At 38.9% G+C, this 115343-nt stretch carries 88 protein-coding genes, 2 pseudogenes and 2 riboswitches (2 of these 92 cut by a window edge); of the genes and pseudogenes, 14 read left to right on the top strand and 76 right to left on the bottom strand.

The genetic code is table 11. The annotated features are described in order from the left end of the window. The 15 genes and pseudogenes from ISU02_RS18460 to guaB all read right to left on the bottom strand — a co-directional run. Positions 1–135 carry the 5' portion of a hypothetical protein gene (locus ISU02_RS18460; RefSeq protein ID WP_194703321.1) on the bottom strand. Its footprint begins 174 nt before the window's first position, so 135 of the gene's 309 nt are visible here — the first part of the coding sequence; the start codon lies at positions 133–135; the stop codon falls past the left edge of the window. 53 nt (positions 136–188) lie between these two features. Next, positions 189–515 (bottom strand): hypothetical protein, encoded by a 327-nt coding sequence (locus tag ISU02_RS18455; RefSeq protein ID WP_194703320.1) that lies wholly within the window; start codon positions 513–515, stop codon positions 189–191. A 45-nt stretch (positions 516–560) separates the two neighbouring features. Next, on the bottom strand, positions 561–884 hold the full coding sequence (locus tag ISU02_RS18450) for a hypothetical protein (RefSeq protein ID WP_194703319.1): 324 nt from the start codon (positions 882–884) through the stop codon (positions 561–563). Positions 885–1357: 473 nt separating this feature from the next. Further along, the gene (locus tag ISU02_RS18445; protein ID WP_194703318.1) at positions 1358–2737 is read right to left on the bottom strand and encodes a DnaB-like helicase C-terminal domain-containing protein; all 1380 of its coding nucleotides are present in this window, start codon (positions 2735–2737) and stop codon (positions 1358–1360) included. Next, positions 2730–4118, bottom strand: coding sequence for a toprim domain-containing protein (locus ISU02_RS18440; protein WP_228727882.1), 1389 nt, complete (start codon positions 4116–4118; stop codon positions 2730–2732). Before ISU02_RS18440 ends, ISU02_RS18445 begins: the two co-directional genes overlap by 8 nt. Continuing rightward, the gene (locus tag ISU02_RS18435) at positions 4111–4920 is read right to left on the bottom strand and encodes a hypothetical protein (protein WP_207736412.1); all 810 of its coding nucleotides are present in this window, start codon (positions 4918–4920) and stop codon (positions 4111–4113) included. Before ISU02_RS18435 ends, ISU02_RS18440 begins: the two co-directional genes overlap by 8 nt. Before the next feature lie 21 nt (positions 4921–4941). Next, complete coding sequence (locus ISU02_RS18430; protein WP_194703315.1) at positions 4942–5136, bottom strand: hypothetical protein; 195 nt, start codon at positions 5134–5136, stop codon at positions 4942–4944. A 1241-nt stretch (positions 5137–6377) separates the two neighbouring features. Beyond that, on the bottom strand, positions 6378–6596 hold the full coding sequence (locus ISU02_RS18425; RefSeq protein WP_194703314.1) for a hypothetical protein: 219 nt from the start codon (positions 6594–6596) through the stop codon (positions 6378–6380). Positions 6597–7668: 1072 nt separating this feature from the next. Beyond that, a pseudogene (locus ISU02_RS24395) lies at positions 7669–7737 on the bottom strand (SEC-C metal-binding domain-containing protein); the annotation flags it as partial. A 107-nt stretch (positions 7738–7844) separates the two neighbouring features. After that, positions 7845–8717: a hypothetical protein gene (locus tag ISU02_RS18415; RefSeq protein ID WP_194703313.1), complete on the bottom strand. Its 873-nt coding sequence runs from the start codon at positions 8715–8717 to the stop codon at positions 7845–7847. Positions 8718–8836: 119 nt separating this feature from the next. After that, positions 8837–9703 carry a hypothetical protein gene (locus ISU02_RS18410; protein ID WP_228727876.1) on the bottom strand — a complete coding sequence of 289 codons (867 nt, stop codon included), beginning with the start codon at positions 9701–9703 and terminating at the stop codon, positions 8837–8839. A gap of 87 nt (positions 9704–9790) precedes the next feature. After that, a pseudogene (locus ISU02_RS24495) lies at positions 9791–10033 on the bottom strand (S-layer homology domain-containing protein); the annotation flags it as partial. Between the two features lie 616 nt (positions 10034–10649). Further along, on the bottom strand, positions 10650–11621 hold the full coding sequence (locus tag ISU02_RS18405; RefSeq protein WP_194703311.1) for a tyrosine-type recombinase/integrase: 972 nt from the start codon (positions 11619–11621) through the stop codon (positions 10650–10652). 126 nt (positions 11622–11747) lie between these two features. Then, positions 11748–13280, bottom strand: coding sequence for a glutamine-hydrolyzing GMP synthase (gene guaA / locus ISU02_RS18400; protein WP_194703310.1), 1533 nt, complete (start codon positions 13278–13280; stop codon positions 11748–11750). A gap of 164 nt (positions 13281–13444) precedes the next feature. After that, entirely contained in the window at positions 13445–14914 is a 1470-nt protein-coding gene (gene guaB / locus ISU02_RS18395) for an IMP dehydrogenase (protein WP_194703309.1), read from the bottom strand. Positions 14915–15282: 368 nt separating this feature from the next. Then, positions 15283–15384, bottom strand: a riboswitch (purine riboswitch). A 212-nt stretch (positions 15385–15596) separates the two neighbouring features. Between guaB and ISU02_RS18390 the strand changes: the two genes are divergently transcribed. Then, positions 15597–17348, top strand: a complete 1752-nt coding sequence (locus tag ISU02_RS18390; protein WP_194703308.1) for an ABC transporter ATP-binding protein — start codon at positions 15597–15599, stop codon at positions 17346–17348. Positions 17349–17354: 6 nt separating this feature from the next. Beyond that, positions 17355–19370: an ABC transporter ATP-binding protein gene (locus tag ISU02_RS18385; RefSeq protein WP_194703307.1), complete on the top strand. Its 2016-nt coding sequence runs from the start codon at positions 17355–17357 to the stop codon at positions 19368–19370. Between the two features lie 183 nt (positions 19371–19553). On the opposite strand, the gene mmsB (ISU02_RS18380) is transcribed toward ISU02_RS18385, so the two are convergent. From mmsB (ISU02_RS18380) to ISU02_RS18350, 7 genes are all read right to left on the bottom strand, one after another. Beyond that, complete coding sequence (mmsB, locus tag ISU02_RS18380; protein ID WP_194703306.1) at positions 19554–20729, bottom strand: multiple monosaccharide ABC transporter permease; 1176 nt, start codon at positions 20727–20729, stop codon at positions 19554–19556. 14 nt (positions 20730–20743) lie between these two features. After that, positions 20744–22276, bottom strand: a complete 1533-nt coding sequence (mmsA, locus tag ISU02_RS18375) for a multiple monosaccharide ABC transporter ATP-binding protein (RefSeq protein ID WP_194703345.1) — start codon at positions 22274–22276, stop codon at positions 20744–20746. A gap of 90 nt (positions 22277–22366) precedes the next feature. Then, positions 22367–23434 carry a multiple monosaccharide ABC transporter substrate-binding protein gene (gene chvE, locus ISU02_RS18370; RefSeq protein ID WP_194703305.1) on the bottom strand — a complete coding sequence of 356 codons (1068 nt, stop codon included), beginning with the start codon at positions 23432–23434 and terminating at the stop codon, positions 22367–22369. A 204-nt stretch (positions 23435–23638) separates the two neighbouring features. Further along, the gene (locus tag ISU02_RS18365) at positions 23639–24694 is read right to left on the bottom strand and encodes a substrate-binding domain-containing protein (protein WP_194703304.1); all 1056 of its coding nucleotides are present in this window, start codon (positions 24692–24694) and stop codon (positions 23639–23641) included. A 34-nt stretch (positions 24695–24728) separates the two neighbouring features. Beyond that, positions 24729–26288 carry a response regulator gene (locus ISU02_RS18360; protein WP_194703303.1) on the bottom strand — a complete coding sequence of 520 codons (1560 nt, stop codon included), beginning with the start codon at positions 26286–26288 and terminating at the stop codon, positions 24729–24731. Continuing rightward, complete coding sequence (locus ISU02_RS18355; protein WP_194703302.1) at positions 26281–27807, bottom strand: sensor histidine kinase; 1527 nt, start codon at positions 27805–27807, stop codon at positions 26281–26283. Before ISU02_RS18355 ends, ISU02_RS18360 begins: the two co-directional genes overlap by 8 nt. Continuing rightward, positions 27804–28823, bottom strand: coding sequence for a sugar ABC transporter substrate-binding protein (locus ISU02_RS18350; RefSeq protein WP_194703301.1), 1020 nt, complete (start codon positions 28821–28823; stop codon positions 27804–27806). The genes ISU02_RS18355 and ISU02_RS18350 overlap by 4 nt, the downstream gene beginning before the upstream one ends. Before the next feature lie 270 nt (positions 28824–29093). On the opposite strand from ISU02_RS18350, the gene ISU02_RS18345 reads away from it, so the two are divergent. The 3 genes from ISU02_RS18345 (at position 29094) to xylB (ending at position 32921) form a co-directional block, all read left to right on the top strand. Then, positions 29094–30005, top strand: a complete 912-nt coding sequence (locus ISU02_RS18345; RefSeq protein ID WP_194703300.1) for a helix-turn-helix transcriptional regulator — start codon at positions 29094–29096, stop codon at positions 30003–30005. A gap of 79 nt (positions 30006–30084) precedes the next feature. Continuing rightward, positions 30085–31398, top strand: coding sequence for a xylose isomerase (gene xylA, locus ISU02_RS18340; RefSeq protein WP_194703299.1), 1314 nt, complete (start codon positions 30085–30087; stop codon positions 31396–31398). A 44-nt stretch (positions 31399–31442) separates the two neighbouring features. Further along, complete coding sequence (gene xylB / locus ISU02_RS18335) at positions 31443–32921, top strand: xylulokinase (RefSeq protein WP_194703298.1); 1479 nt, start codon at positions 31443–31445, stop codon at positions 32919–32921. A gap of 169 nt (positions 32922–33090) precedes the next feature. Here xylB and ISU02_RS18330 read toward each other — a convergent pair whose 3' ends face one another. The 8 genes from ISU02_RS18330 to ISU02_RS18295 all read right to left on the bottom strand — a co-directional run bounded on the left by ISU02_RS18330 (position 33091) and on the right by ISU02_RS18295 (position 41798). Then, complete coding sequence (locus tag ISU02_RS18330; RefSeq protein ID WP_194703297.1) at positions 33091–34044, bottom strand: hydroxyacid dehydrogenase; 954 nt, start codon at positions 34042–34044, stop codon at positions 33091–33093. Positions 34045–34067: 23 nt separating this feature from the next. Beyond that, positions 34068–35261: an aminotransferase-like domain-containing protein gene (locus ISU02_RS18325; protein WP_194703296.1), complete on the bottom strand. Its 1194-nt coding sequence runs from the start codon at positions 35259–35261 to the stop codon at positions 34068–34070. 22 nt (positions 35262–35283) lie between these two features. After that, positions 35284–36675 carry a Na+/H+ antiporter NhaC gene (gene nhaC, locus ISU02_RS18320; RefSeq protein ID WP_194703295.1) on the bottom strand — a complete coding sequence of 464 codons (1392 nt, stop codon included), beginning with the start codon at positions 36673–36675 and terminating at the stop codon, positions 35284–35286. Between the two features lie 19 nt (positions 36676–36694). Continuing rightward, a complete protein-coding gene (locus ISU02_RS18315; RefSeq protein WP_194703294.1) occupies positions 36695–37834 on the bottom strand; it encodes a 2-hydroxyacyl-CoA dehydratase subunit D in 1140 nt (379 codons plus the stop codon). Then, on the bottom strand, positions 37834–39102 hold the full coding sequence (locus tag ISU02_RS18310; RefSeq protein ID WP_194703293.1) for a 2-hydroxyacyl-CoA dehydratase subunit D: 1269 nt from the start codon (positions 39100–39102) through the stop codon (positions 37834–37836). The genes ISU02_RS18315 and ISU02_RS18310 overlap by 1 nt, the downstream gene beginning before the upstream one ends. A 129-nt stretch (positions 39103–39231) precedes the next feature. After that, positions 39232–40011 carry an acyl-CoA dehydratase activase gene (locus tag ISU02_RS18305; protein WP_194703292.1) on the bottom strand — a complete coding sequence of 260 codons (780 nt, stop codon included), beginning with the start codon at positions 40009–40011 and terminating at the stop codon, positions 39232–39234. A 42-nt stretch (positions 40012–40053) separates the two neighbouring features. Next, on the bottom strand, positions 40054–41241 hold the full coding sequence (locus tag ISU02_RS18300) for a CaiB/BaiF CoA transferase family protein (protein WP_194703291.1): 1188 nt from the start codon (positions 41239–41241) through the stop codon (positions 40054–40056). Positions 41242–41318: 77 nt separating this feature from the next. Continuing rightward, a complete protein-coding gene (locus tag ISU02_RS18295) occupies positions 41319–41798 on the bottom strand; it encodes a MaoC/PaaZ C-terminal domain-containing protein (protein WP_194703290.1) in 480 nt (159 codons plus the stop codon). Positions 41799–42157: 359 nt separating this feature from the next. Between ISU02_RS18295 and ISU02_RS18290 the strand changes: the two genes are divergently transcribed. Further along, positions 42158–43549 carry a hypothetical protein gene (locus ISU02_RS18290; protein ID WP_207736411.1) on the top strand — a complete coding sequence of 464 codons (1392 nt, stop codon included), beginning with the start codon at positions 42158–42160 and terminating at the stop codon, positions 43547–43549. 289 nt (positions 43550–43838) lie between these two features. Here the strand turns inward: ISU02_RS18290 and ISU02_RS18285 are convergent, their stop codons facing one another. Beyond that, positions 43839–44744 carry a LysR family transcriptional regulator gene (locus ISU02_RS18285; RefSeq protein ID WP_194703288.1) on the bottom strand — a complete coding sequence of 302 codons (906 nt, stop codon included), beginning with the start codon at positions 44742–44744 and terminating at the stop codon, positions 43839–43841. 236 nt (positions 44745–44980) lie between these two features. Here ISU02_RS18285 and ISU02_RS18280 point away from each other — a divergent pair, with 236 nt between their 5' ends. Both ISU02_RS18280 and ISU02_RS18275 read left to right on the top strand, forming a co-directional pair. Then, on the top strand, positions 44981–45715 hold the full coding sequence (locus ISU02_RS18280; protein ID WP_194703287.1) for an SDR family NAD(P)-dependent oxidoreductase: 735 nt from the start codon (positions 44981–44983) through the stop codon (positions 45713–45715). Positions 45716–45768: 53 nt separating this feature from the next. Then, complete coding sequence (locus ISU02_RS18275; RefSeq protein ID WP_194703286.1) at positions 45769–46962, top strand: thiolase family protein; 1194 nt, start codon at positions 45769–45771, stop codon at positions 46960–46962. A 173-nt stretch (positions 46963–47135) separates the two neighbouring features. On the opposite strand, the gene thiT is transcribed toward ISU02_RS18275, so the two are convergent. The 19 genes from thiT to ISU02_RS18180 all read right to left on the bottom strand — a co-directional run bounded on the left by thiT (position 47136) and on the right by ISU02_RS18180 (position 70731). Further along, a complete protein-coding gene (gene thiT, locus ISU02_RS18270) occupies positions 47136–47666 on the bottom strand; it encodes an energy-coupled thiamine transporter ThiT (protein WP_194703285.1) in 531 nt (176 codons plus the stop codon). Positions 47667–47749: 83 nt separating this feature from the next. Next, positions 47750–47852, bottom strand: a riboswitch (TPP riboswitch). A gap of 213 nt (positions 47853–48065) precedes the next feature. Next, entirely contained in the window at positions 48066–48761 is a 696-nt protein-coding gene (locus tag ISU02_RS18265; RefSeq protein ID WP_194703284.1) for an L-ribulose-5-phosphate 4-epimerase, read from the bottom strand. 4 nt (positions 48762–48765) lie between these two features. Continuing rightward, complete coding sequence (gene araA / locus ISU02_RS18260; protein WP_194703283.1) at positions 48766–50244, bottom strand: L-arabinose isomerase; 1479 nt, start codon at positions 50242–50244, stop codon at positions 48766–48768. 157 nt (positions 50245–50401) lie between these two features. Then, entirely contained in the window at positions 50402–51478 is a 1077-nt protein-coding gene (locus tag ISU02_RS18255; protein ID WP_194703282.1) for a GntR family transcriptional regulator, read from the bottom strand. Positions 51479–51555: 77 nt separating this feature from the next. Further along, positions 51556–53163, bottom strand: a complete 1608-nt coding sequence (locus ISU02_RS18250) for a xylulokinase (RefSeq protein ID WP_194703281.1) — start codon at positions 53161–53163, stop codon at positions 51556–51558. Between the two features lie 64 nt (positions 53164–53227). Further along, a complete protein-coding gene (gene mmsB, locus ISU02_RS18245) occupies positions 53228–54400 on the bottom strand; it encodes a multiple monosaccharide ABC transporter permease (protein ID WP_194703280.1) in 1173 nt (390 codons plus the stop codon). Between the two features lie 10 nt (positions 54401–54410). Continuing rightward, complete coding sequence (gene mmsA / locus ISU02_RS18240; protein ID WP_194703279.1) at positions 54411–55940, bottom strand: multiple monosaccharide ABC transporter ATP-binding protein; 1530 nt, start codon at positions 55938–55940, stop codon at positions 54411–54413. 158 nt (positions 55941–56098) lie between these two features. After that, on the bottom strand, positions 56099–57241 hold the full coding sequence (gene chvE / locus ISU02_RS18235) for a multiple monosaccharide ABC transporter substrate-binding protein (protein WP_207736410.1): 1143 nt from the start codon (positions 57239–57241) through the stop codon (positions 56099–56101). 313 nt (positions 57242–57554) lie between these two features. Beyond that, a complete protein-coding gene (locus tag ISU02_RS18230; RefSeq protein WP_194703277.1) occupies positions 57555–58946 on the bottom strand; it encodes a sigma-54 interaction domain-containing protein in 1392 nt (463 codons plus the stop codon). Positions 58947–59213: 267 nt separating this feature from the next. Beyond that, the gene (locus ISU02_RS18225; protein WP_207736409.1) at positions 59214–60098 is read right to left on the bottom strand and encodes an acetamidase/formamidase family protein; all 885 of its coding nucleotides are present in this window, start codon (positions 60096–60098) and stop codon (positions 59214–59216) included. A gap of 75 nt (positions 60099–60173) precedes the next feature. Beyond that, positions 60174–60911, bottom strand: coding sequence for a creatininase family protein (locus ISU02_RS18220; RefSeq protein ID WP_194703276.1), 738 nt, complete (start codon positions 60909–60911; stop codon positions 60174–60176). 163 nt (positions 60912–61074) lie between these two features. Continuing rightward, on the bottom strand, positions 61075–62379 hold the full coding sequence (locus tag ISU02_RS18215; RefSeq protein WP_194703275.1) for a 2-hydroxycarboxylate transporter family protein: 1305 nt from the start codon (positions 62377–62379) through the stop codon (positions 61075–61077). A 50-nt stretch (positions 62380–62429) separates the two neighbouring features. Further along, positions 62430–63794, bottom strand: coding sequence for a M20/M25/M40 family metallo-hydrolase (locus ISU02_RS18210; RefSeq protein ID WP_194703274.1), 1365 nt, complete (start codon positions 63792–63794; stop codon positions 62430–62432). Positions 63795–63992: 198 nt separating this feature from the next. Next, positions 63993–64802: a carbon-nitrogen hydrolase family protein gene (locus ISU02_RS18205; protein WP_194703273.1), complete on the bottom strand. Its 810-nt coding sequence runs from the start codon at positions 64800–64802 to the stop codon at positions 63993–63995. A gap of 76 nt (positions 64803–64878) precedes the next feature. Beyond that, positions 64879–65538: an RraA family protein gene (locus tag ISU02_RS18200; protein WP_194703272.1), complete on the bottom strand. Its 660-nt coding sequence runs from the start codon at positions 65536–65538 to the stop codon at positions 64879–64881. Positions 65539–66010: 472 nt separating this feature from the next. Beyond that, positions 66011–66880, bottom strand: coding sequence for a succinate--CoA ligase subunit alpha (gene sucD / locus ISU02_RS18195; protein WP_194703271.1), 870 nt, complete (start codon positions 66878–66880; stop codon positions 66011–66013). Continuing rightward, positions 66880–68025, bottom strand: coding sequence for an ADP-forming succinate--CoA ligase subunit beta (sucC, locus tag ISU02_RS18190; RefSeq protein WP_194703270.1), 1146 nt, complete (start codon positions 68023–68025; stop codon positions 66880–66882). Before sucC ends, sucD begins: the two co-directional genes overlap by 1 nt. Positions 68026–68032: 7 nt before the next feature. After that, positions 68033–69397 (bottom strand): aldehyde dehydrogenase family protein, encoded by a 1365-nt coding sequence (locus tag ISU02_RS18185; protein WP_194703269.1) that lies wholly within the window; start codon positions 69395–69397, stop codon positions 68033–68035. 137 nt (positions 69398–69534) lie between these two features. After that, on the bottom strand, positions 69535–70731 hold the full coding sequence (locus ISU02_RS18180) for a trans-sulfuration enzyme family protein (RefSeq protein WP_194703268.1): 1197 nt from the start codon (positions 70729–70731) through the stop codon (positions 69535–69537). 488 nt (positions 70732–71219) lie between these two features. Between ISU02_RS18180 and ISU02_RS18175 the strand changes: the two genes are divergently transcribed. Next, complete coding sequence (locus ISU02_RS18175; protein ID WP_228727875.1) at positions 71220–72404, top strand: aminotransferase class I/II-fold pyridoxal phosphate-dependent enzyme; 1185 nt, start codon at positions 71220–71222, stop codon at positions 72402–72404. Positions 72405–72582: 178 nt separating this feature from the next. Next, the gene (locus ISU02_RS18170; RefSeq protein ID WP_194703267.1) at positions 72583–73401 is read left to right on the top strand and encodes a MerR family transcriptional regulator; all 819 of its coding nucleotides are present in this window, start codon (positions 72583–72585) and stop codon (positions 73399–73401) included. A gap of 246 nt (positions 73402–73647) precedes the next feature. Here the strand turns inward: ISU02_RS18170 and ISU02_RS18165 are convergent, their stop codons facing one another. The 3 genes from ISU02_RS18165 to ISU02_RS18155 form a co-directional block, all read right to left on the bottom strand. Further along, positions 73648–74997: an aspartate aminotransferase family protein gene (locus ISU02_RS18165; RefSeq protein ID WP_194703266.1), complete on the bottom strand. Its 1350-nt coding sequence runs from the start codon at positions 74995–74997 to the stop codon at positions 73648–73650. 147 nt (positions 74998–75144) lie between these two features. After that, complete coding sequence (locus ISU02_RS18160; RefSeq protein ID WP_194703265.1) at positions 75145–75810, bottom strand: B3/B4 domain-containing protein; 666 nt, start codon at positions 75808–75810, stop codon at positions 75145–75147. A gap of 334 nt (positions 75811–76144) precedes the next feature. Next, positions 76145–76846, bottom strand: a complete 702-nt coding sequence (locus ISU02_RS18155) for a haloacid dehalogenase type II (RefSeq protein WP_194703264.1) — start codon at positions 76844–76846, stop codon at positions 76145–76147. A 555-nt stretch (positions 76847–77401) separates the two neighbouring features. On the opposite strand from ISU02_RS18155, the gene ISU02_RS18150 reads away from it, so the two are divergent. From ISU02_RS18150 to ISU02_RS18140, 3 genes are all read left to right on the top strand, one after another. Continuing rightward, positions 77402–78307 (top strand): LysR family transcriptional regulator, encoded by a 906-nt coding sequence (locus ISU02_RS18150; protein WP_194703263.1) that lies wholly within the window; start codon positions 77402–77404, stop codon positions 78305–78307. 165 nt (positions 78308–78472) lie between these two features. Further along, positions 78473–79465, top strand: coding sequence for a threonine ammonia-lyase (locus tag ISU02_RS18145; RefSeq protein ID WP_194703262.1), 993 nt, complete (start codon positions 78473–78475; stop codon positions 79463–79465). A 284-nt stretch (positions 79466–79749) separates the two neighbouring features. Next, on the top strand, positions 79750–80742 hold the full coding sequence (locus ISU02_RS18140) for an ornithine cyclodeaminase family protein (protein WP_194703261.1): 993 nt from the start codon (positions 79750–79752) through the stop codon (positions 80740–80742). A 177-nt stretch (positions 80743–80919) separates the two neighbouring features. Here ISU02_RS18140 and larAH6 read toward each other — a convergent pair whose 3' ends face one another. The 22 genes from larAH6 to ISU02_RS18025 form a co-directional block, all read right to left on the bottom strand. Then, positions 80920–82173, bottom strand: coding sequence for a nickel-dependent malate racemase, LarAH6 family (larAH6, locus tag ISU02_RS18135; protein WP_228727874.1), 1254 nt, complete (start codon positions 82171–82173; stop codon positions 80920–80922). Between the two features lie 130 nt (positions 82174–82303). After that, positions 82304–83485 carry an NAD(P)-dependent malic enzyme gene (locus tag ISU02_RS18130; RefSeq protein ID WP_194703260.1) on the bottom strand — a complete coding sequence of 394 codons (1182 nt, stop codon included), beginning with the start codon at positions 83483–83485 and terminating at the stop codon, positions 82304–82306. 110 nt (positions 83486–83595) lie between these two features. Beyond that, positions 83596–84783, bottom strand: coding sequence for an MFS transporter (locus ISU02_RS18125; RefSeq protein WP_194703259.1), 1188 nt, complete (start codon positions 84781–84783; stop codon positions 83596–83598). A gap of 273 nt (positions 84784–85056) precedes the next feature. Beyond that, complete coding sequence (locus tag ISU02_RS18120; RefSeq protein WP_194703258.1) at positions 85057–85824, bottom strand: ABC transporter ATP-binding protein; 768 nt, start codon at positions 85822–85824, stop codon at positions 85057–85059. Further along, positions 85811–86782 carry an ABC transporter ATP-binding protein gene (locus tag ISU02_RS24390; RefSeq protein ID WP_194703257.1) on the bottom strand — a complete coding sequence of 324 codons (972 nt, stop codon included), beginning with the start codon at positions 86780–86782 and terminating at the stop codon, positions 85811–85813. Before ISU02_RS24390 ends, ISU02_RS18120 begins: the two co-directional genes overlap by 14 nt. Positions 86783–86784: 2 nt before the next feature. Beyond that, complete coding sequence (locus tag ISU02_RS18110; RefSeq protein WP_194703256.1) at positions 86785–87636, bottom strand: ABC transporter permease; 852 nt, start codon at positions 87634–87636, stop codon at positions 86785–86787. Between the two features lie 10 nt (positions 87637–87646). Continuing rightward, entirely contained in the window at positions 87647–88561 is a 915-nt protein-coding gene (locus ISU02_RS18105) for an ABC transporter permease (protein WP_228727873.1), read from the bottom strand. A gap of 162 nt (positions 88562–88723) precedes the next feature. Next, a complete protein-coding gene (locus tag ISU02_RS18100) occupies positions 88724–90334 on the bottom strand; it encodes an ABC transporter substrate-binding protein (RefSeq protein WP_194703254.1) in 1611 nt (536 codons plus the stop codon). Positions 90335–91532: 1198 nt separating this feature from the next. After that, positions 91533–93167: a chaperonin GroEL gene (gene groL, locus ISU02_RS18090; RefSeq protein ID WP_194703252.1), complete on the bottom strand. Its 1635-nt coding sequence runs from the start codon at positions 93165–93167 to the stop codon at positions 91533–91535. A gap of 28 nt (positions 93168–93195) precedes the next feature. Then, positions 93196–93456, bottom strand: coding sequence for a co-chaperone GroES (locus ISU02_RS18085; RefSeq protein ID WP_194703341.1), 261 nt, complete (start codon positions 93454–93456; stop codon positions 93196–93198). 232 nt (positions 93457–93688) lie between these two features. Next, positions 93689–94915, bottom strand: a complete 1227-nt coding sequence (locus ISU02_RS18080) for an EAL and HDOD domain-containing protein (RefSeq protein WP_194703251.1) — start codon at positions 94913–94915, stop codon at positions 93689–93691. Then, positions 94912–95769 carry a DNA-3-methyladenine glycosylase family protein gene (locus ISU02_RS18075; RefSeq protein ID WP_194703250.1) on the bottom strand — a complete coding sequence of 286 codons (858 nt, stop codon included), beginning with the start codon at positions 95767–95769 and terminating at the stop codon, positions 94912–94914. The genes ISU02_RS18080 and ISU02_RS18075 overlap by 4 nt, the downstream gene beginning before the upstream one ends. A gap of 117 nt (positions 95770–95886) precedes the next feature. Next, positions 95887–97254 carry a 5'-deoxyadenosine deaminase gene (locus ISU02_RS18070; RefSeq protein ID WP_194703249.1) on the bottom strand — a complete coding sequence of 456 codons (1368 nt, stop codon included), beginning with the start codon at positions 97252–97254 and terminating at the stop codon, positions 95887–95889. A gap of 99 nt (positions 97255–97353) precedes the next feature. Then, entirely contained in the window at positions 97354–98301 is a 948-nt protein-coding gene (locus tag ISU02_RS18065; protein ID WP_194703248.1) for a putative ABC transporter permease, read from the bottom strand. Positions 98302–98588: 287 nt separating this feature from the next. Continuing rightward, positions 98589–99866, bottom strand: coding sequence for an NCS2 family permease (locus ISU02_RS18060; protein ID WP_194703340.1), 1278 nt, complete (start codon positions 99864–99866; stop codon positions 98589–98591). A gap of 296 nt (positions 99867–100162) precedes the next feature. Further along, complete coding sequence (locus ISU02_RS18055; protein WP_194703247.1) at positions 100163–100852, bottom strand: DUF554 domain-containing protein; 690 nt, start codon at positions 100850–100852, stop codon at positions 100163–100165. Between the two features lie 300 nt (positions 100853–101152). Beyond that, positions 101153–102823, bottom strand: a complete 1671-nt coding sequence (locus ISU02_RS18050) for a formate--tetrahydrofolate ligase (protein ID WP_194703246.1) — start codon at positions 102821–102823, stop codon at positions 101153–101155. An 88-nt stretch (positions 102824–102911) separates the two neighbouring features. Beyond that, positions 102912–103664 carry a formate/nitrite transporter family protein gene (locus ISU02_RS18045; protein WP_194703245.1) on the bottom strand — a complete coding sequence of 251 codons (753 nt, stop codon included), beginning with the start codon at positions 103662–103664 and terminating at the stop codon, positions 102912–102914. A gap of 92 nt (positions 103665–103756) precedes the next feature. Beyond that, complete coding sequence (locus tag ISU02_RS18040) at positions 103757–106573, bottom strand: AAA family ATPase (protein WP_194703244.1); 2817 nt, start codon at positions 106571–106573, stop codon at positions 103757–103759. A 96-nt stretch (positions 106574–106669) separates the two neighbouring features. Further along, positions 106670–108712 carry a urocanate hydratase gene (locus ISU02_RS18035; RefSeq protein ID WP_194703243.1) on the bottom strand — a complete coding sequence of 681 codons (2043 nt, stop codon included), beginning with the start codon at positions 108710–108712 and terminating at the stop codon, positions 106670–106672. A 296-nt stretch (positions 108713–109008) separates the two neighbouring features. Further along, complete coding sequence (locus tag ISU02_RS18030; RefSeq protein WP_194703242.1) at positions 109009–110619, bottom strand: carbon starvation CstA family protein; 1611 nt, start codon at positions 110617–110619, stop codon at positions 109009–109011. Positions 110620–110643: 24 nt separating this feature from the next. Continuing rightward, positions 110644–111189 carry a hypothetical protein gene (locus ISU02_RS18025; RefSeq protein ID WP_194703241.1) on the bottom strand — a complete coding sequence of 182 codons (546 nt, stop codon included), beginning with the start codon at positions 111187–111189 and terminating at the stop codon, positions 110644–110646. Positions 111190–111470: 281 nt separating this feature from the next. Between ISU02_RS18025 and ISU02_RS18020 the strand changes: the two genes are divergently transcribed. Continuing rightward, on the top strand, positions 111471–112889 hold the full coding sequence (locus ISU02_RS18020) for a sensor domain-containing diguanylate cyclase (protein ID WP_194703240.1): 1419 nt from the start codon (positions 111471–111473) through the stop codon (positions 112887–112889). Positions 112890–113229: 340 nt separating this feature from the next. Here the strand turns inward: ISU02_RS18020 and ISU02_RS18015 are convergent, their stop codons facing one another. After that, positions 113230–115343 carry the 3' portion of an AAA family ATPase gene (locus ISU02_RS18015; protein ID WP_194703239.1) on the bottom strand. Its footprint extends 1021 nt past the window's final position, so the window shows 2114 of its 3135 coding nt (coding positions 1022–3135); its start codon lies off the right edge, out of view — the gene reads right to left on this strand; it ends in the stop codon at positions 113230–113232.

The raw sequence follows: 115343 nt of genomic DNA, 5'->3' as shown, positions 1-115343 counted from the left end.
CAACATCCTATGCAGCCACTTCTTTCCCTCACCATCTAGTCTTAGGTCAATTCTGCAATCTATATCACGTCTGATGTTTTTAGATGGTGGTTGTATCTCTGATTGCGGATTGTATATTATTCTTTTTTGCATCATATCTAATCACCTCTTTTTTTTAAGAGGGGCGCATATGCGCCCCAACGTTATTTTCACCAATACCATTCATTCAAGGACAATTCAAAATCACAATCATCTAAATCATCCCAGTCACTATCTGCATTTAACTCTGATGTAGTAGCTATTTTTTCTACACTAGGCACTCCATCTGCTGAAATAACAGCGTTTTTGTAGTCATCAAATGACTTCGAATAGTCAGGTGAAATAATGGTTGATAGAGTTAAAACTCCACCATCTTTAGTTTCACTCAGACTTACCTCGATTAGACTTCCTTTTGTTGATATTGCTTGCTTTAGTGCCTCTGTCACATCCCTATCTACAAATAACCCTAGTCTCTGATATGCTCCTGATAGTTGCATACTTGACACCTACTTTCTTATAGAGGGGCTTGCGCCCCTCTGGGTCTAGAACGGTATTGGTTCACCATCGTAGTATTGATTGCTTTTTTTCTCAAAACTCTCTTTGCTTAGTAGTCCAAGTCTTTCTGCTAGCTCTTGATAACTCATTTCTGAGTTCTTTTCGTCCATAACCTCGACAGGACTCCAATTTGGAGGATTATCCTCATTGTCATCAAGCCATGCTGAGATGGTTAACTTGTTACCTAACTTATCCCTATCTAGGTCAATCTGCAGAGTGCCCAAGCCCTTGTTTAGCATTACCGCCAAAAGAGTTGCATCTGCGCAATTAATTCCGAGAACCAATGATGCTTTTGATATTAAATTACACATTCTTTTCACCACCTTTTCATAATTAATATAGGTGTCATGTGCCTCAAAAATTGATATATATGTTGCTAGTTTGCTATTTATGACTATAATTTTTGGTTATGTGTCCATTTGTTTTTTTTGGGGGTTTAGTTATGTGGCTTTGAGTTTTTGAAGATGCGGAGTGTGGGACAGGGGGGTATCGTAGGGTTGGGGTTAATGGGCTCTGGATACTATTTTTCAAGATTATCTTTTATCGAGTAAGGGGCGTAGCCCCTTACTCATTAGTAATACATATACTAAAGTATATGTATTAACTTGTATTAAGAACGACTTGAAAACAGCAGTCACACCAATACCACTAACAGCTAATTCACCCCGTCAGGTTTCTACACAAAATCATCAGGTTTCTACACAAAAATTGTCCTAAATCGTCAGGTTTCTACACAAAAACTAAAAGAAACCCATATAACATCACTGTTACACAGGTTTCTAAATCACGATAATAAACCCATATTTTCGGGTAAATCATCTCTTTTTGTTTCCTTTTTCACACCATCCTTAGGTTGCCGCCCCCGACTACTACCTTTTTTCCCATTTGGCTTTGACCTAACCTCACCCGTCTTCTGTTCATACTCATCCTCACTTATAAATGTACAGCCAGCTCCATAAAGCATCATCACTTTTTCTCGATATTCGGAGTGCCTTGATTTTACACATTTAATCAAAGTGGCCCTATACTTCTCAGATTTAAAGTCATCCATAGTGATATCTTCACCCTCTTTAATGTAAGCAGGTTGCATAATCAAAATCGCATCAGCATCATATTCAACAGCTCCACTTTCCTTGAGGTCAGTTATTCCAATGTCTTTGTCCTTTGTATAGCCACTACGCGCTAATGTTGATACAAGGCAAATTGGCACATTATACATCCCTGACAACACTTTAATTTGCGCCAATAGACGGTCAACCCCCTCCTTACCAGTACAATGCTCTGAAATAGCAAGCTGTTGCAGACTGTCAATCATAATCACTACATCATCAAATGATTGGCAGTATACCTCAATAATTTTTTGTAGCTGTGTCAGACCACCTAAACTGCTATAACCATTTAAATAGTCCTTAAAATCATCATCAACAACAAGGTCACGGATATGTAGTTTACCCTGTTCTGAAACAAGTGTCTTACGTAGTTCTCGAACCTTGTCATCGTCAGACTTTGCAAGTACGTTATCCTTTAATATATCTCTGATTGTATAGCAGTCCTCGTCAAAAATTTTATATGACTGATGACTAATTACTTTAGCTTGCAAAGCCGCACTACGCATATCATATGATACATAGACTACCGTTGTACCCTGTCGAGCCATCTCAGCTGCTGATTGTAGGAGCAGAGTAGTTTTCCCAATGCCCGGAGATGCTGCAACTACTGTAATACCACAAGGCAGACCCCCTCCAAGCACGTGGTCAAGGTCAGGTATTTGTGTAGATATTGTCAAAGGGGTGTCTGCAATGTACTTGGTTAAGTTTTCAAGGTTATTTAGTGTCCCTAAAGCAAAACTACTTAGTTGTTTGACGTTGTAATAGTCCTCTGATTGACCCTGTTGTACCTTTGTATTTTCGGTTGTATCAGGTTTATTATCTTCTCCCTGTATAATATTCAAATCAGATGGTACTGTGTTCTCAACCTGATTATTGGGTCCTGTTTGTATAGGTTGTTCAACCCCTGTAGCTACTGATATAGCTTGTCCTTTAGGTTCTTCCGTTGGGCTTTGTTGTAGTGTTTCTGTGGTTGGTTCCACCGTGTTTTCAAGTTCCCTTAGGTACTCGGGGATGGAACCATCCCCGAATTGCCCTACAAATTGTATTTTACTCATCTATCTTATCCTCCAAATGTGTATAGTATTCTAGCGCTTCTTGTTCCAAGGCTTGTAACTCATCCAAAGTTTTATCTCTATCAGCCACCAATGCCTCATTAATGTCCTTGTGCTTTGACAACCATCTATCACCATCATAATCAAGCTCTAAATAATCAGGTACAAACAGGTTGCGATTGACAAATAGTTTTGCAATCTTACGACCCGGCTCGTCATTATCTAACAGACAAATCAGCTTAATATCAGCATCTGTATCCACATTTTCTTTGAGAAATCTATGCACGTTTTTCACACTGTTAGTGCCAACTGCGTGAAATCCAAGCTCCTCAACAGATAAAGCATCAATTGCACTCTCTGTGACAAAACAGACTTCATCCCACTGCCTACAGTGATTTAAAATCCTTTGGTTAAACACTCCTTGACTTTGTTTAGCTGGATTTTTCCATTTATCTGCATCAGGATGCATATTAAGCCTTGCCCGTGTACTTTTATCAACAGCAGCTAACCTGCGTGTATAACTACCATCGTCATTTAAAAATATCCAATACACGGCTCCCAAAAACTTGCCCTCTTTTGTGTTATGCATCCACAACATCACACTATGCTTATTAGCTGTAGCCATTGATATACCACGTTCTTCAAGCTTCTCAGCACAGATTTCTAGACCCTCAGTCGATAAAGGATGATGAAAGCTATAATGCCTTACCCTATTCATCCTCGGTGTATAAGCTATAAAATGTGAATGCTCTTTCTGCTTTGTACTCTCCTCGTAAGGATTTTCAATGTTTTCACCATCCTCGACAAATAGGTGTACCGCCATCTCGTAAGCATTTTTAAACTTGTTATAGCCCTTAAATCCGTGTCTCCACTGTAGATAATTATATAAATCAAATATAATGTTGCCTTTCTCGACATCCTCCCTCTGCATACACGCAAAACAGTGCCATCCGTGCTTTTCATTAGCCCACGTCATAGATGGGTTATTGTCGTTGTGCAAAAAACATCTAATCAATGCAGTTCCAAATCCCATATCATTATTAACAGCTCTAGCAATCATTGATGAAGCCTTTTTGACTTCTTCGTTTAATTTACGACTTTTTTCATCCACTACAGGTATGTAGTTATCTACTACCTGATAACACTTAATCATCAATGTTTCAAAGTGTTTTTTGAGTGCCACTATACGCTCTTTATAACCCATGCCTAAAAACAACTCCTGTGGTATCTTGGGCACACTATATTCCTGTGTTCTCTCCATCATCGCCTTGATTTCAGCGTCATCAATCACACCCTCAAAGCTTTTGTTGCCCACCATTGCAAGACTTATAGCCAATTCCATTAGTCTTACGGGCCCCTCATTGTTTAAATCTACCTTAATCATTTTCAAATCTCCCCCTGTGTCTTATCTCTATAACTGCATTCATATCCATGTCTTGCCGTTGAGGTAATACAACCTCAACATCCTTAAACTCTTGATTCAGTGTTGTATGTTTTTCAATCATCTCTAACGATTCTGATATATCGTCACGTATCATATTGTTACGCCTACTGTTTGAGTGTGCATTTTTGTACCTACTTAACAGCGTTGGACAACGCTCTAATAGCGTTTTAACCTTAATATGGGATGTATGCACTTTATCTTCAGATTTTCCCCTGCGTTCTACTAATTTGCATAACTCTATTACTATCTCAGCTCTGCTATGACTTCTTTCTTTCAAGATTGAGGTCTTAATCAAACTGGTATAGCTGGGTTTATGGGTCCCATCTTTTTTCAAGGATAGGGTCTGCATAGACCCTATTAAGTCCTTGATATAACGTGACTTGACAGTCACGTATCTACCCTTGATATCCACGTCAGCAAGCTGACGTACAACCCCTTGAAAAACACAATCAACACCCTCAAGAGCTTTCAGCTCACTACCTAAGTCTATTGCATATTTTCCGTGTGTATGACCCCTAAACCGTTTAAAATCAGCCATTTTGAACTGATATAGACCCTTTTCGGTCCACTCACAATGATGATAGATGTAGCTAAATAGACTAATCACCATCATTGTATTCACACCCTTGTCATCTGCTAGCAGATGACAAACACTATCATCGTAGATTTTTATCGTGTTATAGTAGTCTAGCAACCCCTTAACAGTTGGAATTACTAGACTACACTTAGTACCCTTTACCACCCCTTACAACTCCCTCTATACCTATATTGTTGGGCCGTGTGTCATTGATACACTCAGAGTTACCTCACCTGTACCTAAGTCTACGTGTGCTTCATCTAGCCATTCAAGTCCATACATCCTAAGCTCATCCAAGATGCCTTTCGGCATCTGTACTATGGCTTCAAACGTAGTCACAGTCTGAGTTTCTGTCATTTCTGTCGTTTTTTTCCCTTTCATCTCTACACCCCCTCTACTTTATATTTCTATTTTTGTATCTATATATGTTCAGTTTCCTTTTTGCCTGTTAATCATTGGTCAAAAGTGTCCATTTCACTTTTGACTATTTAACTGTAACCGTTGCAGTTACTTTCTTACAGCAATCTAAGTTGCTTTAGTTGATGCTCGATAAGAAAGTCGGACCTTATCTCTTGATATCTCCTTTTAAAATCCAACTCATCCCAGCTATCGCAGTCACCAACCATAATGCGTGACCAGACCTCTGTGTTATCAATCTCGCACGTGTGTGCTAACCATCGGACTGCATCATTGATACATATGGATGCATCAACCTTAACATCCAAACAACTGTGCTCTGTGTAACTCAAATTTTTCATCCCCTTAACTCTAAAAATTACCTCTTGTCAAACACCCTCATCATATGTTAAAATATAAATGAGTTTTGACTATTTATCTCTCGGTTGTGTAATGAGCTTACACTATCAGAGGTTTGTTTGTCAAACATTTTTTTTGCGTTAAACGATTGATTTCACTACGTTTCAGGGTATAAAAACAATCCATTAAGAACCACAAAGTCATATGTGATACGGGTTAGCTCTACTCCTTATTGACAAATTAGAGTACAAAAAAACATAAAATTACTTATTGTAAAAGTGCCTTATTGGGCACTTATTTTGATTTTTGTGTAGTAACCTAACAATTGATTGATATTATTGTGTAGTAACCTAATGCAATTGTGTAGTAACCTGATAAGGTTGGGCGGCAAATGCAGTGATAGTTTGTATCTGCTGTTTTCAAGGTCTTGCTAATACAAGTTAGTACATATCTTAGATATGTACTATAAAAAAATAAGGTAGGGCATAGCCCTACCTTATAGAAAATCTTGAAAACAGATTGCAACACCTATTTGCATGCCTGGCCCCATTACTTCCATTCACCTCCTTCAAAACTCCATCTCCCAAACACACTTTTTGATAAAACTTGACCCAAACACCCGACACACCTATATCTCCACTATCTTTTTTTTCAGACAACACCTAAAACACTAAAACCTTTGTAAACACTAGAACACACGAATATACACATATCATTTTTTTCACTTTGTTTCACATTAGTAGCGATTATCTGTATGCTTAGTTACAAACTTTTCTTAAGCAGTAATTAGATATAATTTTCATTTTAGAGACATAGAGAGCCAGATCCGCGAAGCGGATCTGGCTCAACATAATCAATATTAGAATTTATTTCTCTACAAGTTCCCAACCTCTTACACCCTTAGATAAGTCAAACTTGTATTTTTCATTACACTTATCACATCTGAAGAATACACTATGGTCTCTGAATCCCGGTATATTATCATGCTCCTCAATGATTTTACCCTCTCCACAAGGACACTCATACTCATAACGCTCAGTATCGCCACTGCCTGCTCTACTTAAACTGATTTGTGAAATACTCATTTAACTTCGGATACTGCTTTTTCTTCTTTCGAAGTTGTTTTATTACCCACGTTTTTAGTTCAACAGCGTGGAAAACTGCGTTGTCAGCTTCCTCAAAAGTTGGTAAATAACCCGTATGCGCTACTCTATTACGAACAAGATATGTGTGTTCGTACCATTTCGAAACCTCACCAGTTGAATCAACATTCCAATTACCCCCTATACGCTGAGATAATTCTTTCTTTATCATACTCATAAAACTTGTATCTTCTAACTTTAATTGTATTTCAGCATCAGTTAATCCCTCAGTTAGCAACAACTCTTTGAACAATGTTCTAAGAAAAGATTCAACACTCATTTGTGCATAAATAACGGCTTCTTGGTAAAAACCTTTGGTTAGATACCGTCTAGCTGCTAATATATGCTTTTCTAAATATATAAACGGATTTTCTCCATTAATACTTAGCGTTAGTAATCTTAGATAGTCCTCAGTATCACTTAATTCCAGTTTAAATTTATGATACTCTCTGAATGGTCTTACTTGCTGATAACTAATATATACATCCCAAGTATCTACTGAAATTATTCGAGAAGGTATTAAAAAGTCTATCATTTCCTTTGTTAAGTAATGTACACTATAATCTTTTGTCTTCACTTGATATGCATTTATAACATTATTCAATATATCCAACATGCTATCATAAGCTACACCGATATATTCTCTATTATTACTTACGACAGTAGCATAATCATGAATTGTGGCATATGTTATCTCAATAACTGTGATGTAAGCTTGTGAAACATCAACAACAGTATTATCTATATTAAAAGGAACTCCACCGAGGTCAGTACCATCGAATGCCACCCCTAAATTATTCTTTACCGGTTTGTTTATAAAAAGTACGCTAACCGCTTCACCCTCCTTACTACCAAAGGTAGTATACACATGACAATCCCTAGCTATAAAAAAAGGTAGTTCAAACTTTAATTGTATCAGAGTTTGAGGTTTCAACCCCCTATTATCATACTGTGGTTTTAAATCTGTTTTATAAATTTCCTTGGTTAGATTAAATAAAGCACTACACTTACCACCTTTATTTAAACAACATTCCTTATATTTTTTCCCACTACCACAAGGGCAAGGGTCATTTCGTCCTATTTTATTACTCATACTATACGCTCCTCTCTTAATTTAACCCTCTTACCTGACCACTACACTGGTTTAATTCAATGGTCAGGTAGCTACATCTTATCTAGTTATGACAAGGGTTATACGTTTTTTATAACCCCGGTACTTATTATAAGTAGATACATATACACAAAGTAACGTATCACCGTCAGACCTATTAATTTATCTAGGTTGTACCTATGTACAGCAGTGTCGATAGTACCCTTAGTTAATCTCCTTGTTATCATATCAAGAATTACAAGGACGATTATACTCCCTAGAACAACTGATTTATACACTACTGTGAAACCAGTTAAGAATTGTGCTACTAAGACAATAGATAACAATACAAAGGCTAAGAATACAGCTACAACACTTGAAACAGTGGTGAACTGACCTAGGTGGTACTCCTTAGATATGAGCTTCCTCTTGTACCTATCTACATGTTCAGATTTCTCGTGAAAGATACTCTGCTTTAACATTGATAGATTAATAATGGTTTTATCAACTATACCCTCTGCCTTTAATACATACAGCACATTTTCATCACCCTCTTTTAAAGTGACTGTGCTTCCATCGGCATTACCACTTACATACTCTAAGTTAGTATTGTCAATGTTATCTAATGTCATCTCACCAGCATCTTGTAGTAATACCTGTAAATGAAAATCAAGTAACCTCAACATACCATAACTATCACAAGAAGTAACATAGATAGGTTGAAAACCTTTGTAACCCGCATTAACGAGTAACTCTGCTATCTCTTTCATACTACGTTTACCTATGGTTTTATTATCTTTATTGCCGTGACCACAAAGATAAAGTACATCATCTGTATCCTCTATGGTTAAAGTATCTATACTTACCTGTTCATCGGCTAGTATTTTTGCCGATGATAGTAATATCTTACTCATCATATCACCCACTATTATCGCCTTACTACCCTTTGGTAGGTTGTGTCTTGTTATTAACATATGCTTACTTCTCCTTATACTGTACTTGTTTCCAGTATAAAGAAAAGTAAAGATATGTACAATGTAGATAATAAAGGGGTCACCGTGTGACCCCTTATTCTGTTTGCTTATATCGTTTGTTACTGCAATCCACCAAAGATACTAGAAGTGTTGAAGTTAGTCCATTCTGCACTATTCGTATCCGCGTAGTTTTGATAGATTTTACCACCCATACTTGAGTCAAGAGACATTAGAATGGAACCATGTGGGTTGTCTTTTGTACGGTTTTCTAGGGTGAATCTTACACTCGCACCAGCATCCATTTGAGCCTGTGTGATACCCGTTAACTCATATACTTGTGTACCAGTATCACCCATCATTTCTTTTGCATCAGCGTAATATAGATAAGTACCACTTGTATCATACACATATAAACCCGGTTTCCAACGGTAGTCTGAACTTGGTAACTCTGCATAGGTTACAGATACATAGTATTTGCCGCCTTGCTCGTACATCTTGACAGATTTCATAGTGGATTCAATGAAAAATCTCGCTTGGTCTACTACCATCTGACCTTGGCTATTTACCTTTATCTCACTCGCACTTGGGGCTACTACACTGCTACCACCGCTTGGATTAGTTACCTCGGACTCGATTTTTACTTCGCTCCTCTTAGACTGTTCCACCATCTTCACTACCATTACACAAGCCTCAGCACGTGTACCACCTGATGAACCATCATAGATACCACCTGTTTTACCGGTTAACATACCCTTCATAAACGCTTGTTCTACATAGTACTTATACGTCTGGGGTACACTATCATAGTCAGCTATCTTTTGGTCTACACCTGTGATAGATGTCTTTGATTCACCTTGAATGTTCTCGTTAATCCTAATCATGATACGTGCCATCTCATAACGGTTGATTGGTTGGTTTAATGACTCAGCAGTTGGGGCAATCTCATACTTCTTAACAATACCCTTCTCTACTGCATAGTCATACATACCACTCGCCCAGTGTCCGTCATAGTGAGTACCCTCATAGAAACTACCACCTTCAGCAGTGGAGATAGCAATTTTGATGAACTCTGCTCTCGTAATTGACTTGTTTGGACCAAAAGTTCCATCTGGGAAACCAGAGATTGCTCCACGGTTTGCTAGGTTTGTTACCCACTCAGTAAACCACTGTCCGTCTTGTACATCCGGGAATGATTTTACTGTGGCTTGGGCTTGGATATTACTAACATTAGTGTCCTCTGCATATACTGGTACTGCTGATAATGTTAGTGCTGTTGCTAATACTGTATTGATTATTATTTTTGATATCTTATTCATTTTATCCCCCTAAGTTTGTTATATTTAATTATAACCTGTAGATACTGATAGATACAGGTTTTTACAGGAGTATTATGTAGAAAGATGATAATAAATGGATTTTTTGTGTAGTAAGGTGATGGAAAACGGTAGAAAGGTAACACCCTAAATTAGTAAATCCAGCTATATCAAATAAATACAATGCTTGAAACTTACTAATACAAGTTAATACACTGCTAATGCAGTGTATTAAAAAAAACCTAATTCATAGGGTCTACGACCCTATGAATTAAAACCACTTGAAAACAGTAGTAGGACCCAACACACCCATCACTAAAACACTAGGAGTAAAATTGTAACTCAGAATATATTTTCTTGAAAAACCTTCTAATCCTAGATTATAGCTACATTTACATACCACTAATTTTTCAACAAAAATCAAAATAGCTCAAATCATTGATAATACTAGACAAACGTGCCTTTCTAACAGATGATTTTTCAATTTAAATCAAACCTTAGAACTTTAATCTCTATTCTTAGTTACCTATTAGTCTTAACCAATAGTAAAACAAAAAAATCAAACTGTCTGTACTTAAGCATTAACTTAACTTGTAACAATTTATCCCTTTTAAATATATTAACGCATCTGTATACTTTTCTTTTTAGGTCTAAAATCCTCCAATGGATTGTACTCATCCACAGAGTTAACCAAGTCCGTTACATTGTGGTGATAGTAGTTATCCAATATCTTGTAATTGCTATGTCCTGTAATCCTCCTCAATAAAATCGGAGACATCCCCTTACGAACGCTAAGTGTAATAAATGTATGCCTAAACAAGTGTAAACTATGCTTTCTTACACCACACTTTTTACAATGTTTTATGACACAATATTGTAGTGTAGTTCTTTCCAAAGGCTCTCCAAATACATTGCAAAATAGCGTTTCAGTATCTGCACCATCTCTGATACTAATATACTCTATCAATATCGAATGTAAGGTCGATGGGATAGGTACCATTCTAGCTTTACGATTTTTGGTATGACATAGCGAAATATAACCTTGTTCTAGGTTTACATCTTTTATGAGAAGTTCCCTAAGTTCCTTGGCCCTGACACCAGTTGCAAGTAGAAAATTGCATATAACCCAATTGCGATACTCCGCAAAGGTAGGGTTTTCTGGTCTTTTCAATATCCTTTTAAGTTCCTCTTGACTGTATATTTCCTTGATATGCTCTTGTTCCCTTAAATGCGTAAACTCAATAGTATCCTTTATATATCCCTTTTTAGTCCCATATCTTATAACTGGGCTAATCTTAAACTGATATGAGTTAACTGTTTCAGGCTTTAATCTGTCTTTTAAACTCAATACATACCCATTGATAAGGTCTTGTGTAATATCACTACAAAGCAAATCCTCACCAGCAAACTTCTTGAAATAAGTATAGGCAAACTCATACCCCTTGATTGTAATCTCACTAATCCCTCTCAAACGACAATCGGTCATATACATCTTATGCAAATCATCATAAGGTATATCCGCTACCTTACAATCTAATAGCCTTTTCCTTCTCTTTGTCACCATCGGTTTTCCCACTGGGTTTTCTAACATCGTAGCCTCCTCAAAAAATAAAAAGTAGTCGGTTCTGATTACCGCAAAACTGCGAAAATCTACCGACTACCTCAGTGTTTTTTATGATTTTTTAATAGCTACAACCGTTGCAAACACAGCAATTCCTTATTCCCACTCAATCGTACTCGGTGGTTTACTCGTCACATCATAAAGAATTCGATTCACCCCTTGAACCTCATTCACAATCCGAGAGGAAATCTTATCGAGCACTTCATATGGGATTCTCGCCCAGTCAGAAGTCATCCCGTCTATAGACGTAACGGCTCTGATGCCAATGGCATGTGAGTAAGTTCTCTCGTCGCCCATAACGCCCACTGAACGGATGTTAGGCAGGACGGTGAAGTATTGCCAGATGTCTCTTTCAAGACCGGCTTTTTTTACTTCGTCTCTTAAAATCGCATCTGACTCTCTTACGAGGTGTAGTGCTTCATCTGTAATTTCGCCTAATACTCTGATGGCAAGACCTGGTCCTGGGAAAGGTTGACGCCAAACGATATGGCTCGGTACTTCGATCTCTTCACCCACGCGTCTTACTTCATCTTTAAATAGATCTCTCAAAGGTTCTATCAGTTCAAACTGCATGTCTTCTGGAAGACCGCCTACGTTGTGATGGCTCTTGATGACTTCGGCAGTATCCGTACCACTTTCGATGACATCGGGATAAACAGTGCCTTGTACTAAGAAGTCAATACCTTCAAGTTTATTCGCTTCTTCTTCAAAGACTCTGATGAACTCTTCCCCGATAATTTTGCGTTTCTTTTCAGGATCAGAGACGCCTCTGAGTTTGCCAAGGAATCGATCTGCACAGTCCACTCTGATGAAATTCATGTGAAACTGCTCTGCAAATACTTTTTCGACTTCATCGCCTTCGTTTTTACGAAGTAAGCCGTGATCGACGAAGATACAAGTAAGTTGATTGCCAACCGCTTTGTGTACCATAGTTGCCGCAACAGATGAATCCACACCACCTGAAAGCGCGCAGAGTACTTTCTTATCGCCTACTTTTTGCTTGATGCTCTCGATCATGTTCGCAGCATAGTCGCCCATGTTCCAGTCGCCAGCACAGTCGCAAACTTCATATAAGAAGTTCTTGATCATTTGTCTGCCAAAAGGTGTATGTTCCACTTCTGCATGGAACTGAACCGCATAGAGATTCTTTTCCACATTTGCCATGGCTGCCACAGGACAGTTGTCTGTTGTCGCTATGATTTCAAATCCTGCTGGCGCTTCTTTAACATAGTCGAAATGGCTCATCCAGCATTGTGACTGATCTTCAATAGATTTGAAAAGACCCGTGCTAGTAGGTACATTTAATTTGATTTTGCCGTATTCTTGTTGTGTCGCACGTTCTACTTTGCCGCCTAAAACTTGTGACATCAACTGCATGCCGTAGCAGATGCCAAGGACAGGAATGCCTAGTTCGAAAATTTCTTTATCCAGTGTTGGTGCATTTTCTAAATAAACTGAGTTTGGTCCACCTGTGAAGATGATCCCTTTTGGTTGTTTTTCTTTAATTTTTTCAAGTGCATTTCTCCAAGAAACAACTTCGCTGTACACACTTGCTTCCCTTACTCTTCTGGCGATGAGCTGATTATACTGCCCCCCAAAATCTACGATCATGATCAATTCATTATTCATGAATGAAGCCTCCTAAAAGATATATTATTCTAATTCATAAACGCGATATGCCCTCACAACGTGCCTTTATGATTTATATGCATAAACGATGCCCTATTATTATATCATGTAAGACTACGGGATAACATCTCTTACGCAATTATAATAGGGCAATTCATTAAGTCTTAATTATCGCTACTTGAAACACTGTAGTTAGGTGGCTCTTTAGTGATCGAAATATCATGTGGATGCGACTCTCTAAGGCCTGCATTGGTAATGCGTATGAACTTGCCATTCTCTCTTAGATCTTCAAGCGTGGCAGTACCGCAATAACCCATACCGGACTTCAATCCGCCTACCAACTGATAAATGATATCTTTTAAATAGCCTCTGTATGGTACACGACCTTCAACGCCCTCTGGTACGAATTTTTTCGTATCATTTTGGAAGTAACGATCTTTTGATCCGGCTTCCATGGCAGCTGTTGATCCCATACCTCTGTACATTTTAAAACTTCTGCCTTGATACATCACGATCTCACCTGGACTCTCTTCTGTGCCTGCAAAAAGTGAGCCCAACATGACCACATGAGCACCAGCCGCAATTGCTTTCGGTAGATCGCCTGAGAATTTAATGCCACCATCTGCGATCACAGGGATGCCATAAGGTTTTGCCGCTTTAGCACAGTCATACACAGCAGTCACCTGAGGTACGCCTATCCCTGCAACCACACGAGTGGTACAGATTGAACCCGGGCCGATACCCACTTTGATGCAATCAGCACCTGCTTCGATTAAGTCCACAGTTGCTTCTGCTGTTGCCACGTTGCCTGCGATAATTTCAAGATCTGGGAATTTCGATTTGATGGTTTTTACAGCATTGATAACGTTAATGCTATGACCATGAGCGGAGTCCAAAGCGATGATGTCAACGCCTGCTTTATAAAGCGCTTCTGTACGCTCAAGCATATCTGCACCGATACCCACAGCTGCCCCTGCAAGTAAACGACCCTTTGAATCCGTCGCACGGTTAGGATATTTAATGGTCTTTTCGATATCTTTTATTGTGATAAGACCTTTTAAAGTCCCATCTTCATCCACTAAAGGTAATTTTTCGATTTTGTGTTTACGCAGTATTTTTTCTGCATCTTCAAGTGAAATATCGGCTGGTGCCGTAACAAGAATATCCTTAGTCATGACATCGCCAATGCGTGCTTGCATATCCGGTTCAAAACGAATATCTCTATTGGTGATAATACCCACAAGTTTATGATCGGCATCTACTACTGGCACACCTGAAATCCTATACCTAGACATTAGGTTTTCTGCGTCTTGAACGATATGATCTGGTGTTAAACTGAAAGGATCTACAATGACACCATGTTCGCAACGCTTTACTTTGTCCACTTCAAGTGCTTGATGCGCTATACTCATGTTCTTGTGAATGATACCAAGACCGCCTTCTCTTGCAATGGCAATCGCAAGCTTGGACTCGGTCACGGTATCCATGCTTGCACTGATGATCGGTATATTCAACGTAATTTTCTTAGACAACTGAGTCTTTGTACTGACTTCATTAGGTAAAACATACGACTTCTGGGGTATCAATAAAACGTCATCATACGTTAACCCTTCTTTAATCAACTTTCCTTCCATTAATAAGCCTCCTTAAAATAAAGTAAAAAACTCAACTTTCAAACTCCTATTTGAAATGACACACTTTGATAATGACACACTTTAATATGAGACCATTGGATTTATCCTTTGTTATCTCAACCCAAGTACCTATTGATGTCTCGAATAAAACCTTACAGCTCAAATCATAAATCATTATAATCCTTGCTAGTCTCTGTCTTGCTTGATCACCCCCACCTCGTCTAACCGACGGGCGTCATCTAAGCACTATATCTCTGACCTGAGCCAAGACAAATGATTTATAACAAAAAAACAACCTTCTATAGTATATAGAGGTTGTCTCCTAAAAAGATTTACACCATCATCCCCAAGGGATAATGATTTTGTAAAAATTAAAAGCTACAACCCATAGTGCAGTAATTATCGGCAACTGCGTAGAGACATCCAAGCCATCATTTCGGAAATATATGAGTATTTGCGAATATTTTTGTATATAAATAAAACTATAATTCGCTTTGCTGTATTTTTTTATTAATACTCAAATTATCACGTTTACAGGGGTTTGTCAACAGTGCGCGCACAAATAAAAATGATGAATTTGTTAATTTTATGTAACCACATTTTCACTTATTTTGGTTGTCAATTTTGCACGGATTACTAAAAACTATGCTATGATATTAATATGAATTTTAGGAGGATCTCTATGAACGATTTAAAATATATTATGCCCCACCTTAAGCGCTATATTCCAGCGTATATTTTCGGTATTTTATTACTTATGGTCATTGACACATTGCAGTTGGTTACACCTCTAATCATCGGTAATTTCACAGATACTTTAATGTCTGGCAATCTCACAGCAGATAAAATCCCATTTTACATGTTTGCCGTTGTAGGGATTGCCGTGCTCGTTGCAGTAGGCCGATTCGGATGGCGTATGACCATCATTACCACTTCCAAGAAGCTGGAGTACAGTCTGCGAAATCAAATCTTTGAACATTTGGAAAAACTACCGCTCAACTATTACAATCACCATAAGACAGGTGATCTCATGGCGCATTGTACCAATGATGTCAACTCTGTCAGAATGGCTTTTGGTCCAGGTGTCGTCATGTTTATAGATGCCATGTTCATGGGCGTAATGACCATTTTCCTCATGATCACAAGGGTTAATCTCAATTTAACGCTACTGGCGATCTTGCCGTTACCACTCATTGCCTTCTTCATCATCGCGCTTGGCAAACACATTCAGAACCTTTTCAAGGGCGTTCAAGAAGCTTTTTCAGATTTAACAGACAATGTTCAAGAAGCTTTTTCTGGCATTCGAATCATCAAGTCATTTGTCATGGAAAAAAAGACCTTGGATCATTTCAATGAAAAGAGTCGAGAAAACTTTGACGCCAATATGAACCTTGTAAAGCTATTTGGCTTTGTTCAACCCTTAGTCGGATTTATTGCTACCACAAGTACATTGATTTCACTTGTCTATGGCGGCACATTAGTTATAGATCAGGTCATCACCATTGGCGAGTTCGTCACCTTTATCACGTATGTGGGAATGCTCACGTGGCCTGTGATGGCGCTTGGGTTCGTCTACAACATGATTCAAAGAGGTCAAGTCTCCTTAAGGCGTATCAACGTCATCCTCGAAACCGAGCCTGAAATTGCCGATGCAAATCACCTTTTAGATCTATATCCATTCGTCCCAACTATTGATGTCAAAAATTTGACTTTCACTTATCCCGGGGCAGAAGAACCTGTTCTCAAAAACATCCATTTTTCTGTTCAAAGAGGAGAAACCGTTGCCATTATTGGCAAGACCGGCAGTGGGAAAACCACGCTTATGAATCTGTTGCTTAAACTTTACAACGTGGATGACGGAACGATTTTCTATAACAATAAGGATCTCAACGATCTGCCCATTAAAGCTCTAAGGGACCAAATCGGCTATGTGCCGCAAGACAATTTTCTGTTTTCAAAATCCATTGCCTATAATATTGGATTTGCAAACGAAACTTTAGAGGATGATCAAATCAGATCAGCAGCAGAAGTTTCACAAATCCATGAGGAAATCATGACCTTTAGCGAAGCTTACAACACAGAACTTGGAGAACGTGGTGTCAACATGTCTGGTGGTCAAAAACAGCGTGTTTCCATTGCTAGAGCGCTTTACAAAAAGCCACCCATCGTCATGCTAGACGATTCACTCTCTGCCGTGGATACTAAAACTGAAGAAAGTATCCTAGGCCATTTAAAAGAAGAACTTGCAGGCACCACCACATTAATCGTTGCACATCGTATTTCCACCATAAAAGATGCCGACCAAATCATCGTTTTAGATCAAGGTGAAATCGTCGAAAGAGGCACTCATGAAACCCTGATGACTCTAGATGGCATCTACAAAGATATGTACACAAAACAATTATTAGAAGAAAAAATAGCAAAGGAGTCGTGAGGTATCATGGAAAAAACCATTCATAACGAACAAAATATAGAAACCTCTTTTGATGGCAAGATCATGCTCCGATTGCTGAGCTATGCCAAGTCACAGGGCATCATTTTATTTTTCAGCATCATCATGATGCTCGCAGTCACAGGGGTGGACCTTGCAGTGCCATACGTGATTAAAGTGGCCATAGATGAATTTATAACACCGAGTTCACAGGTGTTCTATCAAGTGCCTTCAGAGGGAAGAGATCAATTTCAAAACAACACTACAGTTACAGTGGGTGCAACAACCTACGCTCTGCCAAGTTTAAAGGACACTTTTATCAAGAATAACGACGCACAAATTGTGCCCGTGCTCACAGAAACAAATGGTTCTTATAAATTGCCTGATGGTAGTATTCTGGATGATGAAACCATCCAATTGCTCAAGACACATCATAAATCCCTACTCAAAAATCTGACTTTGGTTTTGGCCAGTTTACTGATACTGAGCTTTTTGATGACTTATACCCATGCACTTTTACTCAATTATGCCAGTCAGAAAATCGTCTATACACTGAGAGAAGCTCTCTTTGATCATTTACAGATCATGAGCTTGAGTTTCTTTGATAAAAATCCTGTGGGACGCCTAGTCACAAGAGTTTCCAATGACATGAACAATATTAATGAAATGTTCACCAATGTCCTGATTACATCGGTTAAAGACTTTTTTCTTTTGGGCGGTACCGTGGTGGTCATGGTCATGATCAATATGAAACTTGCCGTTATTTGTCTGAGCACCATCCCACTCATTCTCATTGCCGCTTCAATCTTTAGAGTGAAAGCAAGGGCAATTCAAAGAGAGGTTAAAGTGAAGCTCGCAAGAATCAATGCCACACTTGCTGAGAACATCAACGGTATGAAGATCATTCAAATCTTTAACAAAGAAACTTCTATTTATAATGCATTTGACGATATCAACAAAGACTACCTTAAGAGTTCTGTGGCAGAGACAAGGGTTTATGCCATTTTTAGACCTGCAATGAACCTTGTTTACTCCATCTCTTTGGCATTACTGCTCTGGTTTGGCGGGAATGATGCCATCAGAGGCGCAGTTGATCTTGGCGTTCTAGTGGCTTTTATTTCCTATACGCAACAGTTTTTTAGACCCATTATGGACCTCAGTGAAAAATTCAACATCTTTCAGTCCTCTATGGCTTCTGCAGAACGTGTTTTCATGCTTCTTGACGAAGAAAATCCCATTGAAAATCCTGAGAATCCCGTGATTTTGCCAGAGGAAACTTTTGAGGGCGTCATTGAATTCAAAGATGTTTGGTTCAGTTATCAAGATGATCCCCAAAAAGATGAAGACTATGTTCTCAAGGGCGTCAGTTTTAAGGTTCAAAAAGGTGAGACAATTGCCCTAGTGGGTTCAACCGGTTCCGGCAAGACAACTATTATCAGCTTGCTCAATCGATTTTATGATATTCATAAAGGGGCTATTCTGGTGGATGGCATAGACATTAGGCAAATGGATCTTGCAAGTTTAAGACGTAAAATTGGCATTGTACTCCAAGACGTCTTTCTCTTCTCAGGTGATATTAAGAGCAATATCCGCCTTAAAGAAGAAGCGATTACTTTAAAGGCAATCCAAACGGCGTCCACCTATGTAAATGCAGATACCTTTATCTCTAAATTGCCACATGGCTATGATGAACCTGTGGTGGAAAGGGGCGCAACACTATCCTCTGGTCAGAGACAGCTGCTCTCTTTTGCCAGAGCGCTGGTATTCGAACCTAAAATCTTAATTCTCGATGAAGCCACTTCCAACATCGACACCGAAACAGAACTTTTGATTCAAGATGCTATTCAAAAGATGATTCACAAACAAACAACCATTATTGTGGCGCATAGGCTCTCAACCATACAGCATGCCAACAAAATCCTCGTCATGAGCAGAGGCGAAATCAAAGAGACCGGCACACATCAAGAACTGCTCAGTAAAGAAGGTATCTATTATGATCTGTATATGCTACAAATGAAAGCTTAATAGGCCACATGGGACATATAGCCAACGCCTGAGAACCAAAAATAATTTCAAACTGATCAGATGACCATTAAAATAAGCTCAACTAAAAAAGATGAACCCTCTACTCAGAGCGTTCATCTTTTTTAGTTGAATTGTGAGGGGGAGAACTCTTGAGGAGAGTTCATGTTTAAAACATGCTCTTTGCTAATGTGCTGTCTTTGTTTTATATTTGGAATAAACATCAAAAGCGATTGCAGCTAAGAGCACAAGACCTTTGACAATTTGTTGCCAGAATACACTGATCCCCATAATGGACATACCATTGTTGAGAATACCCATGATGAAACCACCAATGATGGCACCCATAATCGTACCTACACCACCAGTAGCAGATGCGCCACCGATAAAGCATGCTGCGATTGCATCGAGTTCAAAGCCATCACCAGCCGTCGGTGAAGCCGAGTTGAGACGACCTGCAAAAACGATACCTGCAACTGCCGCTAAAAGACCCATATTGGCATAAACCCAAAAGAGAATGCGTTTCGTCTTAATACCAGAGAGCGCAGCGGCCTTTTGATTACCACCCATGGCATAAATATGTCTACCTACTACAGTTTTATTAGTTAAAAATGAATAAATCAAAATGAGCACGCCTAATAAAATCAATATGAATGGCAAGCCATTTGCAAGCGCTAACCAATATGCGAATAAAACAATTATTAATGAAACCGCCACAAGTTTAGCAATAAAGAAACTACTTGTAGCCACTTCAAAATCGTATTTCATTTTATCTTTTCGTATTATAAAGCTGATTACACAATACATAATTGCAAATGCAACACCAATCACTAATGTTGTCACGTGTATATTAGACGAGCCACCTAAAAAGTCTGGTATTACGCCAGAGGAAATTACCGTGTAAGCCTCTGGTAATAAAACCGTTTGACCACCCAATATGATATTGTTAATCCCTCTAAAGAGCAACATACCTGCAAGTGTAACAATAAAAGGTGGAATGCGCACATATGCAATCCAAAAGCCTTGCCACATGCCTGCAACAAGTCCTGCTAATAACCCCAGTGGAATGGAAACCCAAACCGGCAATCCAAATGTCACACTGAAAAGTGCTGACAACGCACTGACAAATGCTACAATTGAACCTACAGAGAGGTCAATGTTACCCCCTGTCAAGATACATAAGAGCATCCCAATTGCCAAGATCAAAATGTAACTGTTTTGAAAGATCAAGCGAGATACGTTAATGGGTTTTAACAAGATCCCACCTGTTAAAATCTGAAACATCGCCATGATGACTATAAGTGCAATCAACATTGAATATTGCTTCATATTTTGTTTAAATATATTTTTTATACGGTCCATGTTTGTCCTCCATTTTATGAAGAGCTTTGTAAAATACAAGCCATTATACTTTCTTGAGTTGCCTCTGAGCGACCCATTTCACCTACGATCTTACCTTCATTCATAACATATACACGGTCACAAACCCCTAGAATTTCAGGTAATTCTGAAGAGATGACGATTACAGACTTGCCTTCATTTGCAAGATTTTGAATGATTGTATAAATTTCATATTTAGCGCCAACATCTATCCCTCTCGTGGGTTCATCCAATATGAGAATCTCCGGTTCAGAAAAAATCCACTTGCTCAAAACCACTTTTTGCTGATTGCCACCGGATAGATTCCCTGTTTTCTGGTGGATACTTGAGGATTTAATATTGAGCTTGCCTCTATACTCCTCTGCAACTACAAGTTCTTTATTCTGATTGACCACATGCCAGTTACTGATTTTTTGAAGATTGGATAAGGTGACATTTTTCTTAATATCCTCTATTAAGACCAACCCGGCAGTTTTTCGATCTTCTGTCACATAAGCAAGTCCCTTCTGTATGGCTTGTCTAACGTCCTTTACAATCAGCTGCTCACCATCTTTATAGAGTTCACCCGTGATGTGCTTCCCATATGCTTTCCCAAAGATACTCATTGCAAGTTCCGTTCTACCTGAACCCATGAGTCCTGCAATCCCAACAATTTCGCCCCTTTTAACATTAAAATTGACATTGTCAATACGTTTTCGAGTTTCATCCATTGGATCGTAAACCGTCCAATTTTTTACTTCAAATCTAACTTCTCCAATGTTAGGGGTACGCTTTGGAAATCGATCCGTCAGATCACGTCCAACCATACCTCTGATAATACGTGCTTCAGAAATTTCATCTACATGCTTGACTAAAGTTTCGATTGTACGACCATCTCTGATCACCGTAATTTGATCCGCTATTTTAGTTACTTCATTGAGTTTATGTGAAATGATAATACAAGATATCCCTTTTTCTTTATTGATCTTCATTAAAAGATTGAGCAAATGCTCTGAATCATCATCATTTAATGCGGCGGTGGGTTCATCTAAGATTAAAAGTTTAACATCTTTTGACAAAGCCTTGGCAATTTCAACAAGTTGCTGCTTGCCAACGCCGATATCTCTCACCAAAGTGTTATGGTTTTCTTTAAGCCCCACAAGATCTATAAACTTCTTGGCCTCAGAATGTGTCTTATTCCAATCAATAATCCCCTTATTGGATTGCTCATTCCCAAGAAAAATATTCTCAGCAATACTCATATAGGGACTTAGCGCAAGTTCTTGATGGATGATGACAATCCCCTTTTTTTCACTTTCTTTTATATCTTTAAAATTGCAAATTGAACCTTCAAATAGAATATCACCCGTGTAACTCCCATATGGGTAAATGCCGCTAAGAACACTCATCAAAGTTGATTTTCCCGCACCATTTTCACCCACCAGTGCATGAATCTCGCCTTTCTTAACTTTTAGATTTACCGAGTCAAGTGCTTTCACACCTGGAAACGTCTTGGTGATATCAATCATCTCAAGTATGTTTTCCGACATATTTGGAAGCTTATTTTCTGCCATGTTATACTCCTTACAAAATATATGCTGTGGCAATTTGAGATTACCACAGCATGTATCAACAATTCTTTATTTAAGTTGATCTTCTGTATAATAACCTGAATCAATTAAAAGCGCTTTGTAGTTATTAACATCCGCAAATACAGGTTCACATAAATATGAAGGCACGATTTTAACGCCATTATCGTATGTTTTTGTATCATTAATTGGTGGTTCTGTTCCTTTCATGATTGCTTCAACCATGTCCACTACTTTAGCAGCAAGTGTTCTTGTATCTTTGAAGACTGACATAGATTGTTCACCAGCGATAAGCATTTTAACATTAGTTGTATCACAGTCTTGTCCAGTTAAGATAGGGAAAGGATTGCTTGAAGTGCCATAACCAGCAGCTCTTAAAGAAGCAACAATACCTTGAGCCAAACTGTCATTTGGAGATAAGACAACGTCTACAGATTCATCAGCATAAAATGCTGTTAAAAGGTTGTCCATTCTCGCTTGAGCGCCTTCAGATTTCCAGCCTTGAATTGCAATTTGTTCCATTTCTGTTTGACCTGATTTGATGTTCAAAACGCCACTTTCGATGTAAGGTGCAAGCGTATCCATTGCGCCACCATTAAAGAAGTATGCATTGTTGTCATCTGGAGAACCCCCGAAGACTTCCATTGTAAATGGTCCTTTTTCGCCTTTATCAAGTCCTAATTTTTCGATGATGTAGTTACCTTGGATGACACCCACTAGATAGTTGTCAAAAGTTGCATAGTAATCTACGTATTTACTGCCTTTGATCAAACGGTCATAAGCGATTACTTTAATGCCCGCTTTACCAGCTTCATCTAAAACACCTTTGAGTGCTTCGCCATCGATAGATGCAATTACTAGCACTTTACAGCCTTTTGTAATCATATTTTCTAAATCTTTAATCTGTTGATCTACTGAATCTTCAGCGTACAACAATTCAACTGAATAGCCTTTTTTCTCAAGCTCTGTCTTCATGTTGGCACCATCTTGATTCCATCTTTGCAATGATTTAGTTGGCATTGAAACACCAATTAAATTTTCATCCGCTTTCTGTGCACACCCCACAAATAACGATGCAATCATCATGATAATCAATAACAATATGCCTGTTTTTTTCATGCTCTTAATCCTCCCTTAAATAAATAGTTCAATTAGGTACACACTAACTTTACATAAAGTTAACATTTTTAAAAATAGAGCAAATTATAATCTTCTAGACAGAATTAAGATAATCTTGTATACAAAAGAAAAGGACTAGACAATTTTAAACTCAAAATTATCCAGTCCTGGTTTTTAGTTGACAAAACAAAGGGTTTCTTTATTCTATTCATCAGGCCACTCCGATTTTGGAATATTCCTATACACGTCTTCCAGCACATGAAACCCATCTTTGATAACCGTGTTGGTCATATTGTCCTCAGTTACAAGTTCCGGCATGAGCTTTACATAGGGCACATTTCTTTCACCATCATAAATGGTATCTTCTGAGTAGACTTTATCCGTCTTTGCAGTTGCCATCTCCACTGCAATCTCCGCAGCTTTTTGTGCTAAAGTTTTGATCGGTTTGTACACGGTGATATACTGAGTCCCTTCCACAATCCTTTGACATGCTGACAAATTGGCATCGTGACCCGTGACATATACCGATTCCGCCAATTGACGCTCTAAAAGCGCTCGAATTGCCCCTTCGGCAAGATCGTCGTTCGCTCCGATAATACCATCAATTTTGATACCTGAGTCCACTAAATCATTTATAGTGTCATAAGCGTATATTTCGCGCCAATCCTCTGCCCAAACTTCCTTGACCACATGAATGCGACCTGAATCAATAGCAGGTTTTAAAACGGACATATAGCCCTCATTGAACATATAGGAATTGTGATCCTTAGGTGAACCATTAATAATGACGTAATTGCCCGTTGGCACTTTTTCAAGGAGCTCACGTCCCATAATCTCTCCCACGAGCACATTATCAAAGGAAATATAGAGATCCACACCACCATTTTCCACAAGCCTATCGTATGAAATTATTTTGATATCATTGCGTTTGGCTTGCTTGAGGAATGGCCCAATCAGCGCTCTGTCATAGGGAATGATAACGATGACATCCACCCCTTGTGCCACAAGCTCCTTAACCTGTTGGTTTTGAACTTCTGCATCTTCATATGCGTTCTTTAAAATCACCTCAGCGCCTAAGCTTTTCGCTTTGGAAATGAAAATATCTCGATCTTTTTGCCACCTTTCGATCACTAGTGAATCCACTAAAAAACCTATTTTTACTTTATCGTCATCTTGTATAACCGGTTTTTGTGTAAAACACAAAATACTACCAATAAAAATACAAACTACTAGAACCAAAATCCCCTTTTTAATGGTCATGTATGCCCCTCCCCCACATTAATTATTCTAGGAACTATCTTTTGACCTGATGCATAAATTCAGTTGGCATGAGTCCAGTTTGTTTCTTAAACAATCTGCTGAAATAGTTTGGGTCCGAATAGCCCACTTCAAAACTGATTTCTTTTACAGATTTATAGGATGTTTTCATTAAAGATTGTGCTATGACCACTCGAATGTGCGTCAAATACTCTATAAAATTTTGACCAGTCTCTTCCTTAAAGAGTTTACTGAGATATTGAGGGCTTATGTTCAAAGTCCTTGCAACACCTTCGAGAGATAACTCGGTATGGTATTCCTGTTCCAGTACTTTTTTAGCACGTTCCACAATGAAAGAACACTTCTCACTTTTGCTTCTACTGATCTGTTCGGTGATGTACTTAATGCGATTGCTCAACCACCTTTGACTGTCACAAACTGAATTTAAGGCGATGATTTCCTTTAAGTAATGATCGTACCTTATAATGGCATCTTCCGCAACGCCTTCATCATAGGCAACTCTATAGATAAGAACCACCAACTCTAACAATCTCTCCTGCTGATTGCAAATTTTAGGGAACAAGAGATCAAAACACTTAAGTGCCTTGTTGAGTTGTCCCTTTTCCATGTATTCAATCAATTGACTTTGTGTTTTAATCAATTGAACCTTATCCCCTTGTTCTCCATATAGGTCCTCAAAATGAGTCACACTTAACAGGTCCCCACCGTTAAGTGCCTTTTGGGCCTCCCCATAGGCATAAAACAACTCTCCGATACCTTTGACTGCACTGATGCCAATCCTACATCTTAACCCCAAAGTCTCTTGGAGTTCTTGCTGAATACTCTCTCCCAAATTTGCACTTTCAAGTCGTAAATCATAGGCGTTCTTCGAATTCTTTTTGGCGACAAATACGACAATTTTATTGAGCATAATCGGCCCCACGATTGCGTGACACTTGTATTTGATCGCATCTCTAATGCTCGAGGCATGCGTATGGAGTTCTAAATCTTCAATAAAAGAATTCTGATCGTTTTGAATAACTTGAATGACCATCATAAAACCGGATTCACAGTTCATTTCAAGCAGATTGAGATAGCGTTTCATCTCCTCCATACGGTCGTTGTTTGAAATGATAGAATAGATAAAACTGGTTTCGATATAGGGAATCATCTTTTGAAGCTTTTCCATGGTTTCCAGATCGCGTTCACTCTGTTCTTGATCTTGATTGAGTTCGATGACGATTTGATCCAATATGTTGTTGAGTTTGCCCCGGTTTATGGGCTTGAGCAAGTAATCCTTAACACCGAGTTGCACGGCCTGCTTTGCAAATTCAAACTGCTCATAAGCCGATATAATGACAAATCGCGTTTCAATGAGATGATGCTTTATTTCTTTAATGGCCTCAATGCCATTGATGCCCGGCATTCTGATATCCATCAGAACAATCTCTGGCTTTAGCGCTTTTGCCTTTACGATGGCCTCTCTACCATTTGAAGCCACACCACAGACTTCTAAACCATCTCCACGCTTTTCCACGATATATCGAATTGCATTTTGAACAATCTGCTCATCATCAACCACTAAGATTTTATACATCCAAACCCTCCTCTCTATCTAAAATAGGGATTCTAATAGTAAAGATTGTACCTTTTCCAATTTCACTTTTAATTTCAACTTCAGCTTGATCGCCATAGTATAGTTTAAGTCTCTGCAAGACATTTCCCGCGCCAATACCAGAGGAATGGCTCTTTTTAGGATGTTTCAACGCCGTTTGCCCACTGGAATCCTTCAAGAGAATCCTGTTGATTTTTTCTTGTGACATGCCATCGCCAGTATCTTTAATACTAAATACAATGAAGTCCTGATCCACTCTCTCCTCTAAATAGATATCAATATGAACAGAGCCGCCCCCTTCTTTTTTCCCAATTCCGTGAATAAAAGCGTTCTCCACCACTGGTTGTATGATTAATGGCATGATGAAAACATCCTGAATAGACTCATCCACTGTCAGACGATATTCGAGAGATTGTCCAAATCTGACCTTCATCATATTGCAATATGCTCTGATGGTATCCACTTCTTCTCTCACTTTAACCAGCTCGTCAAGAGGTCTGATGTTGTATCTGAAAATAGCCGCCATATCCTCTAAAAATTCAAGTGTTCTATCGGCATTTTCCATCATGGCAAGTTGAACCCCTGCATTGAGTGAATTAAAGAGAAAGTGAGGATTGATTTGAGATTGAAGCGACCTGAGCTCAGCATCATTTAAAAGCGTCTGCATCTTCACCGTTTGAAGTTCTTTTTCAAAGAGTTTACTCTCAATTTTGTTGGTATGTTTTAAATCCTCAATAGATTTTTTAATGCTTTGTCGCATTTCCTCAAAGGCAATGGCCATAATCTGAACTTCATCTTCGCTTTTCACGATGACGGTTTCGCCATCAAAGTGCCCTTTTGAAATTTCGTTTGCCGCATTGGAAAGCTTGATAATCGGTGTTGTCATCTTATAAGTCACTTGATACACAAGGGCCATGGTGAGCAAAATCATATCTATAATCATAATGAGATTAAAGTTTTGAATTTTTTGACTGTTTACCGCCAGACTTTCATAGATGGCAATGTTCTGGTCCAGCTGTATCAATTTGAGTTCATCAATGATTTTTTGGATATTCGCATAGGTTTCACTTGCGAGATCATAGGACTTTCGACAAGCTTCAATATCTCGCCCGCGCTTCGCCACAACAGTGTCTGCCGAATACTGATTGTATTTTCCAACCATGTTGTTGACGTTTTCCAGGGATAAGGCTCCACGCTTTTCAGTGTATTTCTGGAGCAAAGCAGTTGACAAATTTGCCAGATCTTCACTGCTTTCTATATAAGTATTTAACGAATCCGATGATTTCGTCTCCACGTAAGTTGTCAAAGATTCCTGAGAGGCATTGAGCTTATTTTCTACATCATCAAAGAGCATAGAAAATTTGAACATATCGTCAATTTCATTAAAGAGTGTCCTTGAATTATAGGAAATATAAATACTGATCATGCCGCTCATGAGCATTACCAGTGTGAAATAGACCATCATTTTTTTTCGAATGCTATCTAACTTTATGCCTTTCATTTTACAGCCTCTATTTTCATATAGGTTTCCAAGTTTTCCTTGGTGATGACTTCAATGGGCAGATCAATATAATCTGCTTGTTCACCTTTTTTAAATGTCTGATTCAAAATATCTGCCAGAGATCTCAGTGCCATATGCCCCATTTTTTCTGGATTTCTGTACAGAGTGCCATAGATGATCCCCTTATCTATATAATCTGCAATTTGCGGCGTTAAACCTGTCCCAATCACATTTACACGTCCAACTTTATTGAGATCAATCACCACTTGAGTGACGCCCACAGTGTCCACCTCATTGGTGCAGACAATCCCGGCAATATCGCTTTCTCCTAAAAATATTTCTGCGACAATGCCCTCAGCGCTTAGTAAAGTTGGCTCTGATTTTTTGACGATGACTTGACTTAACCGATGTAGGTTTTCAAAGACATCCATAAAACCCAGCATTTGAAGTTTACTTGTGGTATCTTCGCTTGATCCCACAGGAGTTTGGGTTATAAAGACGACCTTGCCGATTTCAGGTTCAGATTTTTGGTAAAGTGTCGCGGCCTCTATCCCCATGTCAAATGGATTGATCCCAATAAAAAGATCTCTCTCCACAGTCTGCTCATCTGAATAGACGAGTACAAGCGGTATGCTGGCATGCTTAGCGGTTCTTAGAGCCTCCATAAATGCCGCCTCGTTTATGCCTTGTGTGATGATGCCATCCACGCCTGCAGTGATGAGCATTTTAATGGTTTCAGTACCCTCTTCAACCGTTTTTACATTAAAAAATTCTATATCCATATGACTTATATCGGCCTCATTTTGAATGCCCTTTTGGATTTTTTCAAGAAATTGAGTCTCATTGCCGATCAAAACCGTTGCAAAGTGAATATTGTTTCCCGATGAAAAGTCTATTTTGTTCTTGCTTTGATTGATGGTATTTGAATAAAAAAATGACAAAAGAAAAGTAATCACAAAGATGATACTGGTCAAAAAGATGATACTCTTTAACAAAATGTGCTCTTTAAATCGCATAATATCCCCCTTTGTGATGGCATTGCCTCTCATTTTATTATATACGACTGTTATTCGCACCAAAATAGCATTTTATTAAGATTAATAATCTCTAGCTCTGGCTTATGGCTTCTACCTTCTACCTTCCATCTCTCATCTCTCCTTTGGTGTCCTTTTCCAAGATGATTCGATGAATTGATCACGACGCCATATGAAAAACATGTTAAAATAGAGGTGAGTCAAACCATTTGACGCTCTCTCTATTTTAGCATGTTTTCTTGAGGTGATTTTATGGAATTTGAAAATATCGAACATCGAAAGGGCCTGCCTTACCGACTTTTTTTAGTAAGTATTGGACATCGCTCACATCATTTTCATTCAGATTTGGAAATAATATATGTTCTCAAAGGTGTTATAAGACTACAGCTCAGCCTGTCTTCACACGATATCAAGCAAGGTGAACTGTGTCTGATTAATCCTTACGAAATACACAGCATTACGGATTTGTCAGAAGATCAAAATATCCTTTTGATCATTCAAGTGACCCCTTCAGCCATTACATTGAAGCAAAACTTGCTGTCGAAACTCCAATTTGATCATGTTCTAATTAATCGCTTTACAACTGAAGTGCGCGACCTCATGTTCAAGATGTACTTAGAGAGCTTTAACGAACAAATTCATTCAGATTATCTTTTAAATGCCTATATTCTCGAATTTATTGCAACGCTATTAAAGGCCGTGCCCTACGAAATCTTAGAATCCACCCGCCTTTCTTCACGCACGGATGCTTATAAACGTTTAAAATACGTGATTGACTATGTGGAGTCCCATTTTAATGAAAGGATAAATTTGGATCAACTGGCTTCAAAACTTCACATCAGCAAGTATCATTTATCGCATTTTATCAAGCAACACTTGGGCATTAGTTTTCAGGATTATCTCAATTCCGTGCGATTGACACATGCCATTCACTTACTGCTCAGTACTGATATGAGCATACTGGATGTCACCATGTCTTCTGGCTTTTCAGATCCAAAATACTTAAATGCCCTCATCAAAAAACGTTATGGCTATACTGCTAAAACACTGCGTTTAGAGTCTCATAAACTCATCTTTTCCATCCCAAGTGCTCCTGTGGGATCTATTCACCTGCCATTCGATCAAGAAAAAGCTTTTAATGAAATATCCGCAACATTGTCATGAAAAAGCCACAAGATTGTTACCGATAAAATATGCTCTGCCTCGTATAATTAAAGTATCAAATGATTATAGGAGGTTATTTATGTCATATTTTAGTACGATCGATAAAATTCCTTTTGAAGGACGTCACTCTAAGAATCCACTTGCATTTAAATACTATGACGCTGATAAAATGGTTGCAGGCAAACCGATGAAGGAACATCTCAGATTTGCCTTAAGCTACTGGCATACACTCACTGGCGCAGGTGTGGACATGTTTGGTCAAGGGACATTTGAACGCCCTTGGGATCAATTGGAAGGTCTTGAACTATCAAAGGCAAGAGCAAGTGCAGCTTTTGAACTCATGAGCAAACTCGGCATCAACTATTTCTGTTTCCATGACCTAGATATTGCACCGGAAGGCGATTCACTCGAAGAAAAATTTGCAAATTTAGATATCATCGTAGATCACATTGAAGGCCTTATGAAAGAAACTGGCATCAAGCTCTTATGGGGTACCACAAACGCATTCTCTAACCCAAGATTTGTTCATGGTGCTGCAACTTCATGTAACGCTGATGTTTTTGCATTTGCAGCAGCGCAAGTAAAAAAAGCTATGGATATCACGCATAGACTTGGTGGCGAAAACTATGTATTCTGGGGCGGTCGTGAAGGCTATGAATCTCTCTTGAATACAGACATGGCACTTGAAAACGACAACTATGCACGTTTCCTCCAAATGGCTGTTGACTATAAAAAGAAAATTGGTTTCACAGGACAACTTCTCATTGAACCTAAACCTAAAGAACCAACAAAACATCAATACGATTTCGATACTGCTACTGTTCTCGGCTTCCTTAGAAAATACAATTTACAAGATGACTTCAAACTCAACATCGAAGCAAATCATGCAACACTAGCAGGTCACACTTTTGAACACGAACTTCATCTCTGTCGTATAAATGGTGTTCTAGGCAGTATTGATGCCAATCAAGGCGATGACCACTTAGGCTGGGATACAGATCAATTCCCTACTAATATATACAGTGCTACCTATGGTATGATTGAAGTTCTCAAAAACGGAGGCATCGCACCTGGTGGTTTGAATTTTGACTCTAAACTCAGAAGAGGTTCTTTTGAACTCGAAGATTTATTCATCGGCTATATTGTAGGGATGGATACGTTTGCTAAGGGACTCCTTGTGGCAGATAAAATCATCACTGAAGGCACACTAGATGCATTTGTTGCAAAACGCTATGCAAGCTACAACTCTGGTATTGGTCAAAAAATCATTGAAGGCACAGTTGGTTTTGACGACCTCACTGATTACGCACTCAATAATAAAAATCTTAAAAATGAATCCGCTAAGCAAGAATGGCTTGAATCCGTTGTAAACGATGCTATTTTCAATGCATAAAGCCTAATATACAATCCACATAAAATGTATAAAAAGGAGGTCCTATGATCTTTTTAGGTATCGATCTTGGCACATCATCGGTTAAAGTGATTGCCGTCAATGAAAACGGTCACCTTTTAGGAGAAGGCGCCGCGGAGTATCCCATCGCCTATCCGAAACCGGGCTGGGCTGAACAAAATCCTGCAGATTGGTGGCAAGGCACCCTTGAGGCCGTTCGAAAATTACTTCAAAATCCGTCGATTCAATCCGATGATATTGCAAGTATTGGCTTTAGTGGTCAAATGCACGGTCTTGTAGCACTGAATGAAGCAAACGAAGTCTTAACGCCGGCACTTTTGTGGTGTGATCAGAGAACACAAGCTGAATGTGACGAAATCACTGCACATTTTGGCTTATCTGGTCTTGCAGAAACCGTTTCAAATCAAGCGCTTACTGGATTTACAGCACCCAAACTGCTTTGGCTTAAAAAACATCAACCTGAAGTTTTCAGTCAGATTAAGCACATTTTATTGCCTAAGGATTACATTCGTTTTAAACTGACTGGCACGTATGCCACAGACTATTCAGATGCTTCCGGCATGCTCCTTTTAGATGTTCAAAATAAAACATGGTCAAAACCGCTCTGTGATTTTATCGGCATTACCTCTGATATGTTGCCTGAGCTCTATGAATCCTATGAAGTCACTGGGCTTGTCACTGACGAAGCTTTGGAACTATTGGGTCTATCCGGTATTTCTCATGAGATCCGCGTTGTTGGTGGTGCTGGAGATCAAGCAGCAGGTGCTGTTGGGACAGGTACAGTTAAAGAGGGCATCGTCTCTGTGACGCTTGGCACTTCTGGTGTGGTCTTTGCAGCTCATAATCAATTCGCCATGGATGATCAATTGAGGCTTCACGCGTTTTGTCATGCCAATGGGCACTATCATTCTATGGGGGTTATGCTTTCAGCTGCAAACTGTCTTAAATGGTGGACGGATACAGTTCATGCAGATATTCCATTTGAAACTCTGCTTGCTGAGGCAGAAGCCGTTCCGACAACAGATCAACACGTTCTTTTCCTGCCTTATCTGACTGGCGAGAGAACGCCCTATGCCAATCCAGATGCAAGAGGCACTTTTATCGGTATGACACCAACCACGACACGCGGTCATTTCACACGTGCCATCCTTGAAGGGGTTGCCTTTGGACTTAAAGATTCTCTTGAAATTTTAAGGGAAATTCAGGTGCCAATGGATGAGATCAGAGTTATTGGCGGCGGTTCCAAGAGCGACTTTTGGCTCAAAATCATCGCCACCATCTTTAACTTGTCTGTGCGCCGAATCAACACAGACCAAGGCGGGGCACTTGGAGCTGCTATACTGGCTGCTGTTGGTGTAGGTAGCTTTGAAAGTGTTGAAGACGCTTGCGAAAAAATTGTGAAGCCACTGGATGCAATAACACCAGAACAAACCGAAGTGGCATTCTATAGCGATCTATACAAGCGCTACCAAGGTCTTTACAAGGCACTTGAACCTTGGTTTTAAGTTAAATGTACGATTTTGGGTTAAATGTATGATTTCAAGTCAAACATAAACCCTTTATCTTCATGAATTTCTAAAACTATAAGGGTGTATCTACCCTAAAAGCTCAATCCGCAGGCAACGCCGAGGACTCTTGAGCTTTTAGGGTAGATACACCCTTTCTATGTGTTATTTATATCTTATTCACTGGCCAATCGGGTTTTTGACCGCTCAATACGGAATGAATGCCCATTGCAGCATGTAAGCCCACCAAGTCCATTGTCTCTAGAGTCAGTGTTGCACTGTGTGGTGTTATGATCACATTATCCAATTTTAATAAGGGATTATCTGGTTTTGGAGGCTCATCAATTAAAACGTCCATTGCAGCACCTGAAATAATTTTACCTTTAATGGCGTTGACTAAGTCCTGCTCTACGATTAAGCCACCTCTACCTGTATTGATTAAAAATGCTGTAGGCTTCATTTTGCGAAGCATGTCCTGATTGATAATACCCTTTGTATCTTCTGTACAAGGAATATGCAATGAGACGAAATCCGAATTTTCAAAGACTTCATCCATATTATCACACATCTTTATACCTTCAGGGACATCATTTTTAGGGCGCATAGAATCATAGGCAATCACGTTCATATTGAGCCCCAGTCTAGCCATTTTAGCCACATGAGCGCCAATTCTGCCAAGACCTACTAAGCCCAGTGTCTTTCCACCGATATTATAGGTAGGCACTTTGTTTCTGAGATGCCAATTGCCCTCTTGTACTGCTTTATCCAATGCTTTCATTTGATGTGCACACATAATTAGTAGCCCCAGAGTGTGCTCAGCTACAGAAAGTGCATTTGCTGTGGGCGTAAAAGTCACATAAATGCCCTTTTGTGTACAATAATCCACATCGATGTTATCTGTTCCAACACCAAATCTCCCGATCACTTTGAGCTTAGGTGCGGCATCGATAACGGCCTTTGGATATGGTCCTGTTCGAACCAGCAGTGCATCGGCATCCTTTACAATTTCTTTATAGACTTCCACATCTTCAACACCAGGTCCCACGATGACTTCATAACCCTTATCTCTTAGAAATTGTTTCCCTTTTTCTGTTATGTCCTGTGGAATTATGACTTTATACATATTCTAATCCTCCCAAAATGCTTCTACTTACAATATTTATACGTCAATTTACCAAATCGCTTGATGCCTTCGCTGATCTTTTCCAGAGTTGGTGCCGAATAATTGATTCTAAAGGATTTTCCGGGATTGTTACAATCGGTTGTAAAACCTCTTGAAGGTACAATGCCAAGGTTCATCTTCAATCCGTCTTCAAACATGGCCTCACAGTCCACATGATCTGGCATCGTAATCCAAACAAACATGCCGCCATTTGGATTTGTACGCTTACAATCCGGATGCATATATTTATCTAAACATGCCAGCATATGTTCATTTTTGGCCTTATAAATCTTCTGAACTTTTGCAATATGGCTTTCATAGTCATTGTCTTTTAAGAAGTTATAAACGATCAGCTGATTCAAAATAGCTGTCTGAGAATCCAAGAACCCCTTCGCAGCAGTTGCTTTTCCAATAAATGCACTTGGACCGAAGAGAAAACCTACTCTTAATCCAGCCGCCAAGGTCTTTGAGAAAGAACCTGCATAGACGACGATATTTTCTGTGTCAATACTCTTAAACGTGGGCTGCGGGTCTCCTCTGAAAATCAATTCTCCATACGGATCATCCTCATAAATAGGCATGTTGTACTTAACCGCTACTTCATAGAGTTTTTTTCTTCTTTCAAAGGGAATTGTAATTCCCATAGGATTGTGGAAATTAGGGATTAGATAGATAAACTTGGCATTTGGATTGGCCTTGATTTTTTCTTCAAGATCTGCTGGACTCATGCCATCACCATCCATTTTTACACCAACTAAGTTAGCACCACAGCCCTTAAAAGCATTGAGCGCACTGGTAAAGGAAAATTCGTCACAAATAACAGCGTCACCATCGTTGCACAGGACAAGCGGCATAATACTGAGTCCAGATTGCGATCCCGTTGTGACTATGACATCATTGCCTTCAAGGGTCATGTATTTCTTCTCCTTGAGCATTTGCAATATTTTTTCACGCAATGCAGGTACTCCAATTGTAGCACCATATTGGAGTGTTTCTATAGGGTTTTCTTTAAAAGCTTTTTGACTGGCTTGATTAAGCCCTTCCACTGGAAATCCATCGCTTGCAGGATTGCCGATTGCAAAGGATATAAAATCTGGATTGCCCACAGCCTTTTGAGATATTACGCGAATCAAAGATATTGCTGAATTATTTGCTCTTCTTGAAAATTCAAAATTCATATCTAATTCTCCTTTATATCTATTATAGTACAGGTTGGTTTTCAAGTATTTCTGTTTTTTTGATGGAAATGCCTGTATAAGCTAGAAAGATGGCTACAAAAGGGGTTATATAGTTAAAGGGCACATACAGAAAATATTCGCTGAAAGTGACTCCAAGTGTCGATGCAAAGAAGATCGAAGTCGTATGCCACGGCATTAGAGTGCCCCCCAGCACACCTGCATCTCCCAACGTTCGAGAAAGAATCTCAGGTGCAATGCCCCTTTCCTTAAAAATGGGTTCCATCAATTTACCCGTTAAAACCTGTCCAGTTGCCATCGTACAGGTTAAAGCTGTTGTAACATAGCCAACGATTAACGTAACGAATACCAAGCTTCCCGTCGAATTAATTCTTTTGGTAATGAGTTTCAAAATATTATTTAAAATGTCCAGATGTTCAAGCATTCCCCCAAGTCCGATTGCGAATAGAATCGTTACGGCAAGTCCCATCATGCTGGATATTCCCCCACGATTGAGTAACTTATCAATGAATATGACCCCCGAGTCAATTGAAAATCCCTTATACAAAATATTTAAGACATCCTTGAGCACATAGCCTTGATAGAAAATAGCAACCATTGCGCCTGCTACGCCTCCTATGGATATGCTTGGAAAGGCCGGCATCTTTTTGAGTAAAAGAACAACCACCAAAATGATCGGCAATAATGGCACAAAGCCAATTCTAAAGTTTTGAGCCAAGGCGTTGCCATAGTCAATAATTGTGGATTGATCAAAGGCCCCTTCAGAATACCTTAGACCTAAGATAGAAAATAGGATAAAGCTCAAAATATAAGGTGGAATAGCCGTCCATAACGACCCTCGGATATGTTTAAATAGATCTGCATTTGCCATTGCCGCCGCTAAATTAGGAGAGTCAGACAAAGGTGATAGCCGATCTCCGAATAAGGCGCCGCAGATAACCGCACCTGCAACCATTCCAGGTGGGAACCCCATAGCAGTGCCAATCCCCATCATTGCTATACCTCCAGATCCCGCAGACCCATATGAAGTGCCTGTTGCAAATGCCATAATGGTACAAATAAGCATTGTCGCAGGTAAGAATAGTTTGGGACTGAGCATTTTTAAGCCATAGTAAATGATGGTTGGAACAGTTCCCGAAGCAATCCATGCTCCAATCAGTAGCCCCACCGACAGAATGATCAATATGACGACAAATGCACCCCTAATGGCATCCAGAGCCCGCCTCTCCGCTTCAGCATAGTCCAACTTCTTCATCTTGCAGAAAGTGAATATAATGATCCAACTCAGGAGCAATGGCACCTGAAGGCCTGATCCCAATCTCACACTGACAACAATCAAAAGTACAATTAACCCAAACAGAATAAATGATTCTAATAAACTCGTCTTTAACTTCATATAAAATCCCCCCTATAACTTAGACTAATGATGCTGCCATTTCAGCATAACTTTGAATTTTTGTTCTGGATTGCCCATTGTCTTGAGTACTTTGATCGATTTCTAAGCATAAGCTGTACAACCCCGCATTTTCTGTAGCCTTAGAAATATAGGGATAATCATATTCCTCAACATCACAGAACCGCATAAGGCAAACGGCAATACAATCTGCATCCTGTTTTTTTGCCATATCCACAAGCATTTTCCCCCTAGATTGAGAATCTTCCTCATATGCCATGGAACACCCTTTTATGTTTAACCATTGTGAGGCAAGTCGTTCGAACGCCATCTCTCCAGCCGGATACGCTGTCCGATATTGTCTGGATTCCTGAGCAAGATCATCTCCAACAACTGCAATCTTGTTTTCTTCAAATAAGCTCAAAAGCGCTTCGGGCTCCGCTGTAATACCCGTGAGTATCAGTTTATGACCAGTCCACTTGTGTATCGGTTGAGCTTTTAATAAGGCTATGAGCTCTCCTACCAATTGAATGGTTTCTGAAACTTCTAAAAATGTGGCACTCTTCATAACATGATGCCGCACTGTTGGCGTGATAATATCAAGATGGTCATTAGCAACTTCATTGAAGGTTTGCATGACTGCATTTTTTCTATTATATAAATCTATCGCCGCATTCAATGAGGCATTGGTTACTTGAACACCTGATAGTGCCTCCAGCCGTTTTAGTACGCTCTTGTATTCTTCAATCATAAAATCAAGTGCGCCAGAGTCCAACCTATTTTGAGGATGAATAAAGGCAATTAAAGGTATTTCCTTGACACCAGCTCTCCAACTTGAGCTCATACCTCTAAAAGTATCACATAGCATTGGCATCATAACAGCACTCATGCCTTTGTAGACACCAGTCATCCCATACTCCAAACACGATCTCATGATAGAACAAGTAAATATAGGATTATATTTGCCAGCCACAGTTGGTGTGATCTGTCCACCCCAAATCCCCATGGGAATCATGCCAGAAGCAGTGATCAACGGTTGAGGGGTATATACCGGAAAACAGCCCACTATCTTCTTACCCTCTTCTAAATACACCTTCATTACAGCACTTGGCTTGTTTGCAACAAATGCGAATCGATCTAATAGGGTCTCTATCTTCTTCATTAGAGTTCAGCCTCCTTATTCGCCTTCATGATTTCCACAAGTCCTTGTAATCTCGTTTCAAATTGGGCTTCACTAAATACTCTCGTATCGGATTGATCCCCATCGAAATTAGTGGATGGGATTTTAGCCTTTTCTTCAATCATATCTCTACCAACAAAGATGTGAAATGTCATGAGTTTGCAACTTCTATTCACATGGCAAAGCATGCCTTCACAGCCGAATGCCTCAATGGACTTAGTTCTCATATCCATAATGCTGGATGTACTAAAACTGTTGGTAGATGAGCACTGATAGGCTTTAGCCATACCCTCTAAATCTCCGGGTTCGTAAGCGACATCCCATGCAGTTACATAACCATTCATAACACAGTTGACACCATATTTTCTAAGGGTTTTCAAATTGAAACCCAGATTGGGCCAGCATGCAATGCCCTCCCAATGCACGCGATAAGCTTCTGGAGTTGACCCATAGGTGGATGTGCCATTTTGAATATGTGCTTCAATTTCTCTTTTGAGCTGTTCAAAAATTCTGGTGGTTGATGCCTTCCCTCTACAGAGTACCAGACAAGACATGTAGTTAAACAAGTCAAATCCATTCATTGGGGAAGGCTTTCTAGCGTTTAATGCAACGATTTCATTAAAGAGCTTTCTGTTGATTTGAGATCTCTTCTGTACTTCTAAAAATTTATCCCAATCAAATTTCTTATTAAAAAGCACTTCCATTTTCTTAATATTATTTTCTAGCTGTTTTTTTAAATACTTGATTTTATGGGGTGCAGGCTCTTCTTCATCATAATTGTATAAGCAGTCCATAAAAAAAATCGGTATATTTAAATTTCTCGATAAATTCTCATACCATTTCATCAATTGAGTACAGCTGTTATTGGCAAGACATAAAAATGTAGGTACCGGCATTGCAGGTTCTACCTTTTCCCATCCTGGCTCAATGATTTTGTCAGCCATGCCTAGATTAAGCCTTGCATAAGAACAAATATTTATCGGGTACCTCATATGTCCTTCGGCATGCTCTATAAACGGTTCCCCTAGCTTCTTAGCAGAAATGGAAGCGGCGTTGTTCTCAGGATATACCAATGGCACACCAAAGGTTTCACAGAGTTCCTGAGGGAATATAGCCGTTGACCATCCTATGGGCTCGCCTTTTTCTGAAGCTGCCCATGCCTCTGCATAAACTTGTGCAGTTTGTTCATTAACCATAATCCGAGACAGTGGCAATTCTCGTTTTGGTTTAACCTCTTTTACTTCACTCACCTATCCAACTCCTCTCTAACTCACTTCAAATTGTTGCTCTCGTCAGTGACCTTATTCAATAGCTTTATTTAATGAGTCTATTCATTGACTTCATTCAGCGACTTTATTCAGCCATTCCATTCAATGGTCTTATTTCTGTCCAATCTCTTCCAAGGCAAACAAGGCCGCACCCAATGCCCCAGAAAATTGGCAATCTTCATGGACAATGATTTCAAGCTTAAGTGCTTCGCTTAGGGCTTTAACCACACCTTTATTAAGTGCCACGCCACCACTTAAAGCAACCTCTTTTACAATGCCATTTCTGTAGACCAATGACGAAACCCTTTTGGCAACAGACTGGTGAATCCCTGCAATTAGATTTTCAACGCTCACATTCTTTGAGAGCTGAGATATCACTTCAGATTCTGCAAACACTGTGCAAGTATTGCTAATGTTTACAACTTCAGTGGCGTGCTCTGAAAGGGCCCCAAGCTCATGCGTTTTAACATTTAAGACCTTAGCCATATTATCTAGGAATCGACCCGTACCCGCGGCACATTTATCATTCATAACAAAATTAGTAATCATACCCTTATCATTTAAAAGAATCGCTTTGACGTCTTGTCCTCCAATGTCAATAATTGTTCGAACATCAGGTGACAAATAAAGTACCCCTTTGGCATGACAGCTGATCTCACTCTTTTGACTATCGGCATCATCAAATACAAATCTGCCATATCCCGTGACAAGAATTCTCTTAAGTTCACTTTTTTCAAGTTTACTTTCTGACAGAATTTTTTCATAGACCTGCTTTGGGCCAATTGCACCAGTACCGTGTGACACAACGGCCTTGGCATATATCTTTTTATCCATTGTCATCGCAACGGCTTTACTTGCGGTAGAGCCAATATCAATTCCCAAAACATACATTAGGCAATCCTCCAATACTCTTTGCGCTGTATAAGCAACTTTTTATATAACGCCCTCTTGCTGAAGTACTTCGACCTCAGAATCTGAGAGACCCAATCTTTCTTTTAAGATTTCATCGGTAAATTTTCCTATAGGTGCTCCAGCCCACTTGATTTCTCCTGGCGTAGCAGACATTTTAGGCGTTGCATTTTGCATTTTGAGCGTTCCAAAGTTTTCCGTGGCCACATCGACAATGGCATCTCTTGCCTTAAAATGTGGGTCCTTTAATATATCTTCAACATTGTATACTTTTGCACAAGGAATTTCTGAACCAAATTTTTCAAGACACTCATCTGCTGTATGTTGTTTGATCCACGCCTCTGCAATCTGATTAATTTCTTCACGATTGCACTGTCTGCCCTCTGGCGTATTGTATTTGTCATCTTCAATCATATCCGTTCTGCCCACTATCTCTGCCCATTTGTGAAAAAGCTTATCCCCAGAGACGGATAAAACGATCCATTTGTCATCCGCTGTTAAAAAATGGCCTGAAGGAATGGTGACAAAGGTCCCATTACCAATTCTGGTTCGAATACTGCCATCATAACTGTATTCGGCAATAATGGATTCTTGAAGTCTTAAAACGGACTCCGTTAAACAGCAATCTACTCTCTGTCCTCTGCCACTGCCTACAACATCTCTATTATAGATTGCAAACATAGCGCCAACACAAGCAAACAAAGCCGTATAAAAATCTGCTGCTGAAATACCCGGTTTAATAGGTGCTCCATCTGCTTCTCCTGTGACCTCAAGGAAGCCCCCAAGCGCAAGACCGATTCTATCAAATCCAGGTTTTTTCGCATTTGGCCCTGTCTGTCCATAACCTGATGAACAAACGTATACCAATCTTGGATTGATCTCCTGAAGCCTCTCCCAAGTAAAGCCCATGCGTTCAAATACGCCTGGTCTAAAATTCTCGATGAGAATATCGGCGTCCTTCAAAAGCTCGATGAGAAGCGTCTTGCCTCTTTCACTTTTCAAATTTAAGGTGATATTCTTTTTATTTCTACCTTCAACACAATACCAGAGGTCTTTAATTCTTCCCATATTTCGAATTAAATCCCCTTGTACAGGCGGTTCAACTTTAATGACCTCTGCACCAAAGTCCGCCATCATTGTGCCACACCAAGGTCCAGCCAAGATATTCCCGACCTCCACTACTTTAAGTCCTTCCAAAGCTTGTTTAGCCATTTTATTAATCCTTTCATCAAATTAAATTTCACGATAACATGCGACGCTATAGCTTCCAATTTAATCTATGTTCAGATTTAGAGCATGCTTCTCTTTTTATAGAGCATAACCCATTCACCCCTTTGGACGACCTCATCCTTTTGGTTTAATACCGTTCTTCTAAAAACCACTTTGCCGTTTTTACTCTCTGGCTTACTGTCCAGCTTTTCCACGAGTTCCACCAGCACTCTTATGGTGTCTCCAATGAGAACAGGCTTTAGGAACTTCCAAGAACGAATTTCAACAAATGCCGTCAATGCATCCATAACGGATAAATTATAGGCGGTTCTTGTGAAGAGACCAGAAGCAATGACATAGGGCAACATACCATGTGCAATGCGTTCTCCTGCAATTGACTGCCTTGCAAATTCTGCATCTGTATGCAGCGTATTGTAATCTCCTGAAAGACCTGCAAAATTCACAATATCTGCCTCTGTAATCGTGCGTCCAACAGAAATTACCTGATCCCCTATTTGCATATCTTCAAAGTATTTTTTTTCCAAGAACTTATCTGACATACGGATCACCTCCCTTTCTATACGATTTATTTACATTAGACTTTTACGTTTGATCATACAAGCATGCTGTTGATTACTTACACATTATCTGAATATTCAGTCAAAGTATATTACATAAAAAATTCTCTATTGTTAATTAAAATATTAATAAATCCCATAGACCTAAATGCTCTACTGTTATTGTTCATTTAGAAATTAACGGTTATGGCGTCAAATGATAACGATGACAAAATGAGATTGCCTTTAGAATCGGCTGTGAATATGCTATATTAAAAAAAGCGGCCTCCGCTAAGCATCCAGAGACAAACATGGAGGCTCTACCTTAAGAAAATCTATAACCTTGAAAGGACTCTAAAATTATGGGGAACCACACTTTGACAACTTGGGATCATGCCTATCGCGTCATCTCTATTGCTTTTGCAATTCTCTATTTAATAAACTGTTTCGTTAACAATCCGATCTTGTCTTACATAACCTGTATTCTTTTAATACTCATTCTGTGCAAATCCATTCCCACGCTCCCTAAGACAAGCCTCTTATCCGTTGGAGGCCTTTTAGGCATTGGCATGGCACTCTTGTGGGGCGCCAATGCACCGCTCCAGATCTGGATAAAAGCCATTACACAAAGTGCCAATCTCGTCACGCTGTTTATCTGTACGCCTATGATCTCAATACCATTCTATTATGACCGCTACCAAGATGAACTGGTTTCCATCGTCAAGAGTAGGATCTCCAATCCCATCACGTTCTGTGCCTTGGTCTTTTTTTGCACACATATCCTTGGGGTTATCTTAAGCATAGGTGCCATAACCATCATATACGATTTAATGATTCCACTTGCACGTCTATACAAAGCCGAAGATGCTTTTTTGGGAACAGTGCTCTGTGCTTATTGCGCCTCTGGATTTTGGTCCCCTGCTTGGGCATCCATGCTAACCGTTACTACTGCAACTCATATACCGTGGATTCAACTCATTCCTATTGGCATCGTCTTCTCTTTGATCTATGCCGCCATTGCACTCGCATTATTGGCCCTCAAATCAAGGTCCAAATCACATGTGTTTCATCCGCTTGTGCTCGACAAAACGCTTATCGTTGATTGGAAAAAGATTAGAATTATGTTGACATTGACCGTTTCACTCATTCTATCAATCATCCTAATGAATCTGTTTACGGATTGGAATCTCTTGATGATCATCTCAATCATTGCCGTGCTCTTTCCAATCGCTTGTGCTCTAATTCAAAGATATGCAAAAGCATACAAACAAGGCATGAAAACATACTACAAGGTCTCTCTCAACAGAATTCATGGACAGGTTTCTATGTTCACTGCTGCTGGTTTTCTGGGCATAGCACTACAAAATTACGGCATTAATGATCTGGTTAAAACACTTACACCTCACTGGTTAACGGCATATCCCATCTGGATGTGCATGGCCATCATACTGGCCATTATATTACCCTCGCTCATTGGGATTCACGCGGTTGTAACCGGGACTGCTATTGCCACGATCATTGTTCCTTCCGCAATTGGGCTTTCCGTCTTTACCTTCGCCCTCACCGTTATCACAGGCTGGTTGTTGGCAATTATGCTTTCACCCTTTTCAGCAACCTCTTTATTGGGTGCTAATTATTCTGGAAAAACCTCTTTTGAAGTCTCTCTTGGCTTAAACGGTATATTTGGCTTTATAATCGTCTTGGTTTTCAGTGTGCTCATAGGCACTTTAAATACATGCTTCTCAATATTTTAGCGTGTCAAACGTTCTGCCAATCTGGTGAACATAGTCTCACAACAAAAAAAAGAACTGTAATAGATCAAATGTAATCTGTTACAGTTCTTTTTTTTAAGCATTTGATTTCTTCCAGCTTAAAGGCAGAAGTTTTCAATTTGCTCTAATTCGTTGGATAAAAACGTGTTCATCAAAACAAGATTTTGACGGACAATGATCAAAACAACACGATTTGAGCCAAAAGATTTTCTCTTAGACATCCACTGGGAAAATCGTCAGCGAAAATCGTTTTGAGACATCGAGGGATAGCTCAAATGTTGTTGGGGTATAATATATTATGCTCTTTATGGTAATCGATCATATAATCTCGAAAAATTAATGCTGCATTTGATAATTTTCTTCCTTTTTTCCAAAATATGGTTTGCGTTCTCACATTTGCAGGTGAGTCTATCTCAATAAAAGAAAAACCTTTCAGAATTGCAGCCTGAATGCCCGTTATGGTGGAAATGGTAATCCCATACCCCTTTTCAATCATCTGTGATCGCAGAGGATAATCGCTTTCTGATACAATCTTCGGTTTAAACCCTGCCAGTTCAAACATTTCATCAAAATAGCGTCTGGAAGAATAGCCTTTGGTCAGGGCTACAAACGGTTCATCTTTTGCTTCAATTAGTGAAATATGCTTCTTTTGGGCAAAGGGATGCTCAGGATTCACCACCAACACGGGTCTATCATCTGGAATGATTACGATATGCTCCCATTCGTTCCTCGGTAAATCTCGAAGATCGGTAATGATAAAATCAAATTGATTGTTATAGTTAGCGTCCTGAAGCTTATCCAGTTTTAAAGCGGCATGACTGATATTGATCTCTGGATGAATATAAAAAAATGACGCCATAGAATCTGTCCAAAGTGTCAATGCAGACACTGCAACATTCACGCTATTCTTGTCTTCAGAATTGTTCTTCTTCAGTTCCAAACACGTATTTTCAAGAGTTGAAAGAACCGAGTCAACACATTTGTAAAATATTTTTCCATTCTCATTAAGCTTAATATTTCTCCCCACTCGATCAAAAAGAGGGACGCCAATTTCTTCCTCTAGTCGTGCAACTACGGCACTTAAAGCAGGCGGCGAAATATAAAGTGCTTTAGCTGTATTCGTCAGATGTTCGTTCTCTGCCAAAGCTTTAAAATAGCAAAGTTGAAGCATTTTCATAATATCATCCCCCAATTCAAATAATGCCAAAATCTAATTCATTATTTTGTTAAATAATTATCTTAATCATAGTTAAAACTCTATTCAATGTCAATATCATTAGCTTTTTAGTTAATAATACCGCTTTTATTATGTAATTTTTATTCTGAACAATCCCGAATATAATAAAGCCATGAAAACATGCGACGGCTTCTAAAATTATCATGAAAAAACGATGAGATTGTGAGGCGAAAATTATGAAACTTAAAAACAAAATTGCCATAGTGACCGGTGCTGCATCCGGTATCGGCTATGCAACTGCAAAAGTATTTTTAGAAGAAGGTGCCATTGTCAACATCTGTGATATTCATTCTGAGAAAGTTAAAACAACAACTGAAATGTTATCTCAATTCGGGACATGCCGAGGTTATTCAGTGGATATCTCCAACAAAAACCAAATTTTAACGATGGTTGAACAAGTTAAAAATGAGTTTGGAAGAATTGACATTTTAATCAACAATGCTGGCATCACTTCAGATGCACAATTTTATAAAATGTCCGACGATCAATTTGAAAAAGTGCTCGACGTTAACCTCAAAGGCACCTATTTCTTCTCAAAAGCAGTTTTGCCTTCTATGATGACACAACAATATGGGAAAATAGTGCACACTTCTTCCGTCTCTGCTTACAATGGGAACTTTGGTCAAGCCAACTATGCTGCCACAAAGGCCGCTATAATGGGCATGACCCGTGTTATGGCTAAAGAGTTGGGTAAATATGGCATCACAGTCAATGCCATTGCACCGGGATCTATCATGACAGATATGTACAAAGCAGTTCCCGAAGAAATCAAGCAAAAAAAATTGGCTTCAATCCCACTCAGAAGATATGGCACCCCTGAAGAAGCTGGTAAGCTTCTGGTATTTTTAGCCTCTGACGAATCCAGCTATATCACGGCACAAACCATCACCATTGATGGTGGCTTTAACTAAATCTAAACTAAATCTAATATGAACACAATATACTTTGATAAGGATGTGACTATATGAAAGATATCGTCGTAGTATCCGCGGTAAGAACCCCTATTGGCAGTATCGGTGGTACTTTTAAAGAGATATTGCCTGAAGCACTTTTAGAGTACGCAATGCTTGGTGCTATAAATCGGATTGGATTAGATGTGAACTTAATTGATGAAGTTATAGCAGGGCAGGCAAAGCAAACAACAGACGCCCCAAACATAGCAAGAGTATCAGCCTTAGCGGCTAGAATTCCAGAAATAACACCGGCTTATACGGTCCATCGTCAATGTGCATCGGGTATGCAAGCTATCCTCAACGGCTACCAGCAAATACTTTGTGGCGACTCAGAGATCATACTCTGCGGTGGCGTGGAAAGCATGAGCACAGCACCCTTTTATGTCAGAAATGCCCGATTCGGCGTTGGCAATGGCACAACCACATTTGTAGATCCAAATACTGAAAGCCAACCCAAAAGTCAGCCTAAAGACATCTATGGTGAATTTAATATGATTCAAACTGCAGATAATGTGGCAAGGCAATACGGGATCAGCCGTGAGGCACAAGATGAATTTGCCTTTTCAAGTCAATTGAAAGCAATTTCAGCTATAGATAGTGGCCGATTTGAAGATGAAATTATTCCTGTGGAGATACCTCAAAGAAAAGGAGAACCTCTTCTCTTTAATACAGATGAGTATCCAAGGAGAAACACCAGTATAGAAAAATTAGCGCGTCTAAAGCCTATCTTTAAAGAAGGGTTTGTCACTGCTGGAAATGCCTCTGGTCGAAATGATGGTGCTTCCGCCCTCATTCTTATGACTGCTGATAAGGCAAAAGCATTAGGTCTTAAACCCCTTGCTAAAATTATAGGAGGCACTGCAGCAGGGGTAGATCCGCGGATCATGGGGATGGGCCCTGTAGCGGCAACGCATAAGCTTCTAAAAAAACTTGCTCTATCCTTGGATGATTTTGATCTTTTTGAAATCAACGAAGCATTTGCCTCACAATCTGTGGCATGCATAAAAGCACTTGAAATAAATCCAGATATTGTAAACGTTAACGGTGGCGCTATTGCCCTAGGACATCCACTGGGATGCTCGGGAGCGAGAATAACGTCAACCTTGCTTCATGAAATGCAAAAAAGAGATCTCCGTTATGGTATGGCTTCCATTTGCATTGCAGGAGGGCTCGGAATGGCTATGGCCTTTGAAAAAGCTGACTGATGCGTTTCCCATTTGAGTGAGTCTCAACAATTCAATCGTCCTAAAACAACAAGGGTGTATCTACCCTAAAAGCTCAATCCACAGGCAACGCCGGGGACTCTTGAGCTTTTAGGGTAGATACACCCTTCATGAGTTAAAAAATACTATACTTTTTTCAAGTAGAACCTACTGGCCTATATCTTGTTAAGTTGCTTATAGAGCAGTGTAAATACGACCATTGAAATAACCATTTCCGGTACAAGATAGGATGCATTGTATTCCACCGAGTAAAGTGCTGGCGACATCCCGTCTGGGGCAAACGTCGCAAAGAAAATCACACCGGATAGGAAATGGGCTATGAATCTACCCAAAATGGCAACGATCACACCCAAGAATATCCTTTTAATATCTTTGCTCTTGTGGGCCACAAAGCCCATGATGCCAAGTACGCCAAACGCAATTGGATAGTCTAATAAAACTGAGATCGGGTGTGCTGCGAAAGGTTCTATCATAAATTGAATAATACCATAGACAGCACCTGCTAAAATACCTTGCGCGCCACCCCACCTATAAGCATAGATTAGAATCGGCACCATACTACCCGCCGTTACGGAGCCGCCATAAGGCATTTCCCAAACTTTTATGAAGCTCAAAACAGTGGCAATGGCAATCATCATTGCCCCTTCCACGAGCATTTTTACTTTGACACTTGAATTTCTTTCCATAATACAGCCTCCATTTCCGACTCAAAATGGTGGAACAAAACAAATAATAAAAAAGACCCTACGCAGATAAGCGTATGGTCTAAAACTCGTTTTTCCACACTTTCCTCCGCTAGTTTTATCTAGTTCAGGTTCAAAGGGTTACGTATCAAACGACGCTCTCAGCCAAAGGCACCCCTAGGTGAATCTTTATATTTTATTTTTACTCTCACAGTTTATCATAGAATCGTGAAAGATTCAAATTCTATTTCACAAATGATATTGTATTAAAATAGCAACAGCCCATGAAATGAGCTTCTTTTTCGAACGCTTTTCATAGGCTGTTTTTTTTATTTATTTCCTGTTAACTGAACACTTTTTTCATTGATCTGTCCTATGTGTTTGCTCTTTGTTTACCCTGTGCTATTTCTGTCCGTAATAGGCATTCTTGCCGTGTTTTCTTAAGAAATGCTTGTCCAGCAACTCCTTTTGTAGAGTACTGTTCATCTCGCTCGCCAAAAGCATTTGCGTTCTGTAGGCCATTTTAGCAACCTCTTCCATAACCACGGCATTGTGAACAGCATCTTCAGGAGATTTCCCCCATGCGAAAGGACCATGTTCATTGACTAAGACACCGGGAATTTCATTGGGATCAATGGCCTCAAAAGTTTCTACAATGACTTTTCCCGTGTTTTTTTCATATTCGTCTGCAATTTCTGCAGCTGTCATAGGTCTCGTGCAGGGAATATCACCATAGAAGTAGTCTGCATGTGTTGTTCCAAGCGCTTTAATGGGTTTTCTAGCCTGAGCGAAACTGGTGGCCCAAGGTGAGTGCGTATGCACAACACCTCTAACCGATTTAAAGTGCTTGTATATTTCAACATGTGTAGGTGTGTCAGAGGAAGGTTTATAGTGCCCTTCCACAACTTCTCCCTCTAGATTGACCAAAACGATGTCTTCTGGTTTTAGCTGGTCATAGGCTACACCACTTGGCTTAATCCCCACCAAACCCGTTTCCACGTCATACTCAGAGACATTACCCCATGTGAAAATGATTAAATTATATTTAACCAATGCCATGTTGGCATCGTACACGCGTTTTTTTAAAGCTTCTAACATTTTATTACCTCTTTAAATGCCATATGACATCATTCATCATCAGCATCTGTTTAAAATCAGTTATGTTTGTATTTTCATCGATGACTACAAATTCAAGGTCCATAAATTCAGCAAAATCCATAAGATCTTCTTTTGTCACAGTATATGAAAAGACCGTATGATGTGCGCCACCTGCTAAAATCCAGCCTTTAACACCATCTTCGAAATTAGGATATGGTTTCCAAAGCGCTTTTGCCACAGGTAACTCGGGCATTTCATGGATTGCGTCCACTGCTTCAACCGTGTTGACGATTAATCGCATTCTCCCGCCCATATCAATCAGCGAAGCATTTAAAGCAGGACCCGATCTCGCTGTGAAAATCATGCGCGCAGGATCTTCTTTGCCGCCAATGCTGAGCTGTTTTACTATAATTGAAGGCTTATCTTTTGCAATGGTTGGACAAACTTCAAGCATATGCGCCCCTAAGACCATCTTATTTTCAGGATCTAGGTGGTACGTATAGTCTTCCATGAAAGAGGTGCCGCTGTTGTCCATGATCTTCATTAATCTCAGAAGCGCCGCCGTTTTCCAGTCACCTTCTGCTCCGAACCCATAACCTTTAGCCATGAGCCTTTGTACCGCTAATCCCGGCAACTGACTTAAACCGTATAGATCTTCAAAAGTTGTTGTAAAGGCACTAAAGCCACCATCCACTAAAAACTTTTCAATTCCAAGTTCGATTCGAGCTTGAACTCTGATGGAAGCCATCGATTCAGGTGATTGATCTGGAATTTCATACATCGTTTGATATTCTGCCATCAACTGGTCAACCGCTTCTTCTGGAATTGAATTCACCACTTTTACCAAATCACCCATGGCAAATCCATTTACAGACCATCCCATTTTGATTTCAGCTTCAACTTTATCGCCCTCTGTTACAGCCACATCTCTCATATTATCACCAAATCGTGCCACTTTTAAACAGCGGCTTTCATTGATTGCAACTGCCACATTGAGGAAGCGACCTAATTCCTGCAAAGTTGAGTCCGCCTGATAATGACCCACAATAATCTTCCTTGGCATTCTCAATCGGGTATTGATAAAACCAAACTCTCTGCCACCATGTGCCGTCTGATTGAGATTCATAAAGTCCATATCAATGGTATCCCATGGAATTTCCTTGTGATATTGCGTATGCAGTTGTACGAAAGGCTTATTGAGTTTAGAAAGGCCTTTAATCCACATTTTTGCAGGTGAAAACGTGTGCATCCATCCGATTAAACCCGCACAGTTTTTATCTGTATTGGCTGCATCAATTAAATCCGTAATTTCATCCGCTGTTTTTAAAACCGCTTTAAATTCAATTGGATACGCAAAGCCCCCATTTTGCTTTAAGTAGTCTGCAATTGCTCTTGAATCTTCTTCAACATGCCTTAAAGCCTCTTCGCCATATAAATATTGACTTCCTGTTATAAACCAAAATTCATAATGTTTTTTTATCATTTTTTGCCTCCTATATGTGCAGATGTTTATATATATTTTATACGTACAAATTAAAGTGTTTTTTTGGACATCTAAGATGTCCTGTAAAACCATTTTGTTTCTAAGTTGCATTTTCGAGTTATATTTACACATTATATTTATAGGTTACATTTGTGGATCATATTTTACGTGTTGAATCTCCTATGACAAGCTCTGGTTTCATGACTTCTTCGAAGATCTGATTCGGATTTTTCATCAGTTCAATTAAAAGATGTGCTGCTTTCTCACCGAGCTCTGCCTTTGGATGTGCAACACTTGTCAATTTTGTGACCATTGTATTCGCCCGTTTTGAATTATCAAAACTGACAATGGAATAATCCTGAGGCACAGAATAACCCAATGCCATAAGTGAATTCAATACATTTACCGCCAACTTGTCGTTATAACATACAAAAGCTGTTACCTTTTCATTTTCATCTAGCCAAGCTTTTATATTTTCTTCTGAAGCCACTTTACGGCTCCCTTCAGTTGTAAACCACTGGACGAGATCATCACCTGTATTTATCCCGGCTTCTTCAAGCGCATTTTGATAGCCTTGATAGCGACCATGTCCCTGCATATCATCTTGTTTAAAAATACCTAAAATATATTTATGGCCTAAGTCAATTAAATGTTTAGTTACAATGTATCCAGCATATTCATCATCTTGAATCACATAAGAAGTTTCAAGTGCTCGATAGGTAGCATGAATGAACAATACCGGTATACCACGATTTATGAACTTTCTATACAGCTGAATATTTTGATTGGGGTAAACACTTTTAGAGGGTTCCACAATAAGGCCTGCAAGTTGGTTATTTAACATATTATTCAGTACAACCCGTTCTCTGGTGCTGTTGTTCTTTGTTGTTCCAAGAAGTAGGCTATAGCCCTCTTCAGAAAAAACATCATCCATGCCAGAAATAATGTCTGGGAAAATATAATCTCTAAAATAGGTTGTGATAATGCCCACCATCTTGCCACTGATGTTCATATCCGCATTGGGATCTGAGACATAAGTGCCACTCCCCTGCATGGTGTACAGCCATCCTTCATTAACCAAATCACTCAGAGCACGCCGAACCGTGTGCCGACTGACGTCAAACCTTTTCATCAGTTCGCTTTCTGTGGGAATTGGATCACCGTATTTAAGATGCTCTGCTTGCATAAAGTCAATAATATATTTTTTTACCTGTTGATACTTTAACGTTGCCAAAGTGTACTCCTTACTATCAGCTATTCATCTATATTCCAACACTAGATCATTGTAACATAAAATCATTTTGATGACTATCATCGATTGCTTGCATACAATTGTGTCACAGCCTCTTTTTCAACCACAAGTCCAGCTTTATATTGTTTCATATATACTGCAAATCCTTCAACTTCACTTTTATCTGGAGCAATTGATTGCTTTGCAGAGTTTTTAAAAACGTGTTGTGCTAAAAATACCTCTAACGTTTCTGACTTCTCTTTGCGATCTAAAAACGCCGAGAGAATCGCCATGCCCCACGGGCCACCCTCACCAGCTGTCTCCATAACCGAAACTGACGTATCAATTGCCGCTGCAAGATAGCGTTGTGCAACGCCTTCCGTTTTAAAGATACCTCCGTGTCCAAGGACTTCATCTATCACAATCTGTTCTTTTTCAAGCAAAATATCAAACCCGATTTTAATGGCTCCCAGTGCAGAAAATAATTGGGCTCTCATAAAATTAGGCACATTAAATCGACTGTCCGGATGTCTCAAGAAAAGTGGCATACCCACTTCAAAACCAGTGATGTGCTCTCCGGATAAATAACCATAAGTGAGCAACCCGCCGCAATCACTCTCACCTTTAAGCGAGGCCTTGAATAGTATTTCAAAGAGCTCTGACGCATCCATCACGTGACCGGATAAATCCATAACTTCTTTGAAAAGCCCCACCCAAGCATTCAAATCTGAAGAACAATTATTCGCATGAACCATTGCAACCAAATCACCTGCTGGTGTGGTCACTTGATCGATCTCCTTGTGCACAGAAGCTAAATCCCGCTCTAAAACAACCATGCCAAATACCGATGTTCCTGCCGATAACACACTCTTGCGTTTAGAAATACAATTCGTGGCAACCATACCTGTGCCAGCATCACCTTCTGGCGGTGCAAGTGCAATGCCAGCTACAAGATCACCTGATGGATCAATCAATGCGGCCCCTGCCTTTGTCAACACACCAGCATTTTCACCTGCCATTAACGTTTTAGGCAAAATAGACTCTATTGTATACGCAATTCCCTTATCGTTCAACAACGTATTGTATTGATCCAGCATTTTTAAATTATATGCCTTTGTATCAATATCTATCGGAAACATCCCTGATGCCTCTCCGATACCGACAACCTTTTCTCCTGTGAGCTGCCAATGAATATAACCTGCAATGGTGGTCAGAAATGTAATCTGATGCACATGAGCTTCTCCATTGAGTAGCGCCTGATAATGATGTGCGATGCTCCATCTTTCAGGAATTGGATAGTTAAACAATGCCGTCAGTGATTTAGATGCCTCTGACTGTAAATTGTTTCGCCAAGTTCTGAAAGGCACAAGCAATTGATCGTCATGATCAAATGTCAAATAACCATGCATCATGCCACTGATTCCCAAGCCGCCAATTTTCATCAAAACGACGCCATACTTTTCGAGCACTGCTGTTTTTATTTCCTGATAAGCCTGCTGGATGCCTTGCCAAACCTCTTCCAAAGCATACGTCCAGTAACCATCTTGAAGTTTATTTTCCCAAGAATAACTGCCACTAGCTATAATCTCAAATTCTCGGTCTATGAGAACGGCCTTTATTCGTGTTGAACCGATCTCTATCCCCAAATAAGCAGATTCAAGCATTTTATTTGCCTCATCTCTTTTCATACATTACCTCGTTATTCTTTCTTTACCTTATTACTTTACCTTTATTTGCCTCGCTGTTGCCTCTTTACGATTTTACTTTGCTCTTGGAATAGACATCAAATGCAACTGCACTCAACAAGACGAAGCCTTTGATGGCCTGTTGCCAGTCAATGGAAACCCCTAAAATAGACATCCCATTATTGAGAACACCCATAAGTAGACCACCTACAATAGCACCTACCACAGTACCCACGCCGCCTGTTGTGGAAGCGCCACCGATAAAGCAGGCCGCAATAGCATCCAGTTCAAAGTTCACACCGGCTTTAGGTGTTGCCGAACCCAGTCTGCCTGTGAAAATAATACCAGCAAATGCAGCAAGTACACTCATGTTGACATAAACCCAGAAAAGTGTCTTTTTAACATTGACACCTGATAATTTGGAAGCCTTTTCATTGCCGCCAAATGCATAAATATGCCTTCCAGGAATGGTCTTCATTGTGAAAAATGAATAGACAATCACCAATACCACCACGATTACCAATACCATTGGGATGCCTCTATATGATGCTAAAGCAAATGTAAACGCATTTATGATTGCTATAATGCCGATATTCTTTATATTAAATAACCATGCTGGTGTTACTTCAAAATCATATTTGCTCTTAGCTGCACGACTTTTAATTTGAAAAAACAAATAGATCAATGAAGCTACGATCCCCATAGCAACTGCTAATATGTTGATATTCGTGCCACCAAAGATATCCGGAATAAACCCTGAAGCGAGGAAAGAATAGCTTTTTGGAAGTGGTGCAATAGACTTTCCTTGTAAAATAACCAGCGTTAATCCTCTAAAGACAAGCATGCCCGCCAAAGTGGCGATAAAAGCTGGAACACCTCTGTAGGCAATCCAAAAGCCTTGCCATATACCGATAAGCAATCCAACCAAAAGGGAGATCATAATCGCCCAAAACACAGGCATGCCCATGCTTACTACCAATACCGCTGAAATAGCGCCTACAAAACCTGCAACAGAGCCTACTGAAAGGTCAATGTTACCCCCTGTTAAAATTGCCAACAACATACCAATTGACAAGATTAAGATGTATGCATTTTGCATAATCAAATTCGATATATTAAGCGGTTTTAAAAGTACACCACCTGTTAAAAATTCGAAGAGTATAGTGACGACAGCCAAAGCTATGATCATAACAGACGAGCGTATATTTTTTTTAAACATTGCACTCAATTTATTGCTCATTGTGATCCTCCTAATTACTTTGCATAATACAAGTCATAATATTTTCTTGTGATGCATCTTCTGAAGTGAGTTCCCCTACAATCTGACCTTCATTTAGTACATAAATTCTGTCACACATGCCTAATAATTCAGGCATTTCAGATGAAATCATCAAAATAGTCTTTCCATGTTCAGCCAATTCATTGATAACCGAATAAATTTCATACTTTGCACCGACATCTATACCACGTGTAGGTTCATCTAAAATCAAGACATCAGGATCTGAAAATATCCATTTACTGAACACTATTTTCTGTTGATTCCCGCCTGAAAGATCACCCGCTCTTTGAAATATGCCAGAAGATTTGATGCGCAATTTTTTACGATATTCTTCAGCAACCTTAATTTCTTCGTTTTCATCAATGACAAGATTTTTACTCAACTTGTCAAGGGATGCCAATGTAATGTTGTGTCTTATATCATCTGAAAGGATTAATCCTGCTGATTTTCTATCTTCGGTTGTATAAGCAATACCATTTTTGATAGCATCTTTAACACTGTGCAGTTTTATCTCTACACCATTTTTCATGACGGTTCCAGTAATTTTACTGCCATATGATCTGCCAAATAAGCTCATTGCCAGTTCCGTTCTACCTGCACCCATCAATCCCGCTAAGCCGACAACTTCACCTTTTCGAGTGTTGAAGGAGACATCTTTAATTTTTAATTTAGAATCATCTTTGGGATCGTGAACATTCCAATTTTTAACTTCAAAAATCACTTCTCCAATTTTTAGAGAACGCCTTGGAAAACGATCTACCATAGGTCTGCCAACCATGCCTTTGATGATTCTATCTTCTGTGATTTCATCGACGCCTTTTACCAAGGTTTCAATTGTGTGGCCATCTCTGATAACCGTGATTTCATCCGCAACTTTTGTGATTTCATTCAACTTATGAGAGATGATAATACTTGTAATCCCTTGGCCTTTTAACTCCAACAACAAATTTAAAAGATGGTCTGAATCCTCATCATTTAAGGCTGCAGTCGGTTCGTCCAGAATCAATAATTTGACATCTTTAGATAGTGCCTTTACAATTTCCACAAGTTGTTGCTTACCCATGCCGAGCTCACCCACATGCATGTCGATGTGCTCAGTTAAGCCCACTTTTTTCATCATTTCCTTGGTTTTATTTCGAGTCATATCCCAATCGATAACAATACCCGTTTTGACCTGTTCGTTCCCTAAAAATACGTTTTCTGCAATAGACAAAGTGGACACCAACGCCAATTCCTGATGAATTATAGCAATGCCCTTTGCCTCACTCTCTTTAATGCCTTTAAACTCACAGAGTTCGCCATTTACAAATATTTCGCCATCATAGGTTCCGTGACCATAAACGCCGCTTAGAACATTCATCAGTGTGGACTTGCCAGCGCCATTTTCTCCTACGAGAGCGTGTATTTGGTGTTCCTTGACTTTTAAATTTACATTATCCAGTGCTTTGACACCTGGAAATTCCTTTGTGATATTTCTCATTTCAAGAACATACCGTTCCATACGTGCCCTTCTCTCTATTCATTATTAATTTCTTGATACCAATCCAACGATTACTTATGCTCTATAAAATTAATGACCAACTTTTACAAGCTGATCACTAATTTTACAAGAGGATTCAATAAAATGTAAAAGATCTATGCAATCTTTAATCATTCAATTTATTTGATATCATCTGGTGTTAAATAACCTGAATCCATAACCAATTCTTGGTAGTTGTCAATAGTCACTGTATATGGAATCAATAGATAAGATGGAACTACTTTTACGTTGTTGTTATAAGTTGTTGTGTCGTTGATTTCAGGTTCTGTACCATTGAGCACTGCATCTACCATATCTGCAGCAACTTTAGCCAAATCACGTGTATCTTTTAGAATTGTTGAGTACTGATCTCCAGAAATGATCATTTTAATAGAAGCCGCTTCTGCATCCTGTCCAGTGATAATAGGCAATGTATCTTTTTCATAACCGAAAGATACTAATGCTGAGTGAATACCTCTTGAAAGACCATCATATGGTGATAAAACGCCATCTAATTTAAGACCGCTTGTATAGTTCGCTGCTAAAATAGCATCCATACGTGCTTGAGCAACCGCACCGTCCCAACGCAATGTGCCGACTTCATCTTGTGTCACTTGTCCAGAAGGCACTACAATTTCACCAGAATCCATTAGAGGTTTAAGAACATCCATTGCCCCTTCAAAGAAATAGAAAGAGTTGGTATCATCAGGTGAGCCTGCAAATAACTCTATGTTATATGGGCCATCACCTTTTTTAGCTTTTAAACCATCCACTAGAGACTGTGCTTGTAATCTACCCACGCCTCTGTTGTCAAATGTTGCATAATAAGAAACTGCATCTGTATCTACTAATAATCTGTCATAAGAAATAACTTTTATACCGTCTTTTTTCGCTTCGTTTAAGGTATCCGAAAGTGTTGAACCATCGATTGCTGCAATTACAAGAACTTGAGCGCCTTTTGTAATCATGTTCTCAATTTGAGATACTTGAGTTGGAATATCGTCTTCTGCATACTGTAAATCGACCGTATAACCTCTTCCTTCAAGAATCTCCTTCATTGCTTTACCATCTTTAATCCATCTCTCAGATGATTTTGTTGGCATTGAAATCCCAATATAGCTTTCATTAGCTGTACTGTTATTCGTAGCCGCAGGTTCACTCGTATTACTTTCAGCAGCAGGCGCATTAGCCTCAGGACTGCTTGGAGCAGCTTTAGCGCTACATCCTGAAACTGACAATACAAGTAACATTGATAAAACCAATAACAAAAACTTTTTCATCATAGACCCCCTAAATATTTGTTAGTTAGATCACGTACATATTTGTACGTATAACTTATGGATATATGATAGCATATCATGTTTTGAATGTCAAACATAATTGTATAGTTGTACGTACAATTGTATTCATTACAAGCTTTAACCATTGACTTGAATCTCAAAAAGGTGTAACTGCGCTCAATACTCAATCCTAAAGTAAATTTAAGGATTCAGAAGCATCAAGCGCAGATACACCCTTTATCTATTTAACGTTTCTCATGACATATAATTTAATCAAATGCTTTGATCACTATAAAATAGAACTTTTTATAATTCATCATTGATTAATACCGTATTTCTGCATTTTTCTCACTACTGTTGTCTGACTGATTCCTAATATTTTAGCCACTTTTCTTGTGGACTGAAACTCCTCATAAGTTTTTTTTAATATAGTCTTCTCTACATTTTCAACGATACTATTAAATGTATTTCCCTGCTCATAGTTTAAACCCATTTGAGAAAAATATTTATCTCCCAGAAAATTCGATAAAACACTACTGTCTACAAGATCACTCTCACTTACGATGACAAGTCTTTCTATTAAGTTTTCAAGTTCTCTTATATTCCCCGGCCAACTATAGCCTTCAAGTATTTTAAAAGTCTTAAAATCAAAATGGATGTTCTTCTTATATTTATCATTAAATTTTTCAAGAAAAAATTTAATCAACAATATGATGTCGTCTTTTCTTTCCCTCAAAGCTGGCACTTTAATCGGTAAAACATTGAGTCTATAGAATAAATCTTGTCTAAACCCACCTTCATCAATCAGTTCTTCAATATTTCTATTTGTTGATGCAACTATTCTAATATCAATTTTGATGGAGCTCACACCACCTAGTCGCGTTATCTCCTTATCTTGAAGTACTCTCAACAATTTTGACTGCAAGCTGATGGGCATTTCACCGATTTCATCTAGTAGGATTGTCCCCTCATCCGCTAATTCAAATTTCCCGAGCTTACTTTTGTACGCACCAGTGAAAGCACCTTTTTCATAACCAAAGAGTTCAGATTCAAGTAAATTTTCAGGTATGGCAGCACAATTCACTTTGATAAACGGTTTGTTTTTTCTAAGGCTTGTTCTATGAATTTCACGTGCAATGATTTCTTTTCCCGTTCCCGTTTCACCTGTTATTAAAATGGTCGAATCATATTTGGATGCCTTATATACCAGCTCCAAAATTTTTTTAAAAGAACTGCTTTCTCCAATGATGCGATCCGCATTATTTTTTTCCTGCCTGAGATAATTTATTTCTTCTCTATATTTTTTATTCAGCTTTTCTGTCTCTTCAATCTTATCTTGAAGTTTAGTTAAGTCAGTAATATCTCGTGTACTCGTGACAATTTTAAATATTTCTCCATCATTATTAAATATCGGTTTTGCAGTGCTTAAGCACTTTTTCCCATTGTAAAAAAAGAGAACGGTTACAGTTTTTCGAGTATCTAGAGCTTCTAAGACCGCTGATTTTATGAAATAGCCTTTTTCTCTAAGTTCCTCCATATGATATCCAACTAAATCTTCTCTGCGCAACCCCGTAATTTTCAAATACGCCTCGTTTACATCTTCCGTGTAACCTTCAGCATCAACAATATATAACCCATCATAGGCATTGTTAAATATCGATTTTTGTACCATCAACTTTTCTTTCAAATCATCTATTTCAGATTTCATGATAAAGCCTCCATCTCACTTTCATCAACAACAGTAAATGATATCCCCTTTTTCTGTTCTCTAATTTGATCTTAAGTGAATTATAACTGATTTTTCACTTTAAATAAAATCGCATACACAATCCTTCGAACAAATAATAGAAAAGCATCGCTATAAGGTTACATCATTTCCTCGTCATTTTTATCTCAATGATCTTTATCCATCAAATCTATTGAGGTTAATACCCAATATGGTTTTAAACGATTTAAAGTTCTTCTTATATTCAAACTAGATAAGCCTTCTCTTCTCATCAATTTTTGGAACGCTCATTCTCAATACAATGTCTACAGAACAGGGCTTACACCCCTGACAAATTTCAACATCACCTTGCAAAGACAGATATAGATAGACCTCTTCCCGCTCCCATTTATAAGCATCCACAAGTAAATTTTGCATCGCTTCAGCAGCGTATTTAAGAGCCGTTTCATAATCACTGGCACATGCGATAACGTACCATTTGTCATTGGTTTCAACGATTGGCCACTCCAAATTAAAGCGCTTTATCACATCCACTTTCACCCTTACTTCACCTGAAACTTCAAGGCCTGTACCACATATTTCACCGTCGCCCATAACCGCATGTAAATCTCCAATTTGCAATAACCCGCCGGAGGTTTGGACTGGTAAATAGACGATACTTCCCCTTGTGATGATTTTACAATCTAGGTTACCCCCGTGACTTCCTGGAAAGCCCGTTGGCACACGCCCCGCCTTGGGCGCCAATCCAATGACGCCAATCATGGGGTTGATCGGTAATTGCAACTCATTGAAACAGGCTGTATTTTCTTGGATCTTTATTATTTTCGTCTTTAGGTTGCTCCTATCGCTTAATGGACCAACCCCTGACAAACTCGAAACAACCCCCTGATCTGAAACCTTAATATCGATGATGTTTACAACGATCACATCTCCAGCTTCTGCATCTTTAATAGACACAGGTCCAGTTGCCGGGTTCAATTTGTTATAATCAACATCAGAAATCAAGTGTTCTTCTGAATGAATTTGATCAGAAAAACAATCCAGTGTTTTAAATACAATAGTATCGCCTTTTTCAATTTCTAAAATTGGGGCATTATCAGGCGAAAAGGTGTACACATATTTATCAATGATCATTGCATGTCTCCTCAATTGGCAAATTGTCCTATTTCAACACCATTTTTTCATTCAATCTATCTAATTTTGTAATTGTCAAAAATTTTCAGCCACGAACTTAACAATTTTGCTTACGCATGCCTCGACTATCTTCTCGCCCTTCTCTACCGTGGCTGACGTTGCATCACCTATAATACCTGAGGCAGACATTTTATTAAGGGGGATATATTGAATAATATCTGCAAATGAATTATAGTATTTTTCTTCAAGTTCATGTCGAATGGCTTGTTTCATATCCACAAGCTCTGGTCGTAAATACAACATCACTGAAGTCCCACATTCACTGGCATGTCCGTGAGCCATATAGCCTGTGTTATCCAGAAAATCTCCGGAATTTGCCATTGCAAATCGCCACCAATCCACTTGTATCGTTTGCATTTCAGGATACTTATCCCTATACTCTTTGCATATACAATCGATCAAGGAGACATTGCCTGCGTGGCCCGTCATGAATAAGAATTTTTTGAATCCCCAACCTCTCAAGCTTTCGCAAATATCTCTGACATACCCTTTGAAGTGTTCTTCTGAAACCATCATACTCCCAGGAAAAGTTCTCAATATACTGCTCTCACCAACATCGATACTAGGTCCCACCAATGCGCCGATCATGTCGGCTACTTTCTTTGCAATCGCTTCCGCAACTATGATGTCCGTTCCCAGTGGCATATGCGGCCCATAGCCTTCAATTGCGCCTGTGGGTATTATCACCATATCCGTCGTCTCTGTACACCTCTTAAACTCTACCAAGCTCATTTCACGTAATTTATGAGTCATTAAATGAACCTCCTCTAACTTATGTCAAATTCAATAACAGCACTTTCATATCTTCTCAACGGGTTGCATTTACCTTGCACAAATATTGGATCTATACCTTCATTAGAGATATAGATCCAATCCAAAAAGATCGATTCAACACGTCTCTCAAAATCTCAATCTATTAACTCGCCAATATTCTAATCAAAAAGCTTTGTATAATGAGTACCAGCGCACCGCCCAATCGAGATGATATTTGAGCAAATGGCATTAAATTCATTCTCTCTGACGCTGATAAGATTGCCACGTCTCCGTTGCCACCCACATTGGACATACACAATCCAGCCGTAACGGCAGATTCTATAAAATAGAAATTTACCAATTGTCCAATAAATCCGGCTCCTAAGACACCTCCAACTACTGTGGCAACACACACAATGAGGTACATCGGACTGAGAATATCTATAATGCCTTGAATACTAATCATGGTTATTCCAACGCCAGCCATTAACGCCAACGTAAAGTTTTTGACTAAGAAGCTGTACCACTTTGTTGCAGCAAGTTCCATTTTCTTAGGCACAATACCAGTGATCTTTGCCAGTGCCACTGTAACAATAATGAAAGCATAGTAATGAATGACTGGAACAAAATGGCCTAATATTCTGCCAAAAATAAAAAATACAGATGATATGAAAAGGCCCATACCCAAATCCGTCAGATTCATTGAATCCTCTTCCTCGTAAGCTTCACTTTCCGCCATTGTAAACCCTTTCATCAAGACACCATTGCCCGATAGTGAAGGCCTCTTTTTACCCAGTGAGTTAATGCCTCCAGCAAACACCAGCGAAGTTATGCCGCCTAGCGTTACTGCTGGATAAATTTTGCTAAATACAGCTTCATTGCCAATACCTAATACGGTGCCATACATTTCAGACATAGGAATTGCACCACCACCTGTGCCGCCTCCCATAATAGGCGCTGCAATGTATAAAATACTTTCTTTCCAACCGATTCCCGCAATTTGTCCCACTATGCCTGCAAGAGCATACGCCCCTATTATGCCGGCAGTAAGTGGCACAAAATACCTTGAACCCGCTTTAATTAATAAGTTTCTATCAATTCCTAATAAACTGCCACATATCAGACCAGAAATATAAAAGGTTATAAAACTTGTATTGCCACCTACAAACCCTTCAACAGTCTCAATTAGATTTTCTGGGAACACATGGAAATGATTTAAAATAGCACATGTGAAAGCAATTGCGGCTACGCCACCAATTGTATTTTTGATAAAAGAGATCTTATTGGCAACAAACGATAATGCTGAGCCAATAAACATACAAACCGCAAAACCACCAATTAAATTTTTAGGAAGTATTCCCATATATGCAGCAACCATAATTACTATGCCACATAATAAAAACCACAAAGGAGACATACCCATAATAAGCGTTTTTTTATTCGTTTCAATAGTTTGTTGATTAACCATTTCTTACCTCCAAATTTTTAATGATTGTGTTCACTAAGACACCCCGCTATTTATTTTTCCGCACATTGATAAAGCAAAGATACAATATGCTTTATTGCCTCTTTATAATCCTTGAGTGATAAATTTTCATCGGGTCCATGATGTGAAGAACCTGTATTGGCTGGACCTATGCCTATGATTGGAATTTCTGGCCATACGTCTCTAAAAACGATGCCAGGACCACCACCAAGTGCCGTAAGCTCTATGACGATAGGATTCTTATAAACTTTTTCAGCAGATTTGCGCATTATATCCGTAAATTCTGTATTTATTGGTGTTCTCACAGGTTTATTTTTGCCAGTGACATGAATCTCTATATCTCCAAAACCGTGTTTGTCCAAATGTTTTCTCAGAAGATCTATGATTTCATCTGGATCTTGATCAGCAACAAGATTGAAATTTGCTTTTGCAGTTGCCAAATAAGGATTTATGAGTCGTTTACTCCTATACATTTCCCCCGACTCAAGGCCATTAATTACCAGGGTCGGCACAGTGTACAGTTTTTCCTTTACTTCATAGCCTTCCATATTATCAAGAAATTTATGATTACCAGTTCTATTTCTTAGTGCGCTTTCATCAAATGGAAAATCATTCAGTACTTTCACATCATCCTCCGTTAGAGGGATTACCTTTTCATAAAAACCTTCGATCAGCACTTTTTCATTGACGTCTTTTAAAGTCCCTAGAGCCCATATTAATCGCCACGCAGCGTTTGGTATGACCGATCCCAATCTTGCGTGTACGTCCATATTAGCAGTCTTGCAGACGAATTCTAATCCAATGCCGCCCCTTACACCATATCTTACCCACGGATTACCCTGTTCATCTTTTCTGCCATTTTCCCAGATGCATAAATCCGCTTTTGTCATTTGCTTGAATATTGTTCTTTGTTCTTGAGCAAATTTATATAAACTTGTACTGCCCGTTTCTTCATCACCTTCAACTAAAAATTTAACATTAATCGGCAATTCTTTTTCAACCGCCAAAATGGCTTCAATCGCGTGTAATCTAGAAAACAATCCACCTTTATTATCTGAGATGCCACGAGCATATATTTTACCGTCATGAATCTCGCCTTTAAAGGGTTCAAAATGCCATTTTTCGATGGGATGCTCAGCAACAATATCATAATGGTTGTAAAAAAGAACAGTTTTGTTCTCATGTCCAGTTTTTTCTCCAAAGATCAATGGATTGCCCTCGTCCACTGGATATGTTTTACACTGCAAATTCAGAGATTTCATCTTATCCGAAATATACGTAGCCGTTTTATCTAAGCCTTCCCGATCACCAATTACACTCCTAAATTTACATACTTCTTGTAGTTCTCCAATCATCTTGTCAAAATGTTCATCGATATATTTGAAAATTTTCTCCACGGTCTTCCTCCCATTTATTACTTCATTTTAACCATTTCCCGTATGCAAATAACTATATGCACTTGTAATTGTATATATTATCTCATTTTATCACCTCGCTAAATTAAAATGCTCTTTAGAAAATTATGCTGAATACACTCTTCTTGCCAAAGAACTTCAATTGACTAATTTGCAACCAGATGCCTCAGCGATCATATCCTATATAAAATCTCTTTTATGCGTCAGACACGGGAGTGTTTTTCTTGTATTTTCTAGATACGTCATATCTACGTCTGCTATCAAATAGCCCACCTTTTCTTGAGCTCTTGCTATAACCACTCCCCAAGGATCTACCACCATGCTATTGCCATAAGATGATTTCCCAATGGGCCTTTCTCCAAACTGATTTACACCAACTATATACACTTGATTTTCGATAGCCCTTGATCTCAATAGCACTTCCCAATGGTCTTTACCTGTATAGAGTGTGAATGCAGCTGGTACGAAAATTAATTTTGCGCCCTTTTCAGTGAGTCTCCTGAATAATTCTGGGAATCTCAAGTCATAACAAATAGAAAATCCGAAATTACCCATTTCATTGATTGTATTAACAGCTTCATGCCCATTTTTAACAACATCCGATTCTTTTTCATTCACTACTCCCGGAATCTCCACATCAAATAAATGTATCTTCCTATATATAGCCTCAATTTCTCCCGTAGGATTTATCAAAACAGATGTGTTATATACTTTTTCATCAAATTCATTCTTTTCTAAAAAACTACCATTATGAATATACACATTATTCTTTTGAGCTATTTTTTTGAGAGTATTGATAATATTACCGTCCAAAGACTCTGCATGTTCTATCATATTTTCATCAGATAGATAGGTTGAGCATTCAGGAAAGATTACTATATTAGCGCCTTCTACAGCACATTGCTCTGTAATGGCTTGGATGGTCTCTAGATTCTTCTCAATATCATCTTTTGTATTTATTTGTCCTAACCCAATTCGAATTTTCTGCATCTTCGTATTCTCCTCAATCATTTGTTATAACATCCAGTTTGCCGATTCATTCATTTAAAAATATACGCAAAAGAGATTACAATATTTTTGATTTCACCAATTCAGCAGCACCAGATAATTCAGCTAAACTCACACCACTTTTTATCTTTTCTATTAGCACTTTTTCAAATGCCATATCACTTTCTATCTTTTCTAATAGCGCTTCTGCATCTTCGCATTTAATAACCAATATACCTGTATCATCTCCAAAAATCAAATCTCCAGGATTGACAACTGCGCCACCACACTGGATTGAGGTATTTATTTCTCCATATAATCCAAGTAATTTTGTGGTAACTACAGACACTCCTGTTGCAAATACAGGAATCCCCACATCTGCGATGCCATGTATATCGGTTACTGGACCATCCACAATAATAGCTGCAGCACCCCGTGTCTTTGCTGCTAATGCCAGTACATCACCCACTGGCGCATAGATATCATCACCTATCCGATCAATTACAATGATGTCACCCGGTTGAATCAAGTCTAGGCTGTAGTGCAGTAGTGTTGAATCATTCACTGTAATTTTTAAGGTAAACGCCGGTCCAACAACTTTAACATTTGGAAATATGGGTTTAATAGATGGATTCATAAATCCCGTATGAATATAATGTCCTGCGGTTGCAGGCTCTGCATTTTTGTATCTTTCAATGATATCTTTACTAAGATTATTAACTCTAGGCAATATTTTCATTCTATTCCTCCAAGATTATTGTGTGAAACTCCAAGTGTGATTATCTGGTACGAATTCTATAATTTTGATACACCTTCTATATACCTTCTATTATATAGTGGTCTAAACACCTCCTCTCTTTCAACCTCATAGAATAATATCTTCCTCAATAACAAATGTGTTTCTTTGACATAATACTTTGCAACACTGCATCTATTGATAAAAAATATTATATTACATTATATTAATAAGCAATTATCCTGCCAAAATTACAAGTCTTCAAAGGCTTGTAATTGTAACATTCCTTTTATTCAAAAACAAAGAATCGAGTCCTTTTCGACTCGATTCTTTGTTTCCGCTATTTATCAAGGCTTTCAACCGAACCGAAAACAACTCTAGATGCGTATTCGGTTCACTCATGCTAGGCGCACCATATAAAAGGCCCCACCCATTTATTTTAAATAGGTGAAGCCTTTTTAGAGGGGGAAATACTTCATAATAATTTTTTTACAATTTCCACGATGCCAGCTGTGTTTTCTGCAATATGAACACCAGCAGCAGCTAACATTTTTTCTTTATTTTCAGCGCTCCCTGTACCATCCGCTGATACAATTGCACCTGCATGTCCCATGCTTTTACCCTTAGGTGCATTTTTACCAGCAATTAAAGCGATTACAGGTTTTGTAATATTTTCTTTTATATATTCTGCAGCGAGTTCTTCTTCGTTGCCGCCGATTTCACCAATCATAACAATCATTTTGGTTTGCTCATCTTGCTCAAATAATGGCAATAAATCTAAAAATGTAGAACCCGGAATCATGTCTCCGCCTACGCCAATACAAGTAGACTGACCAATGCCATTGTTTGTCATCATGGATATCGTTTCATAACAGTTGGTTGCACTTCTGGACATCACGCCAACATTGCCCTCAGAAAAGATCTTATGAGACATAAATCCAGCTTTTGCTTTGCCAGGTGATATGATCCCAAATGAGTTAGGTCCTATCACTCTACAATTTTTAGATTTTGAAAAGTGGTATATACCCATCATATCTTTCACTGGCACGTGCTCTGCTATTGTAATAACAAGCTCTAATCCTGCATCCAATGCTTCATATACACCTGCTGCCGTATGCTTTGCAGGTACAAATAAGATTGAAGCATTTGCATTTGTAGCTTCTATCGCTTCTTTCACCGTGTCAAACACAGGAACGCCAAGGACAGTTTGACCGCCTTTTCCCGTTGTTACCCCTGCAACCACTTGAGTACCATATTGAAGCATTTGTTCAGCATGAAATGTGCCTTCTCTGCCTGTTATGCCCTGTACAATTAATCGTGTATTCTTATCAATGAGCACACTCATTATTGTTGCCTCCTTTTATAAAGCTCCTCAACACCTTCTACTAGTCCATCCACAGATACAACATCATAGTTTATAGACTTGATTATTTCGATGCCCATTTCCTTATTAGTCCCTTCAAGTCTCACGATGACACATTTACCCTTAGGTTGTAATTCCATGGCTATCTTCACACCTTCTGCAACTTCGTTACATCTGGTGATCCCACCAAAGATATTGATGAACAAATACTTGATATCCGTATTGGATAGCATGATTCGAACCGCTTCCTTAATTTTATCTGAAGTCGCACCACCGCCTAGATCCAACACAGCACCAACGGTCATACCTGCCTTTGTAATGTGATCAATACAAGACATGAGCATTCCAGAACCGTTACTGATTACAGCAACATCTCCGCCTTCTTCAACAGGAATATATAAGAATTTATATTTTCGAGCTTCAAGCACAAGAGCCTCTTCTTGAATAGAATCTCTGTACTCTAAAACTTTTGGTTGTCTATACAACGCACTGTCATCCACATCCACTTTTCCATCCAGTGCAATGATTTCATTTTCAGCACAAACTAAAAGCGGATTGATCTCCACAATAAGCGCATCTATTGCCAAGAAAACTTTATACAATTTTGATATGATATCATAAAGCGGTTCTAACAGGCCTTTATCAATACCACTTTTGTTGATCAGATAATGCACTGTATACTTTTGAACACCCACTTCTGGATAGATTGGCACCTTTATGATTGCTTCAGGATTCGTCACTGCAGTTTCTTCTATATCGACGCCACCTTGTGAACTAAAAATAATCATTGGTCTTTTGCTCAGTCTATCTAAAATGATACTAAGGTACATTTCACTGATGCCTTCGGCTTTTTCAACGATCATTATTTTATTGACTTTATGGCCCTTCAGAACACTGTGAAGCATCTTAGCACAAATGGCTTTGAGTGAGTCACTATCTTCTGCGAATTGAACGCCTCCAGCTTTTCCTCTACCACCAATTTGGACCTGTGCCTTGACAACTAGAGGAAAAGTCAATCCCTTTATCTGCTCATCTATATTTTCTAAACTGTCTATGACAACTGCCTTTTTAACCGGTATCCCATATTCTTCAAAAACTTCTCTTGCTTGATATTCCATAAATTTCATATATCAGTTACCCCCATATTTCTTCGTCAGATGGTTGTGAACCCTCAATTGAAAATGCAATTCTTGAAATATTAATCAAATGTTTGTAGTCCAAGTTTTCTGAAATACTGTTATTGCCCCATGAACCACATCCCAAAGTTGTTGTTGCTGCAAGTCCATTGCTAAAGCTGCCGCCATTCATAGTTGCACATATTTGGTTAATTAAAAGTCTGCTTACTGTGAGTTTTTCTCCTGCAATTTTAATGTTTTCCTTATTATTGGAATGCATAGCCACAGAATGACCCTTGCCTTCTATTTCAAGATCCATTTGTGCAATCTCAATCGCTTCATCCAGTGTTTTGTATTTCACGATGCCTATAACTGGACACATTTTTTCTTTACGGAATAAATCAGTTTTATCCGCATTGTCGATCTCCACCATGATAACCGATGCATTTTCAGGAATGCTTATATCGGAAAGCGCTGCCACAGCCTCCACGGACTGGCCTACTGCCTTTCTATCCATAACGCCATTTTCATCGAATATGCCTTTTTTAAGTTTGTTCTTTTCTTCTGCACTTTCTATAAAATAAGCGCCATTCGCTTTAAATTCTTTTAAGATGGCATCAAAGTCATCTTCATGGACGATAACCATTTGTTCCCCAGAACAAATAATACCGTTATCAAAAGTTCTACCTTCAATAATTTTTGGCACAACTTCCTTGAAATCCACATCGCGATCGACGATACATTGTACATTGCCTGCGCCAACGCCAAATGCTGGCTTTCCACTTGAATAAGCTGATTTTACCATACCCATTCCACCTGTTGCCACAACTACATCAGCACTTTTCATCAATAAATTCGTCAATTCTATGCTCGGTTCTTCAATCGTTTGGATAAGACCTTCTGGCGCATTTATTTTTTTCAAGTTCTCATTGATTAATGCCACTGTGTGCCATACACATTTCTTTGCTCTTGGATGCGGTGCTATGATAATTGCATTTCTGCCTTTCAAAGCAAACATTGCATTACACATTGGCGTTACGATTGGATTGGTACAAGGTGCTACTGCGCCTATGATTCCCATAGGTTTAGCCACTTTGATGATGCCATTTTCTTGATCTTCTTCAATGATCCCAACAGATTTTTTACCCTTTAAGCTATTCCAAATAATTCTTGACTTACCCATGTTTTTCTTTACTTTGTGCTCGTAAACGCCCATTCGCGTTTCTTCTACTGCCATTTTCGCAAGCAACTCAGCATTATCAAAAACCGTTTTAGCGATGATTTTTACAATCTCATCCACTTGTTCTTGTGAGTAATTTTCGAATTCCTTTTGACCTGCTCTGGCCTTTTCAATCATTCCAGAAATGATTTTTTCATTTTCCATCTTTTATCAACCTCTCTATATAAGATATATCATATACTTACAAATTTACTTGTTTACAATCTAAAGTCATCATCAGAATTCAACGTTAAAACCTTAATTCATCTGACAGTAAACCTCATTTTAAGAAAGCCATTGAACTATGCATAGGCCTTTTCTAATGCTTGTAAGAAGTCATTCACAAGATCTTCTGTATTTTCAATCCCTACAGAAATTCTCAACATACCATCTGTAAGTCCAATAGCAAGTCTTTCTTCTTTAGTAAAGTTACTATGTGAGCTCATTGGTGGATAAGCCATAGTCGTACGGTATCCGCCAAGCGTCATTGCATAATGACAAAGGTTCAATGAACGCATGAACTTGTTCATTTTTTCTCTGTCTTCAGGTAATTCTAGTAACATCATACCGCCGAAGTTCTTTCCAAATTGCTCAACAGCCAACTTGTGTTGTGGATGACTTTCAAGTGAAGGATGACTCACTCTTAAGACATAAGGTGATTTTTCAAGGGCATGTGCTAGAGCAGTTGCATTCTCACATGCTTTTTTGATTCTTAACTCCAGTGTTCTCATACCACGCATTGTCAACCAGCTTGTGAAAGGATCGCTCTGTGTGCCAAGAAGCACTTGTAAAGCGTAGATAGGCTTAATCAATTCTGATTTACCCGTTACAGCACCACAAACCGCATCACTATGCCCATTGGCAAACTTAGTCAAACTGTTCACGACGATGTCTACGCCGAACTTAAGCGGTTGAACGAGTGCACCTGTCATAAACGTATTATCAACAATAAAGAGTGCGTTATTTTCATGAGCAATATCAGCGATTTTTTTAAGATCCGGTACCATAATCATTGGATTAGATACAGTCTCTGTAAACAACATCACTGTATTCGGTTTGATATTTGCCTTGATTTCTTCTAAATTTGTAAAATCAACAAAGCTCGTCTCTACACCATATTTTTCTAAAATGTCTGTGAATATTTCTACAGATTCACCATAGAGTGTTTTATCAGAGAGTACATGATCTCCTGCTTTTGTGTAAGTAATCAATGCTGAAGAAATAGCAGCCATTCCTGAAGAACATCCAATGGATTCTTCACCACCCTCAACACAATTCATCATTTCAACAAGTGCAGAACGATTAGGATTTCTGTTTCTATTGTAGCAGAATCCTTTTTTATCATAGCGATCTTGCAAGCCATCTAAATCTTCTACATTATGTGCTGTGGATAAATGGATAGGCAATGCTTCTGGGTGATCGGTGGGATTATTAAAATATGCCCCTGCCTCAAGAATCCTTGACTCAAAACTCAAATCATCATCAAAATTATTAAACATAATCCTTCTCTCCTTTTCTAATTACTCCGAATTGTTATACAACCAACATAAATATATTGTACTCAAATTAACGTACAATACCACTTTTACCTCAATCACTGCTGAGAAAGGATTGTCTGTTTATGCTCCTTCCATACAGCTAAAATCATTGAACTGGTACATGCAAAACTTTTCATTTATGTAACAAGCTTATACCCTATAGTAATCATAGAGTCAATAGAAAATCCACTTTTCTTCATCAAATAAATTAAATTTTCAGTCTTTTAGACATATGAGCTATCAGATTGCGCATTTAACCGCCTATCTGCATAGAATCTGTACATTGCTTCCTATAAATTACAGCTCTAAAATAGAGTCTATTACGCTTCTAATAAAGAACTCAAATAAAACAAGAAAAAAAAATTAAATATGCCTTGACTCTATTCCTACTATAAACAATATAATTAAAATGAAAACAACAAGAAAAAACTATTTAAGGAGGTAGTATTTTGAATTTTTCACCTGCATCTGAATTGCTCTATAAGGGCAGAACTGTGAAGGGAATGAACTTTAATAAGCCCGAGGCTTTCCCATTATTCGCAGTAACAGCATTTACTATGAATAGTCTTGACGAGGTAAAAGAATGTTATAACTCTCGTTATACGTATGTCCGAACTAACAATCCGAACCGTGATGCACTTGGCCAAATAGTTTCCTATTTAGAAGCTGGCGAGGACTCATTAATTTTCTCTTCTGGTATGGGAGCTATCACTACTACTTTGATGACTATTTTAAAACCTGGAGATCATGTGATCTGCAATCGCAATATTTATGGCGAAACATTTGACGTTATGACTAAGTTAATGCCTACATTTGGTATTGAATCTACTCTTGTTGATTTTGATGACATTGAGAATGTAAAAAAAGCGATAAAACCTAGCACAAAATTGATTTACTCAGAGGTATTAGCTAACCCAACAATGAATATTGCAGATATCCCTGCTTTGGCTGAAATTGCACATTCAAATGGCGCATTACTTATGATTGACAACACTTTTACCACTGCAATTGCCATCAAACCAATTGCTTTTGGTGCTGATATTGTCATCAACTCCATGACTAAATTCATGAACGGCCATAGTGATGCTATTTCAGGTTCAATTACAACAACTAAAGCATTGACAGATATGATCCATCCTATTAGAATGCTTTGTGGTACTCCTGGTGACCCACATGCAGCTTGGATGATGACTAGAGGCATGCAGACTATTGATCTTCGTTTGAAAAAACAAATGGCTAGTGCAGCAAAATTAGCTAAAGCTCTTGAACAAAATAAATACGTTTCAAAAGTAAACCATCCAAGTCTTGAGAGCTTCCCACAAAATGCGTTGGCAAAAAAACTCTTTGCAAGCGACGACACAATGAGTGGTATGTTGAGCTTTATCATTCCAGAAGATGAAGAAAAGATCAATAAATTTATGCTCAAATTAAATCTTGCTCACTATGCAACTACTTTAGGTGGCATTAGAACGACTCTTAATCATCCAGTGACAAGCTCTCATAGCCATATGCCAGATGATGAAAGAAGAAAAATGGGGATCACACCTGGTATGTTCAGATTATCCGTTGGTATTGAAGATGCAGATGATCTTATCGCTGACTTCACTCAAGCACTTGAAGTCTTTGGGGAATAATATTTAAACTTCAATAAAATAAATCTTCTAAAAATAGCCTACTCATTTATTTATGAGCACAGGCTATTTTCATATTCAATATCTTTGTGATAAAATATATGGTAAGGACAATTGAAATCTTTAATCCAGCAACTGCATATAGTGTAAATTCAATAATCAAAGTAGGGGGGACATGATTATGAAAGAATTATATTCTATTGGTGAAGTGGCTAAAATAATGGATGTCTCTGTACAGACTCTCCGCTATTATGGCTCGATAGACTTATTAAAACCTATATTCATTAATCCAGCGACAGGGTATCGCTACTTTTCGGTAAATCAATTTCATCTTTTGGATCGAATAAAGTATCTTCAAAAATTAGGGCTTTCTCTAGAGGAAATCCGAGAAGTCCTTGTAAACAATGACATTAACAAATTAACTGTGGCTCTTGACACCAAAGAAAAAGAATATATTCAGAAAATTCAAGACCTCAAGGACACGCTGCATCGAGTTGAGTGGTATAAAAATTATTTTGGTTATTCGCCTGAAAGTGGTGGTGGAGAACAGGCTTACACACGCTACTATGATAAGCGCCATATTGTTGCCGCAAAAGTTGAAAAAAACGAGCCAAAGGAAGATTATCACATTCGATTGAATGTGTTGCGCTATAGTGATCCGCTGAAGGATTTAAAATATATGCGCCAGTTTTATTTGGTACTAGAGTATGACAGTTTTTTAAAGGGCCAAATTGATCCGCTTTATCTGGGGATGTCCGTTTTTAAGCCACCGTTTACAGACAACCCTAATATCATTGAAATTCCTGCTGGCAACTATTTCTGCTTCAATGCACAGATCCTTACGGATAATTGGGACCCAAGCATAGCAGAAGAGTTTTTTAAATGCTATAACGATAAACCCACCTATGTCTTTGCCAGTGAATATGAAAATGACCTACACGAATATTCTCAGTGTTATTATCAAGTTCAAATCTTAATCAACGAGGTCAACCCTGATTGACGTATTTTTGTACACAAATAACTCTATCGAATATGAATAGCGTTTCAAAATACACTTTAACAACATTTAAGCCATCTTCCGATGCCTCAAAACGATTTTCGCTGACGCTGTTTGAGATTAAACACCCCTCAGCACAGCTTATGGCTCAAATCTTGTTGTTTTAAAAAGATAACGGCCCCACACCGGATGTATCCAGTGTGGGGCCGTTTATAGGGTCATATAGAATGTCGTTGGCTCATGTGATTGTTACTTTGAACAAGATTTGATAACATCTTCTAGAATATTCATCCCTGCATTTAACTGTTCTTCATTGGTGATTAAAGGCATCAATATTCTAATGATCTGATGATAAGAGCCTGCATTTTTAATCACTAAGCCCTTCTCTTTACAACCTTTCAACACTTTTGAAGCCATTTCTGGATCTGGTTCTTTGGTTGCACGATCTTTGACAAACTCAATGGAGAGCATTGCACCCTTGATGCGATAGGTTCCAATTGCTTCATATTTATTATACCAATCCGCAAAGAACTTTTTAGCTTGCTCACCTATAGCCATGGCCTTTTGAGCGTAATTGTCGCGTTCCATGATTTCAATAACTTTTAATGCAGATGCACAGGCCACCGCATTACCGCCATAAGTGCCGCCAATTTCGCCCACTGCCAGAGACTCCATAATCTCTTCACGTGCTGTAACGGCACTCAACGGAAGCCCAGCAGCAAGCGATTTTGCACTGACAACGATGTCTGCATAAACACCTTTATCAGCCCAGTATTCAGTTGCGAACATTCTGCCCGTTCTACAGTATCCCGTTTGAACTTCATCTGCAATCAAGAGAATATTATATTTATCACAGATTGCTCTCAATTTAACAATGTAATCGATTGGAGGTTCCACAAATCCAGCCTCTCCTTGTAATGGCTCAAGAATAATTGCAGCGACATTATCAGGAGAAACATAGTCCACAAACATATACTCAAGTTTATCAATATAGTAATCTACGAGTTCTTCTGGTTTAATATTAGAGTTTGTTCTGTATTCATTAGGAAACTCTGCTCTATGAACGCCTGGAATCATAGGTCCAAAAGCAGCCTTATAGATGTTACCACTTGTCAAGGTCATTGTCATAAAGGTTCTTCCGTGGAATCCACCAGAAAATGCTATGATATCCGTTTTTTTCGTATATTTTCTTGCAATTTTAATGGCATTATCATTTGCTTCTGCACCACTATTGAAAAAGCAAGTTCTTTTTTTGAAATCACCTGGCACAATGCTATTCAATTTAGCTGCTAAATCCACATATTCTGAATAATGGAATGTATTAATCTGTGGATGAAAATATCTGTCTGTTTGTTTTTTAACGGCTTCGATGATTTCAGGATTGCTATGTCCAATATTCATAACACCAATCCCTGCTACCCAATCCATAAAGATGTTGCCATCCACATCTTGAATCATGCATCCCTCTGCTTTATCAATAACACATGGTGTTGCACAGGCTACAGACGACGGAATCGCATCATTTCTTTTACTGATAATTTCTTTACTCTTTGGTCCTGGTAATTCTGTAATGATTTTTGGTAATGCATTTTTTAACATGATCAACGCCTCCTTATTATTGCTTGTTAATCTTAAGTAGTGTAACCGTAGATGTATTTAACTTATTTATTTCACATTATTATAGAGATTACGAAATTATAAAGATTACGAACGCTCTACATCATTTACTTCTATAGCACGCCTCTTTTAAGCAAAGATCATCTCTGTCTCAATATCTTTTGCATCTGCGTGTTCTCTTAACATGTCCACTGCGTACTCTATTGTGGCCTCCATGCCTTCACTGCCAGCGAAGCCATAAATGCACATGATGATTTCTTGCACGTCTTCAGACACCATAGCCCTTTGAGAATCACTCGTTGGGCTCCCAAAATATCCTCTATCATCTTTAAGCGTTGGAAGCTTCTCAATGTTCAAAGTGCCCTTGCCAATACCTTGATATTCAGCACCATCTTCAGCCACAGAAAACGTGATGTCACCTTCAATATTTTGAATGTTATAGGATCCAACAGAATGACGAGATTTTAATGAAATCACATTATTAATATCCACAACATTATTGACAAAATATAGGCTTTTATCACTGAGAATTCTTCTAAATAAAGCTTCAGATGAAACCCTGTAACGAGACGGACTCTTGCCCAATTTCTTATAAGCTTCGCGTGATGCCTTAATCTCTGCGATTGAAGCGACGTCATCCAAAACCCAAGCTTGTTTTACTGATCCCACCCTTTCACAAAGCGCACTCACTAATTTATCATCACTCTTTCCTACGTTTACTTTAGCTTGAATGCAACCTAAAACAACATTTGGGCAAGCCTGTTTCATCTCGTCGCTAATAATAATTTTTATCAAAGCAATAACTCCTATTCATCTCAAATAATTTCACTAGAATATGCACATTGATTCTAGACGCTATCCATCAATTATAGATCCAAGTACATTTTAAAAGCACTAAATCCCTGCTCTGTCAGGGCAGTCCTCACCCAGCTTAAAGCAGGCTTACAATTCCTGCTCTAAGCTGAACGAAAACTCAAATCTTGTTGTTTGAACCGAATTATTGCATCTGTCTGGCAGATGCAATAATTCTTTATAATCCACTTATCAGCTCAATGCCTCATTAAAGCTGATAATCTGGGGGGGGTTAATAACAAGGCACTAAATTTAGAAAACACAATACAATCAGACTCTACTCAAATTTAATATAATCTGACTCCGCCATACCTTTGATCATCAAAACAAAAGTTCTCATATCTCCAACGAGATAAGTTTCTTGATAATCCACTGGTCTTACTTCTCCTTGACGGTTAATCCAGCAAGTTTGAAATCCTAAATCAGTTGCTGGTACCACATCGTATTTAAAGCCAAATCCTGCATGAAGAATTTCTTCTTTTTTAAGACCTAATTCTTTACAAGCTAATGCGAAACCATTATGTCCAGGTTTATAAACGCCTGCTTTTTCTGCAGTAATTACAGCATCGAATTCAACACCCATTTGTGCAATGCTTTGTGCGATGATAGCATTGTCCGTATTTGTGATCAACGCAATTTTAGTATATTTTTTCAATTCTTTTAGAGATTCGATTGTATCTGGGAAAAGTCCCCATGATCCCATAGAACCTGCAAACATTTCCACATCAGCTTGATCAAAAGGAAGATCAAATTCTTTGAATGTCATTGGTAAAGTGTTGGTTAACACCTCTGTATAAGGTCTATATTTTTCTTGAATGTAATCGAATTGAAGGTCTTCCCAACGCCTTTGCACTGCCACTGTGTCCACATCAGTAATACCATGATTAGCCAATATCTCCTTAAACACTCTTTGAATCTCGCCTTCCCAATCTACTAATGTTCCATAACAATCAAATGTTACCGCCTTTGGAGCTGCCATATTATCCATCCTTTCTCTTACTTTAAATTTTTGTATTGTATACATAAATACTAAACTGTTGAACTCAATTTGTTTTGCAATAAAGCCATTGAAAATTTCAAACAGTTAGTTATTATACAATTCTCCTGCGCCCTGTAAATTTACCAACTTAGTTTATAAAACCATGTCCATAAATTATTGGGTGATATGAATCTTTAAACATTTAGCTAAATGATGACTTCAAATCACAGTATCCATATGCGATTCACTGATCAAATTCTAGGGCTCATGTGAGTTGAAATACATTAACTTTTTATCTGTTAAGTAAAATATACAGTCTCTTCTAACTATAGAGTCAAGAAGATTCTGATTATTCTGAATTGCTCCTATTACAATATTTTTTTACTGCAAAATAGAGGTCTAAAGCACTACTTATTATGTGTTCAACAAATCATTTATGACAAAGCATCAATTTTTTCTAATCTCAATTAGTCCAATTAAATGAGTTGATTAGATTAAGTAACACAAATATGTTATAGTAACCATAGATTCAATAAAATTTTAAAGGTGGCGAAAATGGAATTAAAACAATTGGAATATTTTGTGACCGCTTGCGATTGTGGTAGTCTAAGCAAGGCTGCAATCAAGTTGTATACAACTCAACCAAATGTCAGCAAAGTCATTAAGGCTCTTGAAAAAGAACTGGAAAACACCTTATTTGAAAGAACAAACAAAGGATTGAAAGTGACTTCCTATGGACAATCCATCTATGAGTATGCAAAAAATATTTTAAAAAATGCAAACTTGATTACCAATATAGAAACGGAGGGGAAACCCAGTGTTTTTACGATTTCCAGTTACCCAAGCAATATCATTGCGACGCTTTTAGTTAAACTATATCAAAACAATCCCAATATACTTATAGAGAATCATCAAGGGACAGTGGATGAAATAACGACCCAAGTAGCACATGGTATTTCACAGATTGGTATATTATATGTTTCTGAAAAGCAATTGGCAGCCTTTCGACATATTATTTCACATAAGAAACTGGAGTTCATTGAGCTTGCAAAAAAACAAGCGTGTATTTATGTTGGACCAAATAGTCCTTTATATTCCAAAAAATCTATTTCTATTGAAGATTTATTCAGTTTGCGCTTTGTGAGAGGATTGAATGACTTCTTCTCTATGGAACACCATTTAGATGAAGTCAATGTAGGCACCATAGGCTTTGAAAAATTGGATTTTGCTGTGTATACCAATAGTGAGCATTTTGTAACGAACTTACTCTTGAAAACCGACATCGTGGAGCTTGGAATCAACCTTGCTTCTTCTAAATATCATCAATATGATATTAAAAACCTGTGGATTGAAGAAGAATACACTTATTTAAGCATCGGTTATGTGATGGAAAAAGATCATGTATTAACAAATACAGCAAAAGAATTCGTTGAATATCTAAAATACATGCTCTCGCTATAACGATTTGTTATACCTATTGATTGATTTGATATTTGTTATTGCAATAAGGTTAGACTATAATGGGGAGAAGAAGAAAAAAGGACCTATTTATTGAACTCAACTAGATCTATACAAGGTGTAGATTCATTTATCAAGAGAATAAAATTCGGAAAGGAAAGGGATCATATGGGAAAAGCAATCGTTACTTTACAAGACATACAAGAAGCTGCTCGGCGCATTCAGCCTTATATTCATCGCACGCCATTGTTGCGAGCAGAAAGTTTGGATGAAAATCTGGGATGTCAAACTTATGTTAAACCAGAAATGCTTCAAATTACAGGTGCGTTTAAGCTTCGAGGCGCACTGAATAAAATCTTATCTTTGTCACCGGAAGAACAACAACGCGGCATCATCACGAGTTCATCTGGCAATCATGCACAAGCTTGCGCATATATTGGCAGGTTACTCCGAGTTCCTGTTACAGTCATCATTCCCGAAGATGCACCAACACTAAAAATCAAAAATGCGACTGCCATGGGGGCCCGAGTGATTTTATGGGATCGATCCTATGCGGGTCGTTGGGAAAAAGTTCACCAAGAAGTGGCTGAGCATGGCTATACGATCGTCCATCCTTACGAAGATCCTCTTGTCATGGCTGGGCAGGGAACCATGGCGCTAGAAATTCTTAATGATCTTTCTGATGTAAACACGATCGTTGTTCCAATTGGAGGTGGTGGCCTGATTTCTGGTATTTCAACTGCAATTAAGCAATTTCGACCTGATATCCGCGTAGTGGGTGTACAGGCTGCCGCTAGTGATGCCTATTGCCAAAGCAGAATTGCCGGGAAACGCATCGCTATTTCTTCCGAGATTTCCACTGTTGCAGATGGGCTTTCTTGCCGTCAAGCAGGAGAGAATCCTTATCCCATTATCGAAAAAAACGTGGACGAATTAGTGTCTGTCGAAGAACAGGACATCTTAGAAGCGGTTCGTGCAGTGGCAAATCATTGTAAACTTATTGCAGAACCGTCTTCCTGTGTAGGCATTGCGGCTCTTCTAAGCAAGCGAATTTCAGTCACATCAGAAGAAAAAGTCTGCCATATTCTCACCTCAGGAAACTGGAATTTAGACCGTATTGGAAAAATATTTTTAGGTGAATCAGTGGAAAGCGTTATTTAAATCCCTCTGAAAAAAACTTTTTCTTCTAGAATCTAGCCCTTTCGTAGGAAAAACGACCTTTACTTTGCATCCCCTACAAGAATTCACTCAGTGGATTCAAGAGGATTTTTGTTATTCTCACGAAGAAAACCATATTTTACCAATTGCAACTGTGTAGATGAAGCCGTTTGCGTCTTAATGTCTTTAAAGACAAAAATATATATGACATTTCACAAGAGGCAAAGGGCTAATTTTTTTCAACTAAAAAACTAATTGGGGAAAAATAGAGAAAAGGAGAGCATATCATGGATACATTATTACTAAACAAAGATGAAGTAGAAAGCCTTATTGACAGAGACTCAGTATTTGAAGCTGTAGAAGCAGGTTATCGTTCTTTTAATAGTGGATTGGTAGTTCAACCAGATTTTATGGCTGTGACATTACCGGGAACGCATGAAGGCATTGATTTTAAAGGCGGACTTGATATGGGTGGTGGATACATTTCCATCAAAGCATCTTCTGGCGGCTACGATAATAACCCAAAATTAGGATTGCCTAGAGGCATGAATACAGTGATGCTTTTCGAAGCTAACACATCTGCTCTTAGATGTATCATGGACGGCACTTGGATTACTAACATGCGTACAGCAGCTGCTGGCGCTATCTCAGTGAAATATTTAGCACGTGAGAATGCAGAAAAACTATGTATCATAGGTGCTGGAAAACAAGCTCGCAATCAATTGCTCGCAATAATGCGCATACGCAACCTAACAGAGGTACGTGTTTGGGATGCCATGCCAGAATTTTTGGATGCTTATGTAAAAGAAATGAAAGAGGAAACAGGCCTCAATATTCTTAAATGTGCAACAGCTGAAGAAGCAGTACGCGGTGTAGATATCGTCGTAACGGTTACTCGTGGACACAGTGGTCCGATTGTTAAAAAGGAATGGCTCAAACCGGGTACGCATATTGTGGCAGTGGGTTCTGATATGCCGGATAAACAAGAATTGGCAGCTGATATTTTCGCTGGTGCAAAAGTCGTGAATGATTCCATTGGTTTGTGTATCAAAAGTGGCGAAACGCATAATGCCGTAAGAGACGGCATTATTAAACCAGAAGATATTCACGCTGAAATTGGTGAAATTATCTTAGGTAAGAAAGCAGGTCGTGAAAATGCAGAGGAAATTACAATTTTTGATACCGTTGGTATGGCAATTCAAGACAATGTAACTGCTGCAATGCTCTACAAAGGCGCATTAGAAAGAGGCCTGGGCACGAATTACACCTTCTTTGATTGAAAATTAATCCTATTTAGAATCACTGCAAAATATCCCTCCGATCTTATTCTCTAATGAAGCACAACGCTAGATAAAATAAAGTGGTCCATGACAAATTTGATTTGTCATGGACCACTTTATTTTACAATAATTTAATGCATATCGCTTTATCATTTTTCTACAGTTCTATACACAACTCTATTTTTTTACGATCGGCAACGTTGAACCACCTGCAGGCATAAGCAATATTTTAGCATTTTCACCCTGTTTTTCTAACGCCTTATCGATGGCTTCTTGTGCTGTTTTAAAAGGGATGAAGTTTATACTTCGAACCAATTCATCATCCAAATCAGACACAAAATAGATGTCCGATTTTTGGATAACGCTGGCTATGGCTGCGGCTTTATGCCCACCAAGCTTGAAGTTGCACTTAATCTCTTCAATCATTTCCATAGGGGATTTATTTCTCATCCAATCTTCAAACGTCTTTTCTCCAAACCCCTCTTTGGCAGAAGCCAGCATAACAATGACACCACCCTCTTTAACCGCGTGTTTTGAGTTATCTAGAGACTTTTGGGATTGATAAAGGTTGATATCCTTCGGAAAGCCTCCTGGGGTCACAACCACAATATCCGCCGGGGCCTCAATTTCGATGCCATACATTGTATCCAAGAATCGGCAGCCTTCTCTGTGCGCCTCTTTCCAGTGGCCTGACACCGCTTTGATGATTTCTTTCTTAGCATTCAGCACCACGTTTACAATAAAATCGATTTTGATAAATTCGGTAATTTGATCTATGTCTTGTCTTACTGGATTGGTTTCCAAATTGCCTGTTCTCGCTTCAGGTTTAACCATATTACTGTGATTGGCTTGTATCGCCGCATGACTGGATACGCCTGGCATGAGTGCTTTGGCCCCGCCGCTGTATCCCGCAAAATAGTGATATTCTACATTACCCAAACAAATGATTCGATCTGCTTTTGCAACGGGCTCAAAAATATCTACAGGTGTACCATTCTTGCATGTGCCTAAATTGATGCACTGTGCCATATCACTGTCGATGATTTTGATCTTGCTGTTATAGACAGCTTCTCCCACGAGGGTTTTCTTTTCCGCCTCTGTATGGCTTCGATGACTTCCAAGAGCCAATACAACAGTGATATCTTCTTCCTTTACACCAGCTTCTTTCATTTCATCCAACACACATGGGAGCACCTTGTAACTCGGCATGGGGCGCGTAATATCACTGGTTATGATAAATATCTTTTCACCTGGCTTGACAATCTCTTTAAGACGTGGAGAGGCAATCGGTTCTTTGAGAGAACGCTTAACTTCATCTTGCTCTGTTAATCCAATCTCTACTTTGTTCGGCTTAAGCTCTTTATAAAAGTTTTTTTCAGGAATTTCAAAGCTAACGGTCTCTTTAGAAAATTTAAATTCAAATTGCATCATATCTAACACTCCTTATGCTTCATTATTTTAAAGCTTTTCAGTTGAAAATACAATGGTAAACAATGGGTAGAGATTCTAATTCTGCACCGTGCTAGGCTTTAACCTCTCGCCTTAACGCCAATGCGTTCATTTAGGCTTTGGCAACGCCAGATTTAACGGCTGCGTCAAATACTGCTTTTGCAACTGCTGTGGCAACGCGCTCGTCTAGTGCGTAAGGGATAATAAACGTCTCTTCCAATTCACTTTCATCTACTAAACTGGCGATAGCATATGCCGCCGCTACTTTCATAGCTTCATTTATATCCGATGCTCTGGCATCTAATGCGCCTCTAAAAATACCTGGAAAAGCGAGTACATTATTGATTTGATTCGGGTAATCAGAACGACCAGTGCCTACAATTCTTGCACCGGCTTCTTTTGCATCTTCAGGATCAATTTCTGGATCTGGATTCGCCATGGCAAAAACGATTGGATCTTTTCCCATAGACTTGACCATATCCTTAGAAACCGCCCTAGGACCAGATACCCCGATAAAAACATCAGCTCCAACCATGGCATCTGCAAGGTTTCCAGTTTTTCCTTCAAAATTACTCTTTTCAACCATTTTGTTTCTCAACCAAAGATTTTCAGCATCGCTCTTAACAATAATGCCTTCTCTATCACACACAATAATATCCTTTACACCTAAATCAATCAAAATATTCATAATGGCCCATCCTGCAGAACCGGCACCATTAATTACAACTTTGATTGTCTCAAATTTTTTGCCAACAATTTTAAGTGCATTGATTAGTGCAGCGCTCAAAACAACTGCTGTACCATGTTGATCATCATGAAAAACAGGAATGTTCATAGATGCTTTCAACTTAGTTTCAATCTCAACACAGCGAGGCGCTGAGATATCTTCCAAGTTAATGCCACCGAAAGTAGGCTCAAGCATTTTTACAACTTGGACGATTTCATCCACATCTTTAGTGCCCAAGCAAATTGGAAAAGCATCTACGTTTCCAAAATTCTTGAATAGAATGGCTTTGCCCTCCATAACTGGCATAGCAGCCTCTGGTCCGATATCGCCTAAGCCCAAAACCGCTGTGCCGTCACTGACTATAGCGACCAAGTTGCCTTTAGCAGTATATTTATACACGTCCTCCTTATTTTCACTTATTTTCCTGCAAGGTTCCGCAACCCCAGGCGTATAAGCTGTTGACATATCCGTACGGTCCTTTAAGGGCACCTTACTGACCACTTCAATTTTTCCTCTAAATGCCTCATGCATTTTCAACGCAAGTGCATTGTAATCCGGTTTACTCATTTTGCTACCGCCTTTCTCCTTATTCGGTGGAGTCCTTATTATTTCATATTAGAATGCGTCCATTAAAACGCACTAAAACCACAAAATCCATTTAAATTATACACAAAATTTTACAGGCCCTTTCGCACATCTGGCCACATAACAAACATGCTCAAGATATAAATGAAGCCACATAATAACGCATAATTATTCAATCCAGCAAAATCGATCATAAAACTGCCAACAAGGCTCCCCGACATACCGCCAACACCGATTGCAAATGCGCTCCCAAGTGTTGTTGCTGTGGTCACAATATTTTTGGGAACAATGCCACTGACATATTCTGTATAGACACGCGTAAAACCACCATAAGAAAACCCGTGAAACACCATGAGTATGATGATTATCCAAATCCCCGTTGGAAAATACAATGTAAAGGCCCTTACACTGCCCAAAATAAGAGCAACACACAGTACAACAGGCGCACTAACACCCCTTCTAATAAATTTTGAAGAGATGCTCATTGAGATGATCTGAGCAACTGATGCAATCACCCACGCAATGCCAAGGTGTGAACTATCGCCCCCTGCCTGCACTATATACAGATACAAAAATGAAGACACTGGACCCATCGCAAAAAACATCAATGATGCCGCGAACACAATATGCACAAACTTTCTATTTTTTATCAGTAGGCCTATGGCACTCGTCATCAAAATTGTATCAACATTTTCTTTCTTACTATTTTTGCAAGGTATTCCTTTTATACTGAAGGCTATTATGACTGTCAACAATAAAAATGCTGCATGACAGTCGTAGAGAATTCCAGTACCAAAACGCACAATGACAAATCCAAACACAAGAGAGGCCAGTGCATAACCCGCTGAGCCACCACTGCGCACGTAGCCAAAGTCTCCACTCTTTTCGCTTTCTATTAAGCTCACTGCCCAAACATCCAAATCAACGCTATTTGTATAATCTAGAAAAGATACTATTGTGACTGCAATTACAAAATAGAGCGGATTTCCCATTAAAGCAATCTTAGGCAACAAGAAAATACTCAGTATAGCGGAAGCCGAGAGCATCGCAATAATCAGTTTTTTTACCGGTATGAAAGTATCTGCAATATAACCTCTAAAGGCCTGCGACAATATTGCGGCTGCTGCCATAGAGGTTCTCAATATTCCTGCCCAAAATGCACCATAGCCCATATCCGTCAAAATATTGACCGTGTATGAATAGAGCGTTGCCAAAGAAACATAGTAAACAAATTGAAGCATCATCAACTTAGTTGATGTCTTCGTCCCTTTCAAAATCATAATGGACACTCTTCTTTCATTGAACAGAGCGAATCTAAATTCATATCATTTTCAAATGTTTTTTACAAATATATTATAGCCCCTATAGTTACTATAGAGTCAATTAAGAGTAATCGGAGCATATTATTATCATCTCAAGACCCCTACTATACGAAAACATGATAACTTTTTAGACATAAACTAGGCAGACTATCTGATGGATAATCTGCCATAAAAATTTCACTTATATTCAAATTTATTTGAGTTGTGCCCCCTGTTATTATCGTAAAACCATTATTTCACATAAATAACCGCATCAAGTAAAAGTTTTGTATAGTCTTCTTTAGGTTCGTCCATAATTTGATCTGGTGTACCAATCTCAATAATTTTACCTTCTTGCATAATGGCAATTCTATCACAGAACGTGCTACAAAGCGCCAAATCATGAGAGACAAAAATCATTGTGAGACCGCGTTTCATACGCAATTCATACATATATTGCATGATCATAGCTTGAGCAGAAACATCCAAAGCAGATGTGATCTCATCACATAAGATCATATTGGGCTCTGTGATCAGTCCTCTAGCAATTGACATACGTTGTACCTGACCACCTGAAAGCTGACGCGGATATCTATCAACAAGCTGAGCGTCAAGTCCCATTAAGGCAACCATTTCTTTAATTTTTTTATCGGCATCAGCCACATTTCCAGAGAGTTGTCTCAAATTCTCATGCATAGACTCTCGAATTGTTCTTTTAGGATCAAAAGCCGCTTCCGAATCCTGAAAGATGACTTGGAACCAGCGACATACAGCAGACGGCTTACGTCCAGTGTACTCCTCACCTCTAAAAAATAGTTGACCATTAGACACAGGCTCAAGACATGAAATCAAATTCAACAAGACACTCTTACCACAACCTGATTCGCCAATGATTCCCAAAACTTCACCCTCATTCAAGGTAAAGTTTAGATCAGTCAATACCTCTTTCGCTCTTTTGCCTTTACCATAATGCTTTGCAACATTTCTCACTTCCAACAAAGGCGCTTCACTCGTTGTCATTACACTGACCTCCTCTCATGCAGCTCGCAAAGTGATCTGGCTCAACTTCAACTAATTTGTACATTTTTTCTGTACATTTTTCGCCACCATGGATACATCTATCTACGAAGTTACAACCTTCCCATTCTGCGCCATCGAGTGGTGGACGGCCTTCAATACCAAGAGGCAGTTTTCTGTCTCTACCTGGAATAGCAGACAATAGTCTCTTCGTATACGGGTGAATTGGATTATCCAGTACTTTTCTAATATTGCCGTACTCAACCATACGGCCTGCGTACATAACGCCTAGTTTGTCTGCAATATGAGATGCAACACCTAAGTTATGCGTGATGAACAGGATGGACCATCCCAACTCATCTCTCAATTTCGCCAATTCCTCGATAACTTCCTTCTGAGAAGTTACGTCCAATACAGATGTCGCCTCGTCGCAAAGCATCAATTTTGGACCTAGGAGCACGGCTTGAGCGATTGCCATACGCTGATTCATACCGCCTGACATCTCCCACGGTTGATAGAATAGTAACTTATCTGAATCTGGGAAATTCAATCTATCAAAACACTTGATGGCTTCGTTTCGATCGAATTTTAGACCATGACTTCTCATTGTCTCTTGATACTGCACATCATATGACCTGATATTGTTAAAAGATCCTCTGGTATTCTGAGGCACATAGCCAATCTGTGTCCCGAGGATTTGACGTCTATCTTCATCACTCATACGCGTGATATCCATCCCATCCAAAACGATACTGCCTTCTTCGATAATCGCACCTAATTGTTTAATGCCCAATACCGCTTTGATCAAAGTACTTTTGCCACATCCACTCTCGCCAGCAATACAGACAATTTCTCCTGGTTTTAGGGCAAAGGATACTTCTGTAATAATCTTCCCATCACCATACGAGACAGTAAGATTGTTGATTTCAAGTAAATTTTTTCCCGATTTTGCTTTTTCCACGTTTACGCCTCCTTTGTATTCGTAAGATCACATACGCTCTCACCAAAGTAGTTGAAAAGCATAACCGTCACTAAGATCGCTATGGCCGGGGAAAATACAGCCCAAGGTGCTAACTGCAGATAATTTCTAGATTCACTTACCATTGCTCCCCATTCTGGTGTTGGTGGCGCAACGCCTAGACCCAAGAAAGAAAGTCCTGCAATATTCAGCATAGTGGATCCGATCTCCAAAGTGGCATTGACCAACATAGGACCGACCAAGTTAGGCACCACATGGCTCATGATAATAGTGGCGTCACTTGTACCTGTCAATCGACAAGCATTGATAAATGGCAACTGTCTAATACGCATTGCATGGCTTCGAGCAAGTCTTGCATAAGAAGTCCAACTGGTAATACCGATGGCAATCAAAGTATTCACCAAGCTACCACCTAACATACCTGCCACCGCAATGGCCAGCACCAGCTGTGGGACTGATAGCAAGATGTCCGTAAAACGCATCACGATATCATCCAGAAAACCACCATAATAACCACAGACCACCCCAATAGTTGTCCCCACAATGAAAGAAAAGATAACCAGCATTATGGTCGCAAAGATTGAAGTACGAGCACCAGCTAATAAGCGTGAAAAGACGTCACGACCTAAATTATCAGTGCCAAGTGGATGCTCAAAGGATGGCGGTTTTCTCATCATTAAAGCATTTGTTTCTAGTGGGTCTTGTGGTAAAAAGAATGGTGCCATAAAACTCATTATCAAAACAAAACTCACAATAACTCCCCATATAATCACTTTTCTCTTCATTTTCAGCTTTTTCAGCTGAGTTCTACTCAGTTTTTGCTTTTCTTTTTTCATTATCATACCCCTATTCCAGTGAAATTCTTTTATCGATGAGGAAGTAACTCAAATCTGTCAATAGATTAACAAGGATCTGTAGAGTTGCTAAAATCAACACCGCGCCTTGTACGACTGGAAAATCTCGCGCCGTAATAGAGTTCATCATCAAGTTACCTATACCTGGCCAACGAAAGATCATTTCTGTAACAACACTACCACCAATTAGGACACGAATTTGAAGAGAAACGATGGTAATGATTGAACCCGCAGAATTGTGCAATACATTTCTAAATAGAATAACACGTTCTTTCACACCTCTAGCATGCATACCAATAACATACTCTTCACTGAGCTGTGACATAACATCTGCACGCGTTTGTCTAGCAAATCTTGAGATCATAGGAATCGATAGAGCCAAGGTTGGCAAGAACATGCCCTTTAGGCTAGCCGTGGCAATAACAGGAAAGGCTCTTATCTTGATACAAAACAGAAACATCAGCAATAATGCGATTAGAAAGTTAGGCATGGCATTTCCAGTAAAAGTAAAAATACGAATAATATTATCGAACAATGAGTCTTTTTTAATAGCAGTATAAACACCCAATGGAACAGCAATTATAACGGAGAACAAAGTACACGCAATAGCCAGTGACGCCGTGTAGCCTAATGCTTTCATTAGTTTTGGCACAACAGGTTGGTCATCCGTGTAAGCATTGCCTAAATCGCCTTGAAGTACGTTTAGGACCCAACTTGAATAACGAATTATAAAAGGTCTATCTAGTCCCATTTCGTGTCTTACCTCAGAAAGTAACTCAGGTGTAACTTCTCCACCTTGTGATGTCAATTTCTGCAAGGCGGGGTCACCAGGCGTTAAATACATTAGTGTAAACACTATTAACGTGATGGCTATCAAAACAGGAATCAATTTAACAATTCTTTTCAAAGAATACTTCAGCAAGTTCTATCACCTCATTTAGAAAAATATTTACATTTTAAAACCCGCTAACTACTTAGCGGGTTTATCGCCAGCACCCCTTTGTGTGAAATAATATGCTGTTGAAGGGGCCAGCAGCATATTATTAAAAATATTTTAATTTCTAAATGTCTATTTTTGGCTAGGAGCAGTTGTATTGGCGTCTAAAGTGTAAAATTCATAAGGATTTGTCTCAGCAAAATGAGTAACGCCTGTGCTCATTACAATATTTCTATTATAGGTAACCAACGGACAGAAAACAGCAGCATCCGTGTAGTCTTGCATAATCGCATTTGCAATTTCTGCACGTTTTTCAGAATCTATTGTAAAACGTAATTCTTCGATTTGTGCATCTGTTGCCGCATTACCATAACCAGTGATATCTTGATAAGAACCAGATCGAACAACACCGTCTATAAATGCTAGAGGATCACCTGTTTTATCAGTCGTCATACGGTAGAAGCAGATGTCATACTGTTTGTCAGTCATATAAGTACCATCTGGATCTTCTACCAATTTAATCTCAGCAGGGATACCAGAATTAGTAAGTTGCTCTTTAATCAAAACTGCCATGCTATCGATACTACGTGCTGCATAGCAATACAATCCAATTGTTGGAAGCTCAACACCATTTTTTTCATAGACGTTATTGCTGTTGAGCGTATAACCATCCGCTTCCATGATTTCTTTAGCCTTAGCTAAATCAATACTAGGATATTGGACTTTACCATAAGGTGTACTTTCATTATAAGCACCATAAGAAGGAGATACAGTCCCACCCATGAAGGCAGAGATGGACTCTCGATCTACGGTTAAAATAACAGCTTGACGAACGCTCTCAGGCACAGTTTTAGGATTTAAAAACATATACGTTCTTGCTTGAGAAGGCACGGAGAATAATTGATATCGATCAGGCTCAGCACTAAAAATCTCAATATCAGTTGCAGAAAGGCTATCATAAGCGTCAATTTCGCCGTTTTGCATAGCCATAAGTTTGGATTGACCATCACGCATAGAGAAGAATTTAGCGCCATCTAAGTTAACATGTCCCCCCCAATAGTTATCATTGCGTTTTAACGTAATATCACCTTCTGGAATGAATACATCCACAGCAAAAGGTCCTGTACTGATAGGTGCGTTATCTATATCAGTAGTTGCATCTAAGTCAAGCATACAAGCTTCAGGACTAGCCATCTCATTTTCCAAAGTTGGCATCACTTCAGGCATAGTGATGGTCAAAGTTTTGTCATCTGTAGCTTCCATTGTAAAGTTTGCATAAAATTTAAATCTCTTGTTTACTTCAGATAGACGTTCTAAATTGCGTTTTACCATGTCAGCAGTCAAAGGCGTGCCATTTGAAAAACATACGCCGTCGTTTAAAGTTAAAACGGCTACAGTGTCTTTAATCTCCAAGCTCTTCGCTAACCATGGCTGAATCTTCATATCATCCCCCAGTTTGAACAGAGATTCTGTCAAACCATATTTTTGACTGTGCCATGAGTTGTAATCCTTATGAGGATCTAGTGTTGCATACGCAAAGCCTTCTACACTTCTGATGATGCCGCCTGTTGTTGCCACAGTAGCTTCAGGAGCAGCAGCAGGTTCGCTAGTGCTGGTGTTCGTGTTCGCATTTGCATCCCCAGTTGATCCACTAGGTGCTGGTTCTGATTTAGATCCGCATCCTGTTAGAGTGGTGAATACCATTGCTAAACACAGCAATAAAGTAGCTAGTCTCTTTTTCATCTTTCTTTCCTCCCATTTTTTTTAGTATTATTTAAACATACTGTTCCTATTTGGATACCCCTGGAATCAATATATATAAAATCACTTTGGCATTTCTCTATCTCGTACTGGTTTGTCACGCCGCGCGTTTACGTTCTTTTTCAGCATCTAAAACCAGACCTTTTTCGTGACCCGCACGCTTAAGACAGATCACTTATCGCCTATACATTAAAATGAATAAAGATACATAAAGATGTTTTTCTTTTTATTGAATGATAAAGCCTTTTTTGCAATTTGTCAATTATCATCTCCCATCACCCCCGGGATACCCATCGTCTCAACATCGCTTGTCTAGATGCTTGCGCCATGTACCTATTCAAATTCTTCTAGAACACCAACCCTTTGCAAATACACACATACAAGTAAAAACACACCCGTATAACCTTGTTAAAACAACACATCATTAGACCCATTTTAATTATTATTGTAATTTTGTGAATTGACTTAATTTTCAATCAATTGACTCTATAAATATATCATATTCCCTATAGTAACTATAGAGTCAAATAAAATTAGCCTGCATCTAAAATTATTGTATGAACGATCACCTGAATCCGCAACTGAACTCATCTCCCCGCCAAGCCATGACAGGCTCTACAGAGACTGTTTTCACTCTGAATTACATGCCTTCAAATCTATTTTGAGGCATGACCAGACATTTTTTCACGGATACCACTGAGCCTTCTGCCCCTAGGCTGAAGAGCGATAAAACATATAAAAAAAGATATAAAAAAGATCCAAAAAGACTTTTCATCTCTTTGGATCTCAATACTTTAATTGCATAGATGACATCGTGGAACATCCCAACCAGAACCATCCGGAAATTCAAAATTGTCTGACGGGCAATCCGCAACAAAGCGAGGACTCTTGCCTTGATGTCAAGAAATTCGAAGTTGTTCTCCACAACGCAGTGAGGACTCTTGCCCTTCTTAACTCACTTGAGCAGTAGTTCTTTAGAAAGGCAATCCGCAACGCGATATCAAGAAATTCGAAGTTGTTCTCCACAACGTAGTGAGGACTCTTGCCCTTCTTAACTCACTTGAGCAGTAGTTCTTTAGAAAGGCAATCCGCAACGCGATATCAAGAAATTCGAAGTTGTTCGATGGGCAATCCGCAACACAGTGAGGACTCTTGCCCTGAGAATTACTTCGGATTTCGCCTACATCATACCGCCCATGCCGCCACCCATGCCACCAGGCATAGCTGGCATGTCGTTTTCTTCTTTAACATCCACCACTCCTGCTTCAGTCGTTAAGAACATTGCAGAAATAGATGCTGCATTTTGAAGTGCAGAACGCGTTACCTTTGTAGGGTCCACAATACCCGCTTTAACCATATTGACATATTCGCCCTTAAGCGCATCAAATCCGATACCAGTCTGAGCATCTTTCACTTTTTCAACTACAACAGAACCTTCAAGGCCCGCATTGAAAGCAATCTGTCTAACAGGTTCTTCAAGTGCTCTTGCAATAATCAGCGCACCAGTCTTTTCATCACCCACCAAAGGCTCTGCTAGCGCAATTATTTTTGAGATAGCTGCAATAAACGCTGTACCACCACCTGGAACAATACCTTCTTCAACAGCGGCACGTGTAGCATTGAGCGCATCTTCTATTCTCAATTTTTTCTCTTTCATCTCAACTTCAGTTGCAGCACCTACTTGGATCACCGCAACACCGCCTGCGAGCTTAGCAAGTCTCTCTTGTAATTTTTCACGATCAAATTCTGAAGTAGTTTCATCAAGTTGCATTTTGATTTGACCTACGCGCTCATCAATAAGTGCTTTTTCACCTAGTCCATCGATAATAGTCGTATTATCTTTATCTATTTTAACAGATTTTGCACGTCCTAGCATATCCAGCGTTGTGGTTTTAAGTTCATAACCTAGCTCATCCGAAATCACAACACCACCAGTTAGAATCGCAATATCTTGAAGCATTGCTTTTCTTCTATCGCCAAAACCTGGTGCTTTTACTGCAATACAGTCAAATGTGCCTCTGAGTTTATTTACGATTAAAGTTGTTAAAGCTTCACCTTCAATATCTTCTGCTATGATTAAAAGTTTGCCACCACTTTGAACGATTTGTTCTAGTACTGGTAAAATTTCTTGAATGTTTGTAATCTTTTTATCTGTGATCAATATATATGGATTTTCAAGAAGTGCAACCATTTTTTCTGGATCAGTTACCATGTAATGTGATAAATAGCCTCTATCGAACTGCATCCCCTCAACTACTTCAAGCTGAGTGGTATTCGTCTTAGACTCTTCAACAGTGATGACCCCATCTTTTCCTACTTTTTCCATAGCTTCGGAAATAATAGCACCTACAGTACGATCTGCAGCAGAAATTGAAGCAACATCTTCTATATCTTTTTTATTTTCAATGAGAATACTCTCACTTTTAATCACATCAACTGCCACAGAAACTGCTTTTTCAATACCTGTTTTAAGAATCATCGGGTTTGCACCTGCAGCCACATTTTTAAGGCCCTCTCTGATAATAGCCTGTGCTAAAAGTGTCGCTGTTGTCGTACCATCACCTGCAACATCATTCGTCTTCGTCGCAACTTCCTTAACCAGTTGAGCACCCATATTTTCATAAGCGTCTTCAAGTTCGATTTCTCTTGCAATAGTAACACCATCATTTGTGATCAACGGCGAGCCATATTTCTTTTCTAAAATAACATTACGACCCTTAGGTCCCAAAGTAACTTTAACTGTATTTGCTAATTTATCAACGCCTGATTCCAGTTTTTTGCGGACGTCTTCACCAAATTTAATATCCTTTGCCATGTTTCATTCCTCCTACTTTTTATATTACCTATTCTAATATTGCTAAAATATCTTCCATCTCACAAATTGTCACTTCTTCATTGTCTACTTTTATTTCAGTTCCTACATATTTTTTAAAGACTACTTTATCACCAATTTTAACATCTTCAACATCTTTTCCAATCGCCACGATCTCAGCCAATTGCGGCTTTTCCTTTGCTTGAGTTGGTAATACAATCCCACTTGCAGTCTTTTCTTCAGCTTCTAACTTTTTAATAATAACTCGGTTACCTAACGGTTTTAACATAATATTGCCTCCTCTAAACATTCAAATTACATATTTGGTTAGAGTGTCAAAATCCAAAAGAGCAACACTCTAACTATATTTCTCTAAATCCAGTTCCATTATCAAAGTATGCAAACCGCAATCGATAATTCTTTATTTAGAGCACATTCTCATCATAATACAAGTGTAAAAAAAAATCAAGCATTTTTAGCACTCATTTTAACAGAGTGCTGACAATTTAACAATTTGTTTAAAATTAGCCCTCGTTCATCATTTTTGAAGTCAAGATCACGGCATCTAAATAGAGCTGATTGATCATGCCATAATCGACATCATACTGTGCTGTAATATCGATAATCATATCCCAATTGCCCTTTTCGTAGTACTTGAGTAGGCGAAGCAAATCATGAAATGGATTTTTAAGGCCCAACAAAGCACCTTTCACATCTTCTTTGAGAGGCAACTGTTCCAACACTTCAAACAGCGGTTTTTCCATAATCGTGTCAATCAGCGAAAAGAGCCCCAACAAAAAGGATTCCATATCCCTCTCTTTAAGTCCAAAATACGGAGACACGCGCTCTGAAAAAATAGCTCTAATCAAAGACACCTTTATGATCTCATCAGGCTTTTCCGAACTGACATCCCTCAGCATGATAAGGGTCACCCATTTTCTAATTTCATTCAAGCCGAGCATCGTCAAAGCGTGATTGATACTTGTGATCTCACTGCTTCTATAAAATGCAGGCGAATTTATAAGTCTCAACAATTTATAGGTTAAAGACATATCACTTTTTACTATTGTAGATAACTTTTCAAAACTCGGCTCATCGTTCACCGTTTCTTTCAAGATTTCCATATAATTGAAAGTGGCCACGTTGATCCCTTTACTTTTACATACAACTGGTTTCTCGAAGAAAAAACCTTGGAAAAGTACATATCCTAGTTTCACAGCTTCTTCAAAATCCCTATAGGACTCCACCTTTTCCGCCAGAAGTTTAACGCCTTTATTGCTATACTTATCCGCCACGATCTTTCGGCCTTCATATCCTAAAACCAAAAAATCTACTTTGATGATATCCACATACGGCATAATCGCTTCAAACTTTTCATTGTCGACAAAATCATCCAATGCGATGGTATAGCCCTTTCCTTTTAAATATCGAATCTTGTCTACAAACTTCTGATCCACTTCCACAGTTTCAAGAATTTCCACAGTCAACGACTCCGGTGTAATCATAAGTGGCAAATTTTCCATAAGTAGATTCTTAGTAAAATTGATAAATGCTTTTTTACCATTTGTGAGTCCGTCTATGCCAAAATTTACAAGCGCATCTGAAACAACTGTTGTCGTTGCTAAATCGCCATCATAATCCCCTTCATAAATATTTTTCACCCCTTGACGGTACAATATTTCATATGCAACCACTTGCTTTTTAATATTAAAAATGGGTTGTCTCGCCAAAAATACATCCATCGTTTTCATTTTTCACCATTAATACCCTTCTTGCTTTCTCTCATATAATAGAAAAGGAACTGCTGTGCATAGCCACCATATTCAGTGAAGTATTGCGCCACAAATGTCTTATAGGCCCTTGGTTGATCTTCTATGTTATAAAAAGTTCGCAACATCCTTTTAACCCATGTATCTATCGGAAAAGCTTCCTTATGGTTCAAGCTGAAAAGCAATATGCAATCTGCCACCTTCTCTCCAACACCATAAAATTGCATCAATGCTGTCTGTGCAGCCTCATAAGTGTCCTCCCTATAAGATGCTAAATCGATCTGTTCATCTCTAATGCGTTTTGCCGCCAGAGATACAGCCTTCGCTCTATAGCCCATACCCTTGACTTTCAAATCTTCAAGTTCAGCTTCAGCAAGTGCCTCCACTGTTGGAAAGCTATAATACAAGCGTCCATTATATTCGCCAATGCACGTTCCAAATTTATGCGAAAGCGCTTCAACGCTCATTTTAATTTTAGGTATGTTATTGTTGGCAGAGATAATAAACGTGATCAAGGTTTCAAAGGGATCTTGGTTTAATAAACGCAATCCTCTATACGCTGAAATGGATGCTTTGAGGTAATCATCCTTTTCAGATAGCACTTCTAAAATTTTATTGTAATTTGAACTTTCATCAAAATAATGTCTCAAAAAATCATCAGAGATAGGTGAAAGCGCCTTTTCTATTTTTATGTCATAGTCCTGCCCGAGATCTGTGATACTTATAATCGCCCCATTTACAACCCCAACGTATTGTTCTGCTTCTTTTAGCCATCTAAAGCATTGTCCACATTCAAGTGTAAAAATAGGATTGAAATCATTCGATTTTAAAAACATGCCGCCTCCCTAATCGTTGGTAATATTATATCCCAAATGGATTAAAATAGCCACCACATCCAAAATAAAAGCATCTTAAACAGTCTATCAATCAGACTGAATAAGATGCTTCAACATTTAACTTTTGCACTCTATAAAATTTAAAATTGCTTTCTTGGCATCGAGATACAACTGCGTCTCGGACACGTCTACCAAACGGCCATTTGTTACTACTAACGCCCCATTTACAAACGTATGGCAGACATCTCGGCTAGACGCATTGTAGACAATTTGAGCATAGACATTTTCCGCATCTAAAGGGACCATCATCGATTCGAATTTGTCAATGCGCAACGTGATGATGTCCGCATACTTTCCAACTTCCACACTGCCAATCTCAGAATCCTTTCCAAGCGCTTCTGCAGCTTTTATCGTTGCCATCTCGAAAACGCTTTTAGCATTCATTATGGTAGAGTCCAGCTGATTGCCTTTGTGAATCAAGGCGGCCATACGCATTTCCATAAATATATTGAGTTCATTGTTGCATGGACTGCCATCTGCACCTAAAGTGACTCTTGCGCCTCTCTGTAACATCTTGTGAACAGGGGCAAATCCAGAGGCCAATTTCATATTCGAACTTGGGCAATGCGATATAACCGTTCCCGCATCTATCAGATACTGTATTTCAAGATCACTTAAATGAATACAATGTGCCAAGATCACATGTTTTCCTAAAAAGCCAATTTGCTTCAAGTACTCAATATTCTCCATGCCTGTTCTCTTCCTGACAATTGCAATTTCGCCTTTATTTTCTGAAGCGTGTGTGTGTAGCCTCACGCCATATGTCTTACTCATTTTTACACTTGCCCTGAGCAACTCATCAGAACAGGAGACCACAAAACGAGGTGCCAGCGCATATTCAATTAAGCCATGATTGGTTTGATGCCACTTTTTGATCAGTCTTTCACTTTCAGCTAGAGATGCTGTCATGCTTTCCATGAGACCTCTCGGAACACCTTCATTATAGTCCATCATGCATTTCCCACTAATAGCGCGTATGCCCATCTCTTTCAAGGCCTCAAAGCTCGACTCTGTATGATTGACCGTTTCCATATTGACAATCGTCGTGGTGCCACCTTTTAAAAGCTCTCCAATACCCACTTTCGATGAGATGTAATTCGTCTCAGCCGTATGAGCGGCCTCTGATGGCCATATTTTTGTCTGCAACCAATCCATCAGCTGCAAATCATCTCCCAGACCTTTAAAAAGTGTCTGGGTTAAATGTGTATGCGTTTGAATCAAACCAGGCAAAATCAATTGTCCTGTGCAATCTATCAACTCATCAAAATCGCCAAACACGTTTTTTAAATCATGCATCAAGTCTTCAAGCGTTTCGTGCTTAACCACTTTTTTTATCAATTCATTTTCAATTAAGATACTACCGCAAAATACTTCGCGTTTTTGATTCATGGTCACAATTAGACCGTTACCAAGGACTCTTTTCATTCTTTAACTCCATTTTCAATCTTATAAGCTTACCCACAGTATAAGTCTATAAGATATTGATGAGGAGTACATTATAAAAACTCTCTAATTCCATACTACTTATTTGTTTTTTTTGCGGCGTTGCTGAATATCTTTTACAGGCCTTAAAAGATTCGGGTATCTAATGGACTTCATCCTTGGAAATGCTCTATATAGCCTTAAATCATAAATTTTCTCTGCAAGTTCCGCCTTGACCTTCGCCGCTTCAGCTTGTCTTTTTTCAATTGCATCTTTTAGGTTATATTCTACAAATTCCAAGCGTTCTTTAACTTCTTGTTCAATTTTGTCTTTGAGTTCTTCGTTAAAATCCTCAAAATCTTCCATTTTCTCCTTGAGTTCGACAGAGAGGGCCAGACGTTTTTCTTCAAACTCTTCTCGAACACGCTCTATATCTTGTCGTATTGGCAGGCTGATTCTTTCAATATCGCTTTTCAACTGAACACTCATGCGCTCAAGCTCGATAATTAAGTTTCTAAGATCAATCATACCTCTAACGGTTTTATAACCATCCACTGCAAAATAGAGCATGAATAAACAACCTATCTCCACATAGACTGGTCCTTCTAAATAGTGCAACGCCTTCATAATCAAGGGATTTACAACTTTGATTACAAATACGCCAACGACGCCCCAATAAATCGAAAATCTCAAACAAATGTAGCCCATAACATTAAATTTTTTATCTGAATAATCCCACCACTTGGCGTGAAACATTTTTTCTAAAAAATAGCCTGTTAACCACTCAAGGCCCGATGTCACAAATACTACAAGTAGAAACATCTCTATTAAGGAAAGGTCTCTATTTTGCATGATATGACTGTTAAAAAACTCTACAATACCGATAATCGCCACAGCGCCGACACCATAGATCGGACAGAATGGCCCATATAAAAAACCTCTATTAATCCATTTGTGTTCCTTTGAATACGCATATATAACTTCTGTCACCCACCCAATAAAAGCGTATGAAACAAATATTAGAAAAAGTGTTATAAAGTCTGTCGCCATCATTGCCTCCGATAAAAATTAATTAATTGTGATTTGTAATTGATTTTTGTTTGGCATTTCGATATAATAAACTTGCAGATTGCATTCCCGTGCAATTAATTCCATTTAACATTTTTTGTACATACTTAAATCACAAACCCCGATTTAAATATGGTTGTTGCCTTTGCATTAATTGCAAAGGCATATTTTTTTGTCTCATTACCCTGTTTTAAATTAAAGAGCCTTGAAAATAACAACACGCACAACCTATTTCAATACGAAAAAGTACCGTAAAAGTTTTTTAAGCCCTAGCCGATGACCAATTTGATTACGAAGAACAACGCAATGACGTAAGTTAAGATCGGAACTTCATTGCCTCTTTTGGTAAAAACTTTAAGGATGACATAAGATAGTACCCCAAACACAATACCCTCGGAAATAGAATAAGCCAGTGGCATCATAATCATTGTCAAAAATGCTGGAATAAGCTCCGTATAATCATCAAAATCAATTTCTTTAATCGGACTCATCATAAAGACGCCCACCAATACAAGCGCAGGTGTTGTCGCCGCCGACGGAATCATAATAAACAGTGGCGATAATAACAACGCTACACCAAATAAACCCGCAGTCACAACAGAAGTAAGTCCTGTTCGGCCACCTTCGGCAACACCAGAGGCAGATTCCACATAAGTTGTCACTGTACTCGTTCCAAAGATGGCTCCCACTGTGGTGCCCACTGCATCTGCAAAAAGAGCTTGTTTTACCTTTGGCACCTTGCCGTCCACAAGCATATCTGCCTTAGTGGCCACACCAACCAAAGTTCCCACTGTGTCAAACATATCCACAAATAAGAACACAAATAAAACCGAAATCATATCTAAAGAAAAAATTTCTCGCCATTCAAAATTGAAAAAATAAGGCGTTGATGGCAACTGCCATAGCGTTTCAGGAAAATGAGTGATCCCCATTGGAAACCCTATAATCGTCGTAAGGATAATAGAAATAAAAAGAGCACCTTTTATATTTAAAGCAAGCAATACCCCTGCAATTACTATACCAATCAATGCCAAAAGGCTTGAACCAGAGGTCACATCTCCAAGTTGAACAATCGTATCTCCGTGGACGATAATACCCGAATTCGCTAGTCCAATAAAGGCAATGAAAAGACCAATCCCCACAGAAATTGCGCGTTTAATATTAGCAGGTAAGGCATTTATAATTGCCTCTCTCACATTAAAAAATGTTAAAAGTAAGAAGACGATCCCCTCTAAAAAAACTGCAGTAAGCGCGAATTCAAAAGATTTATGCCCTGCAACGACCACCGTGTATGCAAAAAAAGCATTGAGTCCCATACCCGGCGCTAAAGCAAACGGTAAATTAGCTGTAAAAGCCATCACCAAAGTAGCGATAATAGCCGAAATCGCAGTGGCTGTGAAAACTTTTCCAAAGTCCATGCCTGCATTTTCAAGTGTTCCTGGGTTGACAATGAGAATATATGCCATTGTCATAAAAGTTGTAAACCCGGCGATAACTTCCGTTTTTACATTTGTGTTATGTTCTTTGAGCCTAAAAGTCTTCTCAATGAACCTTTCATTTTTTTCCATTTTCTAAATTCCTCCATAATTTCGAATAAAGCATTTATTTATAATTGATAATAAAGCACGTAACAATTCTACCAAACCTGTCTTTGAAACACAAACAATTAAAACCCAAATACAAGATAAAAAAACTCTAAGACAATAATTGGCATACAATTACTTGAATTTAGAGTTTTTCATGTCTAATTTTCTGATGGTTCTATCTGATGGCTCTAAAGGTATGTTTGAATTAAATGTTTAGATTATGTGTTTAAATTATAGATTTGGACTGTATGCTTATTTTAAACGACTAACCCCTTTATCAGTGCATATACAATAGGGAGTAAAACGCTTGGAAGCATATTACCAATTTTAAGTTTAATGTTGCCCAGCATGGATATGCCGAGACCGAGTATCAACAGCCCACCAGTTGCAGACATTTGCGTAACGACTGGATCCGTGAGCAATTGTTTTAAGCCACCTGCTGCCAGCGTGATCGTCCCTTCATAAATGAACACAGTCACTGCTGAAAAGATTACGCCTACGCCTAGTGTCGAAGCAAATATAATGGAAATAATACCATCTAAAATAGACTTTGCAAATAAGATCTCATGATTGCCGTTTAAACCACTTTCAAGAGCGCCCATAATGGCCATGGCGCCAACACAATACAACAAACTTGCCGTTACGAACCCCTTGCTAAATGTCGATCCCTCTGAAGCGTATTTGGATTGCAGATGATCACCCAATCTCTCAAGTCGTTTTTCAATGTCAATGACTTCTCCAACAGCAGTGCCTATGACGACAAAAAATATAATTTCCATAATATATGACGTCCCGCTAAGTGCGCCAGACATGCCAATGAGTATAATGCATAATCCCATGCCTTGCATAATGGATTGACTTATCTTTTCTGGTAGCCCGCCCTTTAGCAAAACGCCAACCAAACCACCAGCAACTATAGCAATTGTATTTACAACAGTTCCTAACATCTTTATGCCTCCCAAAAGTAATTTCCTACTCATGTATCATAAAATAATTTGAACCACTAATCAATATCTTTTGTATGTCCGCCCCTTTATATTTCGTTTTTAAAGGCATAAAAAACTCTAAATCAATATAAGGGGCATATGATTTATACCCTCCGATCTATTGATTTAGAGTTCTTAACGTCATAATGAATCCGTACATATTTATTTCACGCAGCACTTTAAAGCCATTTATAAGCTTTCTATCGGCTAAGTGATCTATCTGACAACCGGCTCTTTTATAGCCTTCTCACACGCTTCTGACTAAAATAACCCGATGATTTCACCATCTGACAGAATGTCTATCTTGTTTGCCGCAGGTACCTTTGGAAGACCTGGCATTCTCATAATGTTACCTGCCATTGGAATGATAAAGCCAGCACCAGCGGATACTTTGATATCGTTAATTGTGATTTTAAAGCCATCTGGTGCACCCAGCAAATCTTGATCATCCGAGAACGAGTATTGTGTTTTCGCCATACAAATCGGCAGTTCTCCAAGACCGTCTTCTTCAAACTTCTTAATCTTCTTAAGTACGGCAGGCGTAAATTCAACGCCATCTGCTCTATAAATTTCTTTGGCGATGATTTCTATTTTTTCTATAATTGGCATTTCAAGCGCATACAATGGCTTGAAGTTTGCCACACCAGACTCAGCAAGTTCGACCACTTTCTCTGCGAGTTTAATCGCACCTTCGCCACCTTTAGCAAACACTTGTGTCAACACAACAGGCACACCTAGAGCGGCACATTTTGTCTCGAGTAGGTTTAATTCAGCTTCCGTATCCGTTGGGAATTCATTGATGGCAACCACACATGGCACACCAAATTTCTTAACGTTTTCTATGTGTCTCTGAAGGTTTTCAAACCCCGCTTCAAGAGCTTTTACATTTTCTACGGACAACTCGTTTTTACCCACGCCACCATGTTTTTTAAGGGCTTTTACTGTGGCAACAATAACCACTGCACTTGGATCGAGATTCGCATAGCGACACTTGATATCAAAGAATTTTTCAGCGCCAAGGTCTGCTCCAAAACCTGCTTCAGTGACGACATAATCTGCAAGCTTAAGTGCTGTTTTAGTCGCCACAACGGAATTACAGCCATGTGCTATATTGGCAAATGGGCCTCCATGAATAAATGCAGGTGTATTTTCAAGTGTTTGGACGAGGTTGGGTTTAATTGCATCTTTGAGAAGCAACGCCATTGCACCCACTGCATCTAAATCCTTAGCCGTCACAGGCTGATTCGCATAAGTATAACCGATGATCATTTTAGAAAGTCTCTCTTTTAAGTCATCCAGACTGTTCGCCAGACACAAAATAGCCATTATTTCTGATGCAACAGAGATATCAAAACCATCTTCTCGAGTAACGCCGTTCGTCTTGCCACCCAATCCCACAACGATGTTCCTAAGCGAACGATCGTTCATGTCCACAACACGTCTCCATGCAATTCTGTTCGGATCAATGCCAAGCGGATTGCCTTGATGTAAATGATTGTCTATAAGTGCTGCTAAGAGGTTGTTTGCCGTTGTCACCGCATGAATGTCTCCAGTGAAATGAAGATTGATATCCTCCATAGGCACGACCTGCGCATAGCCACCACCAGCTGCACCACCCTTAACTCCAAAACAAGGTCCCAAAGAAGGCTCCCTTAAAGCCGTGAATGTTCTCTTGCCAATCTTATTAAGTCCCATGCTCAAACCCACGTTTACGGTGGTTTTACCTTCACCTGCAGCCGTTGGATTAATTGCAGTGACTAAGATGAGCTTGCCATTAGCTTGATCCGCTCTCTCTTTTAAAATATCTAAACTCACTTTAGCTTTGAAATTGCCATAAAGCTCCAAATCCTTTTCGTCAATACCCACTTTACCTGCGACTTCCTTAATGTGAAGCATTTGAGCTTCTTGAGCAATTTGAACATCTGTTTTCATCTTTGTTCTCCTTTCATCATTCGGGGCGCACATCAGCCCAATCACTATTCATATTCCATCATATAAGCTAACGACAGACATTTCAATACTATTTTTTGTTTTTAAACATCCCATAGTAGAGCACTGGCAAAACAATGCCGCCACCGAGGATGTTGCCAATCGTTACGGGTACCATATTGCCTAAAAAATCTGCAATGCTAAACTGTACGCCTGCAAACCACGCTAAACTGAAATAGAGCATATTGGCAACACAGTGTTCATATCCCGAGTAGACAAAAAGTGTAATTGGAAGCCATATAAGCACTGCTTTACCGCCTGCGGAATCACTTGAATACGAAATCCAAACAGCTATGGCAACCAGTATATTGCATAGAATTCCCCTTGCAAGCGCCTCGCTGAAACTCAATGCCACTTTGGCATGAACAACTTTTTCGATCACGTGCAGAAAATCTCCTTGATCATATCCTCCCATGTGAACTAAAAAGGCGATGAACATGGCACCAATTGCATTGTAGCAATAAATTTTGATCCAATTTGAAAAAACATCCTGCCATTTGGATTCACCATGCATTGCAGAAAGGCTCAATAAATTGTTGCCCGTGAAGAGTTCAGCACCTGTAATCAATATCAATAAAAGGCCCACAGGAAACAAGAAAGAGCCAAGGAGTTTGCCCACACCTGCCGGCTGAATATTTGTAACAGCTGCCAAATAGCCGATGCTTCCAAGAGCAATATACGCACCTCCCAGTATTCCTGCAGACAACGTTGCCCTATTTTTCTTTTTTGTTTTTTGAACGCCTGTTTTAATAACAGCACCGTAAATCTCATAATCTGTTTTCATTAAAAATGCCCCTTGATTCGTCTTATTTAAACTTATCATAAGGGCATGTAGTCCATTTTACGTCTTTTGGAGATTTTTAGCGTCTATTTCCTCTAAAGAACACTTCGCATTTTTATCTTAAAATGATTCACTAATTTAATCGTTTCAGGGGTGTTGATAATCTTGGAATGGCGTTCGGCCGCCTCTATAAACTGCATCGCCTTTTCATTATCGCCTTCTTCCCAATAGATCATAGCCAAATAGCACTCTGCTTCACTTCTTCTCCAAACTGTATCAATAGCATCAAAGTGATCCATAGCGTTTTCAAAATATTGTTTTGCAAGTAATTTTTGACCTAAACTATAAGCAATCATCCCTGCATTGGTATTAAAAATGGAAAGTCCTCTAAATATATTGTAGCTTTCACAAATAACGATGGCCTCTTTAACGAATTCAAGCGCTTTTTCAAAGTTGGATTCACGTCTATAAGTCTCAGAAATATAATTATGTGCCGCAGCGATATTGAGTGCGTACTTAGTGGTATTCATCAGCGCTTCAAAGCCTTCTATAGACCTTTCAAAGTGCATCCTCGCACCTTCGTAATCGCCTTTCATCATGCACATGATGCCAATCAATCTCTCCAAAATAGAAGTTTTCTTGTCATTCCGATCCATTTCGGACAACCAATTTAGAACTTTTTCCATGTTTTCTAAATCTTCCACTTGAATGCAGTAATAAACCCATTGGATATAGGCCTTCCACAACATATCCTCATCGTGATTGATTTGAGCAAGCTTGATCAGCTTCTCCACCATCTTAATGCCTGTGACATAGTGTCCTTGTCTCACTAAATAGCGCGCATACATGTGAATATACTCCATTTCGAGGGCATCGATTTCTTCACTGCGCTCCTTTTCTTGTTCAATCAGGAATGCGATCTCTCTAAAAGTCTTATCTGGCGTATGTTCTAGTTGTAAAGCTGTTTGATTGTTAATCTCCGGGTAGAGTTCATGTGAAAAATCAAAATAAGTCTTGAGGTATTTTAAATAGTACTTAAGATGTTTTTGATAATTGCCTGCCGCCTGATAGTGATAGATCAACTTTTGAAAAATCAAGACGTCCTTTTTATTGCCCACAATCATCTCTTCAAGCGTATCCGCGATTTTATTGTGTAAAATTTTGCGTTTTGGGAGTGGAATGGCTTCATAGATATATTCCCTCAATTTATGATGGGTAAATCTATAACGTACATCTTCATCCCCTTCATACTCCTTCAAAATAAACTTATCTTTGAGCTCTTGAAGATGGTCGATGGTTTCATAGGGGTCCTTAGCATAAAGCTTTAGCAGAAGGTCGAATTCCAGTTCATCAAAGAACATCGCTGTGATGTTGAGAATCTTCATGGCCTCCTGAGAGATACCAATGAAACGGGCCGCCAGAATATCCTTTATTCGGCGGTTGAGCTTTTCATCCATACTGTTGATATACTCCACCACAAAGAAGGCGTTACCTTCTGTCTCCTTGTAAATTCTGATCTTGGAGGCTTCATCTAGTTGCCCCTCTGTGAGATAGTCAATAAATGCATAAGTATCCTCTTGAGTAAATCGGTCCAAAATCAAATCCTTGATCAAACTGTATTTATGCATAATCGCCATAAATTGATCGATTTTATTGGAATATTCATTGCGCATAGTGCCCATAAAAGTCACATGTTTACAATGCAACATCATGCTGATGAGCAGCTTAAGGCTCGCTTGATCCATCCACTGCAAATCTTCAAATCCCAATAGTATTTTTTGGTGGCATCCAATGTCATCAAAGAGATTGCAGATGATCTTTTCGAGGTAATCCAATTTAATCGTCTCTAAATTTTCCATTCTGAGATTTTCTTGTCTTTCAATAAAACTTGGAAAAACACGCGACAGCATTTGTTGGATCGGCTGTGAAAGTTCTATTGAAGCCATCTTAATAATAGGAGCCAATTGAACGAAAATTTCATTCCAAGGTTTAAAACTAAATTCTTCTTCCATTTGATAGCAATTGGCTTTTAAGATATAAACCGACTGCTTGCTGAAGAGTTCAAAGCTCTCTTCCATGAGCTTAGATTTGCCCACACCAGCTTCGCCCATAATGACAATCCCGCGCCGATCTTTACCCTTTATAAAAGAATCCAATTGCTTCACGATCAGTTCTTTTTCAGGCTCTCTTCCAAAGAGTGTTTCTGCAGTATCTTCGTCCACACGTTGATTGATGAGTTCATAGTAGAGTTCTCGAGTTTCCTTATCTGGCAATATGCCCATCTCTTCATCCAACAACGTCTTCATACGTTGGTATTCTTCAACAATGGGCTTGTACTGATGTTGTAAATGATAAAGTTGCATCAAAAAACGCGTGACTTGTTCATCGAATTCATCGATTTGCCTCATGATAAATGCAATATCCAGAGCTTGATCCAGCAAACTCTGATCATTTTTTTCAAGAACACTTTTTATAAATCTCGATCCTAGAGTCATAAATTTTTGATTTAAGGTTGCCTCATTTGCCATAACCCATTGCTCGAACTTTTCGGATTCCTTTAGAGCAAAGCTTTCTAAAAACTTGCCCTGATAAACCTTTAAAAATTTGAGCTCATCAAAATCATAATCAGATGTTATGACGCAGTTGTCATCGAGTTCAATGATATTCTTATTGGGGCATTGAAAGATATCCAGTCCTAAGTCCTTTTTTAACCGATAGAGACTGTTGCGAAGATTTTTTTTAGCCGTTTGTTCATCCGTATCTGACCAGATTAGATCGACTAATTCTGAGCGCGTCACCCGCTTTTGAACCCCAATATAATAGAGTATTGCCTCACTTTTTTTAAGCGAAATGTCCACTGCTTTGCCATCTATTTCAATATTCGGTTTTCCTAAAAGATTAAGTTTTATCATATTTTGCTCATTTCATCCTAGTTTGCATATCCCAATAAAATGGATTTGTAAAAAGGCTGCCTCTCGAACCTCGATTAGCAGCCATTCTATTTAATACTATTTTCCACCTTTTACATAGTGTTTGTCAACTACAGATTGAACTAAATCCTCTTTTGGAATAAATGGCAATGTGATGTGATCCGTCGGTCTAGAATCATTGTATGCCATGGATGTTTCAAGTGCGTGCTCATTTCTTGCCCAAGCGCGTCTTGCAACCCCGCCCATGACATCAAATGGCATTGCGTTTGAAAGAATTTCATCTACGCGTTCACTGCCATCAAGAACCATTCCAAAGCCACCATTGATGGATTTACCAATGCCTACACCGCCACCATTGTGAAGTGCAATCATACTCATGCCTCGAGCGGCATTTCCTGCAAACACATGTGTTGCCATCTCCGCCATGATATTGGAACCATCTTTGATGTTTGAAGTTTCTCTAAACGGCGAATCTGTTCCGCCAGTATCATGATGATCTCTGCCGAGCATCACGGGGCCGATTTCACCATTTCGAATCATTTCATTAAATTTAAGCGCTATTTTCAATCTGCCCAGTGCATCTTGATATAGGATTCTCGCTTTTGTGCCCACAACCAATTTATTTTTCTCAGCATCTCTAATCCAAGCCCAGTTGTCTCGATCTTGAAATCTTCTGTTCGGATCAATGCAAGACATTGCCGCATGGTCCGTCTTTCTGAGATCCTCATCTTTGCCTGTTAAGCACACCCATCTGAAAGGCCCATAGCCATAATCGAACAGTATAGGACCCATGAGATCTTCAACATAAGAAGGCCAAATGAAGCCGTCTAATTCATTGACACCATTTTTACAAATCTCACTTACGCCTGCATCGAATATCGCCTTCATGAAACTGTTGCCGTAATCGAAGAAATAAACCCCTTTACTGGTAAGTGTCTTAATGGCTTCATAATGTCTCACAAGAGTTTCGTTCACAAGCTTAACAAACTTCGCCTTATCCTTACTGAGCATTTCCGTACGTTCTTCAAAAGTAATGCCTGCTGGGCAATAACCACCGTCATAAACATTGTGACAAGACGTTTGATCCGATAGCAAATCAATGTGGACATCATTCTCAACTGCATATTCCAACAAATCTACAATATTGCCAAGAAATGCTATGGCAGCTTTTGTGCCTGCCGCTTGATGTGCTTTTGCACTGTCAAAAGCCTCTTTTGGCGTCCTAGTAATTTCACTTACCCATCCTTGTGTGTGACGCGTGATGATTCTGGATTCATCCACTTCTGCTATGATCCCTACGCCACCAGCGATTTCAACAGCTTTTCCCTGAGCACCACTCATACCACCGAGTCCTGAAGTGACAAATAAGCGCCCAGTTAAATCTTTATCTTCTGGAATGCCAAGTTTATCTCTACCCGCATTCAAAATTGTTGAATAAGTACCATGTACAATCCCCTGAGGTCCTATATACATCCAGCCACCTGCTGTCATTTGCCCATAAGATGCAACGCCGAGTGCAGCCCCTCGATTCCAGTTATCCAGATCATCGAACATGCCAATCATTAAACCGTTTGTAATAATCGCCCTTGGTGCATTCTTTGGAGATTTAAAGAGTCCCAGCGGATGCCCCGACTGAACCACTAGAGTCTGTTCATCCGTCATCACTTCTAAGTAACGCTTAATCAGGTGATATTGCATCCAATTTTGACAAACTTGGCCTGTTTCGCCATAAGTCACAAGTTCATATGGATAAAGTGCGATATCAAAGTCTAAGTTGTTGTCAATCATCACTTGGATTGCACGACCTTCAACTGTGACACCCTTATAATCGTCAATCGATTTCCCTTTGATTTCCGTTTGCGGTCTGAAACGATAGCCATAGATGCGTCCCATGGTCAAAAGTTCTTCCAAAAATTCTTCCGCCAAAACTTCATGCCAAGCCTCTGGCACATAACGCAACGCATTTTTAAGCGCCAACGCCGTTTCCTCTTTGGATAAAGTAAACTCACGCTTTGGTGCTCTACGAATGCCCTCTACGAACTTAGGTTTCTCTGGTAATGTTTTAAAAACATCCTCCAACTTAACCTGCATTGCTTTTGAAATATCCGAATTATTAATCATCTTCATACGCCTCCCTACTCAGTTCTATTAATCACATTGTAGCGGCGTAACGTCTATTTTAAGTCTTCTTTATCTCAAAAAAAAGTCGATAAGTTTTCAAACCGTTTTCTTGCCTTTGTTCTATAACGATGGCCTCAACGAAAAAAGCACCTCACCAGCTCTAGGACTTGAGCTATTTGTGAAGTGCTTTTTCAAATACGGCATAGTGTGCATACGATTATCGTTTATGACTATGTACCGTCTTTTAATGCTCTTTTAATTCATTACTTTTCATGTTTACTATTTTTTCGTATTCCCTATTTTTGATTTTCAGAAACCGTACCTTTTCCCTTAAATGCCGCAACAGACTGTTGAATGAGTACTAACGAAAGCACCAATAGTGCGATTGAGAAAAATAAAAGTACTGGTTTTTTGAAATTTGCAAAAATCAATTGAACAAGTGCCGCAAGCGTTACGGCAAACATAAATACCATTGGTATAATTACTTCTTTGTATTCTTTTCCCATTTCTTTTAACCATACAGCAAGTGCTAATAATGCAAGTGCAGCTAAAAGTTGGTTTGCCGAACCAAATAGTGGCCATATTTCTTGCCAACCGTAGAAAGCTAAAACGCCGCCAAATGCCACTGTAATCCCTGTTGAAACATATCTGTTTGTAATGCCTTGTTCTGAAACGCCTTCACCTTCCGTAAAGAATTCTTGAAATATAAATCTTGCAAGTCTTGTTGCAGTGTCGAGAGATGTCAAAGCAAAAGCTGAAATTGCAAGTGCAGTAAAGCTCTTTGCAGTTGCAAACGGCAGACCAAATGAAGTCATAAAGGTGCCAAGTCCATCTGCAAATACGTTTACAGGACCACCATTTGCAAGAAGATCTCCCAATTTATCAGCGCCTATATAGCCTGCTGCGATAATCGCAATAACTGCCAAAACGCCTTCAATCAGCATGGAGCCGTAACCGATGATTCTTATATCTTTTTCTGAGTCGATTTGCTTAGAAGTGGTCCCTGAGCCCACCAGTGAATGGAAACCTGAAATCGCACCACACGCCACTGTTACAAAGAGAATTGGGAAAAGAGTGGCCTTATCAATCGTAAAATGTGTTACTGGTGCCAATTCCAGTTTTGGCCCCATTATGACGATACCAACAATCCCACCCAGAAGCATTGCATATAATAGAAATGAATTCAAATAATCTCTAGGTTGCAATAAAATCCATACAGGGGTTACACTTGCCACGAAGATATATCCTAGAAGAATGACCATCCAAACTTCTCTTGAAAGAGAAACTGGGAATAATGTGCCTAGATAGATGCATGCAAAAAGCGAGACGACGCCGATTACAGATCCCACTGCCAAGCTTACACCTCTTCTGTAGACAAAGTATCCAAAGAGCACTGCCAACAAGATGAACATCATCGAAGAAGATGCTGCCGCCGGTACGGATACAAACGTATTGGCAACAATGTTTGTAAATGCTGCAACGACCAACAAAAGTGTCAACCATGCAAATACCGCAAATAATTTTTTACCCTTATCTCCTATAGAAGTGTGAATGACCTCACCTATGGATTTACCATCATTTCTGACGGATGCAAAAAGCGAACCCATGTCATGCACGCCACCAAAGAAGATTGAACCGATGATAATCCATAAAAATACTGGAACCCATCCAAAAATAGCTGCAGAAATCGGACCAACAATTGGACCTGCGCCTGCGATTGAAGAAAAATGATGACCTAATAATACCGGTGCTTTAGCTGGCACATAATCTAACCCATCGCTCAGTCGATGCGCAGGTGTTTTGATGCTTTCATCAATTCCCCACTTCTTCGCAAGAGATGCGCCATATGTGACATAGGCAACTAAGAATAGAACAACAGCAATTAAAATTAATAAGATTGCACTCATTTTGTTCATACCTCCCCAAAATTTTTATATTGAAGTCGTTTGACTTACAATCTTGTCAATAAATTTTCCGTGAAGTTTTAGGAGTCTCTTGAGTTCTTTTTTACCAAACGGATTCGAATAGCCCTTCTGAGCCGTGGTATCCATTAATATGATGCTCCCGTTTACCCAACCTTGAAGCCCCCATTTGATACTTCTATAAAATCTAAATCGCTTTATTGCACTTATAATTTCACTCTGCTGAGGTAAATCCACTTCAATGACATAATACATGGATGTCGCCATGTGATCACTGCTCGCTTCTACGAAATCCGCATATTTATTTTGAAACATTGCCTTGATGGTCTCAATTTTTTCCACTGTCAATGTATTTACTTTTTCATAAAATATGACTTCATTATTTTCAAATGCATAATACACCATGTCTCTTTTTAATGCATACGCACAGTTGCGCTCGTTGTATTTTGCGATAAAATCGCATGTACTCTTTTGAGGTGATAAAATATCGTAATAAGCACTTAAGCTCTCTCTTAAAAATGGACCAAATCCAATGCTTTTCGCCATAGTTTCCAAGGGATTCCTCCTTTATACATCATCAGTTTTAGGATAATTGCATTGATATTACATTTATAATTATCACGTTCATTCTACATAATTTTGTGTATAGGAGCTGATTTTATGAATAAACTGTAACTTTTCGCGTTTAAAGTGCTTATTTTGCGTCTGTAATATCACATATTATTCCAAATATTATTCCAAAACGATCTTCAAAATCGATCTTTTAAGATCAGCAGATCATGATATAATGTATAAAACAATACATCTCAAAAACAATACATCTCAAGGGGCCGCTTATGAAACAAAAAAATCAAGTGAGTATTTTAATTTCTGCCATTATATTGCTTGGCATCTTAGCAACTCTATTTCTGAGTTATTCCACTTACAGCAACATTATTCGCGATGATATTTTAAACATCTCTAAATTGAGTTCTACCAATATTTATTCTGAAATTGACAATGAATTGACTAAGCCCATTTTCGTAGGTCTCACTATGGCAAATGATAGCTTCGTTAAAAACTGGCTGGTACAGGAGGAGACACGTTCAGATTCTGAAATCATAAGCTATCTTGAGGGCATCCGAAACAAATACCATTACCATTCTGTCTTTCTCGTCTCAGATAGCACAAAAAAATATTTTCACTACAATGGCTTGTTTAAAACCATCACACCTGAAGACGCTCATGATATTTGGTATTATCAATTTTCAAATCAAAATGTGCTCTACCTTTTAGACGTCGATCGTGATGAAGTAGACCACCAGCTCCTCACAATATTCGTCAATTGTAAAATTTCAGATAGTACAGGACATCAGTTGGGGGTTACCGGCGTAGGCGTTGAGATGGGATATGTTCAAAAGCTCTTATCTGATTTTGAAAAAAACTACCAGCTTGAAGCCTTCCTAGTAGATGAAAACGGGTTGGTACAAGCACACACAAATGCAGCTTATATCGAAAATAGAAATATAAACGATGAAGGCCTCTATCAAGACATTGGACCTTCGATCTATGGTAAATTAGACAGTATCAATGTGTTCGATGGTGAAGATTCTCATTCCGGACAGTATGTTATCAGCCATTACATCGAAGAGCTCAATTGGTATCTCATCGTGCGCAAGGATACATCCATATTGACAAAATCATTCAATGAACAGCTCTATTATGATTTCTTCATTATCGTCCTTGTGCTCGCCTCAGTTATTTTAATCGTCACAAAAATTCTTAAAAAACACGAAGATCAACTTAATCAAATAGCGCTTGTGGACTCATTAGGCATACTGAACAATCGAAAAGGATTTGATCATCGCCTTAAGGATATTCTTGCAAAGAGCGAAACGCTATGGTCTGTCTTCCTCATGGACCTAGATCACTTTAAACAGGTCAACGACCAGCATGGTCATATTCAAGGCGATAAAGTGCTAAAACACGTCATGACCATTAGTAATAGCACCCTTTCAGAGCACTTGATCACAAGATGGGGTGGCGATGAATTCAGCGGTATTATTTATACGTCTGGAATCGAAGCAGAAACCATACTTGAAAATCTAAGACAGACCATCGCCAATGACCCTATGTTGATTAAATTCAATGTCACTGTGAGTATTGGTCTTTCAGAAGCGACATTATTGGACACAGAGGATACCATCATCAAAAGGGCAGATAAAGCGCTTTATCAAGCTAAAAGTGAAGGAAAAAACAAGGTTGTGAGATTATAGTCTTCACATCAAAATTTCACGGTTTCTCACTAAAACACACCCCAGAATGGCAAAATACTCGAGTTTTGATGCACTGAAGGTCCATGCATCGCATAAAAAAGAAGGTCCAATAATAAGACCTTCTTTTTTTTTTAAAACAACAAGATTTGAGCCATAAGCTGTGCTGAGGAATGTTCAACCTCAAACAGTGTCAGCGAAAATCGGTTTGAGTCATCGAGAAATGACTCAAATGTTGTTCAATACAACAAGATTTGAGCCATAAGCTGTGCTGAGGAATGTTCAACCTCAAACAGCGTCAGCGAAAATCGGTTTGAGTCATCGAGAGATGGCTCAAATGTTGTTAAAATAATGAAATTTGAGTATGCGACCCTTCAATTTGTTGGATGACCTGAAGCTGAGATGGAATGCGCTCTTTGAGTTCTTGCACATGAGATATAATCCCCACAAGTCGATTATGGTTGCTCAGCGACATGAGCGATTCAATGGCCTTATCCAGAGAGTCGCTGTCCAGCGTTCCAAAACCTTCATCTATGAACATCGTCTCTAGACTGATGCCTCCGGAAAACCTCTGAACAATATCAGATAAACCAAGTGCTAACGCCAGGGACGCTTTAAACGTTTCGCCTCCTGAGAGCGTTTTCACATGCCTCAGTTTACCCGTGTACTGATCCATGACTTCTATGTCTAACCCACTTTGAGCATTGCCCTTGCTCTTTTCGCGCTTTCTAATGAGCTCAAATCTACCTGTGGTCATCTTGTGAAGTCTCAAATTTGCAGCATTTAAAACATCCTCAAAATATTGCGAGAGTACAAAATTTTCAAAAGAGAGTCTCTGTGCATTCTGTCCCCTTGCCATTCTTGCCAACTTGCTCACATAAGCATGCTTTAAGCTAATAGATTCTAATTTTAAAAGCAACTGATTGATTTCAGATATGAGCTTTCTATTTTGAGAAACACTTGCAAGCATTTGATTTAACCTTTGCCTTTGTGTTGAAGTGATTGCTTCAATGGCTCTGAGTTGTTCTTCAAGTATGTCTGTATCCTGCATTTGCTTACCCTTTAAGAGTTCACTCTGAGCGGTTAAGGTCTTTTCCAGATCTTGCTTCTGACCGTAGAAAGTCTCCACTTGTTCCGAAAGGCGTTCCATTTCTAGTCGACTCAATTGAGCTGCCCTGTAAGCCTCAACAGTATCAAAGTCATTTTCTGCAAGCACTTGATCAAACACTTGATTCGCCAATTTCAATTTTTCTCTTGCCGCATTTAATTCTTCATCTGCAAGCCTTTTTTTCTCGGAGAGCATATTGAGTGTTTCACGATGCATTGCATGTGTATCCGAGATATTTTGTATTTCTGAGGAAAGCTGCTTTAAATCCTTTTCTAAACGCTTGAGTTCAGCCAATAAAATTGGATATTCTAGAAACTGCTCAGGCACTTTGTCTGTAATTTGGTCTATCTTTGTCTTTAAGCTCTCTCTTTCCAGATAATGTGCATTGAGTTTGTCTTCCAACGATTTTTGAGTTTTTATAAAGGTTTCAAGATTTTTCTCCTGAGTTTCTTGCTGATTCAACAAGAAAGATGCCCTTTCTATATCTCGCTTATATTGACTCTCTTTTTCTGAAAGGCGTGTTTTATAGTTACTTAACTTCACTTGAACTTCATCTTTATGCGTCATAGACGCAGGCGTGTTAAACAACTCCGAAAATTGATTTGCGAATTGTTTCCAAAGCTTATTGAGATTCAAATGCTCTATCTCATTCTGACTCCTTAAAGCGTCCGCTTCCGCTTTTATCTTTTCAAACTGATTCATTTGACCTTCTAAAACACGCCTAGACTCATCAAGTTCTGCTTTGGAAATCACTGCGCCTTCTGATGCAGGGTTCGGATGGTGGCAAGAACCACAGACTGGACAAGGCGACTGATCCTTCAAAGCTTTGGCCAATATGCCTGAATACCCTTTCATAAATTGTGTCTCTAGTTGTTGCCAAGCTTTTCTAGCAGCAGATACGGCATTCGATTGTATTTTTATGCGTTCAGCGAGCTCAGTAAGGGTCTTTTCCCTTTGCTCTAACTGCTGCTCTCGTTCATTCCAATCGTCAAAGACTGAAATAACATGATTTAATGTCGTCCTCTGGCCTGAAAGTGCTGCCAGTTTCACCTTGCTTTCTTGTAATGCGGACACTTTCAAGGCGGTCTCACCTATTTTTTCTTTTAATTTTTCCATATCTCCGATGGCTTGTTCATGTGCCAACGCAAACGTTTCAATTTCCTTTTGAAGTATTTCAAAACGCTTCTGATGCAAATCGAGTGCTTGCACTTCTTCACGGATCATTTTAAGCCTCATAAGTTGCGTCTGAGTTTTTTCATGGACTTCTTTTAACGCCAGAATGCCTTCAAAAGCTTTTTTACTTAAATTATAAGCCACTTCTTCATGGTCATATTGTACTGCAATCTGTT

Source organism: Fusibacter ferrireducens, from assembly GCF_015352425.1.
Lineage (GTDB): Bacteria > Bacillota > Clostridia > Peptostreptococcales > Acidaminobacteraceae > Fusibacter_A > Fusibacter_A ferrireducens.
Note: the sequence above shows the minus strand (reverse complement) of the source record. Positions and strands in the feature narration are given on the sequence as shown.

Bases quoted from the DNA above. Each gene is read 5' to 3' on its own strand.
- ISU02_RS18325 (WP_194703296.1), bottom strand. From the start codon at position 35,261: ATGAATTTTGAATTTTCAAGAAGAGCAAATAATTCAGCAATATCTTTG.
- xylA (WP_194703299.1), top strand. From the start codon at position 30,085: ATGTCATATTTTAGTACGATCGATAAAATTCCTTTTGAAGGACGTCAC.
- sucD (WP_194703271.1), bottom strand. From the start codon at position 66,880: ATGAGTGTGCTCATTGATAAGAATACACGATTAATTGTACAGGGCATA.
- ISU02_RS18080 (WP_194703251.1), bottom strand. From the start codon at position 94,915: ATGAAAACGATGGATGTATTTTTGGCGAGACAACCCATTTTTAATATT.
- ISU02_RS18410 (WP_228727876.1), bottom strand. From the start codon at position 9,703: ATGTATGACTATGCAGTAGAGAAGGGTATTGTTAAGAAGTATGAGATT.
- ISU02_RS18295 (WP_194703290.1), bottom strand. From the start codon at position 41,798: ATGTCAGATAAGTTCTTGGAAAAAAAATACTTTGAAGATATGCAAATA.
- guaA (WP_194703310.1), bottom strand. From the start codon at position 13,280: ATGAATAATGAATTGATCATGATCGTAGATTTTGGGGGGCAGTATAAT.
- ISU02_RS18170 (WP_194703267.1), top strand. From the start codon at position 72,583: ATGAAAGAATTATATTCTATTGGTGAAGTGGCTAAAATAATGGATGTC.
- ISU02_RS18280 (WP_194703287.1), top strand. From the start codon at position 44,981: ATGAAACTTAAAAACAAAATTGCCATAGTGACCGGTGCTGCATCCGGT.
- chvE (WP_194703305.1), bottom strand. From the start codon at position 23,434: ATGAAAAAAACAGGCATATTGTTATTGATTATCATGATGATTGCATCG.
- ISU02_RS18390 (WP_194703308.1), top strand. From the start codon at position 15,597: ATGAACGATTTAAAATATATTATGCCCCACCTTAAGCGCTATATTCCA.
- ISU02_RS18220 (WP_194703276.1), bottom strand. From the start codon at position 60,911: ATGACTCATAAATTACGTGAAATGAGCTTGGTAGAGTTTAAGAGGTGT.
- ISU02_RS18185 (WP_194703269.1), bottom strand. From the start codon at position 69,397: ATGGAAAATGAAAAAATCATTTCTGGAATGATTGAAAAGGCCAGAGCA.
- ISU02_RS18440 (WP_228727882.1), bottom strand. From the start codon at position 4,118: ATGATTAAGGTAGATTTAAACAATGAGGGGCCCGTAAGACTAATGGAA.
- ISU02_RS18450 (WP_194703319.1), bottom strand. From the start codon at position 884: ATGTGTAATTTAATATCAAAAGCATCATTGGTTCTCGGAATTAATTGC.
- ISU02_RS18385 (WP_194703307.1), top strand. From the start codon at position 17,355: ATGGAAAAAACCATTCATAACGAACAAAATATAGAAACCTCTTTTGAT.
- ISU02_RS18045 (WP_194703245.1), bottom strand. From the start codon at position 103,664: ATGAAAACAGATTATGAGATTTACGGTGCTGTTATTAAAACAGGCGTT.
- ISU02_RS18145 (WP_194703262.1), top strand. From the start codon at position 78,473: ATGGGAAAAGCAATCGTTACTTTACAAGACATACAAGAAGCTGCTCGG.
- ISU02_RS18285 (WP_194703288.1), bottom strand. From the start codon at position 44,744: ATGAAAATGCTTCAACTTTGCTATTTTAAAGCTTTGGCAGAGAACGAA.
- ISU02_RS18300 (WP_194703291.1), bottom strand. From the start codon at position 41,241: ATGGCTAAACAAGCTTTGGAAGGACTTAAAGTAGTGGAGGTCGGGAAT.
- ISU02_RS18250 (WP_194703281.1), bottom strand. From the start codon at position 53,163: ATGAAAAGAGATGAGGCAAATAAAATGCTTGAATCTGCTTATTTGGGG.
- ISU02_RS18455 (WP_194703320.1), bottom strand. From the start codon at position 515: ATGCAACTATCAGGAGCATATCAGAGACTAGGGTTATTTGTAGATAGG.
- mmsA (WP_194703345.1), bottom strand. From the start codon at position 22,276: ATGTCGGAAAACATACTTGAGATGATTGATATCACCAAGACGTTTCCA.
- mmsB (WP_194703280.1), bottom strand. From the start codon at position 54,400: ATGAGCAATAAATTGAGTGCAATGTTTAAAAAAAATATACGCTCGTCT.
- ISU02_RS18130 (WP_194703260.1), bottom strand. From the start codon at position 83,485: ATGAGTAAACCGGATTACAATGCACTTGCGTTGAAAATGCATGAGGCA.
- ISU02_RS18305 (WP_194703292.1), bottom strand. From the start codon at position 40,011: ATGTATGTTTTGGGAATTGATATTGGCTCTACCGCAAGTAAAGCCGTT.
- ISU02_RS18065 (WP_194703248.1), bottom strand. From the start codon at position 98,301: ATGGCGACAGACTTTATAACACTTTTTCTAATATTTGTTTCATACGCT.
- guaB (WP_194703309.1), bottom strand. From the start codon at position 14,914: ATGGAAGGAAAGTTGATTAAAGAAGGGTTAACGTATGATGACGTTTTA.
- ISU02_RS18330 (WP_194703297.1), bottom strand. From the start codon at position 34,044: ATGTATAAAGTCATAATTCCACAGGACATAACAGAAAAAGGGAAACAA.
- ISU02_RS18150 (WP_194703263.1), top strand. From the start codon at position 77,402: ATGGAATTAAAACAATTGGAATATTTTGTGACCGCTTGCGATTGTGGT.
- ISU02_RS18230 (WP_194703277.1), bottom strand. From the start codon at position 58,946: ATGAAATCTGAAATAGATGATTTGAAAGAAAAGTTGATGGTACAAAAA.
- ISU02_RS18225 (WP_207736409.1), bottom strand. From the start codon at position 60,098: ATGATCATTGATAAATATGTGTACACCTTTTCGCCTGATAATGCCCCA.
- ISU02_RS18315 (WP_194703294.1), bottom strand. From the start codon at position 37,834: ATGAAGAAGATAGAGACCCTATTAGATCGATTCGCATTTGTTGCAAAC.
- mmsB (WP_194703306.1), bottom strand. From the start codon at position 20,729: ATGGACCGTATAAAAAATATATTTAAACAAAATATGAAGCAATATTCA.
- groL (WP_194703252.1), bottom strand. From the start codon at position 93,167: ATGGCAAAGGATATTAAATTTGGTGAAGACGTCCGCAAAAAACTGGAA.
- ISU02_RS18215 (WP_194703275.1), bottom strand. From the start codon at position 62,379: ATGGTTAATCAACAAACTATTGAAACGAATAAAAAAACGCTTATTATG.
- ISU02_RS18110 (WP_194703256.1), bottom strand. From the start codon at position 87,636: ATGAAAAAAGAAAAGCAAAAACTGAGTAGAACTCAGCTGAAAAAGCTG.
- ISU02_RS18275 (WP_194703286.1), top strand. From the start codon at position 45,769: ATGAAAGATATCGTCGTAGTATCCGCGGTAAGAACCCCTATTGGCAGT.
- ISU02_RS18265 (WP_194703284.1), bottom strand. From the start codon at position 48,761: ATGTTAGAAGCTTTAAAAAAACGCGTGTACGATGCCAACATGGCATTG.
- ISU02_RS18070 (WP_194703249.1), bottom strand. From the start codon at position 97,254: ATGAAAAGAGTCCTTGGTAACGGTCTAATTGTGACCATGAATCAAAAA.
- ISU02_RS18125 (WP_194703259.1), bottom strand. From the start codon at position 84,783: ATGATTTTGAAAGGGACGAAGACATCAACTAAGTTGATGATGCTTCAA.
- ISU02_RS18030 (WP_194703242.1), bottom strand. From the start codon at position 110,619: ATGAGTGCAATCTTATTAATTTTAATTGCTGTTGTTCTATTCTTAGTT.
- ISU02_RS18415 (WP_194703313.1), bottom strand. From the start codon at position 8,717: ATGTTAATAACAAGACACAACCTACCAAAGGGTAGTAAGGCGATAATA.
- ISU02_RS18075 (WP_194703250.1), bottom strand. From the start codon at position 95,769: ATGTTTTTAAAATCGAATGATTTCAATCCTATTTTTACACTTGAATGT.
- ISU02_RS18140 (WP_194703261.1), top strand. From the start codon at position 79,750: ATGGATACATTATTACTAAACAAAGATGAAGTAGAAAGCCTTATTGAC.
- ISU02_RS18405 (WP_194703311.1), bottom strand. From the start codon at position 11,621: ATGTTAGAAAACCCAGTGGGAAAACCGATGGTGACAAAGAGAAGGAAA.
- ISU02_RS18055 (WP_194703247.1), bottom strand. From the start codon at position 100,852: ATGTTAGGAACTGTTGTAAATACAATTGCTATAGTTGCTGGTGGTTTG.
- ISU02_RS18290 (WP_207736411.1), top strand. From the start codon at position 42,158: ATGGGGAACCACACTTTGACAACTTGGGATCATGCCTATCGCGTCATC.
- mmsA (WP_194703279.1), bottom strand. From the start codon at position 55,940: ATGGAACGGTATGTTCTTGAAATGAGAAATATCACAAAGGAATTTCCA.
- chvE (WP_207736410.1), bottom strand. From the start codon at position 57,241: ATGATGAAAAAGTTTTTGTTATTGGTTTTATCAATGTTACTTGTATTG.
- ISU02_RS18445 (WP_194703318.1), bottom strand. From the start codon at position 2,737: ATGAGTAAAATACAATTTGTAGGGCAATTCGGGGATGGTTCCATCCCC.
- ISU02_RS18345 (WP_194703300.1), top strand. From the start codon at position 29,094: ATGGAATTTGAAAATATCGAACATCGAAAGGGCCTGCCTTACCGACTT.
- larAH6 (WP_228727874.1), bottom strand. From the start codon at position 82,173: ATGATGCAATTTGAATTTAAATTTTCTAAAGAGACCGTTAGCTTTGAA.
- ISU02_RS18425 (WP_194703314.1), bottom strand. From the start codon at position 6,596: ATGAGTATTTCACAAATCAGTTTAAGTAGAGCAGGCAGTGGCGATACT.
- ISU02_RS18165 (WP_194703266.1), bottom strand. From the start codon at position 74,997: ATGTTAAAAAATGCATTACCAAAAATCATTACAGAATTACCAGGACCA.
- araA (WP_194703283.1), bottom strand. From the start codon at position 50,244: ATGATAAAAAAACATTATGAATTTTGGTTTATAACAGGAAGTCAATAT.
- ISU02_RS18365 (WP_194703304.1), bottom strand. From the start codon at position 24,694: ATGACCATTAAAAAGGGGATTTTGGTTCTAGTAGTTTGTATTTTTATT.
- ISU02_RS18205 (WP_194703273.1), bottom strand. From the start codon at position 64,802: ATGCAGAAAATTCGAATTGGGTTAGGACAAATAAATACAAAAGATGAT.
- nhaC (WP_194703295.1), bottom strand. From the start codon at position 36,675: ATGAAGTTAAAGACGAGTTTATTAGAATCATTTATTCTGTTTGGGTTA.
- ISU02_RS18035 (WP_194703243.1), bottom strand. From the start codon at position 108,712: ATGATTAATAATTCGGATATTTCAAAAGCAATGCAGGTTAAGTTGGAG.
- ISU02_RS18020 (WP_194703240.1), top strand. From the start codon at position 111,471: ATGAAACAAAAAAATCAAGTGAGTATTTTAATTTCTGCCATTATATTG.
- ISU02_RS18050 (WP_194703246.1), bottom strand. From the start codon at position 102,823: ATGAAAACAGATGTTCAAATTGCTCAAGAAGCTCAAATGCTTCACATT.
- ISU02_RS18100 (WP_194703254.1), bottom strand. From the start codon at position 90,334: ATGAAAAAGAGACTAGCTACTTTATTGCTGTGTTTAGCAATGGTATTC.
- ISU02_RS18040 (WP_194703244.1), bottom strand. From the start codon at position 106,573: ATGATAAAACTTAATCTTTTAGGAAAACCGAATATTGAAATAGATGGC.
- sucC (WP_194703270.1), bottom strand. From the start codon at position 68,025: ATGAAATTTATGGAATATCAAGCAAGAGAAGTTTTTGAAGAATATGGG.
- ISU02_RS18200 (WP_194703272.1), bottom strand. From the start codon at position 65,538: ATGAAAATATTGCCTAGAGTTAATAATCTTAGTAAAGATATCATTGAA.
- ISU02_RS18430 (WP_194703315.1), bottom strand. From the start codon at position 5,136: ATGAAAGGGAAAAAAACGACAGAAATGACAGAAACTCAGACTGTGACT.
- ISU02_RS18350 (WP_194703301.1), bottom strand. From the start codon at position 28,823: ATGCGATTTAAAGAGCACATTTTGTTAAAGAGTATCATCTTTTTGACC.
- ISU02_RS18180 (WP_194703268.1), bottom strand. From the start codon at position 70,731: ATGTTTAATAATTTTGATGATGATTTGAGTTTTGAGTCAAGGATTCTT.
- ISU02_RS18360 (WP_194703303.1), bottom strand. From the start codon at position 26,288: ATGTATAAAATCTTAGTGGTTGATGATGAGCAGATTGTTCAAAATGCA.
- ISU02_RS18355 (WP_194703302.1), bottom strand. From the start codon at position 27,807: ATGAAAGGCATAAAGTTAGATAGCATTCGAAAAAAAATGATGGTCTAT.
- ISU02_RS18120 (WP_194703258.1), bottom strand. From the start codon at position 85,824: ATGACAACGAGTGAAGCGCCTTTGTTGGAAGTGAGAAATGTTGCAAAG.
- thiT (WP_194703285.1), bottom strand. From the start codon at position 47,666: ATGGAAAGAAATTCAAGTGTCAAAGTAAAAATGCTCGTGGAAGGGGCA.
- ISU02_RS18155 (WP_194703264.1), bottom strand. From the start codon at position 76,846: ATGGCAGCTCCAAAGGCGGTAACATTTGATTGTTATGGAACATTAGTA.
- xylB (WP_194703298.1), top strand. From the start codon at position 31,443: ATGATCTTTTTAGGTATCGATCTTGGCACATCATCGGTTAAAGTGATT.